The organism is Colwellia sp. M166 (assembly GCF_024585285.1).
Lineage (GTDB): Bacteria > Pseudomonadota > Gammaproteobacteria > Enterobacterales > Alteromonadaceae > Cognaticolwellia.
In genome coordinates this window covers 4,498,373-4,613,715 of sequence record NZ_CP040755.1, presented here as the reverse complement: position 1 = coordinate 4,613,715, position 115,343 = coordinate 4,498,373, and the positions used below count along the sequence as shown (strand labels likewise).

The 115,343-nt window shown below is 37.7% G+C and carries 89 protein-coding genes, 2 pseudogenes, 2 riboswitches and 1 other annotated feature (2 of these 94 running past the window's edge); of the genes and pseudogenes, 44 read left to right on the top strand and 47 right to left on the bottom strand.

From position 1 onward, the window contains the following. On the bottom strand, positions 1-131 hold the 5' portion of the coding sequence (locus FGD67_RS20730; protein WP_257172910.1) for a helix-turn-helix domain-containing protein. The gene continues 589 nt to the left of window position 1, outside the view; only the first 131 of its 720 coding nucleotides appear in the window; its start codon is at positions 129-131; the stop codon falls past the left edge of the window. Between the two features lie 163 nt (positions 132-294). Here FGD67_RS20730 and FGD67_RS20725 point away from each other — a divergent pair, with 163 nt between their 5' ends. Further along, the gene (locus FGD67_RS20725; protein ID WP_257172909.1) at positions 295-1,719 is read left to right on the top strand and encodes an FAD-binding oxidoreductase; all 1,425 of its coding nucleotides are present in this window, start codon (positions 295-297) and stop codon (positions 1,717-1,719) included. 69 nt (positions 1,720-1,788) lie between these two features. Here the strand turns inward: FGD67_RS20725 and FGD67_RS20720 are convergent, their stop codons facing one another. Further along, positions 1,789-3,648 carry a M1 family metallopeptidase gene (locus tag FGD67_RS20720; RefSeq protein WP_257172908.1) on the bottom strand — a complete coding sequence of 620 codons (1,860 nt, stop codon included), beginning with the start codon at positions 3,646-3,648 and terminating at the stop codon, positions 1,789-1,791. Between the two features lie 124 nt (positions 3,649-3,772). Then, entirely contained in the window at positions 3,773-4,639 is an 867-nt protein-coding gene (locus tag FGD67_RS20715; RefSeq protein ID WP_257172907.1) for an OmpA family protein, read from the bottom strand. A 197-nt stretch (positions 4,640-4,836) separates the two neighbouring features. On the opposite strand from FGD67_RS20715, the gene rnt reads away from it, so the two are divergent. After that, positions 4,837-5,532, top strand: a complete 696-nt coding sequence (gene rnt / locus FGD67_RS20710) for a ribonuclease T (RefSeq protein ID WP_257172906.1) — start codon at positions 4,837-4,839, stop codon at positions 5,530-5,532. Positions 5,533-5,591: 59 nt separating this feature from the next. Here the strand turns inward: rnt and FGD67_RS20705 are convergent, their stop codons facing one another. From FGD67_RS20705 to FGD67_RS20695, 3 genes are all read right to left on the bottom strand, one after another. Continuing rightward, positions 5,592-5,969: a hypothetical protein gene (locus tag FGD67_RS20705; RefSeq protein WP_257172905.1), complete on the bottom strand. Its 378-nt coding sequence runs from the start codon at positions 5,967-5,969 to the stop codon at positions 5,592-5,594. A gap of 550 nt (positions 5,970-6,519) precedes the next feature. After that, positions 6,520-7,125 carry a peroxiredoxin gene (locus tag FGD67_RS20700; protein WP_257172904.1) on the bottom strand — a complete coding sequence of 202 codons (606 nt, stop codon included), beginning with the start codon at positions 7,123-7,125 and terminating at the stop codon, positions 6,520-6,522. A 144-nt stretch (positions 7,126-7,269) separates the two neighbouring features. After that, entirely contained in the window at positions 7,270-7,611 is a 342-nt protein-coding gene (locus FGD67_RS20695; RefSeq protein WP_306556774.1) for a Grx4 family monothiol glutaredoxin, read from the bottom strand. A 260-nt stretch (positions 7,612-7,871) separates the two neighbouring features. On the opposite strand from FGD67_RS20695, the gene sodB reads away from it, so the two are divergent. The 4 genes from sodB (at position 7,872) to FGD67_RS20675 (ending at position 13,560) form a co-directional block, all read left to right on the top strand. Beyond that, positions 7,872-8,453 (top strand): superoxide dismutase [Fe], encoded by a 582-nt coding sequence (sodB, locus tag FGD67_RS20690; RefSeq protein WP_257172903.1) that lies wholly within the window; start codon positions 7,872-7,874, stop codon positions 8,451-8,453. A gap of 302 nt (positions 8,454-8,755) precedes the next feature. Next, the gene (locus tag FGD67_RS20685; RefSeq protein WP_257172902.1) at positions 8,756-10,690 is read left to right on the top strand and encodes a PrkA family serine protein kinase; all 1,935 of its coding nucleotides are present in this window, start codon (positions 8,756-8,758) and stop codon (positions 10,688-10,690) included. Positions 10,691-10,730: 40 nt separating this feature from the next. Further along, the gene (locus tag FGD67_RS20680; RefSeq protein ID WP_257172901.1) at positions 10,731-12,008 is read left to right on the top strand and encodes a YeaH/YhbH family protein; all 1,278 of its coding nucleotides are present in this window, start codon (positions 10,731-10,733) and stop codon (positions 12,006-12,008) included. Positions 12,009-12,033: 25 nt separating this feature from the next. Then, positions 12,034-13,560: a SpoVR family protein gene (locus tag FGD67_RS20675; protein WP_257172900.1), complete on the top strand. Its 1,527-nt coding sequence runs from the start codon at positions 12,034-12,036 to the stop codon at positions 13,558-13,560. A gap of 45 nt (positions 13,561-13,605) precedes the next feature. On the opposite strand, the gene fadR is transcribed toward FGD67_RS20675, so the two are convergent. Further along, positions 13,606-14,316 (bottom strand): fatty acid metabolism transcriptional regulator FadR, encoded by a 711-nt coding sequence (gene fadR / locus FGD67_RS20670; RefSeq protein ID WP_257172899.1) that lies wholly within the window; start codon positions 14,314-14,316, stop codon positions 13,606-13,608. Positions 14,317-15,250: 934 nt separating this feature from the next. Between fadR and FGD67_RS20665 the strand changes: the two genes are divergently transcribed. From FGD67_RS20665 to FGD67_RS20655, 3 genes are all read left to right on the top strand, one after another. Continuing rightward, positions 15,251-15,697 (top strand): hypothetical protein, encoded by a 447-nt coding sequence (locus FGD67_RS20665; protein ID WP_257172898.1) that lies wholly within the window; start codon positions 15,251-15,253, stop codon positions 15,695-15,697. Continuing rightward, positions 15,694-15,888, top strand: a complete 195-nt coding sequence (locus tag FGD67_RS20660) for a helix-turn-helix transcriptional regulator (protein WP_257172897.1) — start codon at positions 15,694-15,696, stop codon at positions 15,886-15,888. The genes FGD67_RS20665 and FGD67_RS20660 overlap by 4 nt, the downstream gene beginning before the upstream one ends. 263 nt (positions 15,889-16,151) lie before the next feature. Continuing rightward, complete coding sequence (locus tag FGD67_RS20655; protein WP_257172896.1) at positions 16,152-16,571, top strand: tetratricopeptide repeat protein; 420 nt, start codon at positions 16,152-16,154, stop codon at positions 16,569-16,571. A 546-nt stretch (positions 16,572-17,117) separates the two neighbouring features. Here the strand turns inward: FGD67_RS20655 and FGD67_RS20650 are convergent. After that, positions 17,118-17,687 (bottom strand): DUF2780 domain-containing protein, encoded by a 570-nt coding sequence (locus FGD67_RS20650; RefSeq protein WP_257172895.1) that lies wholly within the window; start codon positions 17,685-17,687, stop codon positions 17,118-17,120. Between the two features lie 198 nt (positions 17,688-17,885). On the opposite strand from FGD67_RS20650, the gene FGD67_RS20645 reads away from it, so the two are divergent. Then, entirely contained in the window at positions 17,886-18,380 is a 495-nt protein-coding gene (locus FGD67_RS20645) for a VF530 family DNA-binding protein (protein ID WP_257172894.1), read from the top strand. 88 nt (positions 18,381-18,468) lie between these two features. Here FGD67_RS20645 and FGD67_RS20640 read toward each other — a convergent pair whose 3' ends face one another. Next, positions 18,469-20,556, bottom strand: a complete 2,088-nt coding sequence (locus FGD67_RS20640; protein WP_306556773.1) for a methyl-accepting chemotaxis protein — start codon at positions 20,554-20,556, stop codon at positions 18,469-18,471. 1,278 nt (positions 20,557-21,834) lie between these two features. On the opposite strand from FGD67_RS20640, the gene nhaB reads away from it, so the two are divergent. Further along, the gene (gene nhaB / locus FGD67_RS20635) at positions 21,835-23,430 is read left to right on the top strand and encodes a sodium/proton antiporter NhaB (protein ID WP_257172893.1); all 1,596 of its coding nucleotides are present in this window, start codon (positions 21,835-21,837) and stop codon (positions 23,428-23,430) included. A gap of 123 nt (positions 23,431-23,553) precedes the next feature. Next, a complete protein-coding gene (gene dsbB, locus FGD67_RS20630; protein WP_257172892.1) occupies positions 23,554-24,072 on the top strand; it encodes a disulfide bond formation protein DsbB in 519 nt (172 codons plus the stop codon). Positions 24,073-24,260: 188 nt separating this feature from the next. On the opposite strand, the gene nagZ is transcribed toward dsbB, so the two are convergent. Together nagZ and FGD67_RS20620 are read right to left on the bottom strand one after the other, a co-directional pair. Further along, entirely contained in the window at positions 24,261-25,280 is a 1,020-nt protein-coding gene (gene nagZ / locus FGD67_RS20625; RefSeq protein WP_257172891.1) for a beta-N-acetylhexosaminidase, read from the bottom strand. Between the two features lie 108 nt (positions 25,281-25,388). Continuing rightward, positions 25,389-26,018, bottom strand: a complete 630-nt coding sequence (locus FGD67_RS20620; RefSeq protein ID WP_257172890.1) for a TetR/AcrR family transcriptional regulator — start codon at positions 26,016-26,018, stop codon at positions 25,389-25,391. A gap of 880 nt (positions 26,019-26,898) precedes the next feature. Here FGD67_RS20620 and FGD67_RS20615 point away from each other — a divergent pair. Together FGD67_RS20615 and FGD67_RS20610 are read left to right on the top strand one after the other, a co-directional pair. Further along, on the top strand, positions 26,899-28,743 hold the full coding sequence (locus FGD67_RS20615; RefSeq protein WP_257172889.1) for a M2 family metallopeptidase: 1,845 nt from the start codon (positions 26,899-26,901) through the stop codon (positions 28,741-28,743). Positions 28,744-28,974: 231 nt separating this feature from the next. Beyond that, the gene (locus tag FGD67_RS20610) at positions 28,975-29,478 is read left to right on the top strand and encodes a MarR family winged helix-turn-helix transcriptional regulator (RefSeq protein ID WP_257172888.1); all 504 of its coding nucleotides are present in this window, start codon (positions 28,975-28,977) and stop codon (positions 29,476-29,478) included. Here FGD67_RS20610 and FGD67_RS20605 read toward each other — a convergent pair. Further along, positions 29,475-31,424, bottom strand: a complete 1,950-nt coding sequence (locus FGD67_RS20605) for a choline BCCT transporter BetT (RefSeq protein WP_257172887.1) — start codon at positions 31,422-31,424, stop codon at positions 29,475-29,477. The genes FGD67_RS20610 and FGD67_RS20605 overlap by 4 nt on opposite strands. A 226-nt stretch (positions 31,425-31,650) precedes the next feature. Between FGD67_RS20605 and FGD67_RS20600 the strand changes: the two genes are divergently transcribed. From FGD67_RS20600 to FGD67_RS20590, 3 genes are all read left to right on the top strand, one after another. Then, on the top strand, positions 31,651-34,335 hold the full coding sequence (locus tag FGD67_RS20600; RefSeq protein WP_257172886.1) for a TonB-dependent receptor: 2,685 nt from the start codon (positions 31,651-31,653) through the stop codon (positions 34,333-34,335). 128 nt (positions 34,336-34,463) lie between these two features. After that, complete coding sequence (locus tag FGD67_RS20595; RefSeq protein ID WP_257172885.1) at positions 34,464-36,455, top strand: tetratricopeptide repeat-containing sulfotransferase family protein; 1,992 nt, start codon at positions 34,464-34,466, stop codon at positions 36,453-36,455. 334 nt (positions 36,456-36,789) lie between these two features. Beyond that, the gene (locus tag FGD67_RS20590; RefSeq protein WP_077285188.1) at positions 36,790-37,440 is read left to right on the top strand and encodes a LiaF domain-containing protein; all 651 of its coding nucleotides are present in this window, start codon (positions 36,790-36,792) and stop codon (positions 37,438-37,440) included. 164 nt (positions 37,441-37,604) lie between these two features. Here FGD67_RS20590 and FGD67_RS20585 read toward each other — a convergent pair whose 3' ends face one another. From FGD67_RS20585 to FGD67_RS20560, 6 genes are all read right to left on the bottom strand, one after another. Further along, the gene (locus tag FGD67_RS20585) at positions 37,605-38,825 is read right to left on the bottom strand and encodes an Nramp family divalent metal transporter (RefSeq protein ID WP_257172884.1); all 1,221 of its coding nucleotides are present in this window, start codon (positions 38,823-38,825) and stop codon (positions 37,605-37,607) included. 650 nt (positions 38,826-39,475) lie between these two features. After that, entirely contained in the window at positions 39,476-40,006 is a 531-nt protein-coding gene (locus tag FGD67_RS20580) for a hypothetical protein (RefSeq protein ID WP_257172883.1), read from the bottom strand. A 73-nt stretch (positions 40,007-40,079) separates the two neighbouring features. Further along, positions 40,080-40,487, bottom strand: coding sequence for a hypothetical protein (locus FGD67_RS20575; RefSeq protein ID WP_257172882.1), 408 nt, complete (start codon positions 40,485-40,487; stop codon positions 40,080-40,082). Between the two features lie 87 nt (positions 40,488-40,574). Further along, a complete protein-coding gene (locus FGD67_RS20570; RefSeq protein WP_077285192.1) occupies positions 40,575-41,033 on the bottom strand; it encodes a nuclear transport factor 2 family protein in 459 nt (152 codons plus the stop codon). 358 nt (positions 41,034-41,391) lie between these two features. Further along, entirely contained in the window at positions 41,392-41,952 is a 561-nt protein-coding gene (locus tag FGD67_RS20565) for a YceI family protein (protein WP_257172881.1), read from the bottom strand. Positions 41,953-42,041: 89 nt separating this feature from the next. After that, positions 42,042-42,581: a cytochrome b gene (locus FGD67_RS20560; RefSeq protein ID WP_257172880.1), complete on the bottom strand. Its 540-nt coding sequence runs from the start codon at positions 42,579-42,581 to the stop codon at positions 42,042-42,044. A gap of 476 nt (positions 42,582-43,057) precedes the next feature. Here FGD67_RS20560 and FGD67_RS20555 point away from each other — a divergent pair. The 6 genes and pseudogenes from FGD67_RS20555 to FGD67_RS20535 all read left to right on the top strand — a co-directional run. Further along, a pseudogene (locus FGD67_RS20555) lies at positions 43,058-43,629 on the top strand (SulP family inorganic anion transporter). Between the two features lie 10 nt (positions 43,630-43,639). Continuing rightward, the gene (locus tag FGD67_RS20550; RefSeq protein WP_306556772.1) at positions 43,640-44,305 is read left to right on the top strand and encodes a universal stress protein; all 666 of its coding nucleotides are present in this window, start codon (positions 43,640-43,642) and stop codon (positions 44,303-44,305) included. After that, a complete protein-coding gene (locus FGD67_RS21855; protein WP_306556771.1) occupies positions 44,302-44,490 on the top strand; it encodes a universal stress protein in 189 nt (62 codons plus the stop codon). Before FGD67_RS20550 ends, FGD67_RS21855 begins: the two co-directional genes overlap by 4 nt. A 196-nt stretch (positions 44,491-44,686) precedes the next feature. Next, positions 44,687-45,274: a Crp/Fnr family transcriptional regulator gene (locus tag FGD67_RS20545; protein WP_257172879.1), complete on the top strand. Its 588-nt coding sequence runs from the start codon at positions 44,687-44,689 to the stop codon at positions 45,272-45,274. A gap of 84 nt (positions 45,275-45,358) precedes the next feature. Continuing rightward, positions 45,359-45,589: a nitroreductase family protein gene (locus FGD67_RS20540; RefSeq protein ID WP_257172878.1), complete on the top strand. Its 231-nt coding sequence runs from the start codon at positions 45,359-45,361 to the stop codon at positions 45,587-45,589. Further along, a pseudogene (locus FGD67_RS20535) lies at positions 45,559-45,717 on the top strand (IS110 family transposase); the annotation flags it as partial. The gene FGD67_RS20540 and the pseudogene FGD67_RS20535, both read left to right, overlap by 31 nt. A gap of 483 nt (positions 45,718-46,200) precedes the next feature. On the opposite strand, the gene FGD67_RS20530 reads toward FGD67_RS20535, so the two are convergent. The 3 genes from FGD67_RS20530 to FGD67_RS20520 all read right to left on the bottom strand — a co-directional run bounded on the left by FGD67_RS20530 (position 46,201) and on the right by FGD67_RS20520 (position 51,521). Next, a complete protein-coding gene (locus tag FGD67_RS20530; RefSeq protein ID WP_257172877.1) occupies positions 46,201-46,905 on the bottom strand; it encodes a GIY-YIG nuclease family protein in 705 nt (234 codons plus the stop codon). A gap of 526 nt (positions 46,906-47,431) precedes the next feature. After that, the gene (locus FGD67_RS20525; protein ID WP_257172876.1) at positions 47,432-50,473 is read right to left on the bottom strand and encodes an efflux RND transporter permease subunit; all 3,042 of its coding nucleotides are present in this window, start codon (positions 50,471-50,473) and stop codon (positions 47,432-47,434) included. Position 50,474: 1 nt separating this feature from the next. Further along, on the bottom strand, positions 50,475-51,521 hold the full coding sequence (locus tag FGD67_RS20520) for an efflux RND transporter periplasmic adaptor subunit (RefSeq protein ID WP_257172875.1): 1,047 nt from the start codon (positions 51,519-51,521) through the stop codon (positions 50,475-50,477). A 136-nt stretch (positions 51,522-51,657) separates the two neighbouring features. On the opposite strand from FGD67_RS20520, the gene FGD67_RS20515 reads away from it, so the two are divergent. Beyond that, entirely contained in the window at positions 51,658-52,290 is a 633-nt protein-coding gene (locus tag FGD67_RS20515; protein WP_257172874.1) for a TetR/AcrR family transcriptional regulator, read from the top strand. A 183-nt stretch (positions 52,291-52,473) separates the two neighbouring features. Here FGD67_RS20515 and FGD67_RS20510 read toward each other — a convergent pair whose 3' ends face one another. After that, entirely contained in the window at positions 52,474-53,367 is an 894-nt protein-coding gene (locus FGD67_RS20510) for a LysR family transcriptional regulator (RefSeq protein WP_257172873.1), read from the bottom strand. Positions 53,368-53,684: 317 nt separating this feature from the next. On the opposite strand from FGD67_RS20510, the gene pgi reads away from it, so the two are divergent. Together pgi and FGD67_RS20500 are read left to right on the top strand one after the other, a co-directional pair. Beyond that, on the top strand, positions 53,685-55,337 hold the full coding sequence (gene pgi / locus FGD67_RS20505) for a glucose-6-phosphate isomerase (RefSeq protein WP_257172872.1): 1,653 nt from the start codon (positions 53,685-53,687) through the stop codon (positions 55,335-55,337). A 155-nt stretch (positions 55,338-55,492) separates the two neighbouring features. Continuing rightward, on the top strand, positions 55,493-56,002 hold the full coding sequence (locus FGD67_RS20500) for a YgjP-like metallopeptidase domain-containing protein (protein WP_257172871.1): 510 nt from the start codon (positions 55,493-55,495) through the stop codon (positions 56,000-56,002). A 93-nt stretch (positions 56,003-56,095) separates the two neighbouring features. On the opposite strand, the gene FGD67_RS20495 is transcribed toward FGD67_RS20500, so the two are convergent. Then, positions 56,096-58,243, bottom strand: a complete 2,148-nt coding sequence (locus tag FGD67_RS20495) for a WD40 repeat domain-containing protein (RefSeq protein ID WP_257172870.1) — start codon at positions 58,241-58,243, stop codon at positions 56,096-56,098. 392 nt (positions 58,244-58,635) lie between these two features. Further along, complete coding sequence (locus tag FGD67_RS20490; RefSeq protein ID WP_257172869.1) at positions 58,636-59,361, bottom strand: siderophore-interacting protein; 726 nt, start codon at positions 59,359-59,361, stop codon at positions 58,636-58,638. A gap of 333 nt (positions 59,362-59,694) precedes the next feature. Here FGD67_RS20490 and FGD67_RS20485 point away from each other — a divergent pair, with 333 nt between their 5' ends. Continuing rightward, positions 59,695-60,108, top strand: coding sequence for a MarR family winged helix-turn-helix transcriptional regulator (locus FGD67_RS20485; protein WP_077285219.1), 414 nt, complete (start codon positions 59,695-59,697; stop codon positions 60,106-60,108). A gap of 123 nt (positions 60,109-60,231) precedes the next feature. On the opposite strand, the gene FGD67_RS20480 is transcribed toward FGD67_RS20485, so the two are convergent. The 3 genes from FGD67_RS20480 to FGD67_RS20470 form a co-directional block, all read right to left on the bottom strand. After that, a complete protein-coding gene (locus FGD67_RS20480) occupies positions 60,232-60,825 on the bottom strand; it encodes an alpha/beta hydrolase (RefSeq protein ID WP_257172868.1) in 594 nt (197 codons plus the stop codon). A gap of 122 nt (positions 60,826-60,947) precedes the next feature. Beyond that, complete coding sequence (locus FGD67_RS20475) at positions 60,948-61,643, bottom strand: NAD(P)H-binding protein (RefSeq protein ID WP_257172867.1); 696 nt, start codon at positions 61,641-61,643, stop codon at positions 60,948-60,950. 27 nt (positions 61,644-61,670) lie between these two features. Then, positions 61,671-62,075 carry a Cd(II)/Pb(II)-responsive transcriptional regulator gene (locus FGD67_RS20470; protein WP_257172866.1) on the bottom strand — a complete coding sequence of 135 codons (405 nt, stop codon included), beginning with the start codon at positions 62,073-62,075 and terminating at the stop codon, positions 61,671-61,673. Positions 62,076-62,215: 140 nt separating this feature from the next. On the opposite strand from FGD67_RS20470, the gene FGD67_RS20465 reads away from it, so the two are divergent. From FGD67_RS20465 to FGD67_RS20445, 5 genes are all read left to right on the top strand, one after another. After that, on the top strand, positions 62,216-62,614 hold the full coding sequence (locus FGD67_RS20465) for a hypothetical protein (protein ID WP_257172865.1): 399 nt from the start codon (positions 62,216-62,218) through the stop codon (positions 62,612-62,614). A gap of 80 nt (positions 62,615-62,694) precedes the next feature. After that, the gene (locus FGD67_RS20460; protein ID WP_257172864.1) at positions 62,695-64,041 is read left to right on the top strand and encodes a TolC family protein; all 1,347 of its coding nucleotides are present in this window, start codon (positions 62,695-62,697) and stop codon (positions 64,039-64,041) included. A gap of 9 nt (positions 64,042-64,050) precedes the next feature. After that, positions 64,051-65,067, top strand: a complete 1,017-nt coding sequence (locus FGD67_RS20455) for an efflux RND transporter periplasmic adaptor subunit (RefSeq protein WP_257172863.1) — start codon at positions 64,051-64,053, stop codon at positions 65,065-65,067. A gap of 10 nt (positions 65,068-65,077) precedes the next feature. Next, a complete protein-coding gene (locus FGD67_RS20450; RefSeq protein WP_257172862.1) occupies positions 65,078-68,212 on the top strand; it encodes an efflux RND transporter permease subunit in 3,135 nt (1,044 codons plus the stop codon). A gap of 298 nt (positions 68,213-68,510) precedes the next feature. Beyond that, the gene (locus tag FGD67_RS20445; RefSeq protein WP_257172861.1) at positions 68,511-71,522 is read left to right on the top strand and encodes an ATP-binding protein; all 3,012 of its coding nucleotides are present in this window, start codon (positions 68,511-68,513) and stop codon (positions 71,520-71,522) included. Here the strand turns inward: FGD67_RS20445 and FGD67_RS20440 are convergent. Further along, positions 71,514-74,678: a two-component regulator propeller domain-containing protein gene (locus FGD67_RS20440; RefSeq protein WP_257172860.1), complete on the bottom strand. Its 3,165-nt coding sequence runs from the start codon at positions 74,676-74,678 to the stop codon at positions 71,514-71,516. The genes FGD67_RS20445 and FGD67_RS20440 overlap by 9 nt on opposite strands. 92 nt (positions 74,679-74,770) lie before the next feature. Then, entirely contained in the window at positions 74,771-76,420 is a 1,650-nt protein-coding gene (locus FGD67_RS20435; protein WP_257172859.1) for a S8 family peptidase, read from the bottom strand. Between the two features lie 569 nt (positions 76,421-76,989). Between FGD67_RS20435 and FGD67_RS20430 the strand changes: the two genes are divergently transcribed. Both FGD67_RS20430 and bluB read left to right on the top strand, forming a co-directional pair. After that, on the top strand, positions 76,990-79,413 hold the full coding sequence (locus tag FGD67_RS20430; protein ID WP_257172858.1) for a S8 family serine peptidase: 2,424 nt from the start codon (positions 76,990-76,992) through the stop codon (positions 79,411-79,413). Between the two features lie 186 nt (positions 79,414-79,599). After that, positions 79,600-79,875, top strand: a riboswitch (cobalamin riboswitch). A gap of 40 nt (positions 79,876-79,915) precedes the next feature. After that, positions 79,916-80,680: a 5,6-dimethylbenzimidazole synthase gene (bluB, locus tag FGD67_RS20425; protein WP_257172857.1), complete on the top strand. Its 765-nt coding sequence runs from the start codon at positions 79,916-79,918 to the stop codon at positions 80,678-80,680. A 48-nt stretch (positions 80,681-80,728) separates the two neighbouring features. Here bluB and FGD67_RS20420 read toward each other — a convergent pair whose 3' ends face one another. Then, positions 80,729-81,730 (bottom strand): GGDEF domain-containing protein, encoded by a 1,002-nt coding sequence (locus FGD67_RS20420; protein WP_257172856.1) that lies wholly within the window; start codon positions 81,728-81,730, stop codon positions 80,729-80,731. A gap of 280 nt (positions 81,731-82,010) precedes the next feature. Between FGD67_RS20420 and FGD67_RS20415 the strand changes: the two genes are divergently transcribed. Continuing rightward, positions 82,011-84,170, top strand: a complete 2,160-nt coding sequence (locus FGD67_RS20415) for a S46 family peptidase (protein ID WP_257172855.1) — start codon at positions 82,011-82,013, stop codon at positions 84,168-84,170. Positions 84,171-84,236: 66 nt separating this feature from the next. Here FGD67_RS20415 and FGD67_RS20410 read toward each other — a convergent pair whose 3' ends face one another. The 9 genes from FGD67_RS20410 to FGD67_RS20370 form a co-directional block, all read right to left on the bottom strand. Then, complete coding sequence (locus tag FGD67_RS20410; RefSeq protein ID WP_257172853.1) at positions 84,237-85,445, bottom strand: IS256 family transposase; 1,209 nt, start codon at positions 85,443-85,445, stop codon at positions 84,237-84,239. A gap of 165 nt (positions 85,446-85,610) precedes the next feature. After that, positions 85,611-85,895 (bottom strand): hypothetical protein, encoded by a 285-nt coding sequence (locus FGD67_RS20405; RefSeq protein WP_257172852.1) that lies wholly within the window; start codon positions 85,893-85,895, stop codon positions 85,611-85,613. 15 nt (positions 85,896-85,910) lie between these two features. Next, the gene (locus tag FGD67_RS20400) at positions 85,911-86,450 is read right to left on the bottom strand and encodes a hypothetical protein (RefSeq protein ID WP_257172851.1); all 540 of its coding nucleotides are present in this window, start codon (positions 86,448-86,450) and stop codon (positions 85,911-85,913) included. Between the two features lie 166 nt (positions 86,451-86,616). Beyond that, the gene (locus FGD67_RS20395) at positions 86,617-86,850 is read right to left on the bottom strand and encodes a hypothetical protein (protein WP_257172850.1); all 234 of its coding nucleotides are present in this window, start codon (positions 86,848-86,850) and stop codon (positions 86,617-86,619) included. Between the two features lie 77 nt (positions 86,851-86,927). Beyond that, positions 86,928-88,147 (bottom strand): IS3 family transposase gene (locus FGD67_RS20390; RefSeq protein WP_223230517.1). Its coding sequence is split into 2 segments (ribosomal slippage): positions 86,928-87,859 and positions 87,859-88,147, totalling 1,221 coding nucleotides; the frame shifts between segments, so codons are not numbered across the junction. Continuing rightward, positions 87,753-87,869, bottom strand: a sequence feature (AL1L pseudoknot). Its footprint overlaps the gene before it by 117 nt. A 157-nt stretch (positions 88,148-88,304) precedes the next feature. Beyond that, on the bottom strand, positions 88,305-89,924 hold the full coding sequence (locus tag FGD67_RS20385) for a S8 family serine peptidase (protein ID WP_257172849.1): 1,620 nt from the start codon (positions 89,922-89,924) through the stop codon (positions 88,305-88,307). Between the two features lie 20 nt (positions 89,925-89,944). Next, the gene (locus FGD67_RS20380; RefSeq protein ID WP_257172848.1) at positions 89,945-90,898 is read right to left on the bottom strand and encodes a hypothetical protein; all 954 of its coding nucleotides are present in this window, start codon (positions 90,896-90,898) and stop codon (positions 89,945-89,947) included. Positions 90,899-90,963: 65 nt separating this feature from the next. Continuing rightward, positions 90,964-92,754, bottom strand: coding sequence for a hypothetical protein (locus FGD67_RS20375; RefSeq protein WP_257172847.1), 1,791 nt, complete (start codon positions 92,752-92,754; stop codon positions 90,964-90,966). A gap of 327 nt (positions 92,755-93,081) precedes the next feature. Continuing rightward, the gene (locus FGD67_RS20370; protein WP_257172846.1) at positions 93,082-93,873 is read right to left on the bottom strand and encodes a hypothetical protein; all 792 of its coding nucleotides are present in this window, start codon (positions 93,871-93,873) and stop codon (positions 93,082-93,084) included. A 140-nt stretch (positions 93,874-94,013) separates the two neighbouring features. Here FGD67_RS20370 and FGD67_RS20365 point away from each other — a divergent pair, with 140 nt between their 5' ends. Next, positions 94,014-95,057 (top strand): IS110 family transposase, encoded by a 1,044-nt coding sequence (locus FGD67_RS20365; RefSeq protein WP_257172845.1) that lies wholly within the window; start codon positions 94,014-94,016, stop codon positions 95,055-95,057. A 473-nt stretch (positions 95,058-95,530) separates the two neighbouring features. On the opposite strand, the gene FGD67_RS20360 is transcribed toward FGD67_RS20365, so the two are convergent. Next, positions 95,531-95,752 carry a hypothetical protein gene (locus FGD67_RS20360; RefSeq protein WP_257172844.1) on the bottom strand — a complete coding sequence of 74 codons (222 nt, stop codon included), beginning with the start codon at positions 95,750-95,752 and terminating at the stop codon, positions 95,531-95,533. A gap of 440 nt (positions 95,753-96,192) precedes the next feature. On the opposite strand from FGD67_RS20360, the gene FGD67_RS20355 reads away from it, so the two are divergent. Next, positions 96,193-96,777 carry a hypothetical protein gene (locus FGD67_RS20355; RefSeq protein ID WP_257172843.1) on the top strand — a complete coding sequence of 195 codons (585 nt, stop codon included), beginning with the start codon at positions 96,193-96,195 and terminating at the stop codon, positions 96,775-96,777. A 58-nt stretch (positions 96,778-96,835) separates the two neighbouring features. Here FGD67_RS20355 and FGD67_RS20350 read toward each other — a convergent pair whose 3' ends face one another. The 5 genes from FGD67_RS20350 to FGD67_RS20330 form a co-directional block, all read right to left on the bottom strand. Then, entirely contained in the window at positions 96,836-97,396 is a 561-nt protein-coding gene (locus tag FGD67_RS20350; protein ID WP_257172842.1) for a hypothetical protein, read from the bottom strand. A gap of 126 nt (positions 97,397-97,522) precedes the next feature. After that, a protein-coding gene (locus FGD67_RS20345; RefSeq protein ID WP_257172841.1) for an IS3 family transposase occupies positions 97,523-98,691 on the bottom strand; the annotation gives its coding sequence in 2 pieces (ribosomal slippage) (positions 97,523-98,442 and positions 98,442-98,691; 1,170 coding nt in all). A gap of 29 nt (positions 98,692-98,720) precedes the next feature. Next, the gene (locus FGD67_RS20340) at positions 98,721-100,127 is read right to left on the bottom strand and encodes an ATP-binding protein (protein WP_257172840.1); all 1,407 of its coding nucleotides are present in this window, start codon (positions 100,125-100,127) and stop codon (positions 98,721-98,723) included. Between the two features lie 62 nt (positions 100,128-100,189). Continuing rightward, positions 100,190-104,482 carry a serine/threonine-protein kinase gene (locus tag FGD67_RS20335; protein ID WP_257172839.1) on the bottom strand — a complete coding sequence of 1,431 codons (4,293 nt, stop codon included), beginning with the start codon at positions 104,480-104,482 and terminating at the stop codon, positions 100,190-100,192. Beyond that, positions 104,466-105,173 (bottom strand): metallophosphoesterase, encoded by a 708-nt coding sequence (locus FGD67_RS20330; RefSeq protein ID WP_257172838.1) that lies wholly within the window; start codon positions 105,171-105,173, stop codon positions 104,466-104,468. Before FGD67_RS20330 ends, FGD67_RS20335 begins: the two co-directional genes overlap by 17 nt. Positions 105,174-105,435: 262 nt before the next feature. Between FGD67_RS20330 and FGD67_RS20325 the strand changes: the two genes are divergently transcribed. The 7 genes from FGD67_RS20325 to FGD67_RS20295 all read left to right on the top strand — a co-directional run bounded on the left by FGD67_RS20325 (position 105,436) and on the right by FGD67_RS20295 (position 113,373). Beyond that, a complete protein-coding gene (locus FGD67_RS20325) occupies positions 105,436-106,626 on the top strand; it encodes a hypothetical protein (RefSeq protein ID WP_257172837.1) in 1,191 nt (396 codons plus the stop codon). Between the two features lie 520 nt (positions 106,627-107,146). After that, a riboswitch (cyclic di-GMP riboswitch) is annotated at positions 107,147-107,232 on the top strand. A gap of 345 nt (positions 107,233-107,577) precedes the next feature. After that, positions 107,578-108,246, top strand: coding sequence for a hypothetical protein (locus tag FGD67_RS20320; protein WP_257172836.1), 669 nt, complete (start codon positions 107,578-107,580; stop codon positions 108,244-108,246). A gap of 92 nt (positions 108,247-108,338) precedes the next feature. Continuing rightward, positions 108,339-111,380, top strand: coding sequence for an FtsK/SpoIIIE domain-containing protein (locus FGD67_RS20315; protein ID WP_257172835.1), 3,042 nt, complete (start codon positions 108,339-108,341; stop codon positions 111,378-111,380). A 1-nt stretch (position 111,381) separates the two neighbouring features. Then, a complete protein-coding gene (locus FGD67_RS20310) occupies positions 111,382-111,660 on the top strand; it encodes a hypothetical protein (protein WP_257172834.1) in 279 nt (92 codons plus the stop codon). Next, positions 111,650-111,919: a hypothetical protein gene (locus FGD67_RS20305; protein WP_257172833.1), complete on the top strand. Its 270-nt coding sequence runs from the start codon at positions 111,650-111,652 to the stop codon at positions 111,917-111,919. Before FGD67_RS20310 ends, FGD67_RS20305 begins: the two co-directional genes overlap by 11 nt. 3 nt (positions 111,920-111,922) lie before the next feature. Further along, a complete protein-coding gene (locus tag FGD67_RS20300) occupies positions 111,923-112,912 on the top strand; it encodes a hypothetical protein (protein ID WP_257172832.1) in 990 nt (329 codons plus the stop codon). Between the two features lie 14 nt (positions 112,913-112,926). Next, positions 112,927-113,373 carry a hypothetical protein gene (locus FGD67_RS20295; RefSeq protein ID WP_257172831.1) on the top strand — a complete coding sequence of 149 codons (447 nt, stop codon included), beginning with the start codon at positions 112,927-112,929 and terminating at the stop codon, positions 113,371-113,373. Between the two features lie 412 nt (positions 113,374-113,785). Here the strand turns inward: FGD67_RS20295 and FGD67_RS20290 are convergent, their stop codons facing one another. Both FGD67_RS20290 and FGD67_RS20285 read right to left on the bottom strand, forming a co-directional pair. Continuing rightward, positions 113,786-114,493 (bottom strand): methyl-accepting chemotaxis protein, encoded by a 708-nt coding sequence (locus FGD67_RS20290; protein ID WP_257172830.1) that lies wholly within the window; start codon positions 114,491-114,493, stop codon positions 113,786-113,788. After that, positions 114,474-115,343, bottom strand: partial view of a cache domain-containing protein gene (locus FGD67_RS20285; protein WP_257172829.1) — the 3' portion only. Its footprint extends 129 nt past the window's final position; 870 of the gene's 999 nt are visible here — the last part of the coding sequence; its start codon lies off the right edge, out of view — the gene reads right to left on this strand; its stop codon occupies positions 114,474-114,476. The genes FGD67_RS20290 and FGD67_RS20285 overlap by 20 nt, the downstream gene beginning before the upstream one ends.

Genomic DNA, 115,343 nt, shown 5'->3' with positions numbered 1-115,343 from the left:
CCACGACTGATGTCGTTAAAGTTGGTTGACCCGAACAACAATTCTCTAAATATCAGTAATGTCCACCGATTACAAAGAAATTCTGATGCCATCGCCAACGGGCAATACTGTCCATAAGATGTCGAGCTCATTTTTTTTTCCTTGGTCTAAGCACTCATTAAAGTCTAACGGCTATTACATTTCGCGCAAGCTAGGCAGTGAATTTTATGTACCTAGTAGTCCATACCATGCACTAGACAAGCCCAGCGGTTACTTCTAACTTAGAGAGAGAGTGGAATAAAATGGACAACAACCATGAGTATTCAAATAAATAGTAATGACGGAAAAAGTATCTCTTTGGCAGCCGAGATCATTGACAGTTTTTCAGCCAGTTTACGCGGCGAGCTATTAAGTACAGAACAGCCAAAATATGCACAAGCCAGACAAGTATGGAATGGCATGATTAACAAATACCCTGCGCTTATTGCTTGTTGTACAGGGGCAACAGATGTGGTGACAGCAGTAACATTTGCTCGTGACCATAACTTATTGCTATCGGTAAAAGGCGGCGGACATAATATCGCAGGCAGTGCGGTTTGCGATGGAGGATTAATGCTAGATTTAAGTGCAATGAACGGTGTGGTAGTTGACGTTAAAAGCCGGACGGTACAAGTACAAAGCGGCGCATTACTCGGCGACATCGATCATGAAACCCAGCATTTTGGCTTAGCGGTTCCGACCGGAATAAATTCAACCACGGGTATAGCTGGACTTGCCCTAGGAGGCGGTTATGGTTGGTTGAGCAGAGCTTTTGGCCATACCGTTGATAATATTTTATCGGCTGATATCGTCACAGCAAAGGGTGATTTTTTACACTTATCGGCACACGAAAATGCCGATTTATTTTGGGCTATTCGCGGTGGCAGTGGGAATTTTGGCGTGGTAACTAACTTTACTTTTAAGTTGCATTCGGTTGGCCCTACGATCCTCAGTGGTCCAGTGATATTTCCAATAGCGCAAGCAAAGCTGGTATTGCAGCAATATCGTCATTTAGCACGTGAATTACCCGACCAAGCCTCATGTTGGTTTGTTATTCGCCAAGCACCAGCATTTCCCTTTCTTGAGCAAAGTTATCATGGCCAAACCGTATTAATATTGGCAATGTCCTATGTTGGCGATATAGCAGAAGGCGAGAAAGCATTAGCTCCCTTGCGCGCACTAGGTCAGCCACTCGCCGATGCTGTTGGTGCCTGTCCTTATAAAGGCTGGCAAGCAGCATTTGATCCCTTATTAGCAGCTGGGGCTCGTAATTATTGGAAGTCGAGTGACTTTACCGATATATCAGAGCAGCTCATTGATACTTTAATCGCTGCCGCATCTAACCTGCCGTCTAATGAATGTGAAATTTTCATTGCACAACTTGGTGGGGCAGCGTCCCGTGTGCCATCAAGCGCGATGGCGTATCCGCATCGCTCAACAGCATACACCATGAATATTCATGGCCGTTGGCAATCACCAGCACTTGATGACGAAGCTATCGCTTGGGTGCGAGAATTATTTAATCAGGTAGAAATATTCTCAACAGGCAGTGTTTATGTCAATTTTGTGCCTGAAAATGATGAAATTAGAAAAATAGGTCCCTACGGGGCAAATAAAGCACGTTTAGAAAAAATCAAAGGAAAAGTAGATCCGAGTAACTTATTCCATACCAATATAAATATTGAACCTAAACTTAATTAACTTCATTTTATAGACATAAAAAAGCCGAGCATTAAATAGCTCGGCTTATAATAAAAGTATTTACAGTAACTAGTTGAGCAAAATAGCGTCAACAGTACCTTGCGCTAATGGATGATAGCCAGGACGCGCTTTTTTATAAACCACTTGTGCCCATTCTTTACCTTTAGCTGATGTAGCAAGCTCTTTATACAAAGGCACAATTAACTTGCGACGACCAATCGACTCTAAATAAGTTGCCATAGCCGGATACACAACGTCGTAACCTGAACGTAACGCTAATAAATACCACGCATGCGCCACTTCAGCATTGGTGCTGTTGGTTAAGTTATACATTTGATCTAAGTTACTCATACGTTCGTTAGCAATGTTTAATGGTAAGTTGTTAATAAAATGCAACCATTCATGTAGTGTCCAATTTTTAGTTGGAATTTGCGCTAACTCAAGCTGATCACTGGTCCACTTCGAAATAATGTTATCAATTTTAACAAAGGCATCAGAACGTGGTTTAGGGGTATAGCTAGGTAAGCCTTGCTCATAAATCCATTCGTTAAGTTCTTTATCACTAACAATATTAGGGTACTTGTCGGTTAAATTAGCTTTTAAATATTTAACAAAGTTTTTCGTACCTAAACTTTCAAAAGCATGATCATCAAAATATTGCATGATAAAAGTATCAAACTTTTCACGGCCAAACTTCTGTTCTAAATACACTAAAAACAGCTGTCCTTTGGTGTAAGGTACACCCGAAAATGCATCATCTGGATCACGACCGTTAAGATCGATATATAGCTGTGTATCACCTGGCGGTAACTCGGCAATTTCATAACTTAAGTTTTGTGCATCTAACGCGCGCTCCATTAGCGCTCTATCGGCGCCAAATACCGCTTCCATAATACGGTTTTCAACATAGCTGGTAAAACCTTCGTTTAACCATAAGTCTTGCCAGCTTTCATTGGTCACCAAGTTACCAGACCAAGAATGAGCTAACTCATGAGCAATTAAATTCACTAAACTTTTATCACCAGCAACCACTGTTGGGGTAATAAAAGACAATCGAGGATTTTCCATGCCGCCAAAAGGAAAGCTTGGTGGTAAAATAAGTAAATCGTAACGACCCCAACGGTAAGCACCAAAAAGCTTTTCCGTTTCATCAATCATCAACTGTGTATCATCAAACTCGGCGACAGCTCTGTCTAAAATGTATTGTTCAGCATAAATACCGGTTTGCTTGCTCATAGCTTTAAATTGTAAATCACCGACAGCAATCGCAATTAAGTAGGCAGGAATAGCTTGCGGCATTGAAAAAGAATAATCGCCATCACGCGCAGTATCAGGTGCATTGTCAGCACTCATGACTGCCAGCAAGTCGTCAGTGGTGGTAATGCGGGCATTGTATGTCATACGCACACTTGGTGTATCTTGTATCGGTATCCAAGAACGGGCATGAATTGCTTGGCTTTGGCTAAACATAAATGGCTTATCTTTACCGGCAGTTTGCTCAGGAGTTAACCATTGTAGCCCTGACGCTTGCGGTAATGAGTTGTAATAAACTCGAATGGTTGGCGTTTGAAAAGGCGTTTTAATAGTCAGCTTTGACCCCATAACATCATCACGCTTAGCCAATTTATAGTTTAGTTTTACCCATTGATTATTAGCATTTTTTGCCATCACACGATGGATCTCTAAATCACGTGTGTCTAAATAAACATCACCAACATCATCGTTAAGCCAATTCAGCGTTAATTCTGCAAAGCCCTTTAATGACTTTTCATCAAAATCAACATCAAGATCTAAGTAAAGATGACTAACTTTTACTTGATCATAGTTTGCATAAGTTAATGTGTCAGCGACTTGCGCGGAGGCTAATTGAACCCAAGTGAGCTGCACAGCACAGCACAATATGGCGACAAGACGAATAAAAATTTTCATAAATTGTACCCCAAACTAAAAAGGCCTGTAGATTACAGTGAATCGACAGGCCTCTTCAAGTGCTATTTATAATATGACGCTAAACGCTTTCAAATATCAGCTTGAAAGCGTTTAATTAAAAACCTTAAGGCTGTTCCATACGGATAACAACGCGACGATTTTTACTGCGACCAATAATTGTGGCGTTAGAGGCGACATGGCGTTTTTCACCATAGCCATTTGCTTCAATTCTACTGGCATCAATACCACGACTGACAATCAGCTCTCTAACTTTATTAGCCCGACGTTCTGACATTTTCAAGTTAGTATTTCTTCCACCATAACTATCTGAATAACCGTCGATTAATACCAATTCAAGTTCAGAATCAAGTGACAAGTACTCAACAATCATATTCATGCGCTTTTGCGACGACTTCGTCAGCTTATCAGAGCCAAATTGATAATTGAGTACGGTATAAGAAATATCATCGAAGCTAAAATCAAGTAAGTTGCCAACGCAGCTTACAAACGCTTGATAAGCTTTCTGAAAGCGAGCGGTAGACAAACCGACGGTGATTTTATCATTATCGCTATACCAGTCGTTATAATAAAATGTTGGACTCATGCCTTGATCAAGCTCATTCAGCATATTCCAAGCAATTTTTTTCGGTAAACTAGGAGAAAACTGTTTATGTAATTTCATATCAGCAAGTACTCGGCCAGCAACGCCAGGTCGCCAATTAGGCGCCTCTGAACGAACTTCAGCTAAAGAGTAGCTGTCTGGCAGTCGCATCATCTCTAATTCAAATTCCATATTCATCTTACGATTTGCCGAGCTATAAAATTTTGCTTCGCCGTAACGTGGAATTTGATGTGACAAGGTACATTGCAGTCGAGAATCATCGGTCAATTGCCAAGTTGAATTTTCAATATCAGCACGATACTGCCTAATTCCAGCATGTGAATGCAAAGTAAATAATGATAAAATAACTAGTGTAATAATTTTTTTCATAAGAATAATTTTCATGTCAATTAATCTAAGTTTAATAGCGACATCTTTTACTATCGACAAAATCTCTAATAACTTTAACAGTTAAATAAAATTAACCGAAAATTAATTTCACGACACTTAATTTCAGTGATGTCTTATAGCTTGATTTCTGCGATAATCCCAAACATTATTTTTGCCAACTCATACTCATCGCCTTTATGTCTGATAATTCCAAAACTACTCATATCAAAGCTGAAAAAAATTTACTCTCTCAACGCTTTCGAGGTTACTTCCCTGTCGTTATTGATGTTGAGACTGCCGGTTTTAATGCCCAAACCGATGCGCTGCTAGAAATAGCAGCAACAACTTTAACGCTAGATGAAGATACTGGGCAGTTTAGTTTAGATGAAACCATACACTTCAATGTTGAGCCATTTGAAGGCGCTAACCTAGAGCCAGCAGCTTTAGAATTTACCGGCATCGACCCAACAAACCCATTGCGCGGTGCTGTTGATGAAAAAAAAGCGCTTACCGAAACATTTAAGCTTATTCGTAAAAAAATGAAAGCGGCAGGATGCCAACGCGCGATTATGGTGGCACACAACGCTTCTTTTGATTTAGGTTTTGTTAATGCAGCTATCGAGCGTTGCTTAATTAAACGTTCACCTTTTCATCCATTTGTCAGTTTTGACACCACAACGTTATCAGGCTTGGCATTAGGTCAAACAGTTTTAGCAAAAGCTTGTGCTACTGCACAAATAGATTTTAATAATAATGAAGCCCATTCAGCGTTATACGACACAGAAAAAACTGCCGAATTATTTTGTTATATTATCAATAAGTGGCAACAATTAGGCGGCTGGCCTTTAGCTGATATTGCTGACGATAGCGAAACCCCAACATTGACAACTTAAATCGCAAGGTTAAGCACTGAACAATAACCACTAAAAATTAAAACAACGAAGCTAGGCACTTAAAATAACGACTTAGCTTTTCGTCGGTTATTACTCCTAAAGAGTAAATTTCTTAAGGCGATAATCATCAAACATAAGGCTAAAAACTGTAAAATCGCCAGTTCAGTTTTTAGCAATAACATCATAGCGGTGGCAACGTACAAATAAGGTAAATATTCATAAACAAGCACAGGAAGAGTTTGCTGACAATTTGGGTTATCTTTATAGCGATCGACTCGACGATAATTTGAGCGTTGAACTAACATGAGACAGCCAACTGAATAAAATATCCCCGCCGATGTATACACCATCCAAGTATCATAAAACGCTAGCAGATAAGCACTGATTAAACAGCATAAGTAAGGTAAGTTTTCATAAATAATTTTAGGATAAAACACCTTAATTCCTTATGGTATTAATTCGCTTGCATATCGTCTGTCTGATAGCAAAACTAAACAAATTAAGCTCACTCTCGTAAACGACATTAAGTGATAGATAGACTAAGACCAATTCTACTAAGTTTCTTCCCATTCAGTGAAATTCAAAAGGTTTAGAGGCAAGGCATTGATTGAAGGTAAGGGTTATTCTCGACAACTGCTCCTGCGTTGTTCTAATGACTCACATCCCTGTGAGAACCTTATCGAAATCAATAACGCGGCCGGTAAGCCTGTTAAAATCACCCTTCGGGAGCTTACCAGCGGTTCGATAACCGTCGATAATTTCTTACCTATAGAATAACTATATTCACAAAATGATCATTGTTCTCAAAACGCTGATAAGCGCTGAGTGGGAACAAACTTAATAGACTTGGTATAAATAACCATGCGCTTTATTTTAGCATAGTCATAAAATCCAACTTTTCAATGAATTCATAGAGCTTCCAATAAATTGCAAAGACAAAAAAGCCGCAAGAAGCGGCTTTTTAAAACAAACAGTTTTGCTGAAATATTAAAGCTTATCTGCGTTATCCGTAAGGTAAGCTGCAACACCCTCAGTAGTTGCTGTCATACCTTTATCACCTTTGTTCCAGCCTGCAGGACAAACTTCACCGTGATCTTCATGGAATTGTAAAGCATCAACCATACGGATCATTTCATCAACGTTACGACCTAGTGGTAAGTCATTAACCACTTGATGACGTACATTACCTTCTTCATCAATTAAGAATGAAGCACGAAAAGCAACGCCAGCTTCTGGATGCTCAACGTCATACGCTTTACAAATTTCATGTTTAACATCAGCAACTAAAGTGTATTGAACTGGACCAATACCACCATCGTTTACCGCTGTGTTACGCCATGCGTTATGAGAGAACTGTGAATCGATTGAAACACCAATAACTTCAACACCACGGCTTTTGAATTCTTCCATGCGATGGTCGAATGCTAACAACTCTGAAGGACATACAAAAGTAAAATCAAGTGGGTAGAAAAATACTACGGCTTTTTTACCTTTAATAGCTTGTGCTAGGTTAAAGCTTTCAACAATTTCACCTGAACCTAAAACTGCTGCTGCGGTAAAGTCTGGTGCTGAACGACCTACTAATACACTCATTATATTCTCCAATTTTTAAAATAATTGTTTAGGTTTATCGAACGTTCAAATCTAACACAAGTCAGATATTGATAGTTCAAAACAACCTGGGTTATTTAACGTTAACAACACCTAGTATGGTGGCGTTAAGTGATAATTCAATAGCTATTCAGAACTTTCTTCTGAGCCATGCTTAGCGGCAGATTCAGTGATCAAGGTTTGTAATTCACCTTGCTGATACATTTCCATAATAATGTCACAACCGCCAACAAGCTCGCCATCAACCCATAGTTGTGGGAATGTTGGCCAGTCAGCATATTTTGGTAATTCAGCACGGATATCAGGATTTTGTAAGATATCAACATAAGCGAACTTTTCACCACACGACATTAGCGCTTGAGAAGCCTGTGAAGAAAAACCACAGCTAGGTAACTTTGGTGAACCCTTCATGTAAAGGAGAATAGTGTTGTCACTGATTTGTTCTTTAATACGTTCGATAGTGTCCATAATAACCTCAAAAATTAATACTTATGGTGCTCAATACTTAAAGTAAAACTGACAAAATAAACAGAACAATAAATACTAAAGCAAAAAATTTATATATTAAAACATAATAGCCTTGATAAAACCTATGGTAATACCTATATACTTGAGTAAACTATGTAAGCTTTAATACCCGAGTAGTTTACTAGGTTTTAGAAAAAAACAAACTACTTCTTTAAATTTGCATTAGAATAATTTTTTATAATCACTCTCTGGAGAATATAATGGCTATCGAATTACCCGCACTACCATATGCAATGGATGCACTTGCACCACATATTTCACAAGAAACTTTAGAGTTTCACTATGGTAAGCACCACAACACGTATGTTGTAAAATTAAACGGTCTTATCGAAGGTACTGATTTCGAAGGAAAGTCTTTAGAAGATATCGTTAAATCATCTTCTGCAGGTGTTTTCAATAATGCTGCACAGATTTGGAACCATACTTTTTACTGGAATAGCTTAAGCCCTAACGGCGGCGGCGAGCCAACAGGTGCATTAGCAGACGCTATTAATGCAAACTTTGGTTCATTTGCAGAATTTAAAGCAAAATTCACTGATAGCGCTATCAATAACTTTGGTTCTAGCTGGACTTGGTTAGTGAAAAACGCTGACGGCAGCCTTGCTATCGTTAATACTTCAAATGCAGCTACACCATTAACTGATGAAGGTGTTACACCACTGATCACAGTAGATTTATGGGAACATGCTTACTACATTGATTACCGTAACCTTCGCCCAAGCTACATGGAAGGTTTTTGGGCACTAGCTAACTGGGATTTTGCGGCGGCAAACTTCGCTTAATATTGCTTATGTAGTGTAATTCTACTTTTAAAAGCCAGAATTTTTTTCTGGCTTTTTTTTGTCCTAAATTTCAACCGTTGGACATTTAATTAAAATGTAAATTCAATAACATAACTTCATCTTGAACAATATTTTTTGACAATTTCTTTACTATTATTTAACCAATTCTAAAATTTACATCTAAACTTAAAGTGATAATAGGTAAAAGGCGGTCTAATTATTATATCGAGCTTGATAAGTCACATTTCTCGTATGATCTAATTATCAGCTCAGTCAGAACGAATTATTTTCTGGAGGCGGTTATGAGCATATTCCAACATTTCCAATCACGCTACGATGAGGCACAAGAAGAGTGCTATTCAATACAAGACTTCCTTAGTTTATGTCGCAATGACCCCATGACTTACGCAAGTGCCGCGCAACGTTTATTAAAGGCCATTGGTCAGCCAGAAATGATAGATACCTCGAATGAACCGTGTTTAAGCCGAATTTTCTCCAATCGCGTCATTGCCCGCTACCCAGCATTTAAAGAATTCTATGGCATGGAGGAAGCAATAGAGCAAATTGTTGCTTATTTAACTCACGCCTCACAGGGCTTAGAAGAACAGAAACAAATTCTTTATTTACTCGGCCCTGTTGGCGGTGGGAAATCGTCATTGGCTGAAAAATTAAAAGCCTTAATCCAGCAAGAGCCCATTTATGTGCTGAGTGCGAACGGCGAGCGCAGTCCGGTCAACGATCATCCCTTTTGCTTATTTGATGCTCATACTGACGGTAAAATTTTGCAACAAGAATACAATATTCCAGGCCGATACCTCAGTACTATCATGTCACCTTGGATCGCAAAGCGTTTGCATGAATTCAAAGGCGATATCAGCAAATTTGAAGTGATAAAAATTTACCCTTCTATTCTTGACCAAATTGCGGTCGCTAAAACCGAGCCTGGCGATGATAACAACCAAGATATTTCAGCCTTAGTAGGTAAAGTAGACATTCGTCAATTAGAGCATTTTGCCCAAAACGATCCTGACGCCTACAGCTATTCAGGTGCGTTATGTCGAGCCAACCAAGGATTAATGGAGTTTGTTGAAATGTTCAAAGCACCGATCAAGGTGCTACACCCTCTGCTAACGGCAACACAAGAAGGTAACTACAATCCTACCGAAGGGCTTTCTGCTCTGCCATTTAATGGCATATTATTGGCGCATTCCAATGAGTCTGAATGGCAAGCCTTTAGAAATAATAAAAATAATGAAGCATTTTTAGATCGGGTTTATATTGTTAAAGTCCCCTACTGTATGCGAGTGTCAGAAGAAGTTAAAATTTATCAAAAACTACTCACCAATAGTGAGTTGAATAATGCTCAATGCGCACCAGACACCTTAGAAACCTTAGCGCAATTCTCGGTGCTGTCACGCTTAAAAGATCCCGAAAACTCTAGTATCTATTCTAAAATGCGTGTCTACGACGGTGAGAGTTTAAAAGATACCGATCCGAAAGCAAAGTCCTATCAAGAGTATAGAGACTATGCCGGTATCGACGAAGGTATGTCAGGACTTTCGACACGCTTTGCCTTTAAAATTTTATCCCGTGTGTTCAATTTCGATCATTTAGAAGTTGCGGCAAATCCGGTACATTTATTTTATGTCCTTGAACAACAGATAGAGCGAGAACAATTGCCTAACGAAGTCAGTGCTCGTTATTTAGAATTTATTAAAGGTTACTTATCTCCGCAATATATTGAGTTTATCGGTAAAGAAATTCAGACCGCCTATTTAGAGTCTTATTCTGAATATGGCCAAAATATTTTTGATCGCTATGTGATTTATGCTGATTTTTGGATCCAAGACCAAGAATACCGTGATGCTGAAACCGGACAATTGTTTGACCGCGAAGCACTTAACAATGAATTAGAGAAAATAGAGAAACCTGCTGGGATTAGTAATCCAAAAGATTTCAGAAATGAAATTGTCAATTTCGTCTTGCGTGCTAAAGCCAATAATAACGGTAAAAATCCCTTATGGACCAGCTACGAAAAACTGCGTACGGTTATCGAGAAAAAAATGTTCTCAAATACTGAAGACTTATTACCGGTTATTTCCTTTAACACTAAAACATCCAACGACGATCAACAAAAACATGATGACTTTGTTGAACGTATGATGACCAAAGGCTACACAAAAAAACAAGTCAGATTGCTTTCTGAATGGTATTTACGGGTAAGAAAATCATCTTAGCTAGTACTTAGCCCCCGTCATGGCTAAGCTAGGAGCATGTATGAGCAACTTTATCGATAGGCGCTTAAATAGTAAAAACAAAAGCACGGTCAACCGTCAGCGCTTTATCAGGCGCTATAAAAGCCAAATTAAGAAAGCGGTTTCTGAAGCCGTGAATAAGCGTGGTGTAACCGATATTACCAGTGGTGAAAATATTACCATTACTAAAAAAGATTTAACTGAGCCCATTTTTCATCAAGGTACTGGTGGAATTAAGGATCGTGTTCACCCAGGTAATGACCAATTTACCACCGGCGAACGTATTGCCCGTCCTCCTCAGCAGCAAGGCCAAGGCGGCGGACAAGGTGATGCCAGTGATTCAGGTGAAGGCAATGATGATTTTGTTTTTTCTATTTCCAAAGATGAATACCTAAATTTACTTTTTGAAGACCTGGAGCTACCAAATCTAGAAGAAAATCAGTTAGATAAGATGACTAATTATAAAACTGTACGCTCGGGTTATTGTCCAAAAGGCGTTATATCAAATATTGATATTGTAAAATCATTACAAGGTTCAATAGCACGCAGAATTGCCATGACAGCAGATAAGCGACGTCAACTTAAAGCCTTAGAAGAAGCGTTAATATTATTAGAGCAAGATCGACACGAAAACACACGTGAGAAAAACAAACTGAAAAAGAATATTGATATCATTAAAGATAAAATTAATAGAGTCCCTTTTATTGACTCGTTTGATTTACGTTATCGCAATTACGCTAAACAGGCGGTACCCACTTCCAAAGCGGTAATGTTCTGCTTAATGGATGTATCCGGTTCAATGGATCAAGCAACGAAAGATATAGCCAAGCGTTTTTATATTCTTTTATATCTGTTTTTAACCCGTACTTATGAAACTATTGACGTGGTCTATATTCGTCATCATACCAAAGCAAAAGAAGTTGACGAGCATGAGTTCTTTTATTCGCCAGAAACTGGGGGCACTATCGCATCAAGTGCGTTAGAGCTGATGCTTGAGATTATAGCCCAACGCTACAATGAAAAAGAATGGAATCTTTATGGCGCTCAGGTCTCTGACGGCGATAATTGGACTGATGACTCACCGCGTTGCCAACAATTAATGCGCGAGCATATCCTACCGAAAACGCGCTACTTTAGTTATATCGAAATTAGCCAGCGTGCACATCAAAGTCTTTGGCAGCAATATGCGCAAATTGCTGATCACAATGATGCCTTCTCAATTGAGCACATTAAAACACTAGAAGATATTTACCCGGTGTTTAGAGCATTGTTTAAGAAGAAGAATATCCAGACAGCCTAACACTTTTCAATAGATTGGAGGTTTTATGACTAAGCGTAAAGCACTTAACGATGACAGTGACTGGACATTTGCCAAACTTGAATTGTACCAAACTGAAATTGCTCGGGTCGCGCAACATTATCGTTTGGATACTTACGCCAATCAAATTGAAGTGATCACTGCCGAGCAAATGATGGACGCATACGCAAGTGTCGGTATGCCTATTGGTTACAATCATTGGACCTTTGGCAAAAAATTCATTCAAACTGAGCAAAACTATAAACGCGGACAAATGGGCTTAGCGTATGAGATCGTCATAAACTCAGACCCATGTATTTCATACTTAATGGAAGAAAACTCTATCACCATGCAAGCACTGGTTATGGCGCATGCTTGCTATGGACATAACTCATTTTTTAAAGGCAATTATTTATTTAAATCATGGACCGATGCGAGCTCAATTATTGACTACTTATTATTTGCCAAAAAATATATTGCTGACTGCGAACATAAGCATGGTATTGAAGATGTTGAAACTTGTCTTGATGCCTGTCATGCCTTAATGAACCATGGTGTTGATCGTTATAAAAGACCACAAAAGATATCAATTGAAGCAGAAATAAAACGCCAGAAAGAACGAGAGTCTTATCTACAATCACAAGTCAATCTCCTGTGGCGAACGACTGCCAATAGTACCTGTGAAAGCAAAGCCAGAAAAGCGCAATTTCCGTCAGAGCCGCAGGAGAACCTGCTTTATTTTATCGAAAAAAATGCCCCCTTATTAAAACCTTGGCAACGGGAGTTAGTACGTATTGTACGGAAAATATCACAGTATTTTTATCCGCAAAAGCAAACTCAAGTGATGAATGAGGGTTGGGCTTGCTTTTGGCACTACACCATTTTAAATCATTTATACGATGAAGGTTTAGTGACAGATAAATTTATGCTCGAGTTTTTGCATAATCATACTAATGTTGTCGCGCAAGTTGAATATAATAGTCGTTACTATTCAGGGATAAACCCCTATGCGCTCGGCTTTAATATGTTTATCGATATTCGAAGAATATGTGAAAACCCAAGTGAGGAAGATAAAATTTGGTTTCCTGAAATAGCGGGCAGTAATTGGCTAGATACTGTGCATTTTGCCATGGAGAACTTCAAAGATGAAAGCTTTATCAGTCAATTTTTATCACCAAAATTAATGCGTGACTTCAAACTATTCCATTTACATGATGACAGTGATAAAAACTACATTGAAGTGGGAGCTATTCATAATAAAAGTGGCTATCAGAAAATTCGCACTATGTTATCTGAACAATATAATTTAAGTAATATAGAAGCGAATATTCAAATCATTAATGCCGATATTAGTGGCGACCGTTCATTAACGCTACGCTATATCCCACATCAGCAAGTAAACTTAGCTGACTCTAAAGATGAAGTCTTGAAGCACCTGTATTACCTGTGGAAATTTGAGGTAAAACTACTACAAGAAGATAAGCAAGGCGTCGACCAAATCATTGCTCAATGCCCAAAGCCCGATGAATTGACGAAAAAAAAGGCAACTATTTAGTTGCCTTGTTTGCTTGACAGTATAACGTCAACATTGGCTCATTAACTATTCAGCAAGCTCTTTTAATACTTCATCTTTTAATTCAAGCCAAAGTTTACCTGACTCTACACCGTACTTTCTCACCGCAAATACCGACTCATCAAATTGACCGGCTTTAGCGAGTTCGATAAGGTTTTTATAGTAGATACGGGTGATTTCACGTCCACGTGGATGGGCAAAATACAAACTACCTAAGCGTGAGTATAAGCCTCTAAAGCCGTTTAAAATCAACAAATAAATAGAATTTCCTGATGCAACAACCAATTCCTTATTGAGTTTATAATCAAATTCTGCAAAAGCTTCACCATTATCTTCTACATCTTCAATTGCTGATAATAGCTCAATAGTTTTTTCAGGATTATTTTTAATCGCACCACGGACATAGATAGCACTAATATTGGTACGTGCTGACATTAAGTTATCAACTAAGTCCGGGATGCCTTCTTGATCAAGTTGCGCTAAGGTTTCAAGGATATTAAGGCTAGAGGTTTCCCAAAAATTATTCACTTTAGTCGGCTTACCATGTTTAATAGTTAACCAGCCATCACGTGCTAATCGCTGCAACACTTCTCTTAACGTCGTTCTTGTGACACCTATCAGTTCTGACAATTCACGTTCAGCGGGTAATATAGTACCCGGTGGAAATCCACCATTCCAAATAGATTCAACAATATACTGCTCGGCAAATCCTGCTGGACTGTGCGCTTTTATGACCATGTGGCTCCACATCGCTTGGGTTGACTATAATTGAAACTGATTGTACCAGAACAAGCAATTGACACAAGCGCAATAAAATCCAGACATTTTTGTGACCGCAGTCACTTAAGTTGAGAATTTAAGGCTAGCTATGTATTACGCAATGAATACTGTAGCATTTTTTATTGTTCTGACATTAACGGATGATTATTTTCTCTATAGCTATCTTTTTTTATTTTAAATAAGCGGTGATTTATAGCTCCTTAGTGTAAAAAATATCGGAAATAAAATAACTAATATCGGGATAGATGATGGGTTGCTTAGCTCTTATCTATATTTTACAAATGGAACTGACAGTATTGCATTCATGATGTACTCACCCTATTCTCACTATACATGGCGATCAAGGTAAATACGGTCGTATTACTTGCCCTAATTTTATCACTGAAAATACCACTGGTTATACAGAAAATTTGATTGTCCAAGATTGTGGTCATGTAGCTTACAACAAGAAACCTATGAAAATTATTAATACTATAGATAATTTATAAAACAGTAAGTCATTAAGTACCTCGACACTATGAAATATAAGTATAAGTAATATCTAACGTTTTACGATGTGAACCTTGCTTATAGCAAACCGATTAAGTTTGTTCTCTCTCAGCGCTTACCAGCAGTTTGAGAACAACGATCATTTTTTGAATATCATTATTCTATATGAAGGAAATTATCGGCAGTTATCAAATCTCTGATAAGCCAAGCCTCATTAATTATCCCTAGTAACGCTGTCAATTCACTATCAGACCTCAGTGATTAGCTCTTGAGCTTTAAAGTATCAGCTTTTTAGTCAACTGAAAGTAAAGCGAACTTGACATTAACTATACATTAAACTAACCTAATAAAAGTAAAGTAAACTTAACTTTTAGTAAAGTAACACATACAAGGAGTGATGGTAATGACAGCAGATAATAATGATGTAGGTAATAAGCCCACGGATAAATCAACTGCATGGCAACTGAAAAATAAAAGCAATACCGTAACCTTAGGATTTTGGACCGCCATTTGGGTGCTCAGGATGGCGATAACTAACTTTGGCCCGCATTTTATTTGGGATTCGGATACAAGCTTAACGATAGGCGCAGTAGTGATCAACCTAGTGCTAGGTTTAAAAATGGTCGCCGCTAATATACAACATATAAAAGGTTTAGATGAGATGCAGCAACGCATACAACTAAATGCTATGGGAATAACTTTGGGCCTGAGTTTAGTGGTGGGTTTAACCTATTCAAATTTAGATGTATTACACCTAATCAGCTTCCATGCAGAGATTTCTCATTTAGTTATATTTATGAGCTTAACCTATTTAACCGCAACTTTTATTGGCAATAGAAAATACCAATGAAAAATAAACTTAAAATACTGCGCGCTGAAAGAGATTGGACACAAGCACAACTTGCAGATACATTAGAGGTTTCTCGTCAAACCATTAATGCTATCGAAAAAGGTAAATTCGACCCCAGTTTACCACTCGCTTTTAAAGTAGCAAGGTTATTCAAAATGCCTATCGAAGACATCTTTCAAGATGAACTTTAGGGCAGTAAAAAATTAATTAACCTGAAAAATACGACAGACAGATAAATCACCATAAAGGCTTGAGCAAAGTTTGAGTCTTTACTTCATGTATTTATTGCCCAATAAATACTTATCATGAAAATTGCTCTCAACCTTTGCGCTAAATCCTGCACAAAACACCATTAACGATAGTTAAATTATCAGTAATCGTAGTCGTAGCCTGTTTAGTTGTGCTAAAAGCTCTATAATCCCTGCTATATTTGACAAAAAATCATAGGGTAAGAATGAATACTAAGATATATAAACACGTACATGCTTTAGCTAAAGACTTATTGCAAGCTTCTGTTAGAAAAAACCAAGCTAATTTTGATGAGTACTACCGAGAGTTACAGCAAGTTTGCGAGGATAATGAAGATACTGATAAAGACCATCCCGTGCAATGGGAAACACTCGCTGACTTTACTGACGATTTAAGCTTAGCAATTACCATTTACGAAAAAGCCTTAGTAAAAGCCCAAGCAATTAACTCAAAAGACTTTCTTTCATCAATTGCGTTTGCCATAGCATCGCTACAAGTTGAATTAGGTGATAAAGAAAGTGCTATTAACCACTTAGAAAGCGCTAAAATCAACAGCAATAAAATTGCAGATAAAGATTTAAAAGCTGAAATAGATGATTTATTAACCGCATTAAAAAACACCTAATCTTAAACTAGCTAACACTTAATAACACAGCCTTAATTTTTATTAACAACGTTATTATATATTTATGCCGTAAATATACCTTGAAAGACAATAAACGACTAGCATAAATTACTTGTGCTAGCGACGTAAATTTCCAAATAAAAGCTCTCTCGGTTAGGGGGCTGAGCTTTTACTTTAGTCTCTGCTATGAGCTAATTTTTGAGCTAACAAGGCGAAAAGTGTGCAATGTAATTAGCTACTTTAACAATTTCCAATGATGTTAGGTTGAAAATTAGCCATAGCCCATTGAGGGGCTTGAAAAAGCGTCAATCTTTGTTGGCTACAGGAGGCAGGTCTTAGCGTGAGCAGGACGCGGTAAGCTGTGCTTAATATGCATTGGGTGCAAGCAACCATTATATTAAGCGCCTCAATTGCCAACTTTTTCAAGTGCAACAGAGCTATAAAGTGCAAGATCAACAGCCCCTAACATTATTGCCCTTAAGTGCTTTAAATTTAGCGCCGAATTAACTTATGCTTTGTAAAAACAGTCAGTTAACTCAATAGTTATTAACCTAACAATTTACCTAAACCTGCCGTTAATACTTGCTTCGCTTGTTGCCCTTGCTCAGTGTCTAAATAAGTTTGTGCTGTAGAAATAAAACTAGTGATCATTTCTGGTTTTAAGCCTAAAGCTTCAAATTGCTTTTTCACTTTATTGATCGACTTTAATGAATCACTGTATTGCGAAGCTTTATCAAGTAAGCCACCTAAACCAGCACTAGAGTCTGAGCCTGAATCAAGTTTACTGGTATCTGGCATTTGCCCTATCAGCCCTTCCACGCCAGGTACCGCTTTAGCTAATTGACTAAACTGCTCAACTGATACATTGTTTTTCACATAATTAAAAATAGCCCCCATACCACCAGATGCCTGATCAGCGTTAACATCTAAAGAGCTTGTAAGCATATTAACTAGGCCATCAGTATTTGGTATAGTAGAGGTTTTCGCTTCAACTGTTTGCTCTGTTTTATCACCTAAACCAACCAGGTTTTTTAAACTATCAAACCAACTTGTTTCTTGTGCAATAGCAGATGTACTTAACGTTGAGATGGTCAATAGAACAATTAATTTTTTCATAATGATTTCCGTAGATTTTAATAAAGTATTATTTTGTTAAAGCAAGTGTACAACATTTAACAAATTTGTCGGCATTGCTTTATAAGCTTTATTTGCCAACAGTTTACCAGAGAAGTTAAATCAAGACTTATCACCCTATCATTTAGGTGTATAATATCGAGTAAGTAAGTTAGTTCAACTAAGCCAAACGAGTTAATAATGAGTCAAGAAAACCAACAATTAAACAACCCCTTACACGGATTAAAGCTAGACATATTACTAAACGAATTAGTCACCCATTATGGCTTTGATATTTTGGCAGAGTACACTCGAATCAAGTGCTTCAAGAATAATCCGAGTATGGTGTCAAGCATAAAGTTTTTGCGAAAAACTGACTGGGCAAGAGAAACACTTGAGCGTTTCTATCTTTACAGTTTTAAAAATCTGCCTGAACCTGGTGACGACGAATTTGAGATCCCACCTCGCCTGCGCGTAATTCCATTACATATTAAAGCCAAAGAACCCAAAGTATTGGTAAAAGGTGAAGCGATTGTACCGTTAAGCAAAGATAGCTTTAAAGAAACACATCGCTCTAAACCTGAACATAAAAAGTCATATAAAAAAGATAATAGCCATGAAGGTAAAAGCCCGAGAGACAATAATGGTACTAACGAGCATAAACTGTTTGACCCTTATGCTGATGCCCCTCGTTAATCGCTATTTATTATGTTAATTAAAAAAGCCTAAACAATACATGTCACTTAGTGATTTCACCTTACACATCAAGAGCTTGAAGTAACAACTAAAGCTTAAAGCGGGCAACTGAAGCCGTTAACGAGTCCGCTAATTTATTGACCTCATCACTTCGGTTAGATAAGTCTTGAGACTCTGCCGCGTTATGAGTTGCCGCGTCTGCGGCTTCGCTCATTGTTGCTTCAATATCTTGGCTAAAGCCAAGTTGTTCATTAGAGGCAACACTAATGCTTTTACTCATTTCATCTATAGTATGCAACGCGCTTTCAATTTGTTTAATCGCATTACTCAATTCTTGACTTTGTGATACACACTCAGCAGCTTGATTTTGTCCTTGTGAAATTGCCGACTCAGCGATTTGGGTTTCTTTTTGCAGTGCATCAATCATATGTTGAATTTCAGCCGTTGATGCTTGTGTACGTGACGCTAATGATCTCACTTCATCGGCCACTACGGCAAAGCCTCGACCATGTTCACCTGCCCTTGCTGCTTCAATTGCCGCATTTAATGCTAATAAGTTGGTCTGATCTGCGATACTACCAATGGTATCCAAAATACCGCCAATACTATCACTGTGTTTACTTAATCGAGACATTACTTCAACTGAGTCACTTAAACGGCTTGATAAAGATACAATACGATTACTGTTATCATCAGCAATTGAGCGCACTTCAAAACTGTGTTTCGAAGCTTCTGAAACATTATTAGCGGTTAAGTTTGCTTCATCGGTAACACTAGATGAGCTAAGGAACATTTTTTCAGCAATTTGTTTGGCATTGGTCACTCGAGCAATTTGTGCTGAAGTAGATTGCGCAATACGGTGACTTTGCTCACTCGTTACTTTGGCTGATTCATCGAGCGAATAAGCATTTTGACTAATATTTTTTAGCAGTGATGTTAAATCATCACTAAGCTTATTGATGTTCTTAAATAAGTCACCAAATTCATCTTGATTTTTGATGGTTAATCTTTGCGTTAAGTCACCTTGTGCAATCAAAGCCAAGGACTTATTGGCATTTCTTAATGGTCCTAGCATAGCTCGAGTTGTTACCACACCAATAAAAGTCGCTAAAGCGAGAAAAATAACCGCCATATAGATAGCGAGATTTTCTCCAGTCGCAACTTTAGCTTTCGTTGTCAGTTGTAGCTCATCAAAACGTGCTTCTGCAAGTGATAACAACAAAGTTAGCTGTTGGTATGTCGCATTAAAACTAGCCACGGAACCTTTATAGGCATCATTAGCGTTAATAGCATCATTAAGCGCCTGTTGTTTTTGCTGATATAACTTTCCTGGTTCAACCAACAAGTCATTTAACACGGCAAAATTAATCGAAAAATCTTCAAGTAATGCCTTATCTTCAATACCATCAAAGAGCTGATGCATAAAATCAAAATTATTTTTTGCATTAGTCACTAAAAAACCAACATCTTCTTTATGTTGGGCTAACACTGTAAGATCAGCAACCTGCTTTAACCCTGACATGGTATTTTTTAGGGTAAATAACATATCATCTATACGCGTGCCGTTACCAATAATATCTTCGAGCAGTTGGCCGTTACCGGGTAATTCAAGGAGCTCAAGATCAAGCATATCATTGCTCGCTTGATCACGGCTTTTATTAAACATTTGGTAGTTAACATCGAATGCTTCATTAGCCACAGCAACATTTTTTTTCGCTAAATAAAAACGTTCACTTTGAGAAACATAATTTTGATAATGAGTTTGAGCCTGCTTTAAAGCTTGCAACATTTTTGGCTGGTCCATCACTTTACTGCGTAAAATATTTACCGCTGATTGAAACTCCTGATTTAGCTGCGCATACTCCTGCTCACTTTGCAGTAAGTCGTTAGTATCTTGCTGCGTAAAGCCCAATGCGCCTACTTTCATCATATTAAGTAACTTTATTTGCAAGGCGTTACTTTGCTTTTGTACCGGTACGGCTAATAATTCAACATTACTATTAGCCTTACTTATTTGGGTTAATGAGTTATAGAAGAAGATACTTCCTGCAACTAATAAAACTCCGATTGTCGTGAACCCCATTATTATTTTTTGTTTTATTGTTAATGGTAGGTTGTACATAGACACCTCTGAAATAAATAAGTTTTTATGCTCTCGCATATATCTTTCAATCATTTAGATTGATACATGATTATAAATAGCTAAAGCTAAATGTAAAGAGTGGTCAAACCAGATTAAATTATAGCCTGATAAAATACCCTGTTAATAATTAGAAACTAGGGGCTGTTGATCTTTCACTTTATAGCTCTGTTGCACATGAAAAAGTTGGCAATCAAGGCGCTTCATATAATATTCTCTTGCTCCAAAGGCATATTAAACAAGGCTTACCGCCCCCTGCTCACCCTAAGTACTTGCCTCCCGTAGCCAACAAAGATTGACGCTTTTTCAAGCCTCCCCCAAGGGACTATGGCTAATTTTCAACCTAACATCGTTGAAAATTATTAAAGTAGCTAACTACATTGCACACTTTTATAACCCGCTAATAACCTTGTAAAATATTATTTTTCGCATAATGACTCCCATGCCTACAACTATATACACATTTCCTTTACCAAGCTCGGTGGCTCTAAATAACCTGACACTTAGAGTAAGCTAGATACGTTAATAACATCATTTCTATCCTCAGCAACATTGCTTGAATAAATCTAAGTATTTAACCTCAGTCAGGGTTAATTGACTTTATAACCAGTTGATTCATCGCGTTATTGGCTAAATCATTTACAAGTTATCTTTAAGTAAAAGATTAACAAAGTCTCGATGATGAAATTTAGCTGCTTAGCAAGGCACTTATACCAAGCAATAGCGAGCTATTGGCCGTAAAAGTAACGCTGATATGCGCTTAAATAGCCTGGTTGAGTAAAGTAGCTTAACCCGAACTGGGGTTATTTAATGTTTATCTAGAACTAAAAACCGTCAGTGCTGACTAATAAGCTTAAATTATTCAGATATGCTACAAGCTTATACCGTATTAGTATTCTGCGCCTGCTTATGGTCATCATTTCGATAAAGTACCCTGAGTAGACATTATCTTGTAAAAAACAGATGACAACATTAATCATTTCTTACTATATTTATTTTGAAATATAAAGGTGAGTTAATTTTTAAATTTTTACAGCTAAATTTGATCTAGCTTATTAAACTGCAATTTAACCTAATAGAGTTGTTTTTCATTGCTACTGATATTAAATGTGACATATTTACAATAGCAAGGTTTGGGCTTAAACTGCTGAACAGTCATAAATTTATATAAAAATAATAGTTACATAAAAATAATAGTTACATAAAAATAAACATTAGCGGCTATTGACCTTTCATGGTTAAAATTCATTCAATTATTCTTGAAAGCTCAACAGCTGCTGACCCTAGCTCTTAAAATTTTTTAAAAGGTTCATTATGCAGCAATCATTTATGAGTGCGTTTTATAAAAACTTTCTCGGCAATTCGCCTGAGTGGTACAAACTCGCAATAATTTCATTTTTAATTATCAATCCAATACTATTTTTCGCTGTTGACCCTTATATAGCTGGTTGGGCATTGGTTATTGAATTTATCTTCACTTTAGCCATGGCACTTAAATGTTATCCATTGCAACCTGGTGGTTTGTTAGCTATTGAAGCTGTCGCTATTGGTATGACAAGTCCCAATCAAGTCATGCATGAAATGGTCCTCAACTTTGAAGTAATTTTGTTATTAATCTTCATGGTTGCTGGTATTTACTTTATGAAGAGTTTATTACTATTTTTATTCACAAAAATAGTCACTAAAGTTCGCTCTAAAATAATGGTTTCTTTGCTATTTTGTTTTTCAGGTGCTTTTCTATCGGCATTTTTAGATGCCTTAACCGTTATTGCCGTTATCATTAGTGTTGCCGTCGGTTTTTACTCGGTTTACCACAAAGTAGCTTCAGGTAAAGAAGTGCTTGTTGACCATGATCATGACCATACCACTGATGCCGAATTAGCTGAGTATTCACGTTCTGACTTAGAGCAGTTTCGTGGCTACTTGCGTAATTTGATGATGCATGCCGGTGTTGGTACCGCATTAGGTGGTGTTTGTACTATCGTTGGCGAACCACAAAACTTAGTTATTGGTCAACAAGCCGGTTGGGATTTCCTTGAATTCGCTATCCGTATGTCACCAGTAACCATTCCAGTATTTATTTCTGGTATGTTGACTTGTGTACTTTTAGAAAAACTAAAATGGTTTGGCTACGGCGTTGCTTTACCTGAAAACGTTTATAATGTTTTAAACGAATATGATATCACCGAAAGTGAAAAACGTAACAAACTCGACAACGTCAAACTTGTTATCCAAGGTGTCATTGCTGTCTGGTTAATTGTCGGTCTAGCTCTGCATTTAGCGCCTGTCGGCATGATTGGTTTATCCGTTATCATCCTCGCAACAGCTTTTACCGGTATCACTGAAGAACACAAAATTGGCCATGCCTTTGAAGAAGCTTTACCTTTTACTGCCTTACTTGCGGTATTCTTTGCCGTTGTGGCGGTAATTGTTGATCAATCTTTATTTACCCCAGTAATCACTTGGGTATTAACGTTTGAAGGTAACATGCAATTAGTGATGTTTTACCTAGCAAATGGCTTATTATCTATGGTCAGTGACAATGTATTTGTTGGCACGGTATACATTACAGAAATTCAAAAAGCATTAACTGCTGGACAGATAACTCGTGATCAATTCGATTTACTTGCTGTTGCCATTAACACCGGTACTAACTTACCAAGTGTCGCAACACCAAATGGTCAAGCTGCTTTCTTATTCTTATTAACCTCAGCATTAGCGCCATTAATTCGTTTGTCTTATGGCCGTATGGTTATTATGGCTCTACCATATACTATCGTGTTAACCCTTGTTGGTTTACTTTCTATTTCAACAGGTCAGCTAACCAAGTTTACTCAGTCATTTTATGATTCGAATCTTATTCAGCACCACAGTACTAAGCCGACAACTGAAGCGCCTAGTGGACACTAATACGATTTATATCAACAATAAGCTGATATAAAATCAAATAAAAGCGCCCTTGTGGCGCTTTTTGATTATTGTTAGCATGTATAAAATAACTAATAACAATTACTCAGTCATAGGTGACATTCCGTGAATTTTTTAAGCCAATTACCTCTTAATCAACGTGCATGGCAGTTACTTGCTGTTAGTGCCTTATGTTTTGAATTAATCGCACTCTACTTTCAATATGTTATGGGGCTTGAACCGTGCATTATGTGCATTTATCAACGTACCGCGATTTGGGCAATATTCTTAGCTGGTGTGGTAGGAGCATTAGGCTGCCAATTTATATTAATGCGTATTGTTGCTTATGGTTTGTGGGCAACGGGGGCTGTCTGGGGACTCATGCTTGCTTTAGAGCATGTCGATATGCAATCAACAACCATGTCATTCTTATTCAGTTGTGAATATATTCCAAACTTCCCAACTTGGGCACCATTACATCAATGGCTACCGGCTTTATTTGAAGCAACTGGTGATTGTGGTGATATTAAATGGCAATTTTTAGGCTTTACCATGCCACAAGTTATGGTCTTAATATTTGGGTTTTATAGTGCAGTATTTACTATTGCTTTATTGGTCCGCTTGCAAAAACAAAGAAAGCTTTAATTACCTTATTGATATAACCAATACTTTTGAGCATTGGTTATATCAACTAAGTAAAACTCGGTATTTAATGCGAGCAATAACTAAAATAACAATAACAATGTAAATGAAATATAATATTAACCTAACTTAGCTTGCTTCGATTAACCACATTCTACAGGCAAATATTCGCGACGTTTATAGCATAAACATTAGCGGTAAGAATTAAGTACTTCACTCGCTGTCTTCCATGCGACATCTTGCTTTAATGCTGGCCAAGCATTCGTTTTATTTGTTGTTTTTAATAAATTATTCAATCGTTGATCTGAAGTTAATGAAACTGAAATATTGGCATTATCAAGTACATCAATACACCCCTTTCGGTTGTTACATAACAATAACATGTCACAACCGGCAGATTGTGCCGCTTCAGCACGTTCAATAAAGCCGCCAACACTTGCTGCCCCTTGCATGGACAAATCATCACTGAAAATAACGCCATTAAAGCCTAATTGTTGACGTAAAATATTTTGCAGCCAATGATGTGAAAAACCAACGGCTTGACTATCAACATCAGGAAAAATAACATGTGCTGGCATAAGTGCGTCCACCTTATCTCTGGCAATAAGTTGTTTAAATGGCATTAAATCTTGTTGAAAAATTTCAGCTGTTGAGCGTTTATCGATGGGTAAGTCAATGTGAGAGTCAGCTTTCACGCTGCCATGACCCGGGAAGTGCTTACCAGTAGCTTTCATGCCAACCTGATGTAAACCACAGATAAAAGCATCAGCTAATTCAGTCACATAGTCAGATTGCTGATGAAAAGCACGATCACCAATAACATCACTAATATTATTAATATCCAAAACCGGTGCAAAGCTAATATCAATACCGACAGCCTGTACTTCTAATGCCATTAATATCGCACTTTGTTTCGCAAGCTCTTTTGCTAAAACTAAGTTTTGCTCAGCCATTTGCCATAACTGTCCCATGGCGGGGATCACAGAAAAGCCATCACGAAAGCGTTGTACACGGCCACCTTCATGATCAACAGCAATTAATATCGATTTCTTAGCTGCTATACGAACTTGTTGACTTAACTGCGTAATTTGCTCAGGTGATTGATAGTTTCTGGTAAAAAATATTAATCCACCGACCAGTGGATGTTGAATGATTTCTTTATCTTCTTGAGACAATGATGTGCCTTGCACATCAAGCATGACTGGACCCATAGCAACACTTTAAAAAATTATAATATGGCTACTCTACCTAAATAACATCAATAAACAAAGACACTTATTACCAAAAATATTAAGTATTTATTGATAATAGTGACTTTATTAACTAAGTATTGGCATAGGTGCACCAACACCTGCGGCAACATAGGGAATAACATTACGAATAACATCAGATATTTGTAAGTTACGTTCAAAATCACTTTTAGCAATATCGATTAAAGCATCGCTTGAGGACATGGTAAATACCACGGTTCCCATGGTAAAATGTAATCGCCAAAACATCTCCTCAGCAGTCAACTCAGGGTAGGCCTTTTGTACCGCTAGAACAAAGTTATCAATAACCTCAGGATATTGCGTGGTTAAAAACCAACGTAAAAAGCCCTGACTGTCAGTATAACCTCGACCTAAAAGCTGTAAGAAATTACTAGTACCATTATCTTTAAATTCATTTAATGATAATAACGGATCAATAAAAGCAGAAAATACATCAATCAAACTTGGCGAGTCAGTATCACAAACCTGTGTTAAGGCAAGCTCTAAACGTGGAGATAGCTCGTTCATATAACGAGACATTACGGCTTTAATTAATTCTTTCTTTGAACCAAAGTGATAATTAACCGCCGCTAAGTTCACTTCTGCTTGACTGGTTATTTCACGTAAAGATGTGCCGTTAAAACCTTTATCTGCAAACAAATTCTCTGCAGCATCTAATATTTTATTCTTCGTACTCATGGATAAATAACGCCGTAGTGCTAGTGTAAGCAATAAAATTAATACAGGCAGTTTAAACAAGCGTTTAAAATAACGCAACTAGCATTAAAGCCATATACCAACAAAAACTAAATATGCTAGCACTGCTTGCAAACACTTAACCTGCAAACAAAGTAGAAATGCAGCACAAATTATCTTATTCCCTCTCAACGTTTAGACAGCTAATGCTTCAGTTTTGCTGCGCTTTTTATTTATTTTTACTGTGCAAAATTTATTCTGAGTCTTTTGCCAAAATTTCCCATGACAACCGCAGGTATTTCATTAAATTTATTACAAATAGTTACCTAATCAACACAGTAAAAAACAATCAACAGCGTTATTATTAGTTCAACTTTTCATCCCCCCCAAATTTGAAAAGTTATTTTGGTATCTTCTCTAGGATAGTTTAACGGCTCAGCTTTTATCGTTGAGCTTTTTTTTGTCAAAAATTTATCTCCCTGTCCCATTACAAACTGTTACAGAATCATGACAGTTAAAAACAGCCTACTTAGCTATTATAATCATGCGTTTCAAGAAGAGACTCTTGAAATGCAAGTTTCATACTTTCCCTAGTATATTTTATATGATGGCTCAGCAACCCTTTCGCTGAGCTTTTTTTTGCCTAAAATTTGTCAACCATCATTAAACCAAAACATCAAAAGCCAATACTGTTGCCAATAACCTCATCTCAATCTAAACTAGCCAAGAGCTTTTATTATACCAATTCTCGTCAGTTTGTTAGCTGTTCATCGATGAGCGAGGACAAACAAAATTACTTAAAAATAGTATTCTATGTTTAAGTAATGGTATTACGTTAACAAAAGCGCAAATTTGGCGCTAACAAAAACAATAACGGATATTTATGAAATCAACATTTAAATTAACTACAGTAGCTATTTTAGTTGCCGCAAGTCTAAGTGCTTGTAATGGTGATAACACCGCAAAAAATGATGAAAAATCTGCCAGCGTAGCAAGCCAAGCATTAACGGCTCAAGACGCTGAAAAATTCTTGGCTACTACCGCAACAGAGATGGTGCAATTGAACCTTGAGGGAAGTCGTGCCGCTTGGATAAATTCAAACTTCATTACTGAAGATACTTCGGCACTTGCTGCCGCAGCCGATCAAAAATCAACGGAAGCTGGTGTTAGATTTGCCATGGCCGCCGCTAAATTTGATCATGTTGATGTTAGTGCAGATCAACGCCGAAAACTCAATATTTTAAAGCAAAGCTTAGTTATGCCAGCACCGCAAGATTCCACTAAATCAGCAGAGCTAGCGAAAATAGGCGCTGAATTAAATAGCATGTACGGTAAAGGCAATTACACCACTAAAGACGGTGAAACCTTAAGCCTAGGTCAAATGACCGCTAAAATGGCAACATCTCGTGACTACGACGAACTATTGGAGATGTGGCAAGGCTGGCGCACCATCAGTCCAGAAATGAAACCATTGTATATTCGACAAGCGGAGCTTGGTAACGAAGGCGCACAAGGTTTAGGTTACCCTGATTTAGGTGCTATGTGGCGTTCTAACTATGATATGCCTGCTGATGAATTTGCCAAAGAACTTGACCGCTTATGGGGACAAGTTAAACCATTATATGACGATTTACATTGTTATGTTCGCTCTGAATTAGGCGAAACTTACGGCGAAGACAAAGTACCACAAGACCAACCTATTCCAGCACATTTATTAGGTAATATGTGGGCACAATCGTGGGGCAACATTTATGACCTAGTAGCCCCGGAAGATGCCGATCCAGGTTACGACGTTACTCAGCAACTTGCTGCTAACAATTACGATGAAATTAAAATGGTCAAAGGCGCTGAAAGCTTCTTTACCTCGCTTGGTTTTGACGCTCTACCAGAAACATTTTGGCAACGTTCATTATTTACTAAGCCTGCAGACCGCGATGTCGTATGCCACGCGTCAGCATGGGATTTAGATGCCAAAGATGATATTCGCATTAAAATGTGTATCCAAAAAACCGGTGAAGAATTTTCAGTTATTCATCACGAACTTGGTCATAATTTTTATCAACGCGCTTACCAGAACCAACCCGTTTACTATCAAAATAGTGCTAACGACGGCTTCCATGAAGCCATTGGTGATACTATCGCTCTATCCGTTACACCTAAGTACTTAAAAGAAATTGGCTTAATTGACACTATTCCTGATGAATCAAAAGATATTGGTTTATTAATGAAAATGGCATTAGAGAAAATCGCTTTTATTCCTTTTGGCTTGATGGTTGACCAATGGCGCTGGAAAGTTTACTCCGGTGAAGTTACACCAGAAAACTACAACAAAGCTTGGTGGGAACTACGTGAGAAATATCAAGGCGTAAGCGCTCCTGTTGATCGTGACGCTAATGCTTTTGATCCAGGTGCTAAATATCATGTCCCTGGTGGTGTGCCTTACTCACGTTATTTCTTAGCACACATTCAGCAATTTGAATTTCACCGTGCCTTATGTGAAATTTCAGGTAATACCGATCCTATTCACCGTTGTTCTATCTATAACAACAAAGACGCCGGTGCAGCCTTAAATACCATGCTAGAAATGGGTTCAAGCAAACCATGGCAAGAAGCGTACAAAGTATTAACCGGTAATGAGCAAATGGATGCTACTGCTATTATTGATTACTTTGCGCCACTGCACACTTGGTTAAAAGAGAAAAACCAAGGTAAGCAATGTGGCTTCTAGCGACTTAACTTGAGTTTAAGGTGATTGATAACTTATTAATCATGAGAGCAAGATAAAATAAAAAGCCGTTAAATCAAATGATTTAACGGCTTTTTTTAATTGCTTTGCCGGCTATATGCTCAACAATCTTTACGTTCATTAGGATTAATAATGCATATTTCGATAATTTACCTAGGCGCTACTTTTAATTTTGATTAGACTAGGGGTATTAAAAATTAAAAGCATATTGTCATGGAAAAACATCAAGAATTATTAATTGCGCTAAGAAAAGTGATCAGGGCAATAGATTTGCACTCAAAGCATCTCAGCAAAACCTCTGGCTTAACCAGTCCACAATTATTGATCATGTTAGAAATAGATAAAGTTTCAGGCGTGAATTCAAGTCAAGTGGCTAAAAGTGTTAACTTAAGTGCGGCCACCGTGACCAACATTCTTGATCGGTTAGAAAATAAAAACCTGATCTCCAGAGTGCGTGACACACAAGACAAGCGTAAAGTTGGCTTATACCTCACTGACAATGGCAAAGCACTATTAGTTAAAGCGCCGCAAGCGCTACAAGAGCACTTCATTGATAAGTTTTCTAACTTAGCCCAATGGGAGCAATCTCAACTGCTGTCCTCGATGGAACGTCTATCGGAGATGATGGATGCCAATGAAATAGATGCTGCGCCATTATTAGAACTTAATGCAATGAGCGCCAGTAGTATCATTAAAACTGACGCCCCTAAGAGCTAACGTAATAAGTGTAAAAAATGTAGATGTTTATGGTATTGATCAATAATATTATTGATCACTGCCGTTTTTGACCACCCCATAATATCGTAATCCTGACCTCCTTCTTCTAAATGTACTTCCGCTCGATAATAGCTTTGTTCATCGTCATCACTTTCTGTGACAAAATCTGGCTGTGAATGTTTACGAGCTAATACCCGATAAACAAATTTCTGCTCTTCACCGTGATCAACAATTAAGCTCAAACCATTTTCATGCGAGACCAGTACACTAATTTGATTTTTTTCTAACTCTTGCGCGACAGATTCAAAAGCCGGCACAATCGTCTGGCTAATAAATTTATTAACATTAGCTTTGTTTGGATAATCAACAATATTTTTCAATCGCACTTGCCAGCTATCATTATTTTCATTACCGGCATGAGGTACAGCAGCAATAAGTTGGCTTTCCTGCTTGAAAGCTTCTACCCGTAATGCCTTAATTAAGCCGACAATTGCGAGTAATAACACAATAGCAAAAGGTAAAGCACTGGCAATTGTCATGGTTTGCAGTGCATTTAATCCACCGGCTAATAATAATATTGCCGCAACGACACCAATGCCAACAGCCCAATAAACTCGCTGCCATAACGGCGTATTGTTACTGCCATGAGAACACAGCATATCAACCACCATGGCGCCAGAGTCACATGACGTGACAAAGAATATCACGATCATCAAGACGCTGAAAAATGACAATACCGTGCTGAGCGGAAAGTTTTCTAAGAAAACAAATAATGCTACTGAAGAGTCTTTACTGACCATCTCGCCCAATTCAACCACACCTTGGTTATGCACTAAATCAATGGCGCTGTTGCCAAAAATAGTCATCCAGAATAAGGTAAATACGGTTGGTATCAACATAACCCCGATAATAAATTCTCGAATCGTTCGTCCACGCGAAATTCTCGCAATAAACAAACCAACAAAAGGTGCCCAAGCAAGCCACCAGCCCCAATAAAATATGGTCCAGCCGCCTATCCAATCGGTCTTTTTGTAAGCAAATAAATTAAAGGTGTTATGAACAATATCAGCAATATAGTCACCAATATTTTGCAAATAAGCTTGCAAGAGAAATACCGTTGGACCCAAAACAAAAATCAGTAACAACAAAATAACCGCTAACACCATATTGGTTTCAGAAAGTATTTTTATGCCCTTATCCAAGCCAGTTGCTACCGAGATAACAGCGAGCCCGACAATAACAGTCATAATAACAATCTGATTGGTCACCGAAACGTCAATACCGAATAAATAACCAAAGCCTGAATTAACCTGTGATGCGCCTAAACCTAAAGAAGTTGCCACACCGAAAACGGTACTAACCACAGCAAATACATCCACTAAATGTCCTGGCCATTGATAAATTCTATCGCCAATCAAAGGATACAACGCCGAACGTAGTGTTAAGGGCAAGCTATGGCGATAACTAAAATAAGCTAATACCAGTGCAACAATTGCGTAAATAGCCCAAGCATGCAATCCCCAATGAAAAAACGTCATTTTCATCGCTTCTTGGACGGCTTCAACCGTACCTTTATCAGCCGTTGGCGGCGATAAATAATGCATTAAAGGCTCTGCAACACCAAAAAACATTAAGCCGATGCCCATACCTGCGGCAAACAGCATCGACAGCCAAGTTAGCATAGAATAATCAGGGGTAGCATGATCAGGCCCTAAACGGATATCACCATAACGTGAGAGCCCTAAGAAAATCACAAAAAAGAAAATAAATGCCACGGTCAGCACATAAAACCAACTACCATTATCGACAATACTAGACTGAATCAGCGTAAATAAACTTTGTGCTTGCTCTGGTAACGCCACGGTATAAAGCAGTAGTGCAATAATAATAGCTGAGGCACTTACAAATACCTTTTTATTTAATTGACTTTTAACATTTGTAGGCAAGTCATTCCCCTAGTTTTAATTTGTGTTGATATTATATCTGCTTTAACCATGCTGTAAACAACAGAGTCGACAAGGAAAATATTTGATAAATAACGAGAACATGAGCTTTTTTGAAATAAAAGTGATTTATTGCTAAGCTATAGTCGAGAAAATATAGTTACAACTCTAATAATATCAACTCAAAATATAAAATATAATATAATTAAAAAGCCAAGGGATAATCAATATGAAATTCACTAAGCTGCATTGTGCTGTGTTAACAGCCATCGCGGCATCAAGTTCTCTTTATGCTCAGGAAGTTAAAAAGCAAGAAAAAGCCTCGATAGAAGTCATTGAAGTTACCGCCACGAAACGTGCCGAATCCATCCAAGAAGTACCCGTTACTGTCACCGCATTAACCGGAGATAGCTTAGAAAAACTGGGCGTGGCAAATTTTGATCAATATGTTGAGTTTTTACCAAACGTAGTTTTTCAGGGCACAGGCCCAGGACAAAATGAAATATATATTCGCGGTGCAGCGACGACTCAAACCAATATTTCCGTTTCATCTGTTCAAGCACTACAACCTTCTGTTGCCTTTTATTTAGACGAGCAACCGGTGTCAATGCAAGGCCGTAACTTAGATATTTACGCTACCGACGTTGAACGCATAGAAGTTTTACCAGGGCCACAAGGCACACTTTTTGGTGCTAGCTCTCAGTCAGGTACGGTTCGCTTAATTACCAATAAACCAAGCCATGACGGTTTTGCTGCTGGTTTTGATACCAGTATGAGCACAACTAAGGGGGGCGATATGAGCAACTCTGTTGAAGCTTATTTTAATTTATCGTTAACGGACTCAGTGGCTGTGCGTGTTGCGGCATATAATGACCATCAAGGTGGTTGGATAGATAATATATTAAACGATACGAGTAACGGCGGTTATACTGGCAGTGCTGAAGTTATCAGTAGAATTTCAGGTGGCGTATTAACAAACCCTGAAAATATTCCAGTAACAGCACCACAAAATGATGCCTTAGTAGAAGAAAACTTCAATACCGCTGATTATGCTGGAGCTCGCTTTGGCTTATCTTATTTAATCAATAATGACTGGGACCTGTTAGTGCAACATACCCAGCAGTCTCTCGATACTGAAGGTGTTTTTGCTTACGATCCTAACCTAGAAGGTGAATCATCAACAAACCGCTTTACACCAGAAAACAACAATGATGATTTTGGTTTAACCACTTGGACATTGGAAGGTCGCCTTGAACATCTTGATGTTGTTTACACCGGTGGTTACTTAGACAGAGACATCAATTCAACCATTGATTATACCGGTTACACCAATGGCGGTTCATTTTCAGCTTATTATGTTTGTAACTATTCAGGCGTGCCTGAAGCAGACCAAAAATGTCTCGACCCAACTAAATTTTATAAAGAAGCTACCAGTACCTCGCGTATTACTCATGAGCTACGACTCAATACTTCGGCTGAAAATCGCTGGCGTGTCACTGCGGGTGTGTTCTATGACTCACAAGAGTTATCAACCGTAGGCCAGTTTAAAATTGCCAGTACAGAAAAATTCCCAGACTTACAAAGTACCCGAGCACTAAAGGGTAGTGATGGTACAAATAGCAATGGTGGCCCATTCCCATCAGAGGTTAGCTTTGTAAACGATATTACACATACCATAGATCAAATCGCAGTATTTGGTCAGTTAGAGTTTGACATTACCGATACGGTGACGGCAAGTTTTGGTGCTCGTTGGTATCAAATTGATGATATTTATAAAGGGGCAACGACAACCGTTGATGTTAGTGGCAGATTACAAGCCTTTGGCGACGGTAGCGATGAAGCATTAACCGCGTACTTTATCACTACCGGGATGACAGAAGAACAAGCTGCAGCGGAAACTGCCGCAACCCAAGCCGCTATTGCCAGTGGCCAATTAGACACAAGTTTACTTGATAGCGACGGTACGCTAACGGTTGATGACACCATCATCAAAGCATCACTTGATTGGCAAATAAACAAAGATATGATGGTATTTGCCTCTTATTCTGAAGGCTTTAGACCACCGGTTACTAACCGTGTTGGCGGCGGCCTAGCTAAAAACCAAGAAGGTGCCTTTGATGGTTTTCGCATTCCGGTCTATTCAACGACTGATAGCTTAGATAATATTGAGTTAGGCTTTAAATCAACGTTGTTTGATCAAAGCTTACGACTGAATGCAACAGCATATTATTCCAAGATATCTGATCTACAAACATCACGCTATGACCCTACCAATATTAGTTTCTTAGTATTTACCGATAATGTCGGAGAGGCTGAAATTAAAGGTATTGACGGTGACTTTACTTGGGTAGCAACTGATAACTTAGTTATCTCTGGTGCCTTTAGTTTCCTTGATACAGAATTAACCTCAGTTAACGCACAACTTGATGGTATTGCCCCTGCAGCTGGTAGTCGACTGCCTTATTCAGCTAAGTTTTCCGGCAATTTACAAGCACAGTATTTTTATAATATTGATCAAGACATGACAGGTTATGTCAACGGTTCAATTAGCTATACGGGCGACAGATTAGCGGGTATGGCAATGGACGCTTATGTTGTTGAAGATGCCACTAACTTAATCTATGGTACTGGCTCAGGCTTAAGCATTGAAAAAGAAGCTGAGGTATATTCTGGTGTCAATTATCAAGACAGTAATGGTCAAACTTTCGCTGGTGGGCGTTATGTGCAAGACAGTTATGTGGTTGCTAACTTAAGTTTTGGTGTAACTAACGATGAATGGAAGGCTGAAATTTTCATCGACAATATCACCGATAAAAGTGCCATACTCTATATCGACACCCAACAATTTACACCTAAGGTAGTCACTAATAGACCTCGCACGATTGGTTTTAGATTCTCTTATGACTTTTATTAAGTCTTAACCTTAATAGGTTAGCCCGTTTAAAAACCGTTTGATATGTTTATCAGGCGGTTTTTTATTGTTAAAGTACAAGACTCTTTTAGTTAAAAAAAAATCTGTCGAGTCATCTTGGAGTAAAATCGTTGAAAAAAGCCCCTCTTTCTGTCACTGAATCCCAGTTAAAGTCGATCCAAAAACTCATTCAAACAGCGAAATTCGACGATGCGATTAAACAAGCAAAACAGCTGCAACAACAAACAAGCGATCGCCAAGACCAAATACAATTATGGTACTTAATCGCTGTTGCTCAGCGTTACACAAAAGCACTTTCACAAGCACTCGCCAGTATTGAAGCACTATTGGAGCTTGACCCGTCATATAGCAGAGCACATCAAGAGCAAGGTCATATCTATATTGCACTAGCAAAACCACAACAAGCGACAGCCGCGTTTGAACAGGCAACAGAGCTCAATCCATGTTTGCTCGCTAGTTGGCAAGAGCTTATTGAGCTATATCGTCATGCACAGCAAATGGATAAAGTACAACAGGTGGCTAATGCTATGGCTAAACTTAAAAGCTTACCACCGGCTTTACTTGCCGTTACCGAATTAATGCATGAAGGTAAGTTATTAAAAGCGGAGCAAATTTGCCGACACTTCTTGCAACAAAATAAACGTCATATTGAAGGCATGTGTTTGCTGGCCGAAATTGGCATTGAGTTGAAAATATACGATGATGCTGAATTTTTACTTGCAAGTGCGCTTGAACTTGCACCTAACCACGTTTACGCTCGCTCGCAATACCTCAACTTATTACTGCGCTTAGGTAAATATAAAACCGCCGAACAACAGGTTGAAAAACTGCTCATTGAGCAACCCAATAACATTAGTTTTAAAGTGGCTAAAGCCAATGCATTAACAGGCTTAGGGAAAATAGCGCAAGCCATCACGTTATATGAGCAAGCAATAGCAGAAGACCCAAGTACGGCAGGCTTTCATTTGCAACTTGGCCATGCACTAAAGGCTGAGGGCAACATTAATGAAGCGGTTAAGGCTTATCAAAAAGCTTATCAGTTAAAGCCAAACTACGGTGATGCTTTTTGGAGCTTAGCGAATACTAAAACGTATCGTTTTAGCGATAACGAAATAGCGCAAATGCAAACTCAGCAAGCAAGTGAAAATTTAGCCATAGCGGATAAAGTACAGCTGTATTTTGCCACAGGCAAAGCGTTTGAAGATCGAAAACAATACAACCAGGCGTTTCAAGCATACCAACAAGGTAATGACTTGCAACATGCACATAATGGTTTTGACATCAGCAATATTGAGCAACAAGTCGATGAACAAATAAAATACTGTAGCGCAGAGCTATTCCAAAACCGTGGACAATTAGGGCTAAAAGCACCTGATGCCATTTTTATTGTTGGCTTACCGCGCGCAGGTTCAACCTTACTTGAACAAATACTAGCCTCACATAGCCAAATTGATGGCACCATGGAGCTACACAATATCTTAGGCTTAGCCGCCCGATTACGTGGCCGTAACCCGGCAAATCAAGTCAGCCAATACCCTAAAAATCTTGCTGAGATCAAAACAGAATATTTTCAACGCTTTGGTCAGCAATTTATTGATGAAACTCGCGTTTACCGAGAACAAGCGCCGTTTTTTATCGATAAAATGCCAAATAATTTCCTCCACATTGGCTTAATTCGATTAATCCTGCCCAATGCTAAGATTATCGATGCTAGGCGCGCCCCTATGGCTTGTTGTTTTAGTGGCTTTAAACAGCTATTTGCTGAAGGACAAGATTTTAGCTACAACCTTGAAGATATTGGTCGCTATTATCAAGCTTACCTCAAGCTAATGACTCATTGGCAAACGGTGCTTCCTGATTTCGTTTTAACTGTCAATCATGAAGATATTGTCGACGACTTAGAGCACCAAGTCAGAAGAATGCTTGATTTTTGTGGCCTAGAATTTGAACAATCATGCCTTGATTTTCATAAGACCCAACGCACAATAAAAACACCAAGCTCTGAGCAAGTTCGTCAACCTATTTACAAAAGCGCAACTGAACAGTGGAAAAACTTCGAGCAACATTTAGCCCCATTAAAACAAGTGCTAAATATTAAATAATTTAACCAATAGCTAAGCTTATAAAGAGACAATATTTTATGGTTTTTCACGAATCCGTGGTTAATTTCACAAAACGCTAAAGCTAAACAATAGTAAGCCCATGTATTTATTACATTAAAATAGTGGCTTTATCTTTGCTACTCTTTAAACGTAATGTGAATGAACTAGCTTTTAAGCGATAAATATTACAGTAATAAGTCGCTAAAAGTTTGGATTACTACTGACAACTCAACATAAAGCGCTAACAAGTACTAATATGAATTGTCACTAGCACATAACTAACCTAAGCATTAGTCCTAACTTAAGTTAAATAACATCAGCAACGGAGTGAGCCATGTCAGTAATTCTTGAAGATCGTCCAATCGAACAAGTGCGTGAAGAAACTATCGATCAACTAATTGTTAATTATAGCCATGGGGTGATATCTGCTGAAGCATTTGAGCGTAGGTTAGATCAAGCAATGAGTAGTGATAATCATCAAGAGATTATCGATTTGGTGGCTGATTTAACGCTAAAAGCAGATAAACAATACACCAGTAATAAAGAGCACCAATTTACGCCAAGCTATAGTAACGCTGATAATGACAATACCTTGAGCCTGCAAAGTATTTTAGGCAATGTTGAGCGAAGCGGTCAGTGGTATGTCCCCAAAACTATCACGGTCAACAACATGTTAGGCGAAACCATACTCGACTTTACAGACGCGGTATTTCAACATCAAAATGTCACCATTAAGTTAAACTGTGTTTTAGGTAGTAGCAAAATTTATGTGCCTGAAAATATTAATGTTGTTTGTAAAAGTTATGGCATTATCAGCAGTATAGAAAACAAAGCACCTTCCATGGCAAGCCGACAAGCACCAATAATTACTATTGAGGGCAAAGTGGTATTAGGCTCACTAGATATTGCCGTAAAAAAAACCATTAAAGAAAAATTTATCGCCTTTGCTAACAATTTAAAATCGGCTTTCGACAGCAATAAATAGCGGTAATACAGCCTGAATAGTTATAGGGTTATCTACATTTGAGCATGCCTCAATAACATGGCTTAGGCTAATATGGTACATAAACGCCTAGGAGTAGCAGAAGAATAAAAATCAACATCTAAAGCAAGCTTTATGCTGCTGTAAACGTTTAGCGTTTTTAACGATCACAACAAACCAAAAGCAGACAGTAAACTTCGCGCACTTAACATCAAGGCAATAAAGATAACTGCCGCGCCAGCGATGTTTTGCCAAAGCTTATTACGATATTCGCCTAGCACTTGACTATTCATGATCCATAATAAAAAAACACTTATAACCGGTAATAATATGCCGTTTGCAACCTGAGCAAACCAAATAATAGCAATAGGTTTGTAGCCTAAACTAGCGACAACTACACCAATAACAAGAATTGTCATCCAAGTCATTTTAAAGCTCAACGCGTTGAGATCTTTATTCCAATTTAAAATACCACTTAAGGCAAATGCAGCTGCTAATGGCGCCGTTATCGCAGAAGAAATTCCAGCAGAAAACAACCCAATAGCAATAAATATACTTGCCCAATCACCAAATAATGGTTGTAAGGATGGTGCTAAATCTGCTGCGCTTTGTAGCTGTAGTTGTTGACCAAAAAACGCCGACGCTGCGGTCGAAACAATCGCAATTGAAATTAATCCGCCTAACGGGATAGAAATAAATAAATCTTGTCTTGCCTCGGTTAAGTCACTACTCGATTGCCACTTTTTACTGGCTGTAGCAGCATGTAAAAATAAATTATAAGGTACAACAGTGGTACCAATAAGCGCTATCACAGTTAAGCCCGCTCCTGTAGGTAATTCAAAGGCAAACATACTTGATATAAGCCCTGTCCAATCAGGTTTAGTAAGAAAAAAGCTAACGAGAAAAGCCATACTCATTAATCCTACTAACACCACAAGTGCCCGTTCAATCAACTTATAACTGCCGGTATAAAGTAATATAAATGCCACGCTGCCGATTAATACCGGAAAAACAACATTGGTATAGGCAATAGACAATGAAAGTTGCTCACTGATACTAGCCAAACCTAAACTCGCCCCTGAAATATTACCGCTTTGATAAGCACCATTGCCAATAACAATCGCGCTAACGACTAACAAAATGGTCAGTGTTCGCCAAAATGGCTGGGAAATCGCTTGGCGAATATTTTCCCCCAACCCTTGTTGAGTAATAATACCTAACCGTGCGGCCATTTCTTGTAAAACGAGCGTTGCGATCATCGCAAATAACAACGCCCAAATCAGGGTTAAACCGTAATTTGCCCCGGCCATGGAAGCAGTAATAACCGTACCCGGACCGATAAATGCTGCAGTGACTAAAAATGCTGGCCCAACTTTTGGAAGTTTCATGTTTATCTACCCACTTGTTTTTATATTTATAAGGTAACTAGCGTTCTTCATCAGAATCATTGATAATTTACTCTATATCTTGGTATTTTTTCACTCAGCAGCCATTTAGTTACACACTAAAACCATCTTTGTGTGTTTCCTCTATGGACAGACAATACCTTTACAGCATTTAACAGTACTTCAGAGCTAACCTGCAATATACATAAGTTAGCTTCATATCACAGAAATACAATTCAATTTATGAGTGATAGTATTGATTATATTTGTCGATGCTATTTCAAAGTATAGAGTCGATTAAAGTGACATCCTAGGGCTGTAAATACTGAGCGTAGCTCGCTATAAAATATTTTTAAAAGTAACAGTCGATAGAAAATAAGGCCATTGCAACGCCCCTCTCCTTTAAGATAATTTACTGATATACGTTGTCAGAGTATTTAGCTGCTTACCACTTTTCTATGCTTAATAGAGAGTGCTTAATGCAGCATGCAGCATGCAGACAGGAAAACACTGACTAACATTAACAGCTAACTTAGCCGCTTAATTTTAAAGTTAACATCTACAATAAAGCAAAGGTTGTCAGTAAGTTCAAAAGTGTAATAAGCCATTAAATAGACCTACTATAACTAACATTCAAATATTTTTAGCGATTACTATTTTACTTTGGCGTAATACAAAATGAATAACGAAAATATTATCTCAAACGTACCACCCAAAAGCGCCCCTGTAATAAAGGGCGCACCGAACAATAGGCAAAACACGCCGACAATAGTAAGTGTAGCGCCCAAAAGCCAATAAAGTTTGATACCGTAAAGTGTTTGAAAAACCAGATAGCGAACACCAATAATCATCAACATAATGGGATAAAACCAATCTACTCGCAGCTTTGCTACTGAAAAAGCTATAAATAACCCAACAAATAAAATGGCGGTACTTTCTAAGGCAAGTTTACCAAGCGGATTATTAACTTTATGACGCCCTGAACGTTGTAATAGTTTCGATAAAAATAAACTTAATGGATATATAACCATACCACCAAAAAACAGTGTCAACATACTCGTTTGGGGTGAAGAATATACGGCGACTATACCCGCAACACTCCAAATAAGACCGGAAGCAAGCCCCCCCGTACCGCCACCGAAATATGCATCGTTCATATTCTTTTGTGCATCATCAAATATCATCAAGGCTCCTTATTGTTATTTTTACCTAGGAAGTACACAAAATAGTAATATTAACGCATTAAATACACTTGCCTTATTTTTCAAAAAAACCTAACTCAGAACTGCCCTTGATCTCTATTTTCTGTTGAATAACGTCACCAGTTTCTTTCAACTCAATCCATACCGCCGAATAACTCTCACCTAAAGTACCTTTAACAACATATTCTTTATTTGCTTCAGGTTTAAATGTTATATCTCCTTTGACTTCATATACCTCATCAGTAAACGCTTGGATCGGAGCCGCGTGTTCAGTTCTCCCTATAATGCTAAACACCGCTTCCTCGGAAGGAACGTTAGTTTCAAGCAACTTAGTGGTTAAATAAAAACCTTGACCATAGGTCGCATTCCTTGTCGCGCCAAGCGTATTTTCAATTATTTTACCGTTAACTTTACTTAAATAGAATAGGTTGATGCACAACCGGTTAATAATAGTGCCAAACATGCGAGTAAAGTTTTCATTTCATTTCCTTTTTATTATTTGGAAGATGGTAATACCGAGTTAATTTAATAGTGAATAAATACAGTCTGGTTATTCATGATACTTGCGGATCACAGCAACTTTACCATCTTCCATTTCCAGTACTTCCATCATGGTTTGCGTGTAGTCAATTGCTTGATTGTTTTGCGGGTGGATGCCCTTCGCACTACTTTTATAACGAATAGCAATCGCTGAATTATTAAAAATAAAAACATCTAAGAGCTCAGCCTTATATTCACTATGCGCCCCTAAATAAAACAACATACCTTTACGCATATCATCTTTACCACTAGGTAATCTAGAATCATCTGTTTGCCATGGTAAGTGTGAATGACCAATATCATCAACAAGTAAGTCAAAATAGCGCTCTAAATCTGCTTTAGTTGCATTGGGTGCTTGAGTTGCAGTCATCACGTTGAAATAGCGTTGTGCAAATTTTTCAAGATCAGCGGCATGTGTACTCAGTGATATAGTAAAGGTGAGTGTAAAAGCCAATAGTAATCGTTTCATAAAAATTCCTTTTTTAGATTTTTCTCGCTGTTACTGATATTAACAACAAACTTTTTAGGCGAATTTTAAACTAAACTTAATATCACATAAAATCAGCCGATTAGAAACTATAATAATAATAGATTTCATATCTAACAATGTAGTGTGATAGAACTCGATGTGCGTAATTGATAAATTTTACGAGGGAAAATTGAATGAAAAGCTTATGCTGTAGCCCGTTTGTTGTTCGCATATTTACTAATGATAGAGCTTTAAAAATAAATTAGCAGCGATAATTTGCAGTTACTTATTGCCATTAAAGCGCTGCAACTCATACCAGCGACTTATGTAATGGCAATAATAGCAATGGTGAATAATATTACTGACGAATACCTTCAATATGTAATTCTAGATCAACTTGACCGTAATCTTGTTTAAAACCAAAATCAGCCATACTAATCGTTGCTGTACCACTAAAACCTAAACGATAGCCGCCCCATGGGTCACTACCTTCACCCACTTTAACCGCATCAATGGTCATTGGTTTAGTAACGCCATGTAGCGTAAAGTTGCCATTAATAGCGAGTTTACCATTCCCTTGGTCGGTAACCTTAGTGCTAATAAAAGTCGCTTGGGCAAATTTATTCACATCAAGAAAATCATCTGAGCGTACATGTTTATCACGCATTGCATGGTTAGAGTCAAAACTTGAGGTATCTACTTTTACTGATATTTTGGCTGCTGAAATATTGTTTTCATCATAAGAAAACGTGCCTGAAAATTTATTAAATCTGCCCGTTAAAACACTAAACCCCAAATGACTTGCTTTAATGTTAATTGACGCATGCGCACCTTCATGATCAATTTTATAATCTGCTGCAAAAGCAGGTAATAATGCGCTTGAGGCAAACAATGTGGTGACTAAAAGTAATTTTTTCATGGTATATCCTTTTGCCTTAAAGGCTGTTACATAATGGCTACGGCCAAAATTTAGTTAATTAATTACATAAAACTTTTATCTAATAAACGCTATTTTAACATTCTGCTTAAGGTTTCATCTTTATCAATTAGGTGATGCTTGACTGCTGCTGCGCCATGTAACAAAGACAAAGTAATTAAAATATAAGCGCTATATTCGTGAACTAAACCAGCAAGATCTTCTTGGTTTTCCAGTAAATCACCTAACCCGCCAACACTAAACCAATTAAAAACCTCGATAGAGCGCCCATCAGCACTAGACATTAAAAAACCACTGCTCATCAATACAAACAAAAGTAGATAAAGCCCTATGTGCGCAATTTTTGACGCTTGTTTAACCTGTAAAGAATGGCTAGCGATAGCCTTAGGTTGAAAGCTTATTAAGCGCCAAATCAAGCGCAGTATGGTAACTATAAACAGCAGTACTCCAACACTTTCATGCCAGTGCGGCGCAGTTTTATACCATTGACTGTAATACGTTAAGTCAACCATCCAAAAGCCTACACCAAACATTGAAAAAACGGTAACTGCACTGAGCCAGTGAAATAGTTTACTGATTAAGCCGAATTTTTCTTCCGTATTTTTCCACATCGAGTTATTCATCAAATGTTAAGATGCTGTCAGTTTATATAATACGAACAACGTAATAAACACCGACTTAAGTAAATAATAATTACGGTAAACGCAACAATAATAGCATCTATAACAATAAAACAAACACCGTCAATACGGAGTTAACATCAGCCACTATGCTGACAGCCTTTATTAATGAATGACGACAAATGATGAGCAAAAGTTACCAGTACTTAATGTCCAAAGTACAATCGAAAAAACGAGCCACATCTACAACCTGGTTGGAAGGCATTGTAATAAAAACATAAAACCGTGTATCATCTGTACAACTTAATATCATATGGAGCTCGTTTTGACACATACGCCGCCCTAGGCCCTCACCTTATTTCATCTCGCTCAAGACTATGAGCAACTTTATCGCGCTTGTCGCGACACAAACTTGTACACGTTTTTCACAACCTCACTTTGAGGCACTAAATTTTAGGTAATTTTGCATGTTCGAACACGTAAAAAGAGACTGGCTCTCTAATATTCGTGGTGATGTACTTGCGGGTATTGTTGTGGCGCTAGCCCTGATCCCCGAAGCCATTGCATTTTCTATTATTGCTGGCGTTGACCCAAAGGTCGGCTTGTATGCATCCTTTTGTATCGCTGTGATTATTGCTTTTGTTGGCGGTCGCCCCGGCATGATTTCAGCCGCTACAGGCGCAATGGCTTTGTTAATGGTCACTTTGGTCACTTTATGGCAGTTAAATCACATTACTCAGCAGCAGATAAAGTACGTACTTATGAAGTTGTAGGACAAGTATTCTTTGCTTCTGCAGAGCAATTTATTGCAGCATTCGACTTTAAAGAAGCAGTTGACACTGTTGTCATCGATCTCACTCAGGCACATTTTTGGGATATTACAGCGGTTTCCTCATTAGATAAAATGGTGATTAAATTTCGACGTGAAGGTGCCACTGTTAAAGTAATAGGCATGAATGAAGCCACAGAAACAGTTGTTGATAAATTTGGCGTACATAATGACCCAGCACAAGTAGACAAGCTATTGGGTGGACATTAGGAGATAAGTTATGAATAAAATAATTACTTGTATCGATGGCTCAGCCATAACGTCAGCAGTAACAGAAGCTGGAAAATGGGCCGAAAAAAAGCTAAATAAGCCGTTATGCTTTCTCCATATTATTGAGAAGTCACAACAACACGGTGCTGACGATTATACCGGAGCCATAGGCTTAGGTGCTCAATCAGCCCTGCTTGAAGAAATGACGATACTCGATGAGCAAAAAAGTAAGCTTGCATTAACATTAGGCAATGACTTACTTGATTCTGTGGCTGAAGACGCTGCTACTTATGGTATTGAAACGGTTGAAACAATGCAGCGACATGGTGATATTGTTGAAGAGTTAATGGCATTAGAGCAACTGACTCGTTTGATTGTTATTGGGCGAAAAGGCGCTGGCCACGCACATGAGTTTAAAGCTCTTGGCTCACACATAGAAACCTTGTTACGAAAAGCAACACAACCTATCTTCATTGTACCTGAAGCATTCAGCCCGCCTAAATCATTTATGATTGCTTACGATGGCAGAGAATCGGCTGACCGTACTTTGCAAAAAGTGTTAGACGGCGGATTATTGCACGGTATTGATTGTCACTTAGTGGCAGTAAAAAATAACGAAGTCATGCTAAAAGAAAAATTTGATACAGCTAAAACAAGCTTATCGAGCGAGGATTGAATGTTATTCCGGCGCTGTTAGAGGGAGACATCAATGAACAGTTAACTCGTTATCAGCAAGAGCAAAACATTGAATTAATCGTCATGGGGGCTTTTGGCCATTCCAGGTTACGACAATTTTTTGTCGGTAGTAATACCTTAAAAATGTTGGAAAACACTGAAGTTCCGTTAATTATTATGCGTTAACGCACTTTGGCCTACTTTTTAATGTTGGTAAAGGCTAATACGCTTTGCCAACATTTTTATCCTTATTGCCAACAAATATTCTGTCAAATACCTACGACTACCAATATCGTTATCGTTATCGTTATCGTTAATTATAGGCTCAAGCTTTTTATTAACGTAAACTCTGCTTATCTTATATAACGCTATTTAATACATTATGCTGCCAGCTATTGCCCACCTAAAATGCACCCTTGAAAGTTATTACCCTATATCAGCCGCTGCATGGCACGACTATCAACAATGTTTAACGTCAAAGCAGCTTAATAAAGGAAAAGTGCTTTATGCACAGGGAGAAATAGCAAGCCATTTTGCTTTTATTCATAAGGGACTCATGCGAGCTTATGTGACTGACCTTGAAGGAAATGAATATAATAAAAATTTCTTTTGTGAAGGACGCTTTCCAGGGGATATGACATCACTCATTAAAAGTGAAGCGAGCTTTTTAGCACTTGAGGCACTGGAAGATTGCGACATAATAGAAATTAACTTTTCTCAATTTAGAGCTGCGCTATTTAGCAACCCAGAATTAATGAAATTCCATATTCATTATCTTGAAAAACACTGGTTAGTAGAAAAAGAAACCAAAGAGATTAGTTATTTACAGTTTGAAGCAAAACAGCGCTACCTAAAATTTTTAGAAGATTATCACATCATGCTGCCACGCCTAGCTCAGTACCATATCGCCAGTTATTTAGGTATTACACCGACACAATTAAGCCGAATAAAAAAAGATTTAAAAAATTAAGTGTTATCAACATATGTAAATGAGTGTGGCAAATAAGCTCAGTACACTATGTGCATCAAAACAAAATAAAACAAGGTAGATATTATGAATTTTATTGATGCACTCAATTGGCGTTATGCCGTAAACCAATTCTCAAATGAAAAATTAAATCAACAACAAGTTAATGGCTTAATTGAAAGCGTACGCTTAAGTGCGAGCTCTTATGGATTACAACCTTATCAGTTGTTTGTAATAGCAAGTGATCAGGTTAAAAATGATTTACTGCCCTTTAGTTATGGACAAACAAAAGTAATGACAACGCTAAACGCTATTTAGCTAAATTACAAAAACGCATGAGTAAAGGTAAAGCATTATCTGCACTGGCACATAAAATTGGTCGCTGTGTTTACTTCATGCTTCGAGATAGGCAGGTTTTTGATGAAGATAAGTTTTTAAACCGTTAAGTCGCACAATGGCGAGAGCTGAACACCTAACTGGATGAATAAGAGCATCTGATTAATCATCGCGTCCGTTAACTGAAAGTTGATGATTATTATGCCGAGTAGTCCAAGCCACTTCGCTTGATTAGACTCGCCATTGGTGCGCATTAACGTTAAAAGTTGCAATGAGCAAGCGCGTTTACACCTTAACTGAGTCTTAAACTAACTGAACTGTGCCCAAAGGCACTGAGTCATTATGCTTGAATAGTACCAGCGTAAGGTTAACCGATAAATGTCTAGTGCCCCTACTTAACCTATGGATAGACAGAGTAGGCAGTGATGAGATCACAATAAGAGAGCCTCTATATGTGTTTGCCGTAAACCGTTGTTTAATGGCTAATTGACATAGCGAAGTAGATGAACTTGTGAATTGACTGAACAATTAGCTGCCTAACGGCAGCTAAATAAAACCCTATTGCCTATTGACGGGAATAAGGCTCATATGTGTTACGTGTTGATTGGTACAAACTCGCGCTCAATTAAGTTAATTACTGAGGCAACTGTTTCAGTGCTTATACTCATTACTTTTGCACCACCTTTTTTTCCTTGCTCTACGTCAAATCCTCGACCTTCAAGAAACTCTTTAATATCATCATAGACATCCCTGCTCCGACCTATAGAGAGATGATGCTTACCCGACTTCCTTGCATTTACGTAGTAAGTTAGCAGTTTTTCGTCACTGAAAAATGTAGGCCCAGCAATCCGTGAACTGGATCTAAGAGGCTTCTCTAGTAAATCTGAAATTTCGCCAAGTAAAATATGATCAGACTTTTGTTTCGCTTCTACCTCTTTACGAAGGACGCTTTGAGTATAAACATCATTACTTTGCTCAATCGGTAATTCCTTCGCACCTATTAGCTCCATAATTGGTTGCATACGCTCGACTAAAGTATCGTCTTTATCTAAGAACCACTCACCCTCAACTCGGCTGTCATCCAGGAGCATATGTAACGCATTTTCAACAGCCCTTGCGTCATGATGCTCCCAAGCGGCTATACATTGCGCCTTTATAGGAGATTTTGTATTGCTTATCTGTAGCAACCTTGAACTAAGGCTTGCATTCCCGGCTCCAGTTATACCCACTTTTTTATACGGAATATCGACGTTCCCACCAATATCGACATGACGCATTACATAGATAATATTTTGCATTATTCAAAAATACTCCGAACTCTTAAAGACACGTAACAGCTTATTAGTGAGCATTTCAATTTAAAACAAATATTTGAAACAATTTCATTTTAAAGATAACCCACTTTTTATTAATGATTTCAATACGTTACCAGTAATTGTTTACCTTATCAAACAAAAATTCATGTGGAGAAAGTGAGCATTGAGATATGTGCGACTTTTAATGACTCGCTATGTAATATTTTTAATTAATTTATCCTAAGTAAAACAATAAATTATAAAGCCACTCTTATATATTCTTGCCGCTTATAAAATTACATAACGTGCCATCACCTTGTATTTTCAGAAATTAGCAGGACACCCTTCCTAAACTCCTCAATCCCAAAAGAATTAGTTGACCACAACACTCACTAAATTACCGTAGGTAAGATAAATACTTGAAAGATCCATTCAAGATTGAATGCAGCCATAAAAATGCCAAAAAAAAAGCGAACCCAAACAGATCCACTTAATATTTTACTTATGGCTTATAACTATCAGTTTAACACTAGTATTTTGTCACTTTAATTTTATAAAACACGCTGTAAAGTACTGGCACCGCGATCATTGTTAAAATAGTAGCAAACGCGAGACCGCCCATAATAGTCACCGACATGTCGGCAAAGAAAGGGTCTAATATTAGTGGCATAACACCTAATATCGTGGTGATAGCCGCTAATGAAACCGGTCGTAAACGACTCAAACTTGCTTCAACAATGGCGATGTCTTTTTCTTTACCTTCAATGATTTGTAAATCAATCTCTTCCAACAGCACAATGGCATTTTTAATTAACATACCAAATAAGCTTAAAAAGCCGAGCAATGACATAAAACCAAATGGTAAATCGGCCAATAGCAAACCAGCGACTACGCCAACAACGGCCATTGGCACAATTAACCAGATAATAATCGGTTGTCTTGCCCGGCCAAACAATAGCACACTGATCAAAAACATCACTAAAAAGCCTAGCGGTAAGCCTTGTCCTAACGCGGCTTGTGCATCACGTGATGATTCATATTCACCGCCCCACTGTAGCTGGTAGCCTTGGGGTAAGCTAATTGCTTCAATTTTTGCTTGTGTGCGATTAAAAGCTTCGCCAGTGGTTTCGCTGTAACCCGCCTCTGCCTTAACCGTAATAGTGCGAACGCGATCACGGCGGTTAATCAGTAGCTCTTCACTTGTGTAGTTCATTTTACCGCTTACTTGTTTAAACGGTACGTAGGTACGTTGGCTACTACTCCACACTAAGCTATTTTGTAAACCTACCAGCTGATCAGGGTTGGTATTACTGTTTCTGGCGATAATTGGATACAGGTAATCACCATCTTGTAACTGACCTATTTGCAAACCGTCAGTGTAAAACTTAATGGCTTGGCTGAAATCGCTACGCGAAACGCCGGCGGTACCTGCGGCAATATCGTCATACTCAGGGGCTAAAACAATACCTTTATCGCGCCAGTCGTCACGTATATCGCGAATTTTACCATCAGCAAAGTATATCGCTTTGGCTTGCTCGGCCAAGTCACGCAAAATAGCAGGATCTTCACCAGAAAAACGTGCTTGAATTTTAGCGCCCGCACCTGGGCCAAATTGCATAATTTCGGCGTAAAAATTCACATTAGGGTTTGCTGCCCGCAATTTATTGGAAACTTCTTGCGCTAAACGTGGAATATCGGCTGCGTCATATGCGCGCACTAAAAATAAACCATAGCTTTCATTAGGTAACTCTGGCCCAAACACTAAAGTAAAACGCTCTGAGCTTTCGCCAATAAAGGTTGCAGTTGATTCAATCCCTTCAGTGTCGAGGATCAGCTTTTCACCTGCTTTCATATACTTTTCTGTTGCACGAATGTCTGAGTCTTGTGCGCCCCAGTAATGAACAAAAAATACTGGTGTATTCGACGGTGGGAAAAAGCCTTGTTTAATCAAGCCAAAACTTGCATAAGCACCAATGGTAATGGCAACTAAGATCGCCAAGGTGACACCACGCCAATGCAGTGCATTACGCAAAACAACTAAGTAAGCTTTATGAAATAAAGAGTGAGACTCTTCCTGACCTTCTTTATCGCCAACTTTATAAAAGTACTTACCAAGCAAAGGCGTTAAAGTCACAGCCAGCACCCAACTGAGCATTAAAGAAATTAACACCACAGCAAACAATGAAAACAAGAACTCGCCCGTTGCATCATCTGACAGGCCAATACCTGAAAATGCAGCAATACCTATCACCGTTGCGCCAAGTAGAGGCCATTGGGTTCTTCTGACAATAAAACTGGCAGACTCCATGGCAGACTTGCCTTTTTCCATTCTCAGCATCATACCTTCAGCAACCACAATGGCATTATCAACCAGCATCCCCATCGCAATAACCATGGCACCTAAAGAGATACGCTGTAATTGTAAATCATACAGCCACATGATCAGCACAGTGCCTAATACGGTGATCAATAAAGTGCCGCCAACCACAACACCTGAGCGCCAGCCCATAAAAATACACAGTGCTAGGGTTACCACCGCCACTGATGCTTCAAGGTTGAGAATAAAGCCATCAACCGATTCATCAACAATTTTCGCTTGGTTGTAAATAGAAGACACTTCAATGCCGGCCGGCAACTTCGCCAACACTTCAGTTAATTTAGCTTCAATGTGCTGGCCTACATCAACAATATTAATATCATTTTGCGCAGACACTGCCAGGGTAATTGCTTGCTCACCATTAAAGCGTTTTAAACCACTGGGTATGGCTACCGGTTGAAGGCTTAGCTTGGCAATATCTTTTATTTTAATCGAGGCATTATTACCCGGCACAACAATCGATAAGTTTTCTATCTCTGTTATTTTATTGGTTGAGCTTTCAACCGGAATGCGAATTTGTTTATCGCCAACATATAACCTACCGCCGCTAAAAGGCTTTAAATTACTGGCTAGCACTTGCTGAATATCAGGAAACGACAAACCTAAGCCAGCAATTTGATAACTGTCTATAGTGGCAACTATTTCTTCTTCTAAAATACCGCCCACTTTCACTTTGGCTACGCCATCAACGGTTAGCACTTCACGACGAATAATACGAGCAAACTCACGCATTTGATCAGCGCTAAAATCAGGTGCTGATAACGCATAATAAATACCATAAACATCACCAAAATCGTCGACAACTACCGGCGCACTCGCTCCTAGTGGCAAGTTGTGTTCGATATCACGCAGTCGCTTTCGCAACTCATCCCAAATTTGAGGCAATAATGGCCCATCAATATTAGGTTGTATTTCCATGGTTATCCGAGAAAATCCCGGCTTACTGACTGATGTCAACGTATCTAATTGCCACATTTGTTGCAGGGCAATTTCAACTTGTTCAGTCACTTCTTTTTCAACTTTTTCTGCGCTGGCACCTGGGTAATAAGTAAAAATAACCGCTTGTTTGATGGTAAAAGCAGGGTCTTCCAAGCGCCCTATTTTTCCCATGGCGACAATGCCACCAATAATAAAGCAGATGGATAAAAGCCAAATGTTAATCGGTTTAGTTAATGAAAAACGTGCGATATCCATGTTAATAAGTCGCCTTATATTCTCTAACCGACAGCCCTTCACGCATTTGCCCTACAGCGGCAGAAACCACTTTATCTCCAGCGCTCAGCCCACTAGAAATTAACGCAAAACCGCCCTGTAATTGAGAAACCTCGACTTTAACTTTGTGGATAGTGTTTTGCGCAGCATTGAAGCGCCAAACACTAAAGCCATCATCACTGCTGCCCATCAAAGCATTTAATGGAATAAGCAATGCTTGGGCACGGTTATTCTTATCTGTAATATTTACGATAGCTCTTGAGCCAGGATAAAATAAGTTAGTTACTTCTGAATCTAAGGCAAAGGTAACATCATAAGTTTGGGTAACAGGATCAGGGGTTGTTTTATGCTCAACATAATGAATATCAAATACTTTATCAGCTTGGCCAATAATATGCGCCGTAGCTTTAACATTACGATTACCCGCATTAGCTGTCATAATTCTTTCAGGTACTTCAAAACTAAAGTAAAGCTCTGATCTATCTTGTAAATTTGCAACGATGTCGCCGGTTCGAATTAAACTGTTATTTTCAATATATCTTGCGCCTACAACAGCGTCAAACGGCGCTCTAATCGTACAATAACTTAAATCTTGCTCGGCGTTTTCTAGTGCAATTTTGGTGATTGAAAATTGCGATTTAGCTTCATCATAATCTCGCTGCGAAGCAACATTTTTTTCAAAAACACCTTTGATACGTTTTAAATCACGTTGTGCGTCTTCATGTCGAATACGACTTTCTTCCACTTTACGTTGAAAAGGCGCAGGGTCAATTTTCGCTAACACTTGACCTTTTTTTACCGCACTGCCTTCAACAAGCTCTTCAAAAATTAAGCGCCCTGAAACTTCAAATTTAAGATCTACACTTTTCACAGCAGATACTGTTGCAGGGAACTCATAATCATTAGTTAAACTAGTTAGTTGTGCAGAGGATAACTGCACAACTACCGGTGGTTTTTCTTTAACAACTTCTGTTGATTCAGAGCAGGCCTGTAATATAAACACTACGGCGAGTATAAAAATTCGATTCACATTAACTCCAAGACATTTAGGATAAAATAAAGCTACCTGAGGCTTATTGAACAAAAAGCAACCACTTAGCCAGTAAACTAAAAAATAAAGCGCAACTATAGCACAGGTTTACACATTAACAACTATTGTAAACCTGTTGTTTATTGTTATCACTCACGTTAAAATAAAAAAATTAGCCTTACTAAGAGACGATACTTTGCAAAGCACTACCGAGAAGATTCTCGCCCTAGCGATGGAATGTTTTTTCCAGCACGGATACGACACCACCAATATATCTATGATAAGTCGTTATGCGGGTATCTCTCGTGTTACTATTCATAAACAGTTTAAATCTAAAGAAGTTTTATTTAGGGCTGTCGTTAATCAGCACTTTAAGCAACACAATATACTGCTTAACGATTATAGTAGATCAAATGGTGACTTTTGGCAGGAAACCTATGAGCTAATTATTCAACGCTGTGAAGGTTTGTTTAATGATGTGTCAAGTAGCCTAGTTCGCGCAAATTTATTACATGCCGGCCACGCTTTTTGTAAAGATCTGATTGAGGCCGAAGAAACCGTTATCAAGCAAAGCATTCAAGTAAGAATCGAAAAAGAAGTCGCAGAAAATCGCTTAACATTGCAAAAAGTTGGTTTATCGGCAGAAACTTTAGCAGAAACATTACATTTTGCGCCCTTTGGCATTACGGTGTCAGTGTCAAACCAAGATAATTTAGCGTTTGTGAAAAACCTTATGTCGGTTTTTAAAGCATCAACGCTACCGCTTTAGCATAATCAATTGGCATTATTAATGTAATGTATCGGGTCTTAGCGGAATATTTTAGTATCGTGTGGATTGATAAAGCTAACGTCCAAAGTTTAGCCTTCTGAATACAATTCAATAACTCCAGAAATAAGTTCGTTTTTCACGCACCGATGATCAACTGTGGTTTATGACAAAAAAACCAACCACTTAGCTATCACCATAATAAGCTTTTAAGTATGCAATAAAAGCATTTACTTTTGCTGAGGTAAATTTACGCGATAATTTAACCGCATACAGCCCGAAAGGCTCAGGTTTATATTCAGATAATATTTCAACTAACTGCCCTTTTTCAATAGCATCATCGACAATAAACATTGGCGACTGCAATACCCCCACCCCTTCAATAGCCGCTTCTTTTAGCGCATTGCCATTGTTACACGTTAACGTACCGTTAATATCAATACTGTGTTGAACACCATCATGTGGGTTCGACCAAACATATTTAGGACTTACTAAACTGTAACGTAAACAATTATGCTTAATAAGCTCTTCAGGTGTATTGGGCTTACCATGTTGTTTTAAGTAGCTCGGTGCAGCACAAAAAATAGCAGAGACTTTCGTTATCGGCAGCGCCACTAAGGTTGAGTCTTCCAAACGACCAATGCGAATACCCACATCAATCCCATCGGCAACAAAGTTAGTGCGGTGATCTTCTAGTTGTAAATGTAGCTTAAGTTCAGGATGAAGCTTCATAAAGCCAGTTAAAATAGGAGTTAAAGAAGTAATACCAAAACTAAGAGGTGCTGAAATGCGTAAACTCCCCTTAAGGTGCTGACTACCTGTCTGAATACGCTCTTGTGCTTCATCTAAAGACTGAAATATATTCACCACATCTTGATAAAACTGCTGACCCGCTTCTGTAAGCTCGACCCGGCGAGTGGTCCGATTTAACAATCTGACATCAAGCGCTGACTCTAAGACTGACACCCGTCGACTCACGGCAGCTGTGCTAGTATTTAATAACTGCGCGGCTTGATTAAAACTACCGGCGTCAACCACAGAAATAAAACTACGAAGTGCGACTAAATCATATTGTTGCATATTGAGAAACTATAATGGGGCTTATTAGCTGTTTGTTACGCCAGTATATACGTAAATTAATAACTGCACGATATTATTAGTACACGCAACAATTAAAATAATCAGCTTGTATGTTATACGCTTAATCAAGTTCAGTGGTAGTATTCGAGTTAAAACAAAAGTTAACCACTTGGTCAAGTAATAACTAATTAGCAGCTCAATAGATCGATAAAGTATTAGTATAACAACTGAATATAGTAATATTATGAATGGATGTTACTCTCATATATCGCGCAAGAACGACACTATTGACCGACAAACACATTATTGGAGAAAAGATGCAAGATAGAACTTCACTACCTAGTTGGGAAAAGCTAACTCAGCATGCTGCACAAATGAAACAACAGCATATGAGTGAGTTATTTAAACAAAATCCGGAGCGTTTTCAGCAGTTCTCTATTCAACTTGCCCCTTTTCTTGTCGATTATTCAAAAAATTTAATATCAACGTCAACCATGGATTTGCTTATTAATCTTGCCAAAGAGTGTGAGGTTGAAGCTTGGCGTGAAAAAATGTTCAGCGGCGAACGTATCAATAGCACCGAAGAGCGTGCGGTACTACATACGGCACTGCGTAACCGCAGTAAAACGCCTATCATGCTCGACGGCAAAGACATCAACCTTGATGTCCAACTCGCCTTAGACAAAATGAAAGAGTTTAGTAATAAAATTCGTCAAGGTTTATGGAAAGGCTATTCTGGAAAACGCATTACTGATGTTGTTAACATTGGTGTTGGTGGCTCAAACTTAGGTCCACAAATGGTCACCGAAGCATTAGACCAATACAGTGATAATAGTGTTAATGTGCATTATGTTTCTAATGTTGACGGCACTCAAATAGCCAATGTGCTTAGGCCATTAAATCCAGAAAAAGTACTGTTTATTGTTTCCAGTAAAACCTTTACTACCACTGAAACCATGACCAATGCTAAAACAGCAATGAAATGGTTAGTTGCTTCATCGTTTGACCAATCCGCCATTGCAAAACATTTTGTTGCTGTGTCATCAAATAAAAAAAATGCCACTGAGTTTGGTATTGCGCAAGAAAACATTTTTGATATGTGGGATTGGGTTGGTGGACGTTTCTCACTTTGGTCAGCTATTGGCTTACCAATCGCGATTGATTTAGGCTTCGAACGCTTTATCGAACTACTCGAAGGTGCTCATGAAATTGACCAACATTTTTGCAATGCTCCATTAGCAGAAAATGCCCCGGTTATTTTGGCTTTATTAAGTGTTTGGAATTGCACTTTTCTTGGTGCGCAGTCTCAGGCCATATTACCTTACGATCAGTCATTGCATATGCTATCGGCCTATTTACAGCAAGCCGAAATGGAAAGTAACGGTAAATCAGTAACCTGGGATGGAAAGCCGATATCTTACCCAACGGTTCCCTCTATTTGGGGTGAATTAGGCATTAATGGTCAACATGCTTTTTATCAATATTTACATCAAAGTAATAATATTGTACCGGCTGATTTTATTGGCTCTGTGGAAAGTGTAACGCCTGTACAAGGTCACCACGAAACACTGATGGCAAACTTCTTTGCTCAAACACAAGCACTTATGCAGGGCGTTGACGAAACTCAAGTTAGAGATGATTTAAAGGCAAAAGGCAGAACGCCAGATTACATTGATAAAGTTGCCCCGCATAAAGTACATAAAGGTAACCGACCAACCAATTCTATTTTAATGAAACGCATATCACCGCGCTCATTAGGTAGTTTAATTGCCTTATATGAACATAAAATATTCGTTCAAGGCATTATTTTGCAAATATGCTCATTTGATCAATGGGGTGTAGAGCTAGGCAAAGGTTTAGCCAATAATATTCAAGAAGAGTTATCTTCGGGTAATATTAGCGAGCAACATGACAGCTCAACAGCTGGCTTAATTAATTTTTATCAAAAATACACCAAGCCATTCGAATAAAACCTTATGATCTGAATGCCAATAGCAGCACAAGTAATGAAAATAGCGTTTATCACCCTCGCTATTTTCATTTATAATTTGGCAGTAATTCAGCCTTAACATTTGCCTTATGCATTTATGTCACGCTAGTAAATAATAAAAACAGATCAAATAAAATGACCACATCATTAAAGTACCTCGCCCACTACTCACAAGACATACAACAACAAGTGCGTACGCTAATTGACGAAAATAAACTCAAAACTTATTTGCTTAGTCATTTTCCTAAACCCCATCAAGTGACTTCTGACAAGGCATTACGACAATATTGCTTAACGTATAAACAACAATATATAAAACAGTCTGCGCCGCTTAGCCAAGTTAAATACGATGATAAAATTCATATTATTAACAACGCACTTGGCCTACACACCTATGTTTCTCGGGTACAAGGCAGCAAACTAAAAAGTAAAAACGAAATTAGAATTGGTAGCGTGTTTAAGAAAGCGCCTGAAGCCTTATTGCAAATGATAGTGGTACATGAGCTAGCCCACATAAAAGAAAAACAGCACGATAAAGCTTTTTATAAATTATGCGAGCATATGTTGCCCAATTACCACCAGCTTGAGCTAATGACCCGTATTTATCTCACCGAGATAGAAAGCAACGGCAACATCTACTCATAAGAAAACAGCACGCTTTAGGTTTAGCTATCCATGTAAACGTGCTGCTGTTATTGCTCAATCATTACGTCCATGAGCAGACGTAATTTTCATGCCTTACTCTTGCTTTTGTAAATAGCGCTCCCATAGTCGATGTTGACGTGTTAACTCGCTAGCCATTTCACGATCTTGAGCAGCTTTATCAAAGTGAGCATTCATGGTATCTGACTGACGTTGAATAAAGCTATTGAGTTTGCCTACACTCTTGTTGATATCATCTAAACGTGTTTCTAGCGATTTCATTGCACGATTAAAGTCACGATGAAAGTCTTTAAACTCTTCTGACTCTAAATAACGCAGGGTGGCTTCTGCACCTGGAAAGTTATCTTGTAATAAGGTATTCATGCGTTCAATAATCAATAGATACCCAACCGTATCATATGACTGTTGCTTTGCTTTTCGGGCAATTTGTTTCGAACGCACTAATAAACGGCGTGATAACTCATCATCACTACTGAAGAAGCTCGAGTATTCGTCATTTTCAAGCGCACGTGCTAATTCATTCGCTTCTTGTGCTTGTGTAGCCCAAGGGTAAGCAATAATAAAATCATTATAGGCGGCAACAGTATCGACACTTTCAGCTAGTTCGAATGCAAGTTGATGCATATTTCTTATCGCCGCTTTCGCTTGCTTACTGTCAGGTAAGTTTTCACTGAACCATAAATAAGCGGCAATAGATTCTGCTTTTTCAACTTCTTTATATATATCAGCGATAACGTTTTCAGTTGCTGGGTTATCTGCAAACTTATTAACGAACTCAAGTCGTTCATTTAGCGATAAAGACTCGGGCATATACTTAACCGCTGATGAAATAACAGAATCAGCGATCGTTGCAGGTAAGTTAGCAAGCGTTAACATAGCTAATAAACCTTGGTAATCTTTTTGCTGTTGATAAATAGCGAGTATCGCAGGTAATACCTTACGTTGATAAAAACTAATTTCTGACTGAGGTTCAAGCAGATGTTGCTCGGCTAACGTTATCAGGTGCTGAGCATTACCCGTTTTTTGCGCTAAAGCGACTTGTTCGGTGCTGGCCTTCAGCCAACCTTTTTGTGTTTGTGCTAATAAGGTATTAATAGCAGTGACATAAGTGGTATTGCCATTAGATAACGCTGTAAATAACAATGCATACTGCTCAAGCTGTTCTTTCCCTTGGAGATTATTCAATTGTGCATATTGCGCTTGTAGCTCTTCAACTCGCTCTTCTGAGACTAAGTAATCTGCTTTTTTGCGAGCTTCTTGGTAGTTATCATCCTTATCACCTAAACGGCTAACGACTTTTTTCTTGACGATATCATACAAATAAATACCAGAGGTTGGCGCTTTCAATCTTTGAGCATCAGCCTCATCATGATAACCTGCTCTACCGCTAATAAACGTCACTAAAGGTAAGCGTTCATCAGCAATAAAATCTGCCATAATATCTGAGTGGGAGGCCAAATCTTCCAAAACATAGGTGATCTTCCCCGTTTCAATATTCACCATTACAAAACCACCTGCCCAAGCTGATAAGTAGTGCGTTCCAGTCTTATTAAAACGTATTGGCCCCCAACCATGTCTGCCAAAACTATTTTTTCTATCAAAGGTATTTAGCAGGAGCTTTCCTGTTGAAATATCCCAAACATTGAATGATTTTTCTCTTGAAACAACTAACTTTTGATCGTCCGGTGTTATTGCGCCCACCTTAAAATCATCATGACTAGGAGTGACACGTTTAAAAAGTTGTAGTGTTTTACCTGAGTCAACATCCACAACTAAACTATTAGTATAAGATTGAAGATATAAGCGTTTTTCAGAGACAGAAAACTCTGCCCCTCGATCCCAATCCCAACTATTAGGTGACGGAATTTTATGCAGTAATTTTAAAGGAGAACGTTGATAAACATAAAAAAAACCTTTTCTTGGATATTTTTCAGCCCAATATCCAAAGTATTTTCCACTAGCAGACATAGCAAAATTAAAAACTCGCCCCTCATTTTTTCCATACTCTTCGTGAAATATTTGCTTGCCTGTATGGTTGTCAATAACACTGACGCCATTGGCTGAAGAACTATGACGTGCTCTTTCATTACCTGTTATCAAGTAGCGACCGCTGTTGTCCATTTGTTTTAATACATCTTGATAATGTATTCTTGTAGCGTTTACTTGCGGGCTTGATAGTATAAATAAAGTACTTAGTAAGACCAATAAAGAGGTAATTCGCATAATTATAAAGTTTACTTATTAGATAGTTAGGTAAGCAGCATAACGATTTGTTTAATTATTTTCAAATTATTACACATGCTTAACAATAACTTACAAATATACACGTTCTACTTTCATTAAACAGTTAATTACTGGGGAATCCCGCTAATACCTATCCGCAGGCCAAGCTTAGTGATACAGCAATAGATCATTACGCGACAATGAAGATGCACAGTACCAATCAATGTAAGTAAACTAATTAGGGCGAGTAAACTGAATAAGAAAAGAAGTTTATACCTCTTATACCTGACAATTCACATCAGCGATAAAGCTCAATTAGCCACGATGATTAATACCGGCTATTTACTAACCATTTTGGCTAATTATCTCGGTTTGATACTATTGCCGGTTTATTATCTTTTCTTATTCCAATAAGCACTGGCGTAGAGCATTGCTTTATCATACTGACAATAATCATTAAGATGAGCTTTTAACTGCTTAATAATACTTGCTTCTGCCGCCATAAATATTGCAGTGTCAGCCAAGTTTTGACCGATGGATTCAAGCCCAGCTAAAAACTCACCCGTTAACTTATTATCAGTGACTAACCAATGTAATTGCACTGCTTTTGGTGTAACTAAAGCTTGAATATCTCGTTTGTCAGGCACCTGAATGTAAGCATGACCTTGGGCATTGGACGGCAGTTTCTCTAAGGTTGCCGCAATAGCCGGTAATGCCGTAATATCACCAAAAAACAAGTGTTTGGGTGCTTGTAAATTGTTATGTTTTACCTCTCCTGGTCCAGCAATACCCAGATAGTCGCCAACCTTAGCTTGTAAAGCCCAGTTACTTGCTAGCCCTTCGTGATCATTAACAGCAAAATCAATGGTTAAGGCTAATCTTTCTTTATTAAAAGCGCGAATGGTATAAGAGCGCATCCATTTTTTAAATCCTAAATAAAGACCCAGTTTTGGCTTTTTATGCTCGCTATTTACATCAGGAAAAATGGCTTTAACGTGTGCACTTTCTTTATTTTGAGGAAAGTCAGCAAGTGATTCTCCCGTTAACACGATCCTTCTCATATGTGGCGATAAATCATGCACTGATAAAACCTGTGTCATTCGCATAGTAGGACCCATAATAATTTACTCCTGTTTTTTAATTTTTAAGCAATAGCTGTTGATTTTGCTAACACCCGTGCCATATAGCTCGCCACGATTAAATGACAATTAAATTGTAAAGTAACCGCATTGCGCAACTAAACATGCTTTACATGCTTTACATGCTTTACATGCTTTACATGCTTTACATGCTTTACATGAGGCTATTTAATAGCCCTTGAGGGTAAGCAAGGGTAATAGCGAAACTAAAAGCAAGATACTTTAAAGCTATACGAGTAGTTTTTTTATTTACCCTGTATAATAAAACCCACACACATAGTTGATAAAGTCTACTATATCTCGGGAGGCTCAATGGAGTTAAGCGAAGCGCTCTTTAGTTTGGTGCACACTGTGCGCATTAACATGAAGCATGAAATAAAATTGCTGGCATTAGATTTATCACCAATGCATCTAAAGGCTTTAAAAGTTATTTCCATCATTAATGATTGTACTGGACAAAAGTTAGCTGACTTTATGGGGCGAGATAAAGCGCAAATTAATAGATTGATCAAAGAATTGGTTAATCAAGAACTGATCACTAAAATCGATAATGAAAAAGATAAACGCAGCCAATTTTTAGTACTATCTACTCAAGGTACTGAAATAATGACGATGTTTAAAAAAGTTGAAAAGAAGGTGTTTAACTCCATGATAAAAGACATTCCTTCAGCGAAAATAGAAGACTTTATAGCAATAACGCAGCTACTTAAAAGTAATTTAACCTGATGATAAGCAAAACCTTACTGCGACAGCTGACTCAACAGTTTTGTTAATGATGTGGCAAAAATGGTGTGGCAAAAACGGTGTGGCAAGGTAGCACAATAGTGTTTATACGCGTCAATTATGCGCTTAGTTATTTTTATTTAACCAAGCTTTTAAAGGGTCTAGCCACTCAGGTATAGGCCTAAAAAAAGCACCATGTTCCTCACCAGTAGTAATCGCAATTTCTTCAAAACTGTCAACATTCTTACTTTGTGCGATTAAAAATTGGCATGAACCTACCCTATCACTTGTTTCATAGATTGAATAAACCTCACCGTAAACTTGGTAATCAGGGTGATTTTCCATAAAATTCGGACAACTAGCCAGTAGTGCAAGCCTTACTTTTTTAGATTTTAAGTAGTGGCTAGTCAAAATACTAATTTCCCCGCCACGAGAAAAACCTAATAAGGTGATATTTTCAGGTTTTACCCCTTTAGTGATCAGGAAGCTAATATCATGTTTTAATTTCTTGGCAAAGATTTTTGCCTTGGTATTTTTAGCACGATGATAAGCAATTAAATGATAGCCATCGTCAGTGAGTGCTGATTTTACTTTAGGGAAATCATACTTTCCCCAACGATTGCTTACAGGTGTTGGGTTATCCCCTTCCACAATGAGCCCATGCGAATAGAAAACATACTTTGCATTTTGATCAATTTTTTCAGGAAATTGCTCATACAACTGTCCGGCAAAAACACATGAAGAAAAAAGTAACATAACAAGTACTAAATATTTGATAAAAGCCTCCGCTTTAGGTAATGACTAATCGATAAAACTTTACTGTTGTCGTTAATAATAACACGCTACTTATTAAGTAACTCAGCTTGCGATAATTCGATGAAATCATGCCATTCTAATGTCTGTATTGCCGCCGCATGGCCTTGTTGAAAAATATTCATCGCTATTGCAGTCCCTAATTTAGCTGCGCTAATACTCCTAAATTTATTAATAGCTCCAATCAGCAAAGGGTCAATCAAAGGCATAATGGCAAGGGTCAGTGCTTGTGATAAACCATAACGATTTGTTGGTGTTATGATCATCGATGGATGAAATAAACTTAGGCGCTCAAAACCAAGTGCTTTTAATGCTTCTTCAAGCTCGCCCTTGGTACGTAAATAAAATGAAGAAGACTTCGCACTGACACCTACTGAACTTAAAAGCTGGAAATGGCTTACACCCGACTTTTTGCATGCTAAAGCAAAGTCTAAAACTACATCTTTATCAATTTTAACAAATTCTGCTTTAGTTATTCTAGATGGCTGGCTAACACCAAGCGTGCATATGGCGGTGTTATGTCCTGATATTAATTTTGCATAAGATTGAGGTGAAAAAACATCAACTTGGTGTTGTGCAACAGCATCACCAATAACATTTTCGGCAGGTCTTCGCCCCAGTAAAGTCAATTGCTTAACTGTTGATATTTTGGATAATGTTAATGCGGTATGATTGCCTACAGCACCTGTAGCGCCAAGCATAATGACTTTCTTATAATCGGACATATTAACCTTAAATAAGCAGTATTTGAGCTAAGTTTCAAGCTGTTCTTTGCCCTGTAGGCTTTTCAAAATTACACAATCAGCAACAATATCTTTTGAACATGAAGTCGCTAATGTGTGTAGTGTTTTTTCTAATTGCGTTAATTCACTTATGGTATTACGCACTTTTTCTAATTGTTGTTCTATCAATGTATCAACTTCATGACACGATGATGCATTATCTGTTTGCGCTTGTATTAATAGCTTTATTTGTGCAATAGGAATTTGTAGCTCTCGACAACGCCGAATAAAAATCAACCGTTCTACATCATCAGCGCTGTATTCTCGATAGCCATTACTATTACGAGCAGCTTCAGGCAGCAAACCAATATCTTCATAATATCGAATAGTTTTGCTAACTACTTGGCTTAATTTAGCTAATTGATTGATTTTCATAACGTCTTGACCTTACACCTACAGTAAGGTTTATGATGTGCCAATTACCGTGGTTATTCAATTAATATTGAATTATTAGCTTGGTTAACACACAACAAAACTGCGACTTTCATTTTATTAGAGTATAAACAGCGGTACTTATGATAAGAATATCAATTTTCTTACCGACGAAAAAGCGACGTAAGTACAGCCATGCTATTTACTCGCTATTCATTACCTTCGTTGTTATACAATCAACTTTTGCCAATGCAACAAATGATATCTCATATCACAGCAGTGGCAATTTCATTATACCAACCATGCAAAAAGTTCTTGTTGATCCTGTACTAGACCGAGACGCTAATTTGTTCATTCAAGATAATGTTCAAGATGACTGCGTAGACTGTGACGCAAGCTGCTGTGCTTGCTGCGCCAGTACTTTATTAACTTTTATCTATGCCCTAAATAGAATAAAACCCCCTATTCAGCTTAACTATGGCGATCAGTTAGCACGTTTTAAAACACCTTATGACTCACTTTTGCGACCACCAAAACGCTAACATTTTCCCTTAGCGTTTTTCAGCGCGTTATAAAAACAACTAAAACCTTATTCACATTTTATTTTAAAACAGGAAAACCGATGCATTATTTTATCAATATGCCTCCTAAACGTAGTAAAAAATCAACACTTGCCTTAAAAAGAGCATGCTACTTACCCGTTTTTATTATCACGTTATGGTCATTCAGCTTTTCAGCGCTCAGTAAGAATGCAGAAAACACCTTAACCTTAACCTCTGCGATTGAAAGAACCTTCAAAGATAATCCGCAACTAAAAGTATTCTCATTTCGCCAACAAGCGCTTTCAGGCCAGCTACAAACTCAAGCGTTAAACCCGAGTTATGAACTTGGCTTTGAAATAGAAAATTTCACTGGCACAGGAGATATCGGCATATTTAAAAGTGCAGAATACACTTTGTCTTTATCTTCTATTTTGGAGCTGGGTGGAAAAAGAAATGCACGTATTGGTGTTGCCGAAAGTCAGCTTGGCCAAGTTGAAGCAAAACGCAAGATTACGGCTTTAAACTTACTCAGTAAGGTGACCCGTCGATATATAGACGTTATCGCCGCGCAAGAACGATTATTATTAGCCAATCAAGCAACTTTATTAGCAGAGCAAACCATACAAGAAGTCAAAAAGCGCTCAAAAGCTGGGGTTGCTCCAGAAGCAGAAGTAAAGCGTGCACTCGTCGCATTAGAACATGCCAAACTTATTGCTTCATCCGAACAACAACAACTTCACTACAGCAAAATGGCTCTTGCGATGATGTGGCATGAAACAACCCCTTCTTTTGCGCAAGTTGAGGGAAATTTATATCACTTTTCTGCTGATATTGACTTTGACACATTGTATAACAAGGTGAAAAATAATCCTGAAATATTAACATATGCTGCTGAAGAACGCTTAAGAGATGCCCAGCTTCGCTTGGCGAAAACAGAGTCAAGTGCCAATATCAAATGGAGCGTTGGCATAAAACAAATACAAGATATTAATGATACCGCGCTTACTGCAGGCTTTAGTATGCCGTTGTTTAGCTCTAAGCGAAATTCTGGCGCGATTATCTCAGCGCAAGCTAAACGTGATGAAGTGACAGTAAAAAAAGCCGCGACTATGTTGTCGTTACGTCACCAGCTATACCGAGCTTATGCCAACAGAAAACAAGCCATTTTTACCGCTAATAGCTTAAGAAATAACATTATTCCTACACTAGATTCTGCACTCGATGAAACAAAGGTAGCTTACCAACGGGGTCTTTATAGTTATTTAGATTACTTAAGTGTTCGCCAAGAGCTACTTTCAGCTCAGCGCGCAATGATTGAATCAGCATCTTCAGCTTTACGTTACGGCACAGAAATAGAGCAGTTAATTGCCGAGCCACTACCGGCTGATCAATACAGTTTAACGCCTGCACTAGTTACCGATTTCTAAGGACATATCATGAAAAAATTCCACCTAGCATTGAAAAAAATCAGCCTATTTATATCAATAATCATAAGCACATTAGTAAGTGTTGCCACAGCTGAGCCAGCCACTGTCAATCATGCCAGCAATACTCACGAAGAGTCTCCACATACGGATGAGCATCACGATGGTCATTCAAGGCAACATGAAGACAAACACCAGGATGGCCACAACGACAAACATCAAGAGGAAGGTCATATAGCAATAACAGCTACTGATGCCCAAGCAGCTGGCATTATTAATACAACAGCAAGTGCCGGTGAAATAAAAAACATGTTAACAGTATATGGTCGCGTGGTAATGAGACCCGACGCAATAAGTCATGTAAGTGCTCGCTTCCCTGGCTTAATAACAAAATTAACGGTTAATGTTGGAGACACAGTACAAGCCGGCGAAACAATTGCGCAAGTGGAGTCAAATAATAGCTTTAAACACTATAATATTACTGCACCAATTTCGGGCATAGTCACGCAACGATATGTAAACCCTGGCGAATCAGTCAACCAACAAACATTATTCACTTTAGAGAATTATCAGCAGTTATGGGTTGATTATAAAATATTCCCAAGCCAAACCTCCGTTATCAAAAAAGGACAACCGGTGATCGTTTCATCACCATCAGCGCAAACAAATTCAACAATTACCTACCTTATGGCCAATAAGAAGCAAACATTTATGACCGCAAGAGCGCCACTAAATAACCATGATGGTTTATGGTCGCCCGGACAAATACTTAAAGGCAGTGTTGTAACAAGCCAAAGCAGTGTCGATCTGGTGGTAGACAATAGAGCTTTCCAAGAAGTGGAAGGTAAACGCGTTATTTTTGTCACAAATCAAGGCGGTTATGAGACGCGTGAATTAGAGCTCGGGCAGTCAGACGGTCAGTTTAGCCAAGTTATTTCGGGGTTAAATTTCGGTGAAGAATATGCGCTTATCAATAGTTACTTATTAAAAGCAGATTTAGGTAAAGCTGGCGCATCTCACGCCCACTAAGGATAAACTCATGATTGAAACAATTTTACGCTTTTCTATCGCAAGGCGATGGTTAATGATGACGATGATATTAGCGCTTATCGGCATGGGCTATTGGAGTTATCAAAAACTGGCCATTGATGCCGTTCCTGACATTACCAACGTACAAGTACAAATTAACACTCGAGCGTTAGGTTACTCGCCGCTTGAGTCTGAGCAGCGTATTACTTACCCCATTGAAACGGCGCTTACCGGCATACCGCATTTGTCTTACACTCGCTCTATATCACGGTATGGCTTATCACAAGTTACCGCCGTATTTGATGAAGGTACTGATTTATATTTTGCTCGAAACCTAGTTAATGAAAAGCTAGCCGCGATTAAAAATAAGCTCCCCAACGGATTAGCGCCAGAAATGGGGCCTATTTCAACCGGACTCGGCGAAATTTTTATGTATAGTGTTGAAGCGTTACCTGGCGCATTAACCCCGGACGGCCAACAATATAGCGCAACCGAATTGCGTGAAATTCAAGACTGGATAATCAAGCCACAACTTGCGTTGGTGCCTGGTGTTACCGAAATTAATACCATAGGAGGTTATGACAAGCAGTATCACATTACTCCTATGCCAAGTAAAATGCTTGAGTTTTCGATCTCATTTCAAGACCTAAATACGGCATTGCGCACCAATAACAGTAACCGTGGCGCAGGCTATATTGAACAAAATGGTCAACAACTTACCGTGAGATCACCGGGTCAGTTAGCAAATATTAGCGACATTGAACACGTGATCATTAAAGTCGTTGATGATGTGCCGATAAAAGTTATCGATATTGCCCAAGTTTCTATTGGTAAGTCATTACGCACAGGAGCGGCAACTCGCGACGGCAAAGAGACCGTACTTGGTAGCGCAATGATGCTAGTAGGCGAAAACTCGCGTGTTGTTGCATTAGCCGTAGCAAAAAAATTAGCACAAATTCAACGCTCATTACCTAAAGGCGTCGTGGTTGAGTCGGTTTACGATCGAACAACATTAGTTGATAAAGCAATGTATACCGTACAAAAAAACCTCGTTGAAGGCGCGCTATTAGTTATTGTAGTGTTATTTTTGTTACTAGGAAATATACGTGCTGCGTTGATCACCGCAGCGGTAATTCCACTGGCTATGTTGGCAACAATCACCGGCATGGTAAAAGCTGGCATATCGGCAAACTTGATGAGTTTAGGTGCGCTAGATTTTGGTTTAATTGTTGATGGTGCAGTTATTATTGTTGAAAACTCGATCAGACGCCTGAGCCTTGCACAGAAAAAACATGGCGGAGCGCTGAGCCAAAAACAACGCTTAGACGTGGTTTACTCGGCCACAAATGAAGTGATAAGGCCAAGCCTGTTTGGTGTTTTTATTATTACCATTGTCTATATTCCATTATTTAGCTTAACAGGCGTTGAAGGTAAAATGTTCCACCCGATGGCAGCAACCGTTGTTATGGCGCTTATTGCCGCACTCATTTTGTCGTTAACACTGGTTCCTGCCGCCGTTGCTCTATTTATGAAGGGTAACATGAGTGAAAAAGAAAGCCCTGTCATCAGCATTGCTAAGTCACTATACCAACCACTATTAATCATGGCGATGAAGCTGCGTTGGTTAATTTTAACCGCTTGCACTGTGTTGGTTGCTTACGCAATATGGCTATCAACCACCCTTGGCTCTGAATTTGTGCCGCAACTTAATGAGGAAGATCTGTTACTACAGGCTATTCGAATTCCAGGCACTAGCCTGAGCCAATCTGTTGAAATGCAAAAGGCAGTAGAACTAAAAGTTCAACAGTTCCCCCAAGTTAAAAATGTCTTTTCACGCATAGGGACGCCCGAAGTGGCTAACGATCCTATGCCGCCAAATATTGCCGACACTTATGTCATGCTGCTGCCGCGGGCACAATGGCCAAATCCAAACTTAAGTCATGGGGAATTAGCAGCCAACATTGTTGAGTCATTATCAGGTCAGCCTGGTAATAACTTCGAACTGACCCAACCCATTGAAATGCGCTTTAATGAGCTTATTTCTGGTGTTAGGGCTGATTTAGGTATAAAAGTTATTGGCGATGATTTAGAACAACTTCTCAAATCAGCCAATGCGATAAAAGCAGTCATTGAAACTATTAAAGGTGCTAGCGATATTCAAGTAGAGCAAGTGACTGGTTTACCCATGTTATCGATATTGCCAAAACGTTTAGAGCTCGCTCGTTATGGGCTTAATGTTGCACAATTACAATATGCACTCTCGACGGCAATTGGCGGTGAAAAAGTTGGCGCAATTTACCAAGGTGACCGACGCTTTAATATCGTGGTTAGACTGCCAGAAAATGTCAGACAAAACATTCATCAATTAAGCGAACTACCGATCACTTTACCTAATGGTGAGTATGTGCCTTTATCAGAGATTGCTCAACTTAGCTTAGCGCCAGCACCCAATCAAATAAGCCGAGAAAATGGTAAACGACGTATTGTGGTATCGGCCAATGTCCGTGGTACTGACTTAGGTACATTTGTTAAAAATGTCAAAGAGAGCATCCAAAATAAAGTCGACATACCTGCTGGATATTGGCTTGAATATGGCGGCTCATTTGAACAGTTAGATTCAGCTAGTAAGCGCTTAGCCATTATTATCCCAGTGACTTTAGCACTAATTCTTGGTTTATTAATCATGGCACTTGGTAGCCTAAAAGATGCTCTAATTGTTTTCTCTGGAATACCTTTGGCGCTGACCGGTGGGGTTATCGCTTTGTGGCTTCGAGATATGCCATTATCGATATCTGCAGGCGTTGGTTTTATTGCCCTTTCAGGAATTGCTGTGCTAAATGGCTTAGTTATGTTGAGCTTTATTCGCGATTTATGCCGAGAAAAAGGTCAGCTGATTAACGGTATTATAGCAGGCGCGATGGTTAGACTGCGGCCGGTATTGATGACGGCTTTAGTTGCGGGTCTAGGGTTTGTGCCAATGGCACTTAATGTTGGTACAGGTGCTGAAGTACAACGGCCCATTGCAACGGTTGTTATTGGCGGAATTATTTCCTCTACCCTATTAACTTTGTTTGTGTTGCCAATTTTATACCGTATTGTACATGAAAGCGCTTTTAGTAAAAAATTAGCATTACATCATCGTTAATAGTAAGCCTTTACTAGCTAGAGCGAGCTAGCAGTATTAGTGCGATTAACCGCACCAATACTGCTAGCAACAAGTTATAACGGCGCTATCCTCTCCATTTAAAGCTTTTCATTCGCTCTTTGTCATTTACTCATTACTAAGCTAACAAACAACTTATGATCCACCCAGCGTAAAGAGAAACTACAGATATATCCATGCTTGATGATTCACAATAAATTAACATAATGTATACTGCTAACAACGAGATAAATACCAAGTTGGTAAACCCCAATAAAGGTGTTGCCATTAGGTTATAAATTTGCAGATTACATATAAAAAATTATTTTTAAGCGTTAGTATCATTTTGACCTTGTTCCCCTATTTTTTGATAAATGATATTTTACATTTTGATGAAATATGGCTTAAAAAAGCACCATTATTACTACTGCAAAGCTTAAGTGTTTGTTTTGTCACTACCTGTTATTTGATTATTAAAAAAAGAGCGTTGAAGCTTTTTTGGCAATTTATCACTTTAGCATTATTATCCTCGTTGATATCAAACCTATTATTTAGCTTTACGATCATCAATTACAGCCTGTTATTACAAGATTTTTTCACGCTGTGCAGTTATTTTTTTGTTATTTTAGCAATAGAAACTAACCCGCATATAAGTGAAACAAAAAACAATAAGAACATTAGTAGCCGAGTTGCAGCCATTTTTTTCACGCTAATCTGTTTCAGTTACTTTGTTTTATTGCCGACTGAGTTTGCTGATAACGCCAAAGATAAAGTCGCCTCTTCACAGTTATTTCATCTTTTGATTGCGGCACTGATTTTTATCCGTCTTGCAATTAACAGTTACCAATGTCAGAGTAAATTTTGGTGTCGAATTTATAGCATACTCACCATAGCTGCTGCAGCCATGCTATTAGAAAACCTTATTGAATATTTGAATCATTGGCTGTTCATTTCATTGCCAATATATCTAGCAACGCTATTAACTTTTATACCTTATTGCGCCCTGAATATTGCCGCTAGTCACTCGGCAAGGCCATTATCTGAGTCAAAAGAAACGACAACTTCGTCAACGCCTGAAGTCTACCTTTTGGTGTTAATATTTAGCTCAATATCAATTCACTTAACCGGTGTAGAACTTAAATTACACTACAATATTGAATCTTACTTACAGTCAATTTTAATTATCACTTGGCTTGGTATCGCGCTGACATTATTGGCAACCATAACCTATCGCAAGAATCGAATTGGCCATAAAAGACAACAAAAAATCAAACTGCAAGAATCAGCACAACAAGCCTTAGTTGAACTTAACTTACGCTTAACTAACGCTATGCTTAACAGTGAAGATAAGGCGATAGTGAATGCCTCTAGTAATGCCATATTAACCACTAGTACCGATGGTACTGTTCTTTCTGCAAACCCTGCGGCAGTGCAACTATTCCAGTGCTTGGAGCGCGAAATCATCTCGACTCGAGTCAGTAACTTTTTTTCCGTTGACGACCAAATGCATTACTTTTTTGACTTTAAAAGTAATGTCTATACTTTACAACGTAAAGACGCTGGCATCTCAATTGAGTGCACAGCAACACGTAAAGATGGTACAGAATTTCCAGTGCAAGCAGAGTTACAATGGGCGGAAAGAGAAGAACAGCCCCTAGTTGTTATCACCTTTATTAATCTCACGGCTAGAAAACTTGCGGAACAACAAGCATTAGATTTAAAAGATAAATTTATTGCCAATATTTCACATGAATTTAGAACACCGTTAACCATTATCAATGGCATTTTAGATCGCTACTTAGTTAAAGCTCAAAGTGACGAAGAAGGCAAAGAACTTAAAACAGCGAAACGCAATGGCTTACGACTCGTTCGTATGGTTGAACAGTTGCTCGAACTTTCCCGTTTATCTGACAACCCACAACTCACCATGGCCACATATCGCCTAAAAACATTAATGTCGATGCCTGCGGATTCATTTAGTCGCTTAGCCACACAAAACAAGCTAACGTTAACTTGTGATATACCTGACACTATATGGCTTGATTGTGACGCTCAAGCATTTGATAAAATCATTTTTAACCTAATAGCTAATGCCATTAAGTACACACCTGCAGGTGGTAGTATTCAAGTTATCGCACATAGTAATAGTGATAATTTTACACTTGATATTATTGACACGGGTATTGGTATTGCGCCCGACTCACAAAGTAAGATTTTTGAACGTTTTCAACGTGCTGATGACGAAAAAAACCAAGGAGTGTTTGGTGTTGGTATTGGTCTATCATTAGTTAACGAGCTTGTTAAAGCCCACAATTGGCAAATTAATGTGGTTAGTGAATACAATAAAGGCAGCAAGTTCTCTTTAATTATCCCTTCAGCAGCAGCGCTAACAGAAGAGAAGTCAACACCAACGTGTATATCTCAAATAGAAGTCGCGTCATTATTAACAGAGCCGCACAACCCAATTAAAGATACCAGAAACCACAGCCAAAAGGTGGTACTGGTCATAGAAGATAATTTAGATATGCAAAGCCATATCAAACAAGTTATTGAACAAAGCCATCATACATTGCTCGCAGGTAGCGGAGAGCTCGGTTTAACTTTAGCCCAAGAGTATATTCCTGATATTATCGTGTGCGATATTATGCTAACGGGTATAGATGGCTTTGCGGTTTTAAAACAACTCAAAAGTCATGAACTAACCTCGCATATTCCTGTCATTTTACTAACAGCTCGCTCTGACTTAGATAGTCGTTTACATGGCTTAAATTTACAAGCAGATGAGTATTTAAGTAAACCATTCAATCATCAGGAATTATTAACCCGTATTGGGAATTTGATCCGAAACCGTGAAAAACTACAAAAACACTATTTAAATAACTTACAAAAAGATCTGCAAATAAACAGAAAAAACACCAGTTTTGATAATGTCGCAGAACTCACACACGTTAGTAGTGACGAGGTAACGCTTGACAATAAATTCTTGGAAAAACTAGAAGCAATAACGGCCCAAGTTTACACTGATACCGATTTAGACATTGTGCAATTAGCAGCAAAAATGGCAATGAGTGAGCGACAATTACAACGCAAAATTAAAGCATTAATTGGTATAACCCCCAATAATTTCATTAAAGAGTTTCGCCTTAAAAAAGCAAAAATATTATTGCAGAACGGCTCTCAAATTGGTCGCATTGCCCTTGATGTTGGATTTTCCTCACAAACATATTTTGGCCGTTGCTTTAAGGAAATGTTTGCCTGTACTCCTAAGCAATATCAACAACAGCAATTAAAAAAGCAGCGTCCGTCAGTTTAAGCCTGACTTAGTTATAACCTGCTCTTTTAGGTTAACAAGGCTGCGCTTTTGCATAAGTTGTAAGTAATCAAAGCGAGCAGACTTAGGCCCACATAGCCCCAACCAAGCAAGTTGTGGGTCTGTATCGGTAAAGGTAAGCGCTTGTTCAATCAATACGCTGATTTGATCCCACGTTAAGTCTAATGGGTTTTCCCTGCTAAATGGAAAGAATGAATAAGCCATATTCATTGATGTACTATCATCAATTTCGCTTTTCAGTCGAGCGGCTAAACGTGCCGCTAATTCATTGGCATTATTACCCTTTTCATAACCAATGACAGCAAAAGTATCATGAGACCAGCGAATCACAAGGTCGTCATTATTGCGACTATAAAGTAACAAGTCTGTAATATTAATGAGTTGGCTGTTACTAATCTCTGAATAGCTTTTTAATTGCACCATCAAAATATAAAGGCGTGGCAACATATCTCTTTGCACAGGTAGCAAATTTTGATGCATTTGGTTCATCAACTGACTAGTTTGTTCGATATAAATATCTAAATAGCGCCGGCTTTTGACCCCGGTAACCTTATCAACAATCGCCGCTTTTTCGAGTTGTTTATTAGCTTGTGCTAGCTCTAGATTTTTCGACTTAAACTTCTCTGTTTTTTCGTGAACTTGTTGCTCTAAATACAACTTTTGTTGCTGTTCTATGACCAATTTACGATTTAATAATCGAGAGTAAAACAATAAAGATAAAGCCACGGCTAAGGTATATAAAATGTATGCCCACCAAGTATTCCAAGGGGCTGATTTAACAATAATATTAAGTGATAAGCCGGGGTCACTCCATATATTGTCATTATTGCCTGCAATAACTTGTAGTTGATAATTACCTGCTGGCAAATTAGTGTAAGACACTCGGCGCGACTTGCCCGCATCAAGCCATTCTTGATCAAAACCTAAGAGGCGATATTTATATTGAGTAGAGTCTGGATTAGTATAATTAAGACCAACATATTCGAATGAAACAAGCTGATCATCATAGTTCAGTGTTAGTTTCTTTACTTCGGATAACGCTGTTTCCGCTTTTATGGCGGTATTTAATTTCAGTATATTGGTTAACCTAACTTTGGGAGCAGAAAGAGTGATATTACTTTGTGTGGGTTCAACACTTGAAAAACCTTTTCCTGCGCCAAAATACAGTGTTCCCATTGAGTCTTTAAATATAGCGCTATGATTAAAATCTAAATCAACTAACCCGTGGCTTAGATCAAAATGTTTAAAACGCTTTGATGACGGCGTAAATCGAGAAACGCCTTGATTCGAGCTTAACCAAATATCGTCATACTCATCCTGAGACAAACCATAAATAGTTTGGCTTTTCATACCGTCTTTTGTATCAAGGTGGGTAAATGAAAAATTCTCTGCCACTCTATCTGCATAGCTTAATATGTTTAAACCTGCAGCTTGCGTACCGACCCATAAACTTTTATTGTTATCAATAAATAGAAACCAAGTTAAGTCACTTGAGATACTCGATACATTGTTATCGTCGTGGTTAATATGAAGAAATTTTTGGCTAATAGGATCATAACGGTTTAAGCCAGCCCCATATGTAGCTATCCAAATTATGCCTTGTTCATCTTCTAATAGGTGTAAAATTGAATTACTACTTGGACCAAACTCTGGCCTATCTTTATCGTTAACATAGCGGGTAAATTCATCATTTTTATTCAGACGATTAAGTCCTTGATAAAAAGTTGAAACCCATATATTTCCAGATTTGTCCTTAATTATATCAGTAATGCTATTCGCAGAAATTGACCTGTCATCTTTTTCATCATGCTCGTAAGCAACACTAGTGCCTGTAAGCATATCGATTTTATAAAGACCTGAAGCCCGAGTGCCAACCCACAAGATATTATCATCCGAAAATAATGTCATAATCCTCATATCTGTAAAATTACTAGAAATCGCTAATCGTTGTATACTATTTTCTGACTTATTTAAGGTAAAAATACCACCACTATATGTACTAAATACAATTTCATTTTTATTAATTTGCGTAAAGCTTGTTACATTAGGAGCATTGAGAATAGGGAAGCGGGTTTCTGTATACTGTTTAAATGTTGTCATTGTTGGATCCCAACGATTAACACCAGTAAATGTACCAATCCACATTAAACCATCATTATCTTCAAACAGAGTCATAATAAAATCATTACTAACACTGTATTGGTTATTTGGAGAGTGATTAAAGCGCTCAAAGTTTTCCTGTTTCTCGTTATATATAGAAAGACCATTATCCGTAGCAATCCAAATTCTTTTGCTTAAATCTTGATAGACATAATGAATGGTATTACTACTCACACTTGAACTGTCACCTTCCATGGTCTGAAAACTGATAAACTGATCCAATGTTGCATCATATTTGACTAACCCCTTATCTGTAGTGCCAATCCAAACTACGTCATCAGCATCTGTGAATAGAGAGTTTATGAATTTAGTTATGTAATCTTTCTTATTAAATCGAGAGTTCATCGTACGTTGAAACTCCCCTTTAAAATTAAAAACTGATATCCCGCCACCATTTGTTCCAATCCAAATTTCATTATTGGTTTCGGTAATCGCATGAATAGTATTGTTTGATAAGGTATTTTCATTACCAAGCTGTTGGTAAATTTGTTGGACACTCCAACGTTCGTTCTGGCGACGAATAATATTCAAGCCATTCTCTGTTCCCACCCATATTTGTCCTTTAGTATCTTCGTATAGGGTATTAACAGCATCACTGGTTAATGCTGCATCATGGGTTTTAGTCGTAATATGTGTAAAACTTTGCATGTCATTATTAAATAAATTGACACCGCCTCCACGAGTTCCTATCCAAAAATTTTGTTTTTTATCAATAAGTACACGACTAATAACATTAGAGCTTAATGAATTCTCTTTTTCCGCTTCATGATAATAACTAACGAGCTTATGACCATCGAATCGATGTAAGCCTTCTTGGGCACCAAACCACATAAAGCCATCTTTATCTTGTGCAATAGACATGGTAAATCGATAGGACATTGGATTATCAGAAGAGAAGCTCTTGAATAACCGGTCTTCGCTCGCATTACTCATCGTGCTAAAGAGAATAATTGCTAGAATATATAATATTTTTAACATCGAGTATTAAGCCGTGAGTTATAGAAAAAGTTAAGCTGCTTCAATAAAAAAGCCACTAATTTCTCAGTGGCTTGTTAAGGTAAGTTTTGCCACTACTGTGGTTCAACCCAACTATTGATACCTATAGTTGCTATATTGATGTCACTTAGACTTACTTTCCAAAGCAAACCATCTGTCTCGAACGATACTTTCCAAAGTAAACCATCAGTTGTTGCTGTATCTTGCCATGCGGAAGTATCTTCATTTGAGACCTTCCAAAGCAAACCATCACCAATAAAAATATTATCTTCATTATCCCAAATATATTCTTGACCTAAACCTTCAACATAAAAATCACCATCTTCGTTAATATTAGCAGGACCAAAATAATGCTCTTCTTCATTTAAATCTTTAGCAATATCTAACGCTGTATTAGCACAATCATCGTTGTTACTTTCGATCGCATAATAAGCACTGATTAATCCAGCTCCTTGCTGAAAAACACTGTAACGTAAACTACCGTCCGTATTATCACCTCGATAAGCACTACTCATAATTCGGCATTTAACTTGGTCTGGGGTTAGCGCTGGGTTATCCGTCAAAATTAGCGCCACTACTCCAGAAACCACAGCTGCTGCTTGGGAAGTGCCCGACATTTCAAAGTATCGTCCACCATCATGGTACTCCGGATGTTCGGCCACTATTTGTGAATCAAAAGACATTAAGCCTGAAATATGTCCTCCTGGTGCAATAATATCGGGTTTAACGAAACCCTCAGGTGTTGGGCCTGCACTACTAAAGGATGCTACTTTATCATCGTTATAATTAAACGGTGTATAATCATCTGTCATCGCACCAACCGTTATAATATATGGAACATTTCCAGGAACACCTACCGTCATTGGGTCTGGACCTTTATTACCTGCGGAGGCCACCACAACAATGCCTGCTTGCCACGCTTTCATTACCGCTTTATTTAACGGGTCATCCCAATAATTAGAGCGTACTGGGCCACTAAAAGACATATTTAAGACCCGTAAATTAATTTGCTCTTTAACTTGTAATGCCCACCCTATTCCTCGAATAACATCAGCGTAAGTCGCCTTACCCTCAGCATCAAAGGCTTTTATACCCACATGAGCGGCATTAGGTGCAACACCATAAATTTGTCCATTAACATCAAAGTCACTGTTAACAGCGATACTTGCGACATGGGTACCATGACCGCTTTCTTCCTCACCATAATTGCTGACAGTATCGTTAATAGCATCATAAGTACCCCATGCCTTATCTCGACCATCTAGGTCTGTTGATAAGCCAGGTAATTGCTCAAGACCAGTATCTAAAAAGCCAATTGTGACACCTTCGCCAAAATTGCCTCGGTTATGCACATAAGTTGCATCAACTTGCTCGGTAACAACGGATTTAGGTTGCCAACGACGTTGACCATAGTTGAGCGCACTCAATTCAACTTTATGGTTACTCGAAACTTTAATTTCTTGCTGCTGTTTTAATTGCTTTAATTGATCTGGGGTTAAATCAACCGCAACGGAATCAATGATACTTAATTCATGGCTTGGCTTAACGCCCATTTTTTTCAAATTGTCTTTTAGGACAACAAAGTTTTTCGCACTAATAATATAAGAACTCTTACTATTATTTTCTTTAGCTACCGACATAAAGCCAGTTAGCATTACGACCGAAATAACCAGAGAAACTATTGACAGTGGTTTTATATTTTTTTTTATTGAAGTGAACAGCATTTATTATTATCCCCTTTGCTTGTTACATCTTGCTAAATTATCTTAAAAACATCAGGGTGAATAACTTCATATGTTCAGGTTCGTATACATTAAGTATCAACTATTGATGGTCCTCGTAACCTCAACCCAACGACATCAAGGTTAACCTCAATTATCTAACCAAACACTACCACACCTACTAATGATTTTTAATCTTGTCTTCATAACTAAAATCAAAAAAACAGTTAAAATTGTTTTGTTATTAATAGGTAAGTTAACGCTAAACCTAATAAGAAATTTGATAGTAGCATTTAATAAAAACCCACCTAGCACTATTGCGACATTTTTTCGAACCAAACCGACATGAAAAAATTAAAGTATTTATAAACAAAAACTTAAATAAAAAAGCCTTTTCTTCACTTGTCGTTTTTATTCTAAAAAAAGTCTTAGACTTACTATTCAGTCGCTATAAAAAACGACAAGCTTGTTAGCGATGACAAATCATCCAACGATAAAAATAATACGTCCTATGTTGCATCTAGCATGTTCCATTAAGCGTAAAAACAAATTCAAATTGGAGTTCGACTCAGATGAGAAATAAAAAAATACTAGGTTTAAGTGCATTAACACTATCAATTCTTGCGGCTAGCGGTATAAGCAACGCACAAACATTTGAAGCAGCTGAAATAACCCAGCCGATCCTCATTGGTGCTCAGAGTTCATCCACCGCGGTCAATAAAGACTTTAGCCAATGGCGTGAACAACAAAAATTTAAGAGTTATGACTTTACCGACAGAATCATTGTTAAGTATAAGAATGGTTTTGAAGCACAAACTTTAAATGGTGTAACCTCAGAAAAAGCTATGCCGAAAGGTTTGGCTAAAAAAGCAGGCAATAGCCTGAAACATCTGAAAAAGTTAAAGAATGGCCGTCACGTTATCTCATTAGGTCAACAAAAACACATCAATGATGTTAAAGCAATGGTGATGGAGCTGAACAGTCACGCTGATGTCGAGTTTGCAGAACCAGATTACAAACGTTATTTAATGGCTCAAAATCAACCTTGGGGCATTGCAGATACCCAATCAGACCTAATTTCTGACAATGATGCAGCGAATATGACGGTATGTATTATTGACTCAGGTTACGAACGTGCTAATCCCGATTTAAATGCAAACAATGCTTCTGGTACCAACAATTCAGGTACAGGTAATTGGTACCAAAATGGCGGTTCGCACGGTACACATGTCGCAGGAACTATTGCAGCAGTAAATAACTCAGAGGGTGTTGTAGGTATTATGCCAAATACTAATGTCAACCTGCACATTGTGAAAGTATTTAACGAAGCTGGATGGGGTTACACAGGTGAACTCATTGATGCCGTTGACACCTGTGTTAACAATGGTGCAAAAGTTATTAACATGAGTTTAGGTGGTGCGGGCTCAAGCAATGCAGAACGTAACTCATTACAAGCTGCAGCTGATGCAGGTGTTTTACTTATTGCTGCATCGGGTAACGATGGCGATTCAACACTATCTTACCCTGCATCTTATGATTCTGTTATGGCTGTAGGTGCACTTGATCAAGGTCGTCAACATGCAGAGTTTTCACAATATACTTCACAAGTTGAAATTTCAGCACCTGGTGAAGCTATTTTATCAACCGTGGCGGGTGATGGCCGTTTAGGTTATATCACCTTAGGTTCAACAACCTATGGTAACGATGAAGTTGTACCACAAACACACTACATACAAAGCGGTGGTAGCTTCACCGTCAGTAATGTTAACAGTGCCGCAAACGGTGTTTTATCTGCCTGTACGCTTTCAGGTAGCAGTTATAGTTGTTCAAATGTTGCTGGTAATATTTGTTTAGCTGAACGTAATGATAACCAAAAAGGCAGTAATTATCCTGAAATAAACCCAGCTAAAGCTTGTGCTGATGCCGGAGCATCTGGCGTAATTGTTTATAGTAATAGCACCCGACCAGGTCTTCAAAATCCATTTTTAGTTGATGCCAATACCGACGTTACTGTACCTACTGTGTCAATAAATCGCGATCTTGGCTTACAACTAATGGGACAACTTGGAACAAACGTTAGCTTGAATGTAGTTGGCAACCAAGATTACGCTTATTATAACGGTACATCGATGGCAACCCCACACGTTACAGGCGTAGCAGCCTTAGTTTGGAGTAATAACCCTGACTGTTCAGCAACAGAAGTACGTAACGCATTAAAATCAACGGCTATTGATTTAGACGTTGCTGGCCGTGATAACAAAACCGGTTACGGTTTAGTGCAGGCAAAAGCTGCTTCTGACGCATTAGCCGCAAGTTGTGGTGATGGTGGCACTACACCACCAACAGGTGGTAGCAATGTTTTAGAAAATAGCATAGCTAAAACCAACTTGTCTGGTGCTGCAGCACAGGAATTAAGCTTTACGATGGAAGTGCCTGCTGGTGCAACCGATCTTAACTTTACCATGGCTGGTGGAACAGGTGATGCTGATCTTTATGTTAAATTTGGCTCAGCGCCAACAACGACGAGCTATGATTGTCGTCCATATAAAGGCGGAAATGCTGAGTCTTGCCCGATAGAGACAGCACAAGCGGGTACTTATTATGTGAAAGTTATTGGATATTCTGCCTTCACTGGTGTGAACTTAACAGGTAGCTTCACTGAAGGGTCAACGGGCGGTGGCGGTGATGCTACAGGTGGTAGTGCCTCAGTAACTGATATCACAGTTGCACGTCGCGCATGGACTTATTACACCATTGATGTACCTGCAGGCATGGCAACACTTGATTTCAATATGAGTGGTGGCACTGGTGATGCAGATATGTACATTCGCCGTGGTGCACAACCAACAACTTCAACTTATGACTGTCGCCCTTATAAAAGTGGTAACACAGAAGCATGCCCATTTACTAACCCAATAGCCGACACCTGGCATATAGGTATCTATGGGTACGTTGCGGCAAGTGGTGTGAGCTTAGACGTAACATACAACCCATAAAGATATAGAAATAACCCCAAACTAGACTCCCAACTAGATTGTAACTAGGGAAGATATTAATTTATCTTCCCTTTTTTTTATCCGTCAACTTGGTCAATCACTCGCCTCGCCTCTGCTGATTTTATCAATAAATACATACGCCAAATTAAAGATAATTTTTTCAATTTATACCGGCAGTGTTATAGTCCTGGTAATTTATTATTAGGTGCTTGTTACTTACTTTTAGTGGGTAAGTTCAGGAGAATAGGGAAATTGGTGAAAATCCAGTACGTGCCCAACGCTGTAATGACGTATTAGTTTGAAAATATCGCAGAGCAATCTTATGCGCTTGCGCAATACCCTTAGGTTTAAAACCGATATTAAAGCCACTGGCAATAAATGCTGGGAAGGTATCAAACTTTAATTTATTTTATCTAAATTTATGTCTTAGTCAGAAGACCTGCCCAATAATGCCAACAAAGTGGAAGGCCGACCGCTTTTAAAGTCCAAGAAGGGGAATATTTTGGATTTATTCAATAACAACACCGCGCAGCCAAGAGCGACGCATCAATTTAATGAACAAGAGCAATATGGCTTATATAAATCAATTTTTAACCGCAGAGATGTTAGAGGGCAATTTCTAGCCACGGAAATTCCAAATGATGTACTAAGCAGGATACTATATGCTGCCCACCATGCGCCATCTGTTGGTTTTATGCAGCCTTGGAACTTCATTGTTATACAATGTCCTGAAGTAAAAACTAAAATACATCAAAGTTTTACCCTTGCTCATCAAGAAGCACAAACAATGTTTGAAGCAAGTAAGCAAGAAAAATATAAGAACTTAAAGCTTGAAGGCATTATTGAGTCACCTATCAATATCTGTATTACTTGCGATCGAAACCGAACAGGCAAAACAGTTATTGGCAGAACTCATATGAAAGAAATGGATTTATATAGCTCGGTATGTGCGGTACAAAACTTTTGGCTTGCTGCTCGTGCGGAAGGTTTAGGCGTTGGCTGGGTTTCAATTCTGCATCATGACACCTTAAAAGCAACACTCGCTTTGCCTGATTCTGTCGTACCAATCGCTTATTTGTGCCTTGGTTATGTTAGTCATTTTCAGAAAAAACCAGAGCTAGAGTCTGCAAACTGGTTACCCAGAAGACCTATTGACGAGTTGGTTAATTTTAATGGTTGGGGCCAAGAGGCTCGAAATGAAAGCGAACAAGCATTAATTAAAGCATTAAAATCAAATCAAGCATTTCCACAATCGTTTCACCCTTAAAAAATAAAGTGTGGCTCTAATTAAGTTCAGCTCAAATAATAGAAGCGTTTATAAACAAACGCTTCTATTTCTACCGTTGTTTTTAGCTTGGTATAAAGCGGTATCAGCCTGTTCAAACAATGCGGTCCAATTAAGCTCATCTTGTCGTTGAGCAATACCAATCGATACTGATATTTTAGGCAAGTAGGCTTTAGAGTCCCTTTGCATTAACTTTAATTGCGATATTGCCAGTCTAATTTTTTCAGCCACTTCATGTGCTTGTGTCATGGTTTTATTAACCATTACAACCACAAACTCTTCACCACCAAAGCGCACAGCAATATCTTGATCTGAGATGGTCGCTTTAATGACTTTAGCAATACGCTGAATCACCTTATCACCAATAAAATGACCAAACTGATCATTTACACTTTTAAAATGATCAATATCAATAGCTAATGAAGAATGAACCTGCTCTATATCGAGTTCTTGTAGCTTCATATCACAGCCTCGGCGATTATATAGCCCTGTTAAAGAGTCAACAATAGCTTCATGACGCGCGGCTTCCAGTTTAGACTTGAGAAAATTAACCTCACCACAAGCTCTAGTTAACTCTAGAGATAAATCACCATGCTGTTGTTGAGATGTCGTTATACTGCTCATTAAAAATGCCACAATACTTTGCATGGACTTATGATATTCATGCTTTGTCAGTGCTTGCTCAGCTTTTTTTAAGTTTGATGCTACCGTTTTATCACTATCTACTTGTAGATTGATCTTCTCCAAAGTAGAAGCTAAAGCTTTTTCAATGGGATCAAGTATTTGCTTATCAATAGTATGAGCGTTTGAAATATATTTTTCAAATAAGCCTTCGATAAAGATTAAATCGATTTCTTGATAGGTTTGTAGATGTCGTTCTAACTCTACACTTAATTTTTCATTACGCTTACTGACATGCAGATAGATAACCGAGTAGTTTACCGGGCTAGGCGGAATTTGGTAATGCGATAAAAATTCATTGGTCGATTCACTGAATTTTAATGCCTCATCAAAATTATCTTTAATAAGCACAAATACTCCTTAAGAGTCTCTTTATTTAGGAAGTCTATCAAGTGAGATAAATAAAAGTGTAGATATTTATTTACTGGTACTTGTAAGACTATAGAAACACGTTGCGTTCAACAAGCATTAAAGAATTAATTTTTATTGTTTAATGCTTTTAATCAAATAGTTGGCTCATTTTATCATCACTTTTTAGCTGGAAAGTAATTGACGAATTTTTTTGACTAATTATCGGTGATACAGCAAACTGCGGCTAGCTTTAATTATTAACTTTTTGAGAAGAATAACAATGAAAAAATTTGCTTCACTATGCTTTGCATTAGCATCGACAGCAGCAATAGCGGATGAAGGGATGTGGCAACCACATCAACTACCTACTATCGCAGAAAAGCTTGTTGATGCGGGATTAAAACTTGATCCTAAATCATTAACCGACCTTACCGGCTTTCCTATGGGCGCTATCGTTAGCTTAGGGGGCTGTACTGCCTCTTTTGTTTCAGACAAAGGTCTTGTTGCTACTAACCACCATTGTGTTTATGGCTCAGTACAGTACAACTCTACTGAAGAAAACAACCTACTAAAAAATGGTTTCTTGGCCAAGTCATTCAAAGAAGAGCTACCAGCAACGCCAGGAAGTAGGATTTATGTCACAGAAGAAATAACCCCCGTGACTGACATTATCCAAGCAGCATTAAGCTCAGATATGACAGGTTCACAGCGTTTTAATAGTATCGACCTTAGCTCTAAATCACTCGTTGCCGAGTGTGAAAGTGACAGTAAGTACCGCTGTAGTGTGGTTAACTTTCATGGCGGCCTAGAGTATTACCTATTTAAGCAATTGACCATTCGTGATGTGCGTTTAGTACATGCTCCAGCTAGCAGCATTGGTAAATACGGCGGAGATATTGATAACTGGATGTGGCCAAGACACACCGGTGATTATGGCTTTTATCGCGCTTATGTAGGTAAAGATGGACAGCCAGCTGACTACAGCGTCGAAAACGTACCCTATGAACCAAAACATCACTTAAAAGTGAATAAAAGTAGCGTTGATGAAAATGACTACATCATGGTATTAGGCTACCCAGGTAGAACAAATCGCTATCGTACAGCGCTAGAAGTCGAAAACCAATTTACTTGGACATACCCACAAGCTAAAGCTTATCGTGAAGAAATAATCGACATTATTCACGAAAACTCAGCTGCAGGTAGCGATGTAAGAATTAAATATGAAAGTACTTTAGCTGGACTTGCTAACTATGCAAAAAACTATGGCAGCATGGTTGAAAGCTACAATAAAGGCACAACTTTAGTGCGTAAGCAATCACTAGAGTCTGAACTTACTCAATGGATAAATGCTTCAACAAAGCGCCAAGCTAAATACGGTGATGCATTAAAAGGTTTAAATGGCTTAATTAAACAAGATCAGCAAAACCAAGCCAGAGACTTAATCTTAGGTTATATGAATTACAGCAAAATGCTAAGCACTGCTACACGTTTACATCGCTTATCACTTGAGAATAAAAAGCCTAATGTTGAACGTAAGCGAGGCTACCAAGAACGCGATATTGCTGGTTTTGAACAAAGTATGAAAGCCGTTAATCGCCGTTACGATGCTCAAATGGACCAGAAAATTCTACTGGCTATGTTTAAACACTATATTCAATTGCCAAAATCACAACGTTTAGCTTCACTTGATAAATTTTTTAATATTGAGCAAAACACTAATGAACAGCAATTGCAGGCTAAACTAGCAAAAATGTACCAGGCAACAACATTAAATGATCAAGATACTCGTTTAGCTTGGATGAATAAAACACCAGTAGATTTTTCAAAGAGTAATGACCCTTTCATTCAATTAGCAGTAGATACCTATGAAGAGCGCAAGCATATTGAAGAATCAAACGAAGAGCTTTCTGGTAACATTCAGTCTTTTCGCCCTAAATATATGGAAGCATTGATTGCGTACTTTAACGCAAAAGATCTACCAGTATATGCTGATGCTAATAGCACCCTACGTGTAACCTACGGTAATGTTAAAGGCTACTCACCTCAAGATGGACTCGTGGCAACTCCTTTCACAACCCTAGAGGGTATTGTTAGAAAAGATACCGGCATTGCCCCATTTGATGCTCCTAAAAAAGAGCTTGCTCTGATCAAAAATAAGCAATACGGCGAATATGCTAAAAAAGAACTTGGCTCTGTACCGGTAAACTATTTGGGCACCTTAGATATAACTGGTGGTAATTCTGGCTCTCCAACCCTGAATGATAAAGCTGAATTTGTCGGATTGGTGTTTGACGGTGTTTACGAAAGTATTATTGGCGATTGGGATTACGATACAAAACTAAATCGTTCAATCCATGTTGACATTAAATACATGCTTTGGGTGATGGAACATGTTGATGGTGCAACCAACCTAATCGAAGAAATGGATATTGTAGAGTAAAGCCAGTAGGCAAAATCTATTAAGTAAAAAATAGACCCTGTAACACATTTTGTGTAACTGCCAGGTTTAAATAACATCTTTCAAACGGTCTGCGAATTCAATCATAAATCGATTCAAGGCCGTTTTCCAATTTCTTATCGGCATCGTCCACTTTTTCGACGCTTGCTCAATCGCCAAATAGATAACTTTCTTCGCTGAATCATCATGTGGAAATAACTTACGTTTTTTAATCGCCTTACGAATAACGCTGTTCAGTGACTCTATCGCATTCGTGGTATAAATCGCTTTGCGTATATCGTCAGGGTAGTTAAATAACGTGCTGACGTTTTGCCAGTTACTGCGCCATGAGCGAGAGATGCTCGGGTATTTACTATCCCATCGATGCTCAAATTGGTCGAGCGACAACAGAGCTTCGTCTTCAGTGACTGATTGATAAATTCGTTTTAAATCTGCCGTGATAGCTTTGTAGTCTTTCCAAGGCACGAACTTTAGAGAGTTACATACCATATGCACGATGCAGAGCTGTATCTGCGTTTCAGGATAAACCGTATTAATCGCATCAGGAAATCCCTTAAGCCCATCGACACAAGCGATGAGGATATCTTTTACGCCTCGATTTTGCAGCTCAGTGAGTACATTAAGCCAGAACTTAGCCCCTTCATTTTCTGATATCCACATGCCAAGTAATTCTTTATGACCTTCAACATTAACACCTAAGGCGAGGTAAACCGCTTTATTGATGACCTGCTTATCTTGCCTGATTTTAACCACTAAGCAGTCTAAATAGACGATGGGATAAACCGAATCTAAAGGTCTTGCTTGCCATTGAACCACTTGTTCAATAACGGCGTTTGTTACCCGAGAAATAAGCATTGGTGATACATCGGCATCGTACATTTCTTTAAACGTTGCGACGATATCACGCGTTGTCATGCCTTTGGAATACAGATATAAAATCTTGTCGTCCATCGAGGTAAAGCGGGTTTGGTTCTTCTTTACGAGCTGCGGCTCAAAGCTTGAGTCTCTATCACGTGGAGCATCTAAATCGACTTCACCATCTTCTGTACGAATGGTTTTCGGTGAATAACCATTACGGTAATTCTGATGCTCAGATTGTTCATGGCGGGCATAACCAAGGTGTTCGTCTAGTTCAGCATTAAGTGCTGCTTCAACCGTTACCTTGGTTAGCATTTTACGAAAGTCAGTTAAGTCAGCTTCGGTTTTAATTGATTTAGCGGTTTGCTTCGCAAACGCTTCAAGTTCTTTCTTATTCATAGTCTGCCTATCCTAAACCCTACATGGGTATTAATGATAGGCAGTTACACAGATTTTGTTACAGGGTCAAGCTCTCTTTCTAGAACCATACATTTAAACTTTGATGACATAAGCATTACAGACTCTTAAACCTTATTGTCTGACTCCAAATCCATAAATTTAAACCTAATCATATTTTCCAGAATCAAGATCTTGCAAAAAGGTTGCACCATCAACTAGATCATCTTCATCAATAGTTTCAAATCGTTGTTTTACCAATTTTAGCTTTAACAACTCTAGTGCGCCTAAATAATTAGCACGCTGAGATTTTTCTTTAGTTGAAGTAACAATAATCCCTGATATTTTATGCGTTAATTTAATGCCCCTTAATGCGCTACAAATATGAGGTGGTTGCTCCTCCGCTAGACAAGTTTCGATAAGTATTTCACTCATATCCATTTCTGTTTCCATATTACTCTTACTAAACTATTGAACAGTGGAAGGTTGTGGAAATACTAGGTTCGTTATTTCTTTATTTTGATACTCACGCAGCTTATAAAACAGCTTTTTTATATGCTTAGATTCGACAAAAACTTTTTCATCTGGAAATATTCCAAATTCATCAGCTTTCCCCATATATATAAGATTATAGTTTTCATCTTCAGGCCTGAATAAATGAAAATAATGCTTTGCTTGCTCAGTAAGATCTTCCTTTGTGCCTTTTAGTAATTCAATAGCTTTGAATTTACTGTCTGTATCAGCCAGCTTTAACACAAAGCTTTTATCGAATTTATAGCCATCTGATGCTTTATCAAAAAAAATATCGCTAAGCTCTACAACATCATCGTAGCAGCAATCAGCAAGCATAATTTCGGGAAAGCCATAATTTGATAAGCCAATGGTGTAACAATAAGCAGCGTGCTCAGATGATCTAGGCTCATCAGAAACAATACTCATAATTGTATAGCCAAACTTACTAACCTTTTCGTGCAGTGTTTCATAGTAAGTTTCATTCATTTTAGTCATGTTCGACCTCTATCAATTCTATTTTTCAATAGTTAATAGTTTAAATAACAAATATGTACTTTTGTTTATCAGCTAGAGTTTTTCAGCCATAAACGTACGATGTTTCACTATATAAAAGGCGGGGTTCTTTAATAACTAGTAGCTTAGTGGATTCACATAAAGAGTATCAAATAACGATAAGGCCCCCTTTTGTCTCTAACTCCACATTTAAATTGTTAATAATACCTGCCACATCATTTAATCCTTTATTTTTACTTAATTCGATAAAAGTCTTAAGCTGATTAACTTCTTCTATATTTTCCAAAGTGTCAATTAGCATATTTACACTTTCCTCTCTTGACATAATGTATAAATTAGCCAGTGCATCAAAACCAAATTCTTTTAATTTTATAAGCTTCAAAAGCCTACTCCTTATAATTTCAATTAGAAATATTAGTTTGAATCGCCCCGAGTTCATCGGAGACCAGTTTGTTTAAGTCAGGCCACTTTACCTGACTCGTTTAAATTATCATAGTAGTCTGTTTCATATTGAGCTGGTGAAATATACCCAATTGAAGATAATAAGCGTTGATTATTAAACCAATTGACCCACTCTAACGTTGCGTATTCAACAGCATCAACATTCTTCCACGGGCCATTTCTGCGAATAATCTCTGTTTTAAATAATCCATTTATTGTTTCAGCCAATGCATTGTCATAAGAGTCACCCACACTGCCTACAGACGCTTGAATTCCAGCTTCAGCAAGTCGCTCAGTGTATCGTATAGACAAATATTGGCTGCCTCTGTCGCTGTGGTGAATTAACCCTTCGGGGTTGCCACGATGCCAAATAGCTTGCTCTAACGCATCAAGAATAAGCTCTGTGTGCATTGTCGTTGATACACGCCAACCTACAATGTATCGTGAAAAAACATCTATCACGAAAGCGACATAAACAAACCCACTCCATGTGGCAACATAGGTGATGTCAGCTACCCAAAGTTGATTTGGCTGCTCAGCAGTAAATTGACGATTAACTAAATCAAGTGGCTTATCTTGTTGCTCGTCAGGTATCGTTGTCTTATGTGCTTTACCCCGACGAACACCTTGAATTCCCATAACTCGCATCAATCGTTCGACTGTACAGCGGGCGACTTGATGGTCGTCAAGCTGTAGCTGCTTCCATATTTTTCTTGCACCATAAACTGACATATTATCCTCCCACACTTCGCGAATGAGTATTATCAGCTCAGCATCACGCTTTTTGCGGTTAGACAGTCGCTCAGGCTCTCTTTGTATCTGTTTATGAGAATAATACGTTGATGGTGCAATCGGCAATTCCTTGCAAATTGACTCGACACCGTAATGCTCTCTGCAAGCATCAATAAAATCCACTATTACTTCTGTTTGCGGTCGAGCTCCGCTTGGGCGAAAAAAGCGGCAGCTTGCCTCAGGATATCATTCGTTCGCTTGAGCTCTTTATTCTCGCGCTCTAAGACGGCAAGGCGTTCTTCAGTTGATTGCGTATTAGAAGAGGGTTTAGACGGTTGAGCTTGAGATTTCTTGACCCATGCTCTAAGTGTTTCTGGGGTACATCCCAGTTTATCTGAAATCGATACTAGCGCAGCCCAAAGAGAAGGGTATTCATGCTGTTGTGTGGTAACAAGCCTAATTGCACGTTCACGAAATTCTGATGTATAGCGATTTGATTTTTTCATAGTTCCAGTTTCTCAAGTTATTGAGTCTCTGGCAAACACGGGGCGATTCAGTTAGTATTTATGCTCCTGTTCTGATTGTTTACTATATAAAAATGAGAACTGGGACATAGAATATTCCGCGTAGCGGGGGAAAGAATAATTACTACATTGTTATCAGCTACTGACACACCGCAGGTAAAATCATTTCGTCAGTCTCTACCTTTATGATTGGAGCCTGACACAGCTCATCAGGGCAAACCTTAATACCATAGTCATAATTTTCAACATCAATATCTTCAAGCAATATAACTTTCTCATAAGTACTAATAATGAATTCAGCATTTTCTTCAAGCATAATTTCACCTTTACCAACCCTTACGAGACGCATTTCATTAGTTGACATTCCCTTTCCATCAGCAATGACTAGTTCATACATTTGACACAAGGGTAATTTATTACCAAGGTTCGATATGAATAAGTCTTGGCTACAGGAGCTTTCAGGTGAAAGTGCATGGCGAAGCTTATAAACGCCACCGTTTGTAGAAGCAACTATATAATCCATAAAGCTATCTGCATTTAATAACCCAGCGCCGCAACGATCACCAGAGCAATCTTGTTCTGCACTTAGAACATCTTCTCGAATTGGGGCCGCCGTAACTTTTAAATATGTGAATAACTCATCACGTGATAAATTAGGATTGTGTTGTAATCCAAGTGCAGCGATAGAAAGTGCAAGAGGAGAAGCCTGTGAAGTCCCTTCCCACCAACCCATCACACCATTTGATGCATAACCAAGCACGTCCATTCCTGCTCCCATCGCATCAACTTTAGTTCCATAATTCGAGAACTTTGCTTTATGACCACCTTGCTCTGTTGCGCCAGTCACAAAAACACCTAAACATTTAGCAGGAACAACACCATTAGCATCTACATTTTGATTACCTGCGGCAACAAAAACCATAATGCCTTTATCATTTGCATAATCGATAGCATCTTGAAGATAAGATGGACATGATTCAAGCTCTCCCCCCATGCTTATATTAATCATATCAACCTGTGGAATTGCAGGAATATCATCAACCTCTGCACCAGCGGCATGTAAAATGGCTTCGGCAACACCTGATAAAGGACCTATACCACAAGACAAGGCTCTTAATGCGACCATTTCCGCATCAACTACGCCAGTCATACCTATACCATTATTAGATTTCGCACCAATAATTGAAGCAACACCTAATCCGTGACCACCAGAGCATTCTTTTTGCTCATCGGTTAAGTCTCTAAATTCAGGCCCTTTAACCTCCCCCCAATGATCAAAGAAGTTATATCCGTAAGCCCAAGCCATATCATCATGGTCTTCAAAGCCACCATCAATCACTGCTATTCTTAATTTTTTGTTTTGAACAGACTTTGTTATTGCCTTTAATATCTCACTAGAACCTGGATTTAAATCTTTATCCTTAAAGTAATATTGAAATTGAAAGTCAGGGTCATTTGGCTCTTGCTGAACAGCACTTTGAATATTGCTACTGCTTTTACTTCTAGACTTTTGCGGAGTTGAGCGGTTAGCCTTAACTACACGTTTTTTGATGACAGGAGTTGGCGATTTAACCCAAATATCTTTTTCAACTGATTGATATATCTCGCTTTCGATAATTGCATCTACTTCACTTGAATCTACTACTAATGTTATATATTTATCACTACCATATTCCTTAACGACTAAGGTAACTTCTTCAGCAAGTGCAGTATTTATAACAATCAAACTAACCAATGCAGATAAAATGTAATTCTTCATATTATTTTCCTTTTGTTTAATTAGTTAGCTGAACATTCGTTGGTATTTCCAAGAACAGGAATTAACGTATTTAATATTTGATATTGCTCAGAAAACTGCCACTTCTCTTCTACAAAAGTGCCCATACTTGTAGCACCGATAACGCCAGAGAAAACACCATAAGTTTCAACATAACCAAAAGAATCGAGAGGTAATGCAGGCACAGTTTCATCACTAAGTAGCGCTAACTCATTAACTTTTTCTACAAGCTTGTTATATTCGCTACTAGCTAAAACCTTTACTTTGTCTAGCAAAGCAACAAGTTCAGTTTCTGTAATTGAACTCACTTGATAATCAGTAACTCCCGTAGACAACGAGGTATTTTCTTCTGCTGACTTTTGATTGCTTGCCTCTACTTTTATCGCAGTAAAATCTGATACTCTTGTTTGGTATTCAGTACTAGTTAACTTGCCATTGAAATAGGCAGCTTTAGCATAAATAGTAGGTAACAGAGCGAGTTCAAAATCGTCAAACTTAAAAACACTCTCAATATCAGTCCACAGTTCAACCTCATCAATTACCTCCACTACTGAAGAATTGGTAAGGTTTATTTCAATTGATTGTTCAGAAGAAAGATTATCAGCCGTTGAAGAGGCCATAACCGTTAGCGTTATCACATGGTCGTTTTCAAGTTCATCAATGTTTAGTTGTAAGCTTTGATCAATGACCTCTGCACTAACCCCTACTATTTCAGAAGAAAAAGAAACGCTATAATCAATGGTTGACTGCCCGTTATAACTGGTACTCAACGAAATAACTCCTTGGTCATTTTCATTTATCGTTAAACTGGATTGAGCAACCGATAAACTCAACGTTGGTGTTACCTTTGCTGGCGGCGCTGTTACTGTTTTTGTTTCTTCACCTCCTCCACCACAAGCGCTTAATACTAAAGCACTCACAGTAGACAACAGTAATTTTTTATTTAATTTCGACATACAACATACTCCATATCGTTTATTGGATTTTTTAATTTTGTTCTTTAATGGTGATAATTTGAGAATTAACTTTTAGTTATTTTTATCTGCTTATTTACAAAGGTGCTGAAGATAATCAATAAAAATAATAGATTGAACGAGCCACCACTTGATTTATCATCACTATCAGGTGAAGTCGTTTTATTGTTGTTTGAGGTAGAACCATTCCCTGTTCCTGTGCCGTTATTTGCCCCTGAACCAGTATCTGTTCCTGTGTTTGTATCTGTGCTATCTGATTTAACTGTTACATTAACTGTAACTTCAAATTCTTCTGTTCTGTTATCAAATGTAGCAATTAACTTTAATGTTAAAGCTTTATCTTCATCAATAGATGGAGCAGTAAATATAACTTCTCCGGTTTCTGAGTTCTCACTTAATTCAAATGAAGTACCATCATATGAGATTACTTTCCAGTCAAAAGAAAGGGCTGAATTTGCTTCGAAAGTAGGTTTAATATTTACTTGATATTCTTCTTCAAATGTAAATTCGTTTTCAATCGTCACATCAAGAAATGGGATTTCTCCAACAGTTATGACAGCAGCATGGACATTATTAGAACCATCAATATCAACTAAATACGAATTAGAATAAACATTAGATAAAATTTTATACTTACCTTGTTCAGCTACAAATGGAATATCAACTGTATATTCACCAAATGATTCTAAATTACCTATATCGCAACTAATAATACTTCCGTTCATTGAACAGTTACTGCTTAAGTTAGTAGTGTCTACCAAATCAGCATCGTTAACATTTACGTTTAAGAAAACGTTTTCAAGAACGTGCTCATTTGGGTTTAAAATTGTGTAACCTAAGTTTGCAGGTTCACTTGGCGTAAACTTCTCAGGAAAGTCACTTTCCAATTTAAAATCAGTTACAAACCCTGTATTGCGACACCAGCCAATATCACAAAGATAATAAGCCGCCGCGCCAATGCTTAATGTATTTCCAACACGAGATTTCATTAGCTCAATAGAGTCAACATTTGCAGAAATGTGCCCTAATGATTGACTACTAATATCTCCAGAACTTGTTGGTTCAGAATGAAGCATGATCCCATGTTCACCATAGCCAGAATTTAGATTAAGTAAGATGTACTCCTGTAAAGCAGCTCCACCATCATAAAAAACCTTATCGCCTTCAACTACAGCAGTTTGCTTGTCACTTAATGCCATATCATTCCAAGGGCTATCATATGGTACATCAACATAGATATTCATTGATGACTGGCTTAGCCAATCAGATTCACAAGTTGATGTGTAGCAGTTGCTATTATTAAAACCAAGTGCATGAACCATTTCATGTAGTACTAAATTAACAAATCCAGCATTTTCACTTTGGACATTAGCAATCTCATAATTAGATCCTTTATAGTTGAATTGCATGTAGCCATCAAAATAATTCTTCTGCTGAGCACTGGTATCATTTTGAAGCATACGTCTAATGAGATGATTATATTTCACGCCAGCTTTTAAGATACCAAACTCATCATAATTATAAGTTTCAGTGTGGGTATATAAGTTTGTTTGAGTGGTAGCAGTAAAGCTCCCCGCAGAGGCATAATTTGCAGAAAGAATAATGTCCGCCTCACTGTAAACCTGAGATTCAATAATCTTAGCTGCATATTCAAAAGCGTATCGTCTAGCTTCACCAACAGTTTCACCTGGGTTACTAGTTGTTGGAATTCTAACAGCTCTATCAAAAAAACCTGTTTTGTTATCCTGCTCGGTTTCATTGTATTTAATAACAATATTGGTTGCTGATGCCGACGCACTGAAACAACAAAAGCCTAATAGTAATAAGTATTTATTCATGTTGATCCTTTTAATCATGTGATAAACAAAATCGTTCATCTAATCGAGTTCTAATTTTGAGGGAAAAAACTATAACTGTGTTCATCAGAGTGTTGTTAAACCTTATTTTAAATTTCAGTATTACAGTGAGGTAGACATATACTCCACTGTATATTTTGAATAATCAATTTGATTTTTTTAAATTCAGATTCACAAAAGTTATAACTCACGTCATCGATTGAGTTATCTTTTATCTAAGCTGGTATCATGCTTTTTAAAATGATATCTGTTTGAGAAGCATTGGCATTCTTCCACTTGATAACGATGATATACACCTGAGGTTTACAACTAAAACCAAGTATTTTCATCTTGATGTTGCTTTAACTCTTTTTGATGTTTACTCAACTTTTCTTGGTTAGCACTTACCAACTCCTGCATCGACACTAAATTAGTTAACCCTTTTATAAATTTTGTTGGTGAAGGTAATTCAATATACTGCTCTTTAAAAATTTTAAACTTAACATTCCCTGTAACGGCTTGACCTAGCATATTTCCGAATTTACTAATCGAAGGGATATGTTTATTTCCCACATCACCTAATCCGCTCAATACGTGCGTGAGTTTTGCATTGAGAATATGAATTTTTTTAGGTTGAAGGTTTTCATCCAATAAACATGAAATAGTCACACCTTTTGAAAGGTAATTAGGACCAGCGGTCTTACATTGCATTACAAGTGCATTGGTCTTCTTTTTATCAGTTAAATTAATACCCGCAACTTCACAACCTCTGAATGGGGTTAAATTGGAGCCTCTTTTTTGCAAAGAAGTTAAAGTAAATGATTCAACAGTTGTTCGTTGAGCTATCTCAAAGTGTTTATTTTTATGTAGCTTCGTTGCAAAATTTTCACATGAATCACTTATTTCTCTTCCTATATAGGTAAGCTTTTCCTTAATTGAAGTACTCGTTTTAATTTTTTGTTGTAATTGACTTATATGCTGCTTGTTAACTTCAGCTTTTTTTTGATACTTTTCAATATATTCGTCAAACATACCAAAATAATAAAGCATGGCTCCAATAGCAATCCAAATCATTGCGCCTAATGCTACTTCACTTTCATTGTTACTATTTGTCTCTTTCATCAGTTATCCTTGTATAGTTTAAAGGTTATATTTTAGGCACAGCAATTTGGGTTGGTTTACTTGATACTAATTGAGCCTTCTCCCCGAAGTCTAGCACTGAGCTAAACTTCAAGGCGACCAAACCAAAAGGAGAAAGCTCAATGAAATTCTATACTACTTTACATAAATATTATTGCGGAATCGATCTACATGCACGACTTTTATATGTTTGCATACTTGATGAACATGGTAATAAAGTCGTTCATCAGAAAATAAAAGCCGATCCTCATCAGTTACACAAGCTGCTCAAACCCTATATTGGACAGGTGGTGGTTGGAGTTGAGTGCATGCATTGCTGGTATTGGGTCAGTGACTTTTGTCGTGAGATAAATGTTGAGTTTATTTTAGGCCATGCGCTTTATATGAAAGCTATTCATGGCGGAAAAGCTAAAAACGATAAGATAGACTCCTATAAAATTGCTAGCCTAATGCGCGGAGGGAATTTCCCACTTGCCTACAATTACCCAGCAGAAACACGCGCAACCAGAGATTTACTCAGAAGACGCACCTACGTTATGCGACATGGAAGTGAATTAAAAGCTCACGTCGTAAACACCGACAGCCAATATAACTTACCCGCTCAATCACTTAATTTAAAAAATGTCAGTGCCCGTGACGGACTGCGAGATTATTATGATGATCCTGTTGTACAACGGATGATAGCACTCGACATGAACATCCTAGATTGCTACATCAGAGAGCTAAAGCATGTTGAGTCATTTATCGAAGGAAAAGCCAAAGAACATTATGGTGCACTACTCAATATCGTTCGAACATTCCCAGGTATTGGTCAAATTCTAGCATTAACCATTTTATATGAAATTGGCGACATCAACCGTTTTCCCAGCGTTCAACAGTTTGCTTCTTATTCACGATTAGTGAAATGCAAAGCAGAGTCTGCAGGGAAAACCTATGGTACTAGCGGTAATAAAATCGGTAATGGTTATCTGAAGTGGGCTTTTAGTGAAGCCGCGGTGCTTTATCTTCGCGGTAATGACAACGCTAAACGCTATCTAGCTAAATTACAAAAACGCATGAGTAAAGGTAAAGCATTATCAGCACTTGCACATAAAATTGGTCGCTGTGTTTACTTCATGCTTCGGGATAGACAGGTTTTTGATGAAAATAAATTTTTAAAAGGTTAAGTCGCACAATGGCGAGAGCTGAACACCTAACTGGATGAGTAAGAGCATCTGATTAATCATCGCCCCCGTTAACTGAAAGTTGATGATTATTATGCCGAGTAGTCCAAGCCACTTTGCTTGATTAGACTCGCCATTGGTGCGCATTATTGCAATGAGCAAGCGCGTTTACACCTTAACTGAGTCTTAAACTAACTGAACTGTGCCCAAAGGCACTGAGTCATCATGCTTGAATAGTACCAGCGTAAGGTTAACCGATAAATGTCTAGTGCCCCTACTTAACATATGGATAGACAGAGTAGGCAGTGATGAGATCACACTAAGAGAGCCTCTATATGTGTTTGCCGTAAACCGTTGTTTAATGGCTAATTGACATAGCGAAGTAGATGAACTTGTGAATTGAATGAACAATTAGCTGCCTAACGGCAGCTAAATAAAACCCTATTGCCTATTGACGGGAATAAGGCTCATATGTGTTACGTTTTAACTTCTACATGTTCAAAGGATCTACATGGCAACCTATCCTCAGGGTAGATAATTCCTTCTATCTTTTGAGATTCTTCTACAACATTTCTCAAGCAAAAATCGACCTTTTGCTCATTAGTCCCTGAAGGAAAAGCCCAAGCGAGTTGGCATAGCAATGCTTCAGATATTTCTACGTTTACTGTTTTAGTTTCTTTTTTATTTAACGCATTCATAATTTCTTACTCCAATTTAATTCTCTCGCTGAACCAGAGGGGTTCACCGTAAATATTAAAGTTAATAAATACATTTTCGATTTCCTTATCACTAGGCTTTGATAGCTGCTAACTAAGATCATTAAAACAAATAACTACAACCATTACGTTTTCCTTATTTATTAATTTTCAAACTTGATGAGTTAAAGACTACGCAATCAAATCGTATCTGGGTTTATCAGTAACTAAGATATAAAGTATTTAGCGTAGCGTGGGGTAATGTATGCATCTCCAACTAGTTAGGTAAGGAGGCTTACTTTGTCACTTTAGAAGGTATTCTGAATTAATCTTAAGTATTCAAATAATAACCTCAAGTTCATTTTTAGGTAGTAAACATTGTAGAGCGGATATACTTGCTCTACACTAATAAAGATGGCCAAGAACAACATAAGAGCTAAAAGATGAAATATACTTTTGAAGAATATAAAAAATCTGCAATGATAATATACGGTGAATTGGGTGGTGAGGTTTATGATATAATGGAGAGTATATGCAAAAATGCATTTGATAATCTAATTCTACCTAATAGACAATTTTACATGGCAGATTTAATGTCAGGATACAACAAATCTACCGGTTTCTATCACATTAACAACCAATCTATTAGTGCAACTTTTCATCACACAAAAATAAACTCCCAGGGCATGTATACAAAGAATCAAAGGGAGTTATTTGATTTCATTACACATGAGTTGTGTCATGCATACCAACACGAAGTATTAGGCTATTCGGGGACAAATAAGCGTGGCGTACATACAGACAAAACTTGGTTCGAATCAATTAAAAAAGCTAGCCCTTATGTTTGCAATGTTGATATAAATCACATCAATAACTTCGGTCCTAAATCGACACGTATTGATGGGAAAATCAAAAAAATTGTTCCTGATGGTTGGTTAACTGAATCAGAAGTATCTCACTTCCCTAACTCATTTGTCCGTATTGCTAGTGATGAAAACGACAATAGATTATCGTTTATTTGTAAGTAAATACCACCGAAGTAAACCATAGGCTCAATCGAAGCATCGGTAGAATATTCTGGATAAGCTAACGATTACAATTAGAGGCCACCCGTTTAAATGCTTTAACAAAGTGCTCTGCATCAGGTAAAGCTCTATGGCAAGTAATTGCAACTATAGATTCATAAGCTTTTTTAAAGGCATTAGCTTTATCCTCACCCCAATATTCATATAAGTACCTCATATCGGTCAAAGTGAATTGCACACCAATATTTGCAGCTTTAAAGAGCTGAGTTAACCAAACACCGTCATAATCAAGATCATTACATAACACTAATTCCCCACGTAATGCCATGTTCATAGCATTGGCGACATCAAGCACATTCACACCATTTTCAATCAGCATTTCACGAGATATTTTATGAATATCATGCTCTGCGTTTGAGCACCATGTACCATGGTTTAACCAATCATTGGTTGGTTTAATGAGGAATTCATTTTTATCCCCAATAGAAGAGGCATACGCCACCTCTATTGGAAATGTTCCACTCCCTAGGCCAGATGCCTCAACATCTAAGAATATAAACGCATCTAATTCAAAGTTGTGTTTATTCAAATTAACTCGTAGAGACGGATCAAATAATTTCATATAACTTCCTTAATGAATAAAGCCAATTGATAATTTGTTACCGTTCCTAGACTTTAATTTATGAGAGACATCGTCCGGTAAAACATTTATCAGAGTGACCTGGTCAAGTAAATTCAGTCACCCTAGTTAAGCTACTTTTTCTAACTCATTAATTTTTAATTCAAAATCATTTGGGCTTTGATACCCTAAGTAAGAGTGTAGTCGCTTACTGTTGTACCACATGGTTATGTAATTCATTATATCTTGTTGCGCTTCATAGCGTGTTTCATAATTTCTCCAATGAACACGCTCTTGCTTTAGGCTACCAAAGAAGCTTTCAGCAACGGCATTATCCCAACAGCAGCCCTTTTTACTCATACTGCCAATAAAGCCATTGTTATTAAGTAATTTTCGGTACTGGTGGCTTGCATATTGAACACCTTGATCGGAATGAACAATAAGTCCTTTCTCTGGGCTTCTTTGCCAAACAGCCATCGTTAGTGCATCACAGACAAGTTGAGCTTTCATTCTTGACCCCATGCTCCAGCCAACAACTTTGCGAGCGTATAGGTCGATAACAACCGCTAAATAGAGCCAACCTTCCGCAGTCCAAATATAAGTGATATCACCAACAAACACTTGATTTGGCTGCTCTGTGATGAAATTTTGCTCAAGCTCATTTTTATAAAGCGGCTTATTGTGATTGCTATTGGTTGTTGCTTTATATTTCTTTTTGTAACGAACCCAAACATTAGCCTCTTTCATTAATTTGGCTACTGTCCATCGGCTTACGCGGAAACTCAACGCATTCAGTACCGCTTTAATACGTCTTTCGCCATAGGTATTGTCACTAAATTTGGCAATATCCTTTACTAACTCAAGCATCTCTTGGTGTGTTGAATCACTTGGCTTATCTAATTTACGCTTTTGATAACTATAATAGTTATTGCTTTTTACACCCAATATTCGGCACATAAGTACCACAGGCCAGATCTTCTTATGATGGGTAATAAACGAATATTTCACTTCGTTTCTTTTGCAAAGAAGACCGTCGCTTTTTTTAATATCTCACGCTCCATCTCCAGGCGCTTTACTTGGGCTTTTAATTTACGTATTTCTTCTTGATCAGGTGTTAGCTTACCGTTACCTCGAAAAGCTTGACCATCTTCTTGTTCTGCTTCTTTGATCCAGCGGCCAAGCATTTGATTTCCAATACCTAGATTTCTGCTCGCTTCAGATACACTAATATTTTGATCTCTGACTAAAGAAATTGCATCAAGTTTAAACTCTTTGGTGTATTTTTTACGTTTTGTCATTTATGTTCTCCAGTTAAGGTTATTATGTCTTAACTGGGGTAGTCGAATCCATTAAACCACGTCAGAGAGTTTTTGTTATTTGATCTTACTAATGATCTTTTTACGCCTGAAATTATTGCTGATTTAGCTTCTCGAGGTGTCATGCCTTTTAATATAGAGCTAACTGAAATACATAAGTTATCAATAAATAGTTTTCTAAGTCCTTTTTCAGCTAAAAAAGACTTATATATTTCATTACAAACTACTAACATTTCATCAGAACTAGGTGGTAGTATTTCAAAATTGGTTAGCCTTGATCTAACCGCTGGCAAAAGATTTTCAATATTATTAGTTGTGGTGAAGAAGATAATTCCACTGCAATCCATATCTAAATCTAAATAGCGCTCTTTTACGCACTTCCTTTGCTCGTAATCGAATAAAGCCAATAACGAAGGAACAATTGAGTGTTCGCCTTCACACTTAGCTAAACATAACTCGTCTAATAAAATACAAGGCTGATATGTCTCTGTTTTCATTAATAGCGCTTTTGCTACCTCCCCTATCGTCGAACTTTTGAATTGCGAGCTACCACCCACAAGATCTTGTTTACCACTCATGGTAGCAATTGATGCATCATGAAAGTCTAGATTAAGGAGCTTACATAACGTTTTAATAAAGTGAGTTTTACCTATTCCTGGAGGCCCATTTAGGTTAATAGCAGGGAATTCTATCGGCAATTCAGTATATAAAGACAATTTCAAGCAGGCATGTATTTCTGAAATAACATCCTGAAAATTAGGAAATAATTGGTACATTTTTTCAAATGGCACAAGCATTTCTTTAGTTGTAATAAGTACTCTTTTTTCGTTCCCTTTATTTAGAACTTCCTGAATTAACTCAACACCATTTTCATTACTACGAAATATTAACTCTGCTTCTAAATCAGATATGTTAAAGACTTTTTTAGTCATCACCTTTGCTGGTTTAATAGGTCTGCTCTCGATACCTTTTTCGGGCTTACTCGTACTAATTTCACATAAGGATAGTATTTTATTTAAAACCCTACATGATCTACGATGAGTTAGGACATCAATTCGCATTTCTTCGAGTTTACATTGTTCTTCTGATTTTTTTCCGGATATATCATTGAAATAACTTAAGTATTTATACTCTAATCTTTTAATTTTTATTTTAACGTGAGATTTCTTATCCATTGTCAAAAGACTATATAAATACTCTTGTTGCTCCGTATTCAATGGCACAAAAACTCTTGCAAGCAAGTTAGAGCAAAAATTTGATAAAACAGGTTTGGTTACTTCTTCTTTTAAGTTAACCAAATCACTTAGTAGAACCATAGACAAATCGTAATGGTTTGGCTCTGTAGCTATTGGCTTATTTACTTGTTCTGACTTAACCGGAGTTGTGTCGGTGAAATATTTTTGATTTTCATTTTGCATAAAAAACTCCTCAATTGAGGAGCTATTTAAAAGAATAAAACTATCGTTGTCCTTATCAGTAACTATTCTAATGATATTTTTTCGGCTTCAATACAGTTCCTATACATTTTATAATAGTAATTACTTCTTTCACAATCCGACAATATGCTTAATTCTTCACTGAGTATTTTAAACTCAGGCAATTTAGAAAAGGAATTCAAAATAAGCTTTAATTCTTCTAAATATAAATTTTGAGGATTCAATTCTGATTCGAGCAAAAATAGATCAATGACATTTAGAACTTTAAACCCTGAAAGAATTCTATTTTCCAAATTAGAGAGCTTTATATTTATTAACTCCCAAATGGCTTTTTTACCCGCTAAATTATACTCATCCCCTAAATACGCACAAAAATCATCTTGGTTGCTGTTGCTATTTAAAATTTTCTTCCACTTTAAAAACTGATAACTTCCCATGCCCAAACTAGCAATAATCAAAGTACTCTGTGGTAAAGATTTTTGAAAGGACTCCATAACATCATCAAGTTTATTTTTTAGCTTATCAAACAAGCAAGAAAGAGGACTATATGTACCATTATTTAATAACTTTAATGATGTTGTGAATATAGATGGGCGTTTTTCCAACAAAAAACCATTCTCTTCGTTTGGTACACAAATTGATTTAATCATATCTTTTATCGTAGATAATCCATCACCTATAATTACATTTTCCCCATCAACATCATGATTAAATTCATATAATAAACTACATAGCTTGCGATTAATTGGGTAAAATATTTCAAATAGCTTTATTTCATCTGAAATAAAATTAAAGTCCATTTCAACCCTAAAATACTCTGATAATGTTTGCCCCGAAGAAAAACTTGAATAATTTTTGTTATTTCTCCGGTAATTTTCGCAAAACACATCATCAGTAATGACAGAAAAAATATATTTATCTACTTGATCGATTAGCCAAATGGTTTCTGACTTTTTAGGATATAGCCTCCACTGGTTATCTTTTTTATCTTCTGGATATTCATCTGACGAAAACAATAAATTCTTCCTTGGATTGAATTCATCACTTACAAATTCAAAAAAATCGACTTTAAGAACTTTATTCAAATTTAAAGTGTTTATTTCCTCTCCATAAAGTTTTAATTTATTAAAAATCTTAGACTGACTGCCTACCAATTGAGACTTAATGACATTTTTGAAAACTGATAGGCGCTCTATAGGTGTTTCAATTAAATAGTCATTTGTGTTCGTAATTATTGTTGTGGGACTAGCACGTTTAGTAAATGAAAACTCGAAAAACAGACTATCTAACAGTTGTTTTTGTTCATCCCAAACAGGTGCTATAACCTGAAGAATAGCAATGATGAGCCTTTCATTTTCATCATTACGAAGCTCAGAAAACTGTTTCAAACCAGAAAGGAAATTATATGTAGATCTATCTTCAACTCTCTCAAGAGACTTATTATAAGCATCGATGCTTTTATCATTTGACAACATACCTTTTGCAATCACATATAGTGCACAAAATAATTTATGTTTAATTTCATCATCAGATTTTGATATATAAGATAATAATTCAGAGCTTAATAAATATATTGTAACGATAGCAAGGCTGTATAAATCATCTTTTTTCTCTAATTTATCACCCACTCTAGCCTTTTCAGATATAAATATACTATTCGAAGAACCCAAAGCATGATTATTTGATTTTGTTGATACACCAAAATCTAATAACTTCACATTAAAATCATTATCAATAAGAATATTTTGAGGCTTGATATCACCATGCACGATACCTAAAGAATGAATGTTTTGTAGCCCCTCAGAAACTTGAATTAACACGTTATATATTGACTTGTAAGGCATTCCCTCACCTTGAATGAGAGCATCAAGCGTCTGTGAATGAGGTATATACTCCATAATAATACCGTGGATATAATGATCTTCTTGAAGGAGAGCTACTGACTTAGGAGTAACTTGGTTACTAAAAACAAATAGTTTTGAATTAAAAGAAGAAACATCATAAACAGTCACAACATTTTTATGTTGGCACTGCCTCATAATAGAAGCTTCCCTTAACATTTGCTTTTCTAACTCAGCCGAATCATGCCAGCGAGGAATTAGCTTTATCGCCACTATTGAATCAAAGAGTAGATCTTTAGCCTTATAAACGCAGCCAAAGCCTCCCTCTCCTAATTTAACCGGTATATTATTCCTATCTGTTATGAGTTGAAAACGAGCATCTCCTAAAAATGAAAGGTTGCTTACAGCCTCTAACTTAAGTGTCAAATCATCATTAAAAGTGTCATCAAACTCTAAAAACACTTGGTTAAATGATTTACTACTAATACTTTTAACAAACTCTTCAAAATAATTCCCATAAACCCTATCTACTAACTTGTTCCTATTTCCATTCAATACCAAAGCAGTAGTTTTTTTACTTTTAGAATCAATGAATTTCGACATAAGTACATGATAAACTATGCTTTCATCATATTTACCAATAATTTTTTCCCATAACGTCTGTAAATAATTGCCTGAAAGTAAATCTAGTATCACTTTCACACTAAAGTTGTGTTTCTTTTTATCTTTAAAATACGGGAGTTCGACTAACTCACTTTCACTATAAAAAAACACATCCTCAAATGGAAAAACCTTTAGTTCTTTAGTATCAATATTAAACACTTTACATAACGAGCTAATCTCACTGTTTAGTTTTTCATTCCCAAAAGAATCCTTCGATATTGGTAATTTACTGCTAAAGAAATTACCTGCATTTTCATGAACAAAGCTATCTACTGTCCCATTAAACTCTGTTGAGGTATTTAACAAAAGTAACCATGCTTTTGCCATAACAAAAACATCTTGCTTGAATTTTTTATATTTAACAGTTATCGCATCTTCGAAATTCCCCCCAAATACTTCAGGAAGGCAGTAGTCCAAAAAGACGGAGCGATTTAAACAGGTAATCTCTTGCTCACATGATTGTTGAATCAACTCGTTAAAATTTATTGACTTTGAAATGGATTGAGTAATCAGCAGGTGGATTAAACAGTTACTTTTAAAGTAATCATCATTCTCTAAAGGTAAGTCGCTACTTGTTAAAGTTATAAGCTCTTTAATTGTTAATGAATTTTTTTTCTCGTAGTTTAAAATAAACTCATCAATAGCTTTTTCAAGCTCACTTTTATATTTAGCTACTGATATACCTAATTCGGTACAACTCCATTCAATAATAGAGTCCAGTAATTGGTCATAACTACTATTATAAAAGAACCCGTTAGATATCCTTACAACGCAATCGGAAAGTCTACCTTCAAGAAGAACAGCAAGTAAAGGGCTACCTTCCCTACTTTGTAAACATATATCTAACGCAAGTTGTCTTTCTTTATTAGGGTAATAAGTATGATTTAACCTTGGTAAAGCAAACCCCGCCTCGCGACTATGACCCTCAGACCATAATTGTAATAAGTACTTTAAATAACTCGATAAATATCCTGACTCTAAGTTCTGACGATCATAGACCCTTTTGTTCAGTGTAGTTAACTGAAATGGTGTTTTAACTCCTGTTTTAATTAAAGAAATTACGGAGTCTAAAGATAAACTTACCGCTTTATTTTTAGGGGAGTCACTAAAATACTCAAGGGCTTGTTCCGAGAAGATGTCGTAAATTTCTTTATCTGATTTGTCTACTTTTTGCTTATCAAATTTTTTGCAGTACCAAAGTCTAAAAACGGAAGACAATAAATAAAGACGTGGGTAAGCATATTTAGGATTTTCTATGAAGGCATCTGGAGTGAATTTATACTGCTCTAATTTAGTGACTCTATCTGATAACCGCTTATACGTAGTCCAAAAAGATTCCCTAGTTTTTTTATCAAATGTACCTGAATATAAATCACATATTCGCAACTTAAACTTTGCGAGTGATTGGATATTACCATCAGTTTTTTTTGATAATATTTGAGCAATTAATTTATCAGAAACATTAATACCTGCATTTTTCTGATAAAAGAACTTCAATAAACTAGCTTTTTGATCTTCACTGTTTTTAACATACTCAAATATTTCTTTTAATTCTTTTTTCTTTGCAAAAAAACGCCTTTCTTGAGCTGGAAGTTTTGAGCTTTCTTGTGCATCATCTGAAAAACAATCATTAATTAACTCTAATAACTTTTCACAAAATTCTGTTTTGAAAAGCTTTAAATTCAACCATTGAACATAACAATCGAGAAACAGTTTATCTTGTTCATTTTTGTCAGCCCCCTTATTAGAATAAAGCTTTGAGATATCGACAAATTCCTGAATCAATTCTTCATTATTTTTATCATTCTCTAACTGGCTATATAAATCGTTCAATCAAAGCTCCCTTAAATATATCTTTTAGTTTCTCGCATTCCAAAATTGAAAAAGCACCTGAACTATTCTTTGTATCTACCCATAATCGATTACCCTTTAATGTTGGTTTAGCCACGGGATTATGCCCCATTATCACTAAGCTAAGATCTTCAAACGAACCAACAGAGTTACGCTTATAGAACTCTTCTCTGTTCCAAACCTCATCAAAAAAACTTTCTAAATGCACGAGTTCATCTGTTGTAACTGGCCATGAAATAAATGGTTTCGCATGTACTAGGCCAATGTTAAAATTGGAGAACTTTAACGTGATTGTTACCGACATATTAGACTTTATGAGTTCAGCCCATTTCTGTAATTGTTCTGCATCATGAATCCATGTTTCTAACCACTGATTACCCACTTTTAGATTTGAGGTATCAAACTTTTGGTTAGAGAATTGTTCTAAGAAAATATATTCATGATTGCCAATAACAGAGAAAAACCATGGTTTATGCAAAAGCTCTAAGCACTCTTTTGATTGTTCACCTCTATCAATCAAATCGCCAAGAGCAAAAAGTCTATCTTTGGTAAAGTCAAAGGATTCTTCTTCTAATTGGTGTAATAAATCATCTAATTGACCATGGATATCGCCAACAATAAAGTCACGCCCATGCGTATTAGCAAGAAAAGTTTTATTCAGTGAGATGATCATAACTTACAACCCATATTAGAAAGTAAGATCAAGTTTGAACTGTTAAATTGAAGGAGTAAAGAAGCTAAAGTGTTAATTAATCGCATGCTAAAAAACTACTAAAAATACAAGATAAAGTCAACATTATTAATAATATAGAAAAATGCACACATACCGACTTTTGAAAAATAAACTACTGATAATCCCAATTATACTTTTTGCACATATAGTCCTCCCTACACTGTACATCACATAATTTTTTTACAATTAAAGGAAGGCGTATATGAAACTAATCAATAAAAATTTAATACTTAGCCTAGTCACAATCATTACACTATCAGCTTGCGGCGGTGGAAGTGATGAAAGTACAACTCAAACTAACAACTCAAACACGAGTAATCCAGGCATAAGTAATAACACTACTATTACAGGGCAGTTTTTAAGCTCTAATGATACAGGGAAATTCTATTCAACAGAGCAAATGCCTAGTTATCAACAGTACGGAAAAAATGCTAGTCACTGCTATCAAAGTTATAACGACTACTACTTTGAAACAGAAAATACCATGGTGTTCGGTAACCCAGATTTACCCGATACTGACTTTAAACAAGCGGCGCAATGGGTAGAGAATAATTTTAATACAGCATTAACCACCATGGCTATATCAAAAGCTGAATACTTTAGTAACCGTTACAGTGTAAGGTTAGTGGGCTTAAAGCATATTAGAAATCAGTTGAGTTCTAGATACTACGACACGATTGATTATCCTAATAACTTTGATGCGTTAACTTACGATCAACAAGTAGATTGGGCAACTAAAACTGCAAAATCATTAACGAAAAATGAAGCTGTCGAATTACTTGTAAATGATCCTTACTCTCCTTTTCAAACTGAAACTCAAACGGTTTTAGAAGATAAGATCTATGTTTGTTTACATGAAAAAAATACTACCAACGGTTGGGGTGAAGGTAGCTTGTCAGGTATCACAATCGGTGCACCCTCTTTAGCTATTCCTCATGAGGTTGAAAAAATAGTAACTCATGAACTTATCCATACGATTCAGCATGCGCTTTCAGCTAATTTTGAAGGATTAGGGTTACCACGTTGGTACTCAGAAGGACAAGCAGTTTTACTTTCAGGAATGGAAGTCGCTAAAAAGTCAGATCATAACGAATATGATCCCACATTAGTGGTGAGCTATTACGATGAAACTGGCGATCAAGCAATCGCTTATAGCCACTATGGGTTAGCTTATCAATATTTGAAAGATGCAAACGGTCAACCATCAATAGTAAATATGATGAAAGATATGAAAAGAATTACATATAACTATTCTCAGCAAAAAAATTCGACCTTGAAAGAATTTCATGGGTATGTTGAATCGTTTGATAAGCTGATGAAACAAACCAATGCTTCAACGCTGACCGTTCAGCAATATAGAGATGAGTACCATGCTTTAATGAGTGCTTATTAAATAGAATCACTATCTATCACAATAGCCAATTTACATTAAGTAATTTGGCTATACACCTTAATTACAAAGAAAATAATCCTGATTAATAATGTTGTTTTTTATAAAAATGCAATGGCATTATAAATACAATAAATAACTTACAGCGCAACAACTATCCATATATTTTTAGTGAGACTGATTTAAGTGTAATAATAATGAAAATTATAGCTGTAGAAAATAAACCATTTCACGAGTTTTTATACCGAACAACTAGCGATATAGATGTTAAATTGCATTTAAAAGTGATCTACTTTACTCCATAATTCGCATTGTAGCGGCATAGTTAATTTGTATACGATGGGATAGGCTTTCACAACCGATACATTAATCAGCCTATATTTTATAAGTATTTTTCGAACAGCATATGCTTAAAAGGTAAAATATTTGTAATAATAAGAGGTGAATATCGTTGAATTAATTCATTGTTCTCAATGACTAATTAAAGTAAATTATATCTCGATGCAACTCCAACATAGTTGCCAACAGATAAAGGCAAGGTGTTCGAAGAACATTCACGCAAAACCTCCGAACTAAGAGTTTCAACCTAAGTTAGCGGGGGCTACCGAGTCAATAACGTCCTTGCCTTTATCAATGTAAAATCACTAACAAAAAGATGATGATAAGAATAGGATTTCGTGTGAATCCAAATAAAATTACGCTAAATCAATTAAAAAGTACCAACTAAAAACAAAACAACAATTGGTTTACACTTGTCTGTAGCTATAGCTATTACCGATAGACAACATTCAATACTTGCAATTAACCAATGACTCGCGATTGAAAAATCAAGGGCAGAAATAGTGGGAATGATTAACCACGTTTTAAGGATATCAGATTTAGATTTTTCGGAAGTGAAATGACAGGGTATCAATTGCATCGTAATGCACATAAAACAAATTAAAGGGCAAATAAATGAAACGTAGTAATACAAGCAAAAGTACAGACCTAAATGCTTTGGCGGAAGGATTATTACGGCTAGATAAAAAGCTCGATAAAAAGAAAGTTGCATTTGATAAGTTAGCGGATGAAGAAATACATAAGTTAGAAAAACAATTACTTAAAATGAAATCCTCAACTAAATATGATTGGGAGAAAGTTGTTGACTGGGAAAGTTTGGAGTCCTCTTCCAAGTGTGTTGGTGACATGATTAATTTCCAAAAACTTTATCGGTCTATACCGAGTGATTTCGACATCGATGAAGTGCAATCTTTAACGGCATCCGATTTAAAATTAAACAAAGCTTTACACGAATTTATTTGTTTATCTGTAAGTGCACCTAGACACGTACACCATATTATTGAGGAAGTAATTGTAGATTATAAAAGAGCAATTCTCAAAGAAGAGGAAAATAGAGCCTTAGAGGAGCTAGAGATTAAAAGAGCAATTGTCAAAGAAGAGAAAAAAAGAGCCTTACCGGAGGTAGAGATTGAAAGAGCATTAATAGTAAAACAAAAAATAGCTCAAGAAAAAGAAGTCCGTGAGAAGAATGAGCAACTCATTACAAAGCGCAGAAGTGATATCGTTTTAAGGGTTGTTGGTGTCGTGCTGGGACTATTAGGCTTCTACCTTTGGCGTTATTAAGTTATTCGAATAGACTACGATTACTATGGCGCAAATTATATATTATGTAGTTGTTATTCATTTTGATGAATGGCATAAACGGAACCAATTAAATGACACAGCTAGATGAAAGACTTAACGAAAGAAAACATCAGGGAATTGAAAAAAGGATTCAGGAAGCACTTGAATCAGCTGAGAAGATTATCAAAGAAAATGGTAACCCACCGCTTCCCCCAAAAAGTGCCGATGCAAATATTGACTCAACAGTCGAACTATTATTGTTAAAGCAGCATGCTCTCGTTGATATATATAAAAAAGGTGTCGCTGAAGTTAAACCTTATCTTAATAAGAAAAAAGAGCTACTTGCACAATATATAACTCATTTCGAACAACGCATAATCGAAAAGCAAGAAGAGACCAAGTCATTTTCTGAAAATGTTTCAGCTGAAAAAAAGGCATTATGGCGAGATGTTCCCTATTGTTACTGGCCGAATTTACAGGAGGTAGACTGGGACCAATATGATTTTTCACAAGAGTTTTTGCCTGAATATATATTTTTTTACCAGTTAAAAAACAATAAAGACCAGACAATTGTCCCTTTAGTTATCCCTTTTATGCGCAATAATTCAACGCTAATAATTGATTCTAATGTAAGTAAGTTTATTTCCTGGGGAACTATATCTCCATTGGTAACTGATATGTTAATACTGCGCTTATGCACCATGTTACCTTACTCTTCTCAATTTTGTTTATTAGATCCTTCTGGTTTGGGCGAAGCATTTCCTTACCAATCTTCTTTACCTGCAACCAGAGACTTAACCCTTGGTACCAGCAGAGTTTTGGAAGATATAGTTACAGACATCGTCCGAATCAATACTAAGGTATTGAATTTAAATACTCCGCGTCTTGCAGATGTAGCGCCGGAAATGCGCAGTGGTGAAAAATTTGAATTTATTGTGGCGGCCAATTTTCCGGAAGGTTATGACCGGCGTTCAATAGAACTACTTGCCAAAATAGCCAATAGCGGCGGAAATGCCGGCAAATACGTGATTTTGGTATACAACCCAAATGCTGAATTTCCTAGCGGTGTATCACTCGAGTTGTTTAAAAAATTACAAAACGGGTTGGGAGATCGTGGGTTATTTACTTCTCAATATTTAACAACTTCTGTTTATAAGCAAAGAGAAGATTTAAAAGGAACTATCAATAAAGTTCTTGAAAATATTAAAACCCGAAAGCCCAAAGCTACCAGCCTTAGTTTTGAACACTTATTTGATACCGATAATACTGACGCTTGGTGGGCAGGCGATTCATCAAGAGAGATCAGCGCTTCAATCGGTGGTGCGGGTGCTAACAAAGATGGCCTGAAGATATGGTTTGGTGAAAGTCAGGATGGTCGCAGTAGCTCCCATGGTATTGTAGGTGCACAAACAGGTATGGGTAAAACCAGCCTCTATCAGGTGCTTATTGTAAACCTTGCGTGTAAATATTCGCCCGAAGAGCTGCAATTTTACCTTGTGGACGGTAAATTTGGGGTAGGGTTTGAATGTTTTAGCCAGTTACCTCATGCGAAAATTGTCTCATTGCATACTTCCCCTGAATTGGCCCGCAGTGTGTTAGAAGAATTGGTTGACGAAATGGAACGACGCAATCAATTATTTAAATCTAAGAAGGTCGAGAATCTATTTCAATACCGTCAACTGCAAGAAAGTAATACAAGACAAAAACTCCCCCGATTGATGCTAATTGTAGATGAATTTCAAATTCTTTTTGAGGATGATCAAGACATGCGAGGGTCAGTGTTATTGAAAAAACTGGCTGAGCAGGGTCGAAGTGTCGGCATCCATATGCTGCTTGGCTCGCAACGTATAGAGAACAATATACCGCAAAATGAAGACGCCATTACGGCAAACATGCAAATGCATATTGCCATGAGTATGAAGGCCGAAAATGTAAAAGCCTCCCAAAAATTTGGTCCTGAAGGTAAAAAAATGATCTCGGCATGCACACTTTCAGGCCAGGTTGTGATCAATGACCAAGGAGGGAGTGACGGTGCGAATGTTGCAGGACGAGTTGCATTACTTGATAAAACGGCAAGAGAAGAGATGGTTAATGATTTGCAGGATAAATGGCGTACCTCTCCTGTAGAAAAACCCTTGCTAGGCCAGATAGTACTAGACGGTATAGAGCAACCATCACTGCTAGATAATACCCAGCTCAAGACGCTGTTCAATTTATATAGCATACGGCCGGATGCCAAACAATGGCGTGAGTTTGCGGAACTTCCTGTTTATAGTGGGGGGCTAGGTGAATCTCAATGGCTTTCAGTTGAAAAACCGGTTGCGCTGTGGCTGGGTAAAGAAAATAACATTCATGGGCAGGCACATATTGTATTGAAACGTGACGATTGTCAGCATATGCTTTTAGTGGGTGAAAATAGAGCAGCCAGATTAGGTATGCTAGCGTTTTCGTTGTTACAGTTAATGATAATGCATAGTCATGAGCAATACCAAATGCTGGTGATTGACTCTAGTATTAAAGACTCTCCTGATGATTCGGCGATTAAAAACGTGATAGATCGCATGTCTGGTGACAAGAAGGTATATACAGATGATTCTGCGCAGTACATTGATCATTTAAAAGGCGTTGCCAGCGATATGGAAGATCGTAAAAGTATGAGCAATGAATCGTTACAACAGCAACCTAACATTTACATTGTAATAAATGACGCGCAGCGCTTGCGAGAGATAGCAGCACCTGATCATAATCAAGGAAACGATAATGTAGCCTACAGTCTAGTGAATAATATATTGAAAAATGGTGCTCGTTTGGGCATCCATTTGATCATGAGTTTTGATGATATGTATGCCGTGAGTAAAGTGATGTCACGTAAAGAAATAGAGAGGGAATTTAAACATAAAATAGCATTGCAAATGGATCAAAGATCATCATTTGATTTACTTGGTGATAAGAATGCATCAAAACTACAAGAAAAAGGCAATGCACCTGTTTATGCCATTTATCGCCATTTAGCGAAAGATGTACTCTTTAAGCCTTATTGTATTGCCTCAAATAGGGAAGATGACGAAGTAAATAGCGTGAGTGCGACAATTGATCAAATAGTTGAAATGACGTCAAAATGGGATCATAGCTAGCATGTCTTTAAACGATGTAGAAACGCAAATGCATGTATTTATTTCCGCACTAGAAGAATTACAGGAAACTACATGGCGGCAGCAAAAACATTTAACAGAAAAAATCACTTTAAGCTTTGATTCATTGTACGAAACTGACGATGAGAAAGTGCGTATGCAGATCATTGTAAATGAAATTGATGCTACAACAAGGATGTTAAACCAGGAATTGCTCCCTAATGTGGTCACTACGTTGGAACAACGATTGAAAATATTACGGAGTTATTTATATGACGAGTGATCTTGCAAGCGAATCAGTGTCTGAATTAGTGGAAGAACTAAAACGTTGTCACACCATCGTTTCAGAGGAACTGGAACAACTTTTAAAGCGATGGGGTATGTTGCGTGATGTGTACAAAGGAGAAGGTGCTCAAAATATGGAACATGAAATTGAACTCATTCGTGCTAAATACGAGCATTATTTGGAACAACTAATTGGCCTCAGGCGTATATCTGAGCAACGCATCCAAGATTTAGCGTTGAAGAAAATGGAGCAATAATCAGTGTATCCCAAGTGGCTAATTTCTCAATTAGAAGAGCTAGAATATGAAACCAATTATCAACTTAATGGTATCAATGAACAATACGACGAAATAGTTCGTCTTAATGTTCAGCAGGGCCATGTATTTGAACAAGAGGCAATAGCTTTTCGAGTTAGCAGTGAGGCTTTAAACAAACTTAAAGTCAAACAGCAAAATTGCCTTTGGCAGTTAAAACAAATGAGTCAACAAATTGAGCAGCATTGTGCGCATACCGATAATAAGCGCAGTCAAGCGAACAACCTTGTCAATAAGGCTTCACAAGTTGAAGATGATTGGAAAATTCAGTATGAACGAGCGACCAATTGGCACGAGAACGCAATCAGTGAATTAAAAGTCGCAAAGGACAAATTGATAACGGCTCAATCAAATGAACAACACTGGCAGCGGGAGTTAAGTTCTTTACAAGATACGCTTGCCACGTTGCATGCCCACAATAATGAACAGCGCAACAAGGAATACCCATATCTTCGAGATACATCAGCAGTTGAACTGAGAGTAGTTTCAGCAAAGCGAGAATTAGCTGTGGCTAAAAACAATTATTACGAAGCTAAAAATCATGTTACACATGCCAGGTCTAATAAAAGCATAGCTAACAATCAGCTTGGAAATACAATATTAGCATTATCTGATGCCAGAAAAGCTATAGACGAGGCGCAATATTGCTACGAATTAGCAGTGTCGGCTTATAATGTTGCCCAAGTTTCAGGAAAACTGCATGAAGATCTAAAACAGAGCATGTTTGACATTAACGAAAAAATTGCACTGCTTGATGTACAGGCAGATCAACAATTAACGACAAAAAGCCAGTTGAAAGACTTCAAGCTTGAGGCGGAAAGCTATATGAAACAAGTAGGGGATCTTGCAAGTGAGCTAGACCGTGACAGCTATGCATTAAAGTCTGTGTTACAGCAAAAATCTGAATTGCTAGTAATGTTTGAACTGCCAGTTTAATGAGAGCTAATTTTATGTCCTTATTTGATCCAAGCCTTTACGCAAATCAACAAAATAAATTAGGTGATGAGCATCATAGTGTGCAGTATTCTCACCTACAATACATTGAATGGTGGGAGTTATTCAAAAGCAAGTGGAAAGACCATGCTGCTGAACGTATTGAACAAAGACAAATATCACCTCTGCTTGAATTATTTAGTCAGTTTTTTATAGAATCTAATCAATACAATAATGTGACAAACAACATTGCCCGCCAACTATTTCAACTTGTCGAGTCTCTTGAACTATCCTCAAAGTTGAGGATAAGTATTGATGACGAATTAGAAAAATTTATCGAACTTAGTGATCAGTTTGAAAGTGAACTATCAAGAAGTCGCCAACTCAGTGAGAAGAGTGATGAGTACCATAAAAAAACGGAAAATTTTATAAACAAAGCCTACAGCTACACTGAAAAAATATAACGAATAGACCAAAACAACAGAACTGTACTACATACGTTTCACATTTACTACAGATGAGCACTACCCTTCTATTATCCACAGGGCTAGTGGAAATGTAGTAGGTTAGTGATAAAAAATATTTACAGTTACCAAATTATTATCTTGAAGCAAGAATATCAAAAGTAGTCAATTTAGTTTTCTAAAAAATGTCAAAACAGCAGAAACACTATTAACAACCGAATGCCGAGTTCCTTGTAACGATAGTAATCCATTGTATTTAATTGAAATTTAGTAAAAATGAAATATTCAATCACACACAGTGGCAGCAAATAATATGACGTAAAAAAATCCAGCTACTGCTGGATTTTTTATTATTTAATAGCAAACGCTCTACTTATTTTAATTAACAAAAAACGCCTTTATTTATTATAGTTTAAACTTTAAATTGGTTTACCACTGCAGCTAAGCGATTTTCTAAGGATATTAATTCGGCAGAAGTGCTCTCTAACTCTAAAGCCTTCACTGAAGAGTCTTCGGCAATATCAGCAACTTGTTGAACATTTCTACTTATCTCATCAGTCACGACAGTTTGCTCTTCAGCAGCTGTTGCAATTTGAGTATTCATATTAGTAATGGTGCTCACTGCAGCCATTATTGTTTTTAACGAAACACTAGCTTTCTGAGCTTGCATTACAGTATTTTCACCTTGTGAGCGACTATTATTCATGACACCTACGGCTTCTTTTACACGACCCAATAATAATTCGATCATGTGGTTAATTTCTTCCGTACTCTGTTGTGTTCGATTTGCAAGTGTTCTTACTTCATCTGCAACAACCGAAAACCCTCTACCTAGCTCGCCTGCGCGCGCAGCTTCGATGGCAGCGTTTAAAGCTAATAAGTTAGTTTGATCAGCAATGCCTTTAATAACATTAATCACATCACCAATTTGTTCAGCATCATCACTTAACTGATTGATCACATCTGTTGCACGGTTAACATCCTCAGATAAATGAGATATCGATACTATCGTATCTTCAACAATAATTTGCCCTGAAGCGGTTTCACTATCAGCTTGTTGTGCTGCCTCAGCGGCCCTTGAAGCATTTCCTGCAACATCTTCAGCCGTCGGCCATTTCATGCACAGCAGTTGCCGCATGCATAGTTTCATCTTTTTGTTTAGCGACGTTTTCATTGGTGCGAGTAACAACAATATTCATTTGACGAGTAGATTCACTTAAATCTCCTACACTGTCTTTTATCTCTAATACTAGTTGATGAATTTTTTCTACAAAGTGGTTAAAACTAATGGATACTTGGCCCACTTCATCATCTGCATATACCTTTAATCGTCGGGTCAAATCTCCCTCTCCATGGCTAATATTGTTAAGCGCAGAGACTGTATCTTGTATTGGTTTCGTTATACGCCCAGTAACAAATAGGCTAATAAAGGCAACTAAAATAATTAACACTAATCCTACAATAGCTATCAACATCATTGCTCTATTGATTCTTTTGTCAATCTCCATATGTGCAGCCATAACCGCATCATCAATATCATCGATATAAAAACCAGTGCCAACCATCCAGTTATATTGTTCAATAGCTTGAGCATATCCAAGTTTAGGTGCTTCGGCATTCTTTGAGGGTTTATTCCAGCTATATTCAAGAAATCCGCCGCCGCTTTTAGCGCTGTCGATAAGATCTTTAATGACATTTACACCATTCGCATCTTGTAACCCATACAAGTTTTTACCTTCTAGCTCTGGCTTTGGCCCCATGACGATATTAATACCGCCATAGTCGTAAACAAACATATAACCGTCTTTGGACTCGCCAAAAAGAATATCTCTCAATTGATCTGCCACTTGTTTTTTGATTACAGCATCATCATAAGAGCCACTAGCAACGACGCTTTTAATTGAAGTAAGTGCAATATCTACATAGTTTTTAAGGATGACGCGTTTTTCGTTCATCATAGAGCTTCGAAT

Coding starts and splice junctions, on each gene's coding strand:
- FGD67_RS20385 (WP_257172849.1), bottom strand. CDS start 89,924: ATGAAGAATTACATTTTATCTGCATTGGTTAGTTTGATTGTTATAAAT.
- FGD67_RS20440 (WP_257172860.1), bottom strand. CDS start 74,678: ATGTTAAAAATATTATATATTCTAGCAATTATTCTCTTTAGCACGATG.
- FGD67_RS20400 (WP_257172851.1), bottom strand. CDS start 86,450: ATGACTAAAATGAATGAAACTTACTATGAAACACTGCACGAAAAGGTT.
- FGD67_RS20665 (WP_257172898.1), top strand. CDS start 15,251: ATGACAGCAGATAATAATGATGTAGGTAATAAGCCCACGGATAAATCA.
- FGD67_RS20410 (WP_257172853.1), bottom strand. CDS start 85,445: ATGAATAAGAAAGAACTTGAAGCGTTTGCGAAGCAAACCGCTAAATCA.
- FGD67_RS20660 (WP_257172897.1), top strand. CDS start 15,694: ATGAAAAATAAACTTAAAATACTGCGCGCTGAAAGAGATTGGACACAA.
- FGD67_RS20435 (WP_257172859.1), bottom strand. CDS start 76,420: ATGCTGTTCACTTCAATAAAAAAAAATATAAAACCACTGTCAATAGTT.
- sodB (WP_257172903.1), top strand. CDS start 7,872: ATGGCTATCGAATTACCCGCACTACCATATGCAATGGATGCACTTGCA.
- FGD67_RS20650 (WP_257172895.1), bottom strand. CDS start 17,687: ATGAAAAAATTAATTGTTCTATTGACCATCTCAACGTTAAGTACATCT.
- FGD67_RS20315 (WP_257172835.1), top strand. CDS start 108,339: ATGACACAGCTAGATGAAAGACTTAACGAAAGAAAACATCAGGGAATT.
- FGD67_RS20310 (WP_257172834.1), top strand. CDS start 111,382: ATGTCTTTAAACGATGTAGAAACGCAAATGCATGTATTTATTTCCGCA.
- FGD67_RS20460 (WP_257172864.1), top strand. CDS start 62,695: ATGCATTATTTTATCAATATGCCTCCTAAACGTAGTAAAAAATCAACA.
- FGD67_RS20350 (WP_257172842.1), bottom strand. CDS start 97,396: ATGAAATTATTTGATCCGTCTCTACGAGTTAATTTGAATAAACACAAC.
- FGD67_RS20695 (WP_306556774.1), bottom strand. CDS start 7,611: ATGGACACTATCGAACGTATTAAAGAACAAATCAGTGACAACACTATT.
- FGD67_RS20340 (WP_257172840.1), bottom strand. CDS start 100,127: ATGCAAAATGAAAATCAAAAATATTTCACCGACACAACTCCGGTTAAG.
- FGD67_RS20290 (WP_257172830.1), bottom strand. CDS start 114,493: ATGAAATGGCCGACGGCTGAAGATGTTGCAGGAAATGCTTCAAGGGCC.
- FGD67_RS20600 (WP_257172886.1), top strand. CDS start 31,651: ATGAAATTCACTAAGCTGCATTGTGCTGTGTTAACAGCCATCGCGGCA.
- FGD67_RS20685 (WP_257172902.1), top strand. CDS start 8,756: ATGAGCATATTCCAACATTTCCAATCACGCTACGATGAGGCACAAGAA.
- FGD67_RS20620 (WP_257172890.1), bottom strand. CDS start 26,018: ATGAGTACGAAGAATAAAATATTAGATGCTGCAGAGAATTTGTTTGCA.
- FGD67_RS20645 (WP_257172894.1), top strand. CDS start 17,886: ATGAGTCAAGAAAACCAACAATTAAACAACCCCTTACACGGATTAAAG.
- rnt (WP_257172906.1), top strand. CDS start 4,837: ATGTCTGATAATTCCAAAACTACTCATATCAAAGCTGAAAAAAATTTA.
- FGD67_RS20365 (WP_257172845.1), top strand. CDS start 94,014: ATGAAATTCTATACTACTTTACATAAATATTATTGCGGAATCGATCTA.
- FGD67_RS20495 (WP_257172870.1), bottom strand. CDS start 58,243: ATGCGAATTACCTCTTTATTGGTCTTACTAAGTACTTTATTTATACTA.
- FGD67_RS20325 (WP_257172837.1), top strand. CDS start 105,436: ATGAAACTAATCAATAAAAATTTAATACTTAGCCTAGTCACAATCATT.
- FGD67_RS20610 (WP_257172888.1), top strand. CDS start 28,975: ATGGAAAAACATCAAGAATTATTAATTGCGCTAAGAAAAGTGATCAGG.
- FGD67_RS20640 (WP_306556773.1), bottom strand. CDS start 20,556: ATGATTGAAAGATATATGCGAGAGCATAAAAACTTATTTATTTCAGAG.
- FGD67_RS20450 (WP_257172862.1), top strand. CDS start 65,078: ATGATTGAAACAATTTTACGCTTTTCTATCGCAAGGCGATGGTTAATG.
- FGD67_RS20475 (WP_257172867.1), bottom strand. CDS start 61,643: ATGTCCGATTATAAGAAAGTCATTATGCTTGGCGCTACAGGTGCTGTA.
- FGD67_RS20375 (WP_257172847.1), bottom strand. CDS start 92,754: ATGAATAAATACTTATTACTATTAGGCTTTTGTTGTTTCAGTGCGTCG.
- FGD67_RS20545 (WP_257172879.1), top strand. CDS start 44,687: ATGCTGCCAGCTATTGCCCACCTAAAATGCACCCTTGAAAGTTATTAC.
- nhaB (WP_257172893.1), top strand. CDS start 21,835: ATGCAGCAATCATTTATGAGTGCGTTTTATAAAAACTTTCTCGGCAAT.
- fadR (WP_257172899.1), bottom strand. CDS start 14,316: ATGGTCATAAAAGCGCACAGTCCAGCAGGATTTGCCGAGCAGTATATT.
- FGD67_RS20485 (WP_077285219.1), top strand. CDS start 59,695: ATGGAGTTAAGCGAAGCGCTCTTTAGTTTGGTGCACACTGTGCGCATT.
- FGD67_RS20430 (WP_257172858.1), top strand. CDS start 76,990: ATGAGAAATAAAAAAATACTAGGTTTAAGTGCATTAACACTATCAATT.
- FGD67_RS20305 (WP_257172833.1), top strand. CDS start 111,650: ATGACGAGTGATCTTGCAAGCGAATCAGTGTCTGAATTAGTGGAAGAA.
- FGD67_RS20720 (WP_257172908.1), bottom strand. CDS start 3,648: ATGAAAATTTTTATTCGTCTTGTCGCCATATTGTGCTGTGCTGTGCAG.
- FGD67_RS20675 (WP_257172900.1), top strand. CDS start 12,034: ATGACTAAGCGTAAAGCACTTAACGATGACAGTGACTGGACATTTGCC.
- FGD67_RS20565 (WP_257172881.1), bottom strand. CDS start 41,952: ATGAAAAAATTACTTTTAGTCACCACATTGTTTGCCTCAAGCGCATTA.
- FGD67_RS20680 (WP_257172901.1), top strand. CDS start 10,731: ATGAGCAACTTTATCGATAGGCGCTTAAATAGTAAAAACAAAAGCACG.
- FGD67_RS20570 (WP_077285192.1), bottom strand. CDS start 41,033: ATGAAACGATTACTATTGGCTTTTACACTCACCTTTACTATATCACTG.
- FGD67_RS20575 (WP_257172882.1), bottom strand. CDS start 40,487: ATGTTTGGCACTATTATTAACCGGTTGTGCATCAACCTATTCTATTTA.
- FGD67_RS20490 (WP_257172869.1), bottom strand. CDS start 59,361: ATGGGTCCTACTATGCGAATGACACAGGTTTTATCAGTGCATGATTTA.
- FGD67_RS20580 (WP_257172883.1), bottom strand. CDS start 40,006: ATGATATTTGATGATGCACAAAAGAATATGAACGATGCATATTTCGGT.
- FGD67_RS20355 (WP_257172843.1), top strand. CDS start 96,193: ATGAAATATACTTTTGAAGAATATAAAAAATCTGCAATGATAATATAC.
- FGD67_RS20415 (WP_257172855.1), top strand. CDS start 82,011: ATGAAAAAATTTGCTTCACTATGCTTTGCATTAGCATCGACAGCAGCA.
- FGD67_RS20715 (WP_257172907.1), bottom strand. CDS start 4,639: ATGAAAAAAATTATTACACTAGTTATTTTATCATTATTTACTTTGCAT.
- FGD67_RS20655 (WP_257172896.1), top strand. CDS start 16,152: ATGAATACTAAGATATATAAACACGTACATGCTTTAGCTAAAGACTTA.
- FGD67_RS20725 (WP_257172909.1), top strand. CDS start 295: ATGAGTATTCAAATAAATAGTAATGACGGAAAAAGTATCTCTTTGGCA.
- FGD67_RS20380 (WP_257172848.1), bottom strand. CDS start 90,898: ATGTCGAAATTAAATAAAAAATTACTGTTGTCTACTGTGAGTGCTTTA.
- FGD67_RS20700 (WP_257172904.1), bottom strand. CDS start 7,125: ATGAGTGTATTAGTAGGTCGTTCAGCACCAGACTTTACCGCAGCAGCA.
- FGD67_RS20320 (WP_257172836.1), top strand. CDS start 107,578: ATGAAACGTAGTAATACAAGCAAAAGTACAGACCTAAATGCTTTGGCG.
- FGD67_RS20590 (WP_077285188.1), top strand. CDS start 36,790: ATGTCAGTAATTCTTGAAGATCGTCCAATCGAACAAGTGCGTGAAGAA.
- FGD67_RS20470 (WP_257172866.1), bottom strand. CDS start 62,075: ATGAAAATCAATCAATTAGCTAAATTAAGCCAAGTAGTTAGCAAAACT.
- FGD67_RS20465 (WP_257172865.1), top strand. CDS start 62,216: ATGATAAGAATATCAATTTTCTTACCGACGAAAAAGCGACGTAAGTAC.
- FGD67_RS20540 (WP_257172878.1), top strand. CDS start 45,359: ATGAATTTTATTGATGCACTCAATTGGCGTTATGCCGTAAACCAATTC.
- FGD67_RS20360 (WP_257172844.1), bottom strand. CDS start 95,752: ATGAATGCGTTAAATAAAAAAGAAACTAAAACAGTAAACGTAGAAATA.
- FGD67_RS20560 (WP_257172880.1), bottom strand. CDS start 42,581: ATGTGGAAAAATACGGAAGAAAAATTCGGCTTAATCAGTAAACTATTT.
- FGD67_RS20330 (WP_257172838.1), bottom strand. CDS start 105,173: ATGATCATCTCACTGAATAAAACTTTTCTTGCTAATACGCATGGGCGT.
- FGD67_RS20295 (WP_257172831.1), top strand. CDS start 112,927: ATGTCCTTATTTGATCCAAGCCTTTACGCAAATCAACAAAATAAATTA.
- FGD67_RS20615 (WP_257172889.1), top strand. CDS start 26,899: ATGAAATCAACATTTAAATTAACTACAGTAGCTATTTTAGTTGCCGCA.
- FGD67_RS20525 (WP_257172876.1), bottom strand. CDS start 50,473: ATGGATATCGCACGTTTTTCATTAACTAAACCGATTAACATTTGGCTT.
- FGD67_RS20585 (WP_257172884.1), bottom strand. CDS start 38,825: ATGAAACTTCCAAAAGTTGGGCCAGCATTTTTAGTCACTGCAGCATTT.
- FGD67_RS20550 (WP_306556772.1), top strand. CDS start 43,640: ATGAATAAAATAATTACTTGTATCGATGGCTCAGCCATAACGTCAGCA.
- nagZ (WP_257172891.1), bottom strand. CDS start 25,280: ATGGGTCCAGTCATGCTTGATGTGCAAGGCACATCATTGTCTCAAGAA.
- FGD67_RS20455 (WP_257172863.1), top strand. CDS start 64,051: ATGAAAAAATTCCACCTAGCATTGAAAAAAATCAGCCTATTTATATCA.
- FGD67_RS20530 (WP_257172877.1), bottom strand. CDS start 46,905: ATGCAAAATATTATCTATGTAATGCGTCATGTCGATATTGGTGGGAAC.
- pgi (WP_257172872.1), top strand. CDS start 53,685: ATGCAAGATAGAACTTCACTACCTAGTTGGGAAAAGCTAACTCAGCAT.
- FGD67_RS20500 (WP_257172871.1), top strand. CDS start 55,493: ATGACCACATCATTAAAGTACCTCGCCCACTACTCACAAGACATACAA.
- FGD67_RS20370 (WP_257172846.1), bottom strand. CDS start 93,873: ATGAAAGAGACAAATAGTAACAATGAAAGTGAAGTAGCATTAGGCGCA.
- FGD67_RS20405 (WP_257172852.1), bottom strand. CDS start 85,895: ATGGAAACAGAAATGGATATGAGTGAAATACTTATCGAAACTTGTCTA.
- FGD67_RS20510 (WP_257172873.1), bottom strand. CDS start 53,367: ATGCAACAATATGATTTAGTCGCACTTCGTAGTTTTATTTCTGTGGTT.